This window comes from Candidatus Photobacterium acropomis, assembly GCF_030685555.1.
GTDB lineage: Bacteria > Pseudomonadota > Gammaproteobacteria > Enterobacterales > Vibrionaceae > Photobacterium > Photobacterium lucens.
In genome coordinates this window covers 1-115,343 of the sequence record NZ_CP131608.1, presented here as the reverse complement: position 1 = coordinate 115,343, position 115,343 = coordinate 1, and the positions used below count along the sequence as shown (strand labels likewise).

The 115,343-nt window shown below is 40.8% G+C and carries 82 protein-coding genes, 4 tRNA genes and 1 pseudogene; 56 read left to right on the top strand and 31 right to left on the bottom strand.

The features are described from left to right. Positions 1 to 239 precede the first annotated feature (239 nt). The 13 genes from Q7657_RS00525 (at position 240) to Q7657_RS00465 (ending at position 12,768) form a co-directional block, all read left to right on the top strand. Positions 240 to 3,278 carry an HD domain-containing phosphohydrolase gene (locus Q7657_RS00525; protein WP_258178274.1) on the top strand — a complete coding sequence of 1,013 codons (3,039 nt, stop codon included), beginning with the start codon at positions 240 to 242 and terminating at the stop codon, positions 3,276 to 3,278. A gap of 453 nt (positions 3,279 to 3,731) precedes the next feature. Next, positions 3,732 to 5,201, top strand: coding sequence for an MFS transporter (locus tag Q7657_RS00520; RefSeq protein ID WP_107166418.1), 1,470 nt, complete (start codon positions 3,732 to 3,734; stop codon positions 5,199 to 5,201). A 315-nt stretch (positions 5,202 to 5,516) separates the two neighbouring features. After that, positions 5,517 to 7,379: a potassium transporter Kup gene (locus Q7657_RS00515; RefSeq protein WP_053987735.1), complete on the top strand. Its 1,863-nt coding sequence runs from the start codon at positions 5,517 to 5,519 to the stop codon at positions 7,377 to 7,379. A 160-nt stretch (positions 7,380 to 7,539) separates the two neighbouring features. Continuing rightward, complete coding sequence (locus Q7657_RS00510; protein WP_107166417.1) at positions 7,540 to 9,006, top strand: ATP-binding protein; 1,467 nt, start codon at positions 7,540 to 7,542, stop codon at positions 9,004 to 9,006. Then, a complete protein-coding gene (locus Q7657_RS00505) occupies positions 8,999 to 9,694 on the top strand; it encodes a response regulator (RefSeq protein WP_107166416.1) in 696 nt (231 codons plus the stop codon). Before Q7657_RS00510 ends, Q7657_RS00505 begins: the two co-directional genes overlap by 8 nt. A 149-nt stretch (positions 9,695 to 9,843) precedes the next feature. Beyond that, complete coding sequence (locus tag Q7657_RS00500; protein WP_107166415.1) at positions 9,844 to 10,131, top strand: hypothetical protein; 288 nt, start codon at positions 9,844 to 9,846, stop codon at positions 10,129 to 10,131. Positions 10,132 to 10,144: 13 nt separating this feature from the next. Further along, positions 10,145 to 10,336: a twin-arginine translocase TatA/TatE family subunit gene (gene tatA / locus Q7657_RS00495; protein ID WP_107166414.1), complete on the top strand. Its 192-nt coding sequence runs from the start codon at positions 10,145 to 10,147 to the stop codon at positions 10,334 to 10,336. Between the two features lie 97 nt (positions 10,337 to 10,433). Next, the gene (locus Q7657_RS00490; RefSeq protein ID WP_053987730.1) at positions 10,434 to 10,667 is read left to right on the top strand and encodes a hypothetical protein; all 234 of its coding nucleotides are present in this window, start codon (positions 10,434 to 10,436) and stop codon (positions 10,665 to 10,667) included. Positions 10,668 to 10,842: 175 nt separating this feature from the next. Next, positions 10,843 to 10,933: transfer RNA gene (locus tag Q7657_RS00485), tRNA-Ser, on the top strand. Positions 10,934 to 10,978: 45 nt separating this feature from the next. Further along, positions 10,979 to 11,054 (top strand) — tRNA-Thr (locus Q7657_RS00480). Positions 11,055 to 11,061: 7 nt separating this feature from the next. Then, positions 11,062 to 11,146, top strand: a tRNA-Tyr gene (locus tag Q7657_RS00475). Between the two features lie 7 nt (positions 11,147 to 11,153). Continuing rightward, a tRNA-Asn gene (locus Q7657_RS00470) sits at positions 11,154 to 11,229 on the top strand. A 903-nt stretch (positions 11,230 to 12,132) separates the two neighbouring features. Next, complete coding sequence (locus Q7657_RS00465) at positions 12,133 to 12,768, top strand: MarC family protein (RefSeq protein ID WP_053987729.1); 636 nt, start codon at positions 12,133 to 12,135, stop codon at positions 12,766 to 12,768. Between the two features lie 299 nt (positions 12,769 to 13,067). Here the strand turns inward: Q7657_RS00465 and Q7657_RS00460 are convergent, their stop codons facing one another. Next, positions 13,068 to 13,709 carry a murein L,D-transpeptidase catalytic domain family protein gene (locus Q7657_RS00460; protein ID WP_053987728.1) on the bottom strand — a complete coding sequence of 214 codons (642 nt, stop codon included), beginning with the start codon at positions 13,707 to 13,709 and terminating at the stop codon, positions 13,068 to 13,070. 233 nt (positions 13,710 to 13,942) lie between these two features. Then, on the bottom strand, positions 13,943 to 14,557 hold the full coding sequence (locus Q7657_RS00455) for a murein L,D-transpeptidase catalytic domain family protein (RefSeq protein ID WP_107166413.1): 615 nt from the start codon (positions 14,555 to 14,557) through the stop codon (positions 13,943 to 13,945). A 284-nt stretch (positions 14,558 to 14,841) separates the two neighbouring features. Between Q7657_RS00455 and fabV the strand changes: the two genes are divergently transcribed. From fabV to Q7657_RS00440, 3 genes are all read left to right on the top strand, one after another. Then, positions 14,842 to 16,053, top strand: a complete 1,212-nt coding sequence (fabV, locus tag Q7657_RS00450) for an enoyl-ACP reductase FabV (RefSeq protein ID WP_107166412.1) — start codon at positions 14,842 to 14,844, stop codon at positions 16,051 to 16,053. A gap of 45 nt (positions 16,054 to 16,098) precedes the next feature. After that, complete coding sequence (locus Q7657_RS00445) at positions 16,099 to 17,025, top strand: alpha/beta hydrolase (RefSeq protein ID WP_107166411.1); 927 nt, start codon at positions 16,099 to 16,101, stop codon at positions 17,023 to 17,025. 340 nt (positions 17,026 to 17,365) lie between these two features. Continuing rightward, on the top strand, positions 17,366 to 18,598 hold the full coding sequence (locus tag Q7657_RS00440; protein ID WP_258178273.1) for a hypothetical protein: 1,233 nt from the start codon (positions 17,366 to 17,368) through the stop codon (positions 18,596 to 18,598). Positions 18,599 to 18,718: 120 nt separating this feature from the next. Here the strand turns inward: Q7657_RS00440 and Q7657_RS00435 are convergent, their stop codons facing one another. The 3 genes from Q7657_RS00435 to Q7657_RS00425 all read right to left on the bottom strand — a co-directional run bounded on the left by Q7657_RS00435 (position 18,719) and on the right by Q7657_RS00425 (position 20,923). Further along, positions 18,719 to 19,237 carry a YbaK/EbsC family protein gene (locus tag Q7657_RS00435; protein WP_107166410.1) on the bottom strand — a complete coding sequence of 173 codons (519 nt, stop codon included), beginning with the start codon at positions 19,235 to 19,237 and terminating at the stop codon, positions 18,719 to 18,721. A gap of 152 nt (positions 19,238 to 19,389) precedes the next feature. Then, positions 19,390 to 19,869 carry a methylated-DNA--[protein]-cysteine S-methyltransferase gene (locus tag Q7657_RS00430; protein ID WP_107166409.1) on the bottom strand — a complete coding sequence of 160 codons (480 nt, stop codon included), beginning with the start codon at positions 19,867 to 19,869 and terminating at the stop codon, positions 19,390 to 19,392. Positions 19,870 to 20,002: 133 nt separating this feature from the next. Continuing rightward, positions 20,003 to 20,923 (bottom strand): M14 family metallopeptidase, encoded by a 921-nt coding sequence (locus Q7657_RS00425; protein WP_107166408.1) that lies wholly within the window; start codon positions 20,921 to 20,923, stop codon positions 20,003 to 20,005. 359 nt (positions 20,924 to 21,282) lie between these two features. On the opposite strand from Q7657_RS00425, the gene Q7657_RS00420 reads away from it, so the two are divergent. The 3 genes from Q7657_RS00420 to Q7657_RS00410 all read left to right on the top strand — a co-directional run bounded on the left by Q7657_RS00420 (position 21,283) and on the right by Q7657_RS00410 (position 24,322). After that, positions 21,283 to 21,816 carry a Dps family protein gene (locus Q7657_RS00420; protein WP_053987721.1) on the top strand — a complete coding sequence of 178 codons (534 nt, stop codon included), beginning with the start codon at positions 21,283 to 21,285 and terminating at the stop codon, positions 21,814 to 21,816. 209 nt (positions 21,817 to 22,025) lie between these two features. After that, complete coding sequence (locus tag Q7657_RS00415; RefSeq protein ID WP_107166407.1) at positions 22,026 to 23,714, top strand: asparagine synthase-related protein; 1,689 nt, start codon at positions 22,026 to 22,028, stop codon at positions 23,712 to 23,714. 65 nt (positions 23,715 to 23,779) lie between these two features. Continuing rightward, complete coding sequence (locus Q7657_RS00410) at positions 23,780 to 24,322, top strand: NUDIX domain-containing protein (protein WP_107166406.1); 543 nt, start codon at positions 23,780 to 23,782, stop codon at positions 24,320 to 24,322. A 47-nt stretch (positions 24,323 to 24,369) separates the two neighbouring features. Here the strand turns inward: Q7657_RS00410 and Q7657_RS00405 are convergent, their stop codons facing one another. Beyond that, entirely contained in the window at positions 24,370 to 24,780 is a 411-nt protein-coding gene (locus Q7657_RS00405) for an META domain-containing protein (protein WP_053987718.1), read from the bottom strand. A gap of 536 nt (positions 24,781 to 25,316) precedes the next feature. Here Q7657_RS00405 and Q7657_RS00400 point away from each other — a divergent pair. The 4 genes from Q7657_RS00400 (at position 25,317) to Q7657_RS00385 (ending at position 27,391) form a co-directional block, all read left to right on the top strand. Next, the gene (locus Q7657_RS00400; RefSeq protein WP_008988808.1) at positions 25,317 to 25,532 is read left to right on the top strand and encodes a DUF3820 family protein; all 216 of its coding nucleotides are present in this window, start codon (positions 25,317 to 25,319) and stop codon (positions 25,530 to 25,532) included. Between the two features lie 30 nt (positions 25,533 to 25,562). Beyond that, the gene (locus Q7657_RS00395; protein ID WP_107166405.1) at positions 25,563 to 26,084 is read left to right on the top strand and encodes a leucine-rich repeat domain-containing protein; all 522 of its coding nucleotides are present in this window, start codon (positions 25,563 to 25,565) and stop codon (positions 26,082 to 26,084) included. A gap of 23 nt (positions 26,085 to 26,107) precedes the next feature. After that, entirely contained in the window at positions 26,108 to 26,494 is a 387-nt protein-coding gene (gene gloA2 / locus Q7657_RS00390; protein ID WP_107166404.1) for an SMU1112c/YaeR family gloxylase I-like metalloprotein, read from the top strand. A 108-nt stretch (positions 26,495 to 26,602) separates the two neighbouring features. Further along, complete coding sequence (locus Q7657_RS00385) at positions 26,603 to 27,391, top strand: ParA family protein (protein WP_107166403.1); 789 nt, start codon at positions 26,603 to 26,605, stop codon at positions 27,389 to 27,391. 77 nt (positions 27,392 to 27,468) lie between these two features. On the opposite strand, the gene Q7657_RS00380 is transcribed toward Q7657_RS00385, so the two are convergent. Further along, entirely contained in the window at positions 27,469 to 28,314 is an 846-nt protein-coding gene (locus tag Q7657_RS00380; RefSeq protein ID WP_107166402.1) for a mechanosensitive ion channel family protein, read from the bottom strand. 770 nt (positions 28,315 to 29,084) lie between these two features. Here Q7657_RS00380 and Q7657_RS00375 point away from each other — a divergent pair. The 4 genes from Q7657_RS00375 to Q7657_RS00360 all read left to right on the top strand — a co-directional run bounded on the left by Q7657_RS00375 (position 29,085) and on the right by Q7657_RS00360 (position 35,427). After that, entirely contained in the window at positions 29,085 to 30,260 is a 1,176-nt protein-coding gene (locus tag Q7657_RS00375; RefSeq protein WP_107166401.1) for an MFS transporter, read from the top strand. 94 nt (positions 30,261 to 30,354) lie between these two features. Next, positions 30,355 to 31,809, top strand: coding sequence for a helicase HerA-like domain-containing protein (locus Q7657_RS00370; RefSeq protein ID WP_107166400.1), 1,455 nt, complete (start codon positions 30,355 to 30,357; stop codon positions 31,807 to 31,809). A gap of 137 nt (positions 31,810 to 31,946) precedes the next feature. Beyond that, positions 31,947 to 32,495 (top strand): rhodanese-like domain-containing protein, encoded by a 549-nt coding sequence (locus Q7657_RS00365; protein ID WP_107166399.1) that lies wholly within the window; start codon positions 31,947 to 31,949, stop codon positions 32,493 to 32,495. A 385-nt stretch (positions 32,496 to 32,880) separates the two neighbouring features. Next, the gene (locus tag Q7657_RS00360; RefSeq protein WP_107166398.1) at positions 32,881 to 35,427 is read left to right on the top strand and encodes a glycosyl hydrolase family 18 protein; all 2,547 of its coding nucleotides are present in this window, start codon (positions 32,881 to 32,883) and stop codon (positions 35,425 to 35,427) included. Between the two features lie 195 nt (positions 35,428 to 35,622). On the opposite strand, the gene Q7657_RS00355 is transcribed toward Q7657_RS00360, so the two are convergent. The 3 genes from Q7657_RS00355 to Q7657_RS00345 all read right to left on the bottom strand — a co-directional run bounded on the left by Q7657_RS00355 (position 35,623) and on the right by Q7657_RS00345 (position 37,228). Further along, positions 35,623 to 36,045 carry a DUF3010 family protein gene (locus Q7657_RS00355; protein WP_053987702.1) on the bottom strand — a complete coding sequence of 141 codons (423 nt, stop codon included), beginning with the start codon at positions 36,043 to 36,045 and terminating at the stop codon, positions 35,623 to 35,625. A 221-nt stretch (positions 36,046 to 36,266) separates the two neighbouring features. After that, positions 36,267 to 36,617, bottom strand: coding sequence for a hypothetical protein (locus Q7657_RS00350; RefSeq protein WP_107166397.1), 351 nt, complete (start codon positions 36,615 to 36,617; stop codon positions 36,267 to 36,269). Positions 36,618 to 36,706: 89 nt separating this feature from the next. Then, positions 36,707 to 37,228, bottom strand: coding sequence for a M48 metallopeptidase family protein (locus Q7657_RS00345; RefSeq protein ID WP_107166396.1), 522 nt, complete (start codon positions 37,226 to 37,228; stop codon positions 36,707 to 36,709). Between the two features lie 137 nt (positions 37,229 to 37,365). Between Q7657_RS00345 and Q7657_RS00340 the strand changes: the two genes are divergently transcribed. Both Q7657_RS00340 and mog read left to right on the top strand, forming a co-directional pair. Further along, complete coding sequence (locus tag Q7657_RS00340; protein ID WP_107166395.1) at positions 37,366 to 37,818, top strand: methyltransferase family protein; 453 nt, start codon at positions 37,366 to 37,368, stop codon at positions 37,816 to 37,818. A gap of 130 nt (positions 37,819 to 37,948) precedes the next feature. Continuing rightward, positions 37,949 to 38,482, top strand: coding sequence for a molybdopterin adenylyltransferase (gene mog / locus Q7657_RS00335; RefSeq protein WP_107166394.1), 534 nt, complete (start codon positions 37,949 to 37,951; stop codon positions 38,480 to 38,482). Between the two features lie 53 nt (positions 38,483 to 38,535). Here mog and Q7657_RS00330 read toward each other — a convergent pair whose 3' ends face one another. Continuing rightward, positions 38,536 to 39,570: an ABC transporter substrate-binding protein gene (locus Q7657_RS00330; RefSeq protein WP_107166393.1), complete on the bottom strand. Its 1,035-nt coding sequence runs from the start codon at positions 39,568 to 39,570 to the stop codon at positions 38,536 to 38,538. A gap of 186 nt (positions 39,571 to 39,756) precedes the next feature. On the opposite strand from Q7657_RS00330, the gene Q7657_RS00325 reads away from it, so the two are divergent. Continuing rightward, the gene (locus tag Q7657_RS00325; protein WP_107166392.1) at positions 39,757 to 41,037 is read left to right on the top strand and encodes an NAD(P)/FAD-dependent oxidoreductase; all 1,281 of its coding nucleotides are present in this window, start codon (positions 39,757 to 39,759) and stop codon (positions 41,035 to 41,037) included. 121 nt (positions 41,038 to 41,158) lie between these two features. Next, positions 41,159 to 41,506, top strand: coding sequence for a RidA family protein (locus Q7657_RS00320; protein ID WP_107166391.1), 348 nt, complete (start codon positions 41,159 to 41,161; stop codon positions 41,504 to 41,506). A gap of 77 nt (positions 41,507 to 41,583) precedes the next feature. Here Q7657_RS00320 and Q7657_RS00315 read toward each other — a convergent pair whose 3' ends face one another. Both Q7657_RS00315 and deoD read right to left on the bottom strand, forming a co-directional pair. Then, positions 41,584 to 43,074: a lactate dehydrogenase gene (locus Q7657_RS00315; RefSeq protein WP_107166390.1), complete on the bottom strand. Its 1,491-nt coding sequence runs from the start codon at positions 43,072 to 43,074 to the stop codon at positions 41,584 to 41,586. A 302-nt stretch (positions 43,075 to 43,376) separates the two neighbouring features. Then, complete coding sequence (gene deoD, locus Q7657_RS00310) at positions 43,377 to 44,087, bottom strand: purine-nucleoside phosphorylase (protein WP_107166389.1); 711 nt, start codon at positions 44,085 to 44,087, stop codon at positions 43,377 to 43,379. A 301-nt stretch (positions 44,088 to 44,388) separates the two neighbouring features. Between deoD and Q7657_RS00305 the strand changes: the two genes are divergently transcribed. From Q7657_RS00305 to Q7657_RS00285, 5 genes are all read left to right on the top strand, one after another. Further along, positions 44,389 to 44,595 carry a DUF3283 family protein gene (locus tag Q7657_RS00305; protein ID WP_107166388.1) on the top strand — a complete coding sequence of 69 codons (207 nt, stop codon included), beginning with the start codon at positions 44,389 to 44,391 and terminating at the stop codon, positions 44,593 to 44,595. Between the two features lie 144 nt (positions 44,596 to 44,739). Beyond that, positions 44,740 to 45,783 (top strand): glycosyltransferase family 4 protein, encoded by a 1,044-nt coding sequence (locus Q7657_RS00300; protein WP_107166387.1) that lies wholly within the window; start codon positions 44,740 to 44,742, stop codon positions 45,781 to 45,783. A gap of 32 nt (positions 45,784 to 45,815) precedes the next feature. Next, on the top strand, positions 45,816 to 46,511 hold the full coding sequence (locus Q7657_RS00295; protein ID WP_107166386.1) for an acyltransferase: 696 nt from the start codon (positions 45,816 to 45,818) through the stop codon (positions 46,509 to 46,511). Further along, complete coding sequence (locus Q7657_RS00290) at positions 46,508 to 47,773, top strand: glycosyltransferase (RefSeq protein WP_107166385.1); 1,266 nt, start codon at positions 46,508 to 46,510, stop codon at positions 47,771 to 47,773. Before Q7657_RS00295 ends, Q7657_RS00290 begins: the two co-directional genes overlap by 4 nt. Further along, positions 47,733 to 48,617: a phytanoyl-CoA dioxygenase family protein gene (locus Q7657_RS00285; protein WP_107166384.1), complete on the top strand. Its 885-nt coding sequence runs from the start codon at positions 47,733 to 47,735 to the stop codon at positions 48,615 to 48,617. The genes Q7657_RS00290 and Q7657_RS00285 overlap by 41 nt, the downstream gene beginning before the upstream one ends. A gap of 7 nt (positions 48,618 to 48,624) precedes the next feature. Here Q7657_RS00285 and Q7657_RS00280 read toward each other — a convergent pair whose 3' ends face one another. Then, positions 48,625 to 49,125, bottom strand: a complete 501-nt coding sequence (locus Q7657_RS00280; RefSeq protein ID WP_107166383.1) for a copper chaperone PCu(A)C — start codon at positions 49,123 to 49,125, stop codon at positions 48,625 to 48,627. Positions 49,126 to 49,386: 261 nt separating this feature from the next. Between Q7657_RS00280 and Q7657_RS00275 the strand changes: the two genes are divergently transcribed. Next, positions 49,387 to 49,722: a hypothetical protein gene (locus Q7657_RS00275; RefSeq protein WP_258178272.1), complete on the top strand. Its 336-nt coding sequence runs from the start codon at positions 49,387 to 49,389 to the stop codon at positions 49,720 to 49,722. 67 nt (positions 49,723 to 49,789) lie between these two features. On the opposite strand, the gene Q7657_RS00270 is transcribed toward Q7657_RS00275, so the two are convergent. From Q7657_RS00270 to Q7657_RS00260, 3 genes are all read right to left on the bottom strand, one after another. Continuing rightward, on the bottom strand, positions 49,790 to 51,286 hold the full coding sequence (locus Q7657_RS00270; RefSeq protein WP_107166381.1) for a YadA-like family protein: 1,497 nt from the start codon (positions 51,284 to 51,286) through the stop codon (positions 49,790 to 49,792). Between the two features lie 168 nt (positions 51,287 to 51,454). Then, positions 51,455 to 51,694, bottom strand: a complete 240-nt coding sequence (locus Q7657_RS00265; RefSeq protein ID WP_053987687.1) for a hypothetical protein — start codon at positions 51,692 to 51,694, stop codon at positions 51,455 to 51,457. Positions 51,695 to 51,719: 25 nt separating this feature from the next. Beyond that, positions 51,720 to 52,049 (bottom strand): DMT family transporter, encoded by a 330-nt coding sequence (locus tag Q7657_RS00260; protein WP_107166380.1) that lies wholly within the window; start codon positions 52,047 to 52,049, stop codon positions 51,720 to 51,722. A 198-nt stretch (positions 52,050 to 52,247) separates the two neighbouring features. Between Q7657_RS00260 and Q7657_RS00255 the strand changes: the two genes are divergently transcribed. From Q7657_RS00255 to Q7657_RS00235, 5 genes are all read left to right on the top strand, one after another. Further along, positions 52,248 to 53,186: a LysR family transcriptional regulator gene (locus tag Q7657_RS00255; RefSeq protein ID WP_107166499.1), complete on the top strand. Its 939-nt coding sequence runs from the start codon at positions 52,248 to 52,250 to the stop codon at positions 53,184 to 53,186. Between the two features lie 123 nt (positions 53,187 to 53,309). After that, positions 53,310 to 53,690 carry a SpoIIAA family protein gene (locus Q7657_RS00250; protein ID WP_107166379.1) on the top strand — a complete coding sequence of 127 codons (381 nt, stop codon included), beginning with the start codon at positions 53,310 to 53,312 and terminating at the stop codon, positions 53,688 to 53,690. Positions 53,691 to 53,921: 231 nt separating this feature from the next. Beyond that, complete coding sequence (locus Q7657_RS00245) at positions 53,922 to 54,635, top strand: outer membrane beta-barrel protein (protein ID WP_107166498.1); 714 nt, start codon at positions 53,922 to 53,924, stop codon at positions 54,633 to 54,635. A 158-nt stretch (positions 54,636 to 54,793) separates the two neighbouring features. Next, positions 54,794 to 55,672, top strand: a complete 879-nt coding sequence (locus Q7657_RS00240) for a 6-pyruvoyl trahydropterin synthase family protein (RefSeq protein WP_107166378.1) — start codon at positions 54,794 to 54,796, stop codon at positions 55,670 to 55,672. A 212-nt stretch (positions 55,673 to 55,884) separates the two neighbouring features. Next, positions 55,885 to 58,260, top strand: a complete 2,376-nt coding sequence (locus tag Q7657_RS00235; RefSeq protein WP_107166377.1) for a Lon protease family protein — start codon at positions 55,885 to 55,887, stop codon at positions 58,258 to 58,260. A gap of 44 nt (positions 58,261 to 58,304) precedes the next feature. On the opposite strand, the gene Q7657_RS00230 is transcribed toward Q7657_RS00235, so the two are convergent. The 6 genes from Q7657_RS00230 to Q7657_RS00205 all read right to left on the bottom strand — a co-directional run bounded on the left by Q7657_RS00230 (position 58,305) and on the right by Q7657_RS00205 (position 68,809). Then, the gene (locus tag Q7657_RS00230; protein WP_498827300.1) at positions 58,305 to 59,348 is read right to left on the bottom strand and encodes an FAD-binding oxidoreductase; all 1,044 of its coding nucleotides are present in this window, start codon (positions 59,346 to 59,348) and stop codon (positions 58,305 to 58,307) included. Positions 59,349 to 59,432: 84 nt separating this feature from the next. After that, a complete protein-coding gene (gene hcp / locus Q7657_RS00225; RefSeq protein ID WP_107166375.1) occupies positions 59,433 to 61,094 on the bottom strand; it encodes a hydroxylamine reductase in 1,662 nt (553 codons plus the stop codon). Between the two features lie 190 nt (positions 61,095 to 61,284). After that, positions 61,285 to 62,811 (bottom strand): nitric oxide reductase transcriptional regulator NorR, encoded by a 1,527-nt coding sequence (norR, locus tag Q7657_RS00220; protein WP_107166374.1) that lies wholly within the window; start codon positions 62,809 to 62,811, stop codon positions 61,285 to 61,287. 132 nt (positions 62,812 to 62,943) lie between these two features. Then, positions 62,944 to 63,264, bottom strand: a complete 321-nt coding sequence (locus tag Q7657_RS00215; RefSeq protein WP_107166373.1) for a hypothetical protein — start codon at positions 63,262 to 63,264, stop codon at positions 62,944 to 62,946. 583 nt (positions 63,265 to 63,847) lie between these two features. After that, the gene (locus Q7657_RS00210; RefSeq protein ID WP_498827071.1) at positions 63,848 to 67,762 is read right to left on the bottom strand and encodes an AsmA family protein; all 3,915 of its coding nucleotides are present in this window, start codon (positions 67,760 to 67,762) and stop codon (positions 63,848 to 63,850) included. A gap of 243 nt (positions 67,763 to 68,005) precedes the next feature. After that, entirely contained in the window at positions 68,006 to 68,809 is an 804-nt protein-coding gene (locus Q7657_RS00205) for a MurR/RpiR family transcriptional regulator (RefSeq protein WP_107166371.1), read from the bottom strand. Positions 68,810 to 68,966: 157 nt separating this feature from the next. Between Q7657_RS00205 and murQ the strand changes: the two genes are divergently transcribed. Continuing rightward, a complete protein-coding gene (gene murQ, locus Q7657_RS00200) occupies positions 68,967 to 69,866 on the top strand; it encodes an N-acetylmuramic acid 6-phosphate etherase (protein ID WP_107166370.1) in 900 nt (299 codons plus the stop codon). Between the two features lie 90 nt (positions 69,867 to 69,956). On the opposite strand, the gene mltC is transcribed toward murQ, so the two are convergent. Together mltC and Q7657_RS00190 are read right to left on the bottom strand one after the other, a co-directional pair. After that, positions 69,957 to 71,093, bottom strand: coding sequence for a membrane-bound lytic murein transglycosylase MltC (mltC, locus tag Q7657_RS00195; protein WP_107166369.1), 1,137 nt, complete (start codon positions 71,091 to 71,093; stop codon positions 69,957 to 69,959). A gap of 27 nt (positions 71,094 to 71,120) precedes the next feature. After that, complete coding sequence (locus Q7657_RS00190) at positions 71,121 to 71,474, bottom strand: hypothetical protein (protein ID WP_107166368.1); 354 nt, start codon at positions 71,472 to 71,474, stop codon at positions 71,121 to 71,123. Between the two features lie 277 nt (positions 71,475 to 71,751). Here Q7657_RS00190 and Q7657_RS00185 point away from each other — a divergent pair, with 277 nt between their 5' ends. After that, entirely contained in the window at positions 71,752 to 72,516 is a 765-nt protein-coding gene (locus Q7657_RS00185) for a TerC family protein (RefSeq protein ID WP_107166367.1), read from the top strand. A gap of 346 nt (positions 72,517 to 72,862) precedes the next feature. Here the strand turns inward: Q7657_RS00185 and Q7657_RS00180 are convergent, their stop codons facing one another. Then, positions 72,863 to 73,435, bottom strand: a complete 573-nt coding sequence (locus Q7657_RS00180; protein ID WP_107166366.1) for a cytochrome b/b6 domain-containing protein — start codon at positions 73,433 to 73,435, stop codon at positions 72,863 to 72,865. Positions 73,436 to 73,709: 274 nt separating this feature from the next. Between Q7657_RS00180 and Q7657_RS00175 the strand changes: the two genes are divergently transcribed. The 6 genes from Q7657_RS00175 to Q7657_RS00150 all read left to right on the top strand — a co-directional run bounded on the left by Q7657_RS00175 (position 73,710) and on the right by Q7657_RS00150 (position 81,815). Continuing rightward, positions 73,710 to 75,551 carry a hybrid-cluster NAD(P)-dependent oxidoreductase gene (locus Q7657_RS00175; protein ID WP_107166365.1) on the top strand — a complete coding sequence of 614 codons (1,842 nt, stop codon included), beginning with the start codon at positions 73,710 to 73,712 and terminating at the stop codon, positions 75,549 to 75,551. A 380-nt stretch (positions 75,552 to 75,931) separates the two neighbouring features. Continuing rightward, positions 75,932 to 77,338, top strand: coding sequence for a cytochrome-c peroxidase (locus Q7657_RS00170; RefSeq protein ID WP_107166364.1), 1,407 nt, complete (start codon positions 75,932 to 75,934; stop codon positions 77,336 to 77,338). A gap of 191 nt (positions 77,339 to 77,529) precedes the next feature. Continuing rightward, a complete protein-coding gene (locus Q7657_RS00165) occupies positions 77,530 to 79,518 on the top strand; it encodes a bifunctional metallophosphatase/5'-nucleotidase (RefSeq protein ID WP_107166363.1) in 1,989 nt (662 codons plus the stop codon). A 442-nt stretch (positions 79,519 to 79,960) separates the two neighbouring features. Next, positions 79,961 to 80,170, top strand: a complete 210-nt coding sequence (gene cspE / locus Q7657_RS00160; RefSeq protein WP_008989725.1) for a transcription antiterminator/RNA stability regulator CspE — start codon at positions 79,961 to 79,963, stop codon at positions 80,168 to 80,170. Positions 80,171 to 80,373: 203 nt separating this feature from the next. Continuing rightward, on the top strand, positions 80,374 to 81,036 hold the full coding sequence (locus Q7657_RS00155) for an ABC transporter ATP-binding protein (protein ID WP_107166362.1): 663 nt from the start codon (positions 80,374 to 80,376) through the stop codon (positions 81,034 to 81,036). An 11-nt stretch (positions 81,037 to 81,047) separates the two neighbouring features. After that, complete coding sequence (locus Q7657_RS00150) at positions 81,048 to 81,815, top strand: ABC transporter permease (protein WP_107166497.1); 768 nt, start codon at positions 81,048 to 81,050, stop codon at positions 81,813 to 81,815. Between the two features lie 78 nt (positions 81,816 to 81,893). Here the strand turns inward: Q7657_RS00150 and pdxY are convergent, their stop codons facing one another. Further along, the gene (gene pdxY / locus Q7657_RS00145) at positions 81,894 to 82,754 is read right to left on the bottom strand and encodes a pyridoxal kinase PdxY (protein WP_107166361.1); all 861 of its coding nucleotides are present in this window, start codon (positions 82,752 to 82,754) and stop codon (positions 81,894 to 81,896) included. Positions 82,755 to 83,378: 624 nt separating this feature from the next. On the opposite strand from pdxY, the gene Q7657_RS00140 reads away from it, so the two are divergent. Further along, positions 83,379 to 83,579 (top strand): cold shock domain-containing protein, encoded by a 201-nt coding sequence (locus Q7657_RS00140; RefSeq protein ID WP_008989721.1) that lies wholly within the window; start codon positions 83,379 to 83,381, stop codon positions 83,577 to 83,579. Between the two features lie 204 nt (positions 83,580 to 83,783). Here Q7657_RS00140 and torA read toward each other — a convergent pair whose 3' ends face one another. The 4 genes from torA to Q7657_RS00120 form a co-directional block, all read right to left on the bottom strand. Beyond that, positions 83,784 to 86,270, bottom strand: a complete 2,487-nt coding sequence (torA, locus tag Q7657_RS00135; RefSeq protein ID WP_107166360.1) for a trimethylamine-N-oxide reductase TorA — start codon at positions 86,268 to 86,270, stop codon at positions 83,784 to 83,786. Further along, on the bottom strand, positions 86,270 to 87,400 hold the full coding sequence (locus Q7657_RS00130) for a NapC/NirT family cytochrome c (protein WP_107166359.1): 1,131 nt from the start codon (positions 87,398 to 87,400) through the stop codon (positions 86,270 to 86,272). Before Q7657_RS00130 ends, torA begins: the two co-directional genes overlap by 1 nt. Positions 87,401 to 87,694: 294 nt before the next feature. After that, positions 87,695 to 88,075, bottom strand: coding sequence for an AzlD domain-containing protein (locus Q7657_RS00125; protein WP_107166358.1), 381 nt, complete (start codon positions 88,073 to 88,075; stop codon positions 87,695 to 87,697). 14 nt (positions 88,076 to 88,089) lie between these two features. After that, positions 88,090 to 88,857 (bottom strand): AzlC family ABC transporter permease, encoded by a 768-nt coding sequence (locus Q7657_RS00120; RefSeq protein WP_107166357.1) that lies wholly within the window; start codon positions 88,855 to 88,857, stop codon positions 88,090 to 88,092. A gap of 328 nt (positions 88,858 to 89,185) precedes the next feature. Here Q7657_RS00120 and Q7657_RS00115 point away from each other — a divergent pair, with 328 nt between their 5' ends. From Q7657_RS00115 to Q7657_RS00095, 5 genes and pseudogenes are all read left to right on the top strand, one after another. After that, entirely contained in the window at positions 89,186 to 89,566 is a 381-nt protein-coding gene (locus Q7657_RS00115) for a Rid family detoxifying hydrolase (protein WP_053987662.1), read from the top strand. Between the two features lie 44 nt (positions 89,567 to 89,610). Continuing rightward, a complete protein-coding gene (locus tag Q7657_RS00110; RefSeq protein WP_107166356.1) occupies positions 89,611 to 90,900 on the top strand; it encodes an L-cysteine desulfidase family protein in 1,290 nt (429 codons plus the stop codon). Between the two features lie 487 nt (positions 90,901 to 91,387). Further along, entirely contained in the window at positions 91,388 to 92,041 is a 654-nt protein-coding gene (locus Q7657_RS00105; protein WP_053987660.1) for a helix-turn-helix transcriptional regulator, read from the top strand. 296 nt (positions 92,042 to 92,337) lie between these two features. After that, positions 92,338 to 110,064, top strand: a complete 17,727-nt coding sequence (locus Q7657_RS00100) for a GEVED domain-containing protein (protein WP_181319864.1) — start codon at positions 92,338 to 92,340, stop codon at positions 110,062 to 110,064. Positions 110,065 to 110,228: 164 nt separating this feature from the next. Further along, positions 110,229 to 115,319: pseudogene (locus Q7657_RS00095) on the top strand (DUF4347 domain-containing protein); the annotation flags it as partial. Between the last annotated feature and the right edge of the window lie 24 nt (positions 115,320 to 115,343).

Below are 115,343 nucleotides of genomic sequence, written 5' to 3'. Positions count from 1 at the left end.
TGACATAACTTTGTTATCTCTATCTGAAATGTATTCAATAATTATTATTGATATAGTTAATAGTTTGTATTATTCGTGTAGCTATAAATCGTAATGGGATCGCGGAAAGTATGTTAGGAAGGACTCTGTTTAAACATCGGCGAATTAGTATAAAGTCGATTGTTATTTCTCTTTTTGTATTGGTGTCGGTAATTACGTCGTCTATTGCGATAGGTCTTCAGTATTATCACAGTAAAGAGATGGCACGAGAGCAAGCTAGAAGTAAGTATCAGATGATGGCTGAATCGGTATCTGATGCGGTTACTCGCGTGAACGATAATGCGGTAAGTACCATTAAGTTATTATCTCACTTGGGTACGGTTTTGAAGTCGCCATCACAAGAAGATATCCGTGGGATTTTTACCAAAGTATTAAAAGATAACCCGAGCTTTTATAGTGTTTTTCTCGGTGATGAAAATAACTATACGTACATCGTGATTAACCTGGATGCAATGCCAGAGGTTAGGCATAAAAATAATGCATTAAAAGAAGATCGTTGGTTGGTAATTGAGCGTTTATCCGATGATGACGGGGGAGCTCAATATGATCACTATTATGATAAAGACTTTAATTTACGCAAAAAAGTAAAACGTAAAAATGTCATCACGCCGACGCTACGTTCATGGTACAAGCATGCTCATGATGATGTTATTTATCGTAGTGCCCCGTATTTATTTTTACCCGAGGAAATTACGGGCATTACCTATTCTGCGGTGGTGCCGAGTAATGATAAAAAAATTGTTGTCGGTATTGATCTCACGCTGTCTCATTTTAATACTATTTTAAAAGATAAAAACTTTAATAATGAAAGTAATATCTTCTTGTATTTAAATTCAGGTGAGTTAATTGCCAGCAGCGAATCATCGTATTCTCGCTTGCCTATTCCTGCTTCTATTCCACTGATTCTAACGTCAGAAGAGCAAGCATTGGTGGATGAAAGCCCTGTTCTACGTGTATCGAACAAAGAAAACTGGGCGCCGATTGATTTTACTATTTCTGGTCGTCCTGCAGGTCTTATCCCTGATTTGCTTTATATGGTGGGGCAAGCAACGGGATTGGAGTTCGATTTCTTTAATGGCATGACAGGCACTTCGCTACGTGAAGCGTATGAAAATGGAACGCTAGATATTTTAACGTCAGTACCAAATGTACCTAATAATCAGGAATTGGGTATTTTTAGTCGTTCTTTATTTGAGTCACCGTTTGCTATCGCAGTGTCGAATAAAAATAATTATCAAAACCTGCAAGATCTCTCTGGTAAGCGGTTAGCACTGTTAAATAACTTATCTATTATCAATTTAGTGCATGAGAAGTTTCCTCTAATTGAAGTCGTTACTTATGACCATGTTCATGACGCGTTAAATGCTGTAAATGATGGTGAAGTCGATGCCTTTATTGATGCTAAAGCGGTACTGAACTATGTTTCTGAGCAGTTCATGATTGATGATTTGAATTACTATGATCTGAATATTGAAAACTCTCTGACGCTGTCTTTAGTGTTATCACCTGAAAAGGCGGGGCTATTAAAAGTCATTAACCGAGCGATTGAGGCATTAACCCCAGCACAACAATATTACTTAAATCAAAAATGGCTAAATCCTAATGCAGAAGTCAATCGGTCAGGTATTGTACCGTACTCTGAGCTTATCGAGTTCACTGACGATATAACTATGCAAAATAAGCTGATTGAAAGTTATAAAGACAGTGATGAAGTTTTTTACTATGTGCGTGATGTACGCCGTGGTGGTCATGATCAGATCTTTTTTGCCGCGATGGTGCCAAAAATATCCGTGTATGGCATGAGTGAAGAGAAGATCCGCACATCTATTTATGTTTCAGCGATACTACTGCTTTTATTACTGCCATTAGCAGCGTTATGTGCCAAACCTATTGTGAAGCCGATTTTGTTGCTGCGTGCTGAGAATAAGAAGGTTAAACAGCATCGTTATAATGATGTCACAGTGATCCCAACCAATATTAAAGAAATTCATGAGCTTTCAACCTCGACATATCAGGTTTCGGAATCATTGAAAGAACATGAAAAACGTCAGGATGAATTTGTTGAATCCTTTATTCAGCTGATCGCCCAAGCTATCGATGATAAATCCCCTTATACCGCAGGGCATTGTAACCGCGTTCCTGAAATAGCTCTAATGTTTGCTGATGAAGTGGAGAAATCACAGCAAGGGCAATTTGCTGAGTTCCGTTTTAATAATGATGCTGAGCGTCGAGAATTTAGAATTGCAGCGTGGCTTCATGATTGCGGTAAGATCACCACGCCAGAGCATATCGTTGATAAAGGCACCAAGCTTGAAGCTAATTACAACCGTATTCATGAAGTCAGAATGCGTTTTGAAGTGTTGTGGCGTGATGCGGAAGTCGATTATTACCAACACATTATTGATAACCCTGAAGATCAAAAGCAAGCGATTGAAACTTTAAATAAAACTCAAAAGCAGCTTCAGGAAGATTTTGCATTTATTGCAAATGCCAATGTTGGTAGCGAATTCATGAGTGATGAGCATATTGCGCGTATTCGTGAAATTGCAGATAAAACTTGGCTGCGTCATTTTGATGATCATCTTGGTTTATCACCATTAGAAGAGCTAAAAGTCTCGGATAAGTCTGAAACTTTACCCGTTGAAGAGCATTTATTGTCAGATAAGCCAGAGCACCGTATTGAACGTATTAATGAACTCCATTTTGATCCAGCGTTTGGGATCAAAATGCAAGTACCAGAACTACAATACAATCTGGGAGAGATTTATAACCTAACGATTAAACGAGGCACATTAACCCCAGAAGATCGCTTTAAGATCAATGAGCATATGATCAGTACGATTAAGATGTTGGAAAGTTTGCCATTCCCAGAAGATTTAGCTCGCGTGCCACGTTATGCTTCAACACACCATGAAACCATGAAAGGGACGGGTTATCCACGTCGATTATCAGCCGATGATTTAAGTGTTCCTGAGCGTATTTTGGTGATTGCCGATATTTTTGAAGCGCTCACAGCCGCAGATCGCCCGTATAAGAAAGCCAAGCCGTTAAGTGTAGCGATTGATATCTTGTATAAAATGGCGCTGGATGAGCATATTGACTTAGAGCTGTTTAAGCTGTTTTTATCCAGTGGTGTGTATAAGCGCTATGCTGAAAAGTATCTTCCTCAACAGCAGATAGATGCGGTGAATATCGAACAGTATCTTCACCCTAAAGAGCGCGAAACATCACACGCATAACTGGCGTCGTTAGTCATATTTTTTCACATAATCCCGCAGTAAAAATGGCGGGATTATTTTTTCTGGTAGATTATGTTTCGCACTAATGTCTATTTTTTGTGTGATGTTGCGCAATAATTCGAAGATAGTTTTTTTAAAATATAAAAGTTAGTTTTTACTTTTGATGCTTCGCTGTGGTTGCAATTTAAATATGGGATGTTTTTATTTAACCTCAATTCAAAATAACCACTTTAACTATATGATTATTATATTATTAACAATCATAACTACTCTTTAATTAGTCATAATTATATATATTCTTTTTTATATGTTTTGATTCATTGAACAGCCAATTAAAAATATCTTTTATATTTTTACTCCGGTCTGTGTTTATATAGCCGCACCTTTAATACTTATATCCAAGTCTCTTGGGTATTTATTGGTCGACAGACTATAAGCATTGTTGATTTTAACATGAATCAAAATTTAGATATTCAATGTCAAAAGACTATCCAAAACTATATTGATGACACCTCAATATGGAAAGAAGGAACAAGCCGTTTTTGCTTATCAATGACAAAGGTTCAGTGGCGAATTTGGTTGTTGGCAACGTTTGGAAAGTTTTTTGAAGGAATGATTGTGTTCATGATGGGGCTAACGTTACCCCTGATCACGCTACAGTTTCATTTAACGGAATTTCAAAAAGGTACATTAAGCTCTTCAATACTCTTTGGTATTTTAATTGGTGCTAGTGCGCTGGGTGGCTTGTCAGATCTATATGGTCGTAAGAAGATGTTCATTGTTGAGATGGCATTACTCTCTATCTGCCTCGTAGGGATGGCATCTAGCCAGTCTTATGCCATGATCCTATTGTTTAACTTTGGTATAGGTTTGGCATTAGGGTGTGATTACCCAACCGCACACTTGATGATATCGGAGAGCATTCCGACTAAAAATCGAGGCAAACTGGTACTCGGCGCATTTGCGTTTCAATCTATTGGTGTGCTAATGGGCATACTAACAGGCATCGTGGTGCTGAGTTATGTTGATGATATTAACGCTTGGCGTTTAATGTACATTTTGGCATTGGTACCGTCTTTAGCGATCACTGTTGCACGTTTCTTTATTCCAGAAAGTGCGCATTGGCTAATGTCGAAAAGACGTGAGAAAGAGGCTGAAACGTCACTGAAACGTCTGTTAAATCGCGATCCGAAGTCGACAATGTCATTAACAGCAGTACCGTGTCCTGAAGGGGAAGAAGCGCACACTTGGGTTGGCGGTTATAAGAAACTGTTTAAAGAAAAGTACCGTGCAAAAACGATCTTAGCTTCTGTTCCTTGGTTTATTCAGGACTTAGGCACGTATGGTATCGGCATTTTTACCCCGGTAATTTTAGCCTCAGTGTTGGATCCGCATGTTGCAGTGGCGGGTCAAGATGCACTACACAGCACGATTGCTCATATTATTTATTCGGCAAAAGGGACGGCGTTAATTGATTCATTACTGATTGTTGGTGTGATTTGCGCCATCATTTACTCTGAATCGATTGGTCGTATGAAGCTGCAAATCTACGGTTTTATTGGCTGTGCGGTAGGTTTAGCCTTTGCTGCGGTATCGATTAAGTTGCAGGGTGACTATCAAATATATGTGTTGTTCTTAGGTTTTATGCTGTTTAACTTTATGAACAACTTAGGTCCGAATGCACAGACTTATTTGATTTCAGGTGAAGTATTCCCCGTTAAAATTCGTGCGAAAGGGGCAGGTTTTGCAGCATCTATTGCTAAGTTAGGTGCAATTTTAACGGCCTTTTTATTCCCGATCTTAATGCATGAAATCGGCGTATTTAACTTGCTGCTGAGTTTAGTGGTGACATCAGTACTCGGTGCATGGGTAACATACAAATACCGTTTTGAAACATCAGGTAAGAATATTGAGAATATTTAATTCGTTTCTTAACGAGTAAGAATATTGAAAATATAACTATTGAAAAAAGAGCGTAAGTATTTCACTTACGCTCTTTTTTTATTTCTAGAAAATCCATTTGAACATTGTATAATATATTTAGTGCTGGAAAATTGGCACGAAATTTATTGCATTTCAACTATTCAGTTTGTTTTTTAAATAAACAAAATTTATATTTTCTTTATATCACTGACTTCAATTATTACCCTTTCTTTATATTTGCCTTGTTACCCTGCGTGCTTCTATTTCTTACGAGGTACTGTGCCACCCAATAATGGGATGTACATAAAATTAGTAATGCAAAATCAAAAGCAGTCTTTATTGGTACTCACGTGCCTGTCTATTGGGATTGTGTATGGTGATATTGGAACCAGCCCACTGTATGCCTTCAAAGCAATGTTTGAAGGGCCACACTCAATAGCCATTAACCAAGCGAACGTTTTTGGCATTCTTTCACTCGTTTTCTGGACCTTTATTATTACGGTCTCTATTAAATATCTAGCGTTAGTGACACGGGCTTCCAATAAAGGTGAAGGTGGGGTACTGACACTGACATCATTAGCTCATAATGTCGCTCCACTTCACTTAAAGAAAGGCATTTTATTTTTAGGTATGTTGGCGGCAGGCTTCTTCTTTGGTGAGGCTATTATTACGCCAGCGATGTCGGTGTTATCTGCCGTCGAGGGGATCACGGTGATTAATAGTCACTTTTCTCCCATGATCTTACCGATTGCGATCACCATTATCTGTGGCTTATTTGCGATTCAAAAATATGGCTCAGGTAAAATTGGACGCTTATTTGCTCCTGTGATGTTGCTGTGGTTTGCCACTATTGGCTTACTGGGTTTATTGAGCATCATTAAACACCCTACTGTGCTCTATGCACTTAATCCTAAATACGCTTGTGCTTTTATTGCTCATCATGGTGCTGCCACCTTATTTACCTTAGGGGTAGTGGTATTGGCAGTGACGGGAGTAGAGGCGTTATATGCTGATATGGGGCACTTTGGGATCAAGCCAATCCGATTAGCATGGTTCTTTATTGTGATGCCGTGTTTGGTGCTCAACTATTATGGGCAAGGCGCACTGGTATTATCACAAACCGGCGATATTGATAATCCGTTCTTTATGCTGGCACCTGAGATGTTGCGCTTACCATTAGTGATTTTAGCGACACTTGCCACCATTATCGCTTCGCAAGCGGTGATCTCTGGGATTTTCTCGCTGACTCGCCAAGCGGTAAATTTAGGCTTTTTACCACCAGTACAAATCCACCATACCTCGCATCAAGAGCAAGGTCAGATCTATGTGCCACTGGCTAACTTTTTATTGTTTGTATTGGTGATCACAGTAGTGATCACTTTTGGTAGTTCAGCACGATTAGCAGCAGCGTATGGGATAGCGGTAACTGCAACCATGTTAATTTCCTCACTGTTTATTATCGTAGTAGCACGTTACTTGTGGCAATGGACGTTGGCTTTGGTGATCCAGTATGCGGTGTTGATGCTGCTTTATGATTCTTTGTTGTTTGTCTCAACTTCATTGAAGTTTTCTGATGGTGGTTGGCTACCTTTAACCATAGGTTCGATTGTATTTCTATTAATGGTGACATGGTTTTTAGAGCGAGAGCGAATAGCACAATTAACCAAACAGCCATTATCTGCTGAGGCGATGATCAACGAGCTTGAGCAAAAAGATTGGCCGAGAGCTTCAGGTACGGCAGTGTATTTCACCCGCAATGAAGATCATGTGCCAGCATCGTTAGTTAATAACTTGAAATACAACGAAACCTTACACGAACGTAATGTATTGCTGACGTTTAAATACCCAGATCAGCCAAGGGTGCATCCGTTAAAACGGTTGGAAGTCCAGCAGATCTCGCCATCGTTTTGGCAGATGATTGCGTATGTGGGTTATCAAGAATCGTTAGATATTGAGCAGATCTTTACTGCCTGTAATTGCAAAGGGTTCACGCTACATGAAGTTGACACGGTGTTCTTTATGTCATCGGAGCGAATGAAGTTAAAACCCAGTACCTTGTGGCATGATTTAAAGGCTCGATTGTTTATTTTATTGAGCCGTAATGCACTACGTACTTCTGAGCGATTACATGTACCACAAGATCGTTTAATTGAGATTGGGGTACATATGGAGATTTGAGCTTGTATTGAGTCTAAGCTCTAAATCTAAGCGACAAATCAAAAGGGCTTCACGGTTATCTTCATCTTAACGAGGATAACGGTAGAAGCTCTTTTTTCTTTATTGGGGTATACCTAAAGCGTATTATCTCGGTTTGATTGTTATACAAAAAATGAATGACATGTTTAGCCGCATAAATTGGAATGATCTGAATAAAACCGCCGTGTTATTGGTGCTTTATATCTTAGTGACTTATCTGGGGGTGACGTTTCGTGATGTGATCATTGAAACCGATACTGCCATGTTGTTGCTGTTACTCAATATCGTCAGTGGTTTCTGGCTTAGACAAAAGTTGGCGTATGTGATCACCGCCATCAGTATTGTGGCGTTTCATTTTTTTGTATTACCCGAGCATAACTCGTTTAAGTTCCAAAATTATCAGCACATCATTACTTTTGCCGTGATGGCGTTCAGTGGTGTATTTGCGGTGAAAATCACCCAATCGCAACAGCGTGAAATCAATAAAAACAAACTGCTAAAGTCAGAGTTAAAAAGTAACTATCAATTAGCCTCTGAGTTAGCCTCACTTAATGAAAGCCAAGCCATTGCTCAATCGGCGATTGCTCATTTAGAGCGTAATGGACAGTTTAAAGCTCAGATCTGGCTATTCTCACCGACGCTATTTTGTTTAGCCTCTCATCGTGATCTGCAAGATAACGATATTTTCTCAGCTGTTGAGCATTTCAAACAAACAGGGCAGCCGTTAAGCCAAATGTTATCAGCCAAGGTAACCTTGCACTCGTTAAATGGTGAGTCAGGCTTATTTGGTGTGTTAGTGATTGAAAGTAAGCAAGGGCAGTTGTTCAACCCGATCCTAACGACTTTGATCAGTTTATCGTTAGCCCGATCAGAGGCGAACAATGCATTAACCCAAGTTAAAGAAGCCAATCAATTAGAGCAAATGCGAAACACTTTATTAGCGGCAGTTTCTCATGATTTGAAAACCCCGTTAGGCTCGATTATTGGCACTGCTACGACTTTGACTGATCCTAATATTCATTTGCCAGCAGATACGCAAAAAGAGCTATTACAGTCGATTGCTGAAGAAGGGTATAGCTTAAATCGCAGTTTAACTAAATTGCTAGATATTAGCCGTTATAGCATTAAAACCTTAGTGCCTAAGCGTGATTGGGTGGAGCCTGAAGAGATCATTGGTAGTGCGACTAAACGGGTAGAGCAGTTAGTTAAGGGGCATCCAATTAAACTGACAGGGGAAACTATGTTGGTTTCGCTTGATTACACCTTGATTGAACAGATCATGGCAAACCTGATAGAAAACGCCGCCAAATATAGCCCTGTAGGTGCGGTGATTGAGATTGCTACGGGTTATATCAATGGTTGTTTTGTGTTTGATATTGCCGATCGAGGCTGTGGTGTTGCCCCAGAAGAGACCCAACGTATTTTTGAACGTTTCTATCGTTCAGAGCACACCAAAGTTAAGGGAACCGGTTTAGGTTTGGCGATTTGTAAGCTGATTGTTTCAGCCCATAACGGCACGATTGCAGTGAGTCCTCGTGCTGGTGGTGGGAGTATTTTTAGTGTTGCGATTCCTTGTGATAAATATGATTTAGCAGACATTTATGAATAGTGATATCAAGATCTTAGTGATTGAAGATGAAGCGCCGATACGTCGTTTCTTAGATATTCTTACAACCGGACATGGCTACAGTGTCAAAACCGTTGAGACAGCCCAAGAGGGATTAAAGCAAATAGTCAGTTGGTCGCCACATTTGGTGTTGTTAGATTTAGGTTTGCCTGATGCTGACGGGTTAGATTTCACCAAAGAGTTAAGGGCATGGACTGATACTCCCATTATTGTGATCTCTGCCCGTGATAAAGAAGCGGATAAAGTCCAAGCGTTAGATGCTGGTGCAAATGATTATTTAACCAAGCCATTTGGTAGTGAAGAGTTGCTAGCACGTATTCGTGTGGCGTTGCGTTTACATTCTCATAATACCGCGAGTGACGTGATCCAATATCGCTTTGGCGAGGTGGTGTTAGATCTGGCAATGCAAACAGTGACGCATCATGGTGAAAGCATCAAGTTAACACCTAAAGAATATAAGATCCTTACGCTACTGGCGAAGAACATGGGTAAGGTATTAACACACAAGCAGATCTTAAAAGAAGTGTGGGGTGGTAACTATACTGAGCATGCCCATTATGTGCGTATTCACATTGCCCAGCTGCGCCATAAAATTGAATCGTCACCAGCACAGCCTCAATACATTATTACCGAAAATGGGGTGGGATATCGTTTAATTGCTGATGATTAAACTCAGTGATACGCCATAACAAATCGCAGTTGAGAAGCGGTCTTTATAAAAATTTTATACTGCAGATGGCATTTCTTACATAAACCTTAGATCAAACTTTATACCATCGGAGAAGGTTAAGGTTAAGGTTAAGGTTATAAGGAATATGTATGTTACTGAGTATCGAAATGCTACTTGCTGTTGCCTTTTTTGTTGTGATGGTCACGCGTAATGGGTTTTTAAAACCTGCGTGGCAGCAGTGGGGGATATTAGGCCTGCAAATTGTGTCAGTGTGGTGTTTGATCCATTTATTTATCTCGCATGTTTACCCAGAGTTTATGTTTGCTAAAGATGTGATCAGTGTGTTCTTCTCGGCAGTTTTTGTTTTTGCGGCACTGAAAGATCGTCATGAATCAGATGTGTACCGTAGTCATCATCAACAAGCATCAACAAAATAACAGGGGGGATATCATGGGTGAGATCAGCATTGGTAAACTGCTTATTGTCGGTTTAATTTTCGTTTTATTGTTTGGTACTAAGAAGTTAAGAACACTTGGTAGCGATTTAGGTTATGCGTTAAAAGGCTTTCAGAATGCAGTAAAAGATGAGCCAACCAAGGCGACAGCGGCTATTGAGAAAGATACTGAAGAAATAACACGTTAATAAATGATTTGCAAAAAACACAATATTATTTTGCCACTCTATTTATCTTGCTGAAATGCGCTAAGGTGAACTTAGTATCAGTTTGGAGGCATGGATTATGAAACGTGGATTAGTGATTGATAATAATCTTACTGTGAATAAAGCCGCGATTTTACGGGTAGAGTTTGATAGCGCATTTATTATGTTGTTTTTTGCTGATCAAAGCGTGATAAACATTTGCTTGAAGCAAGATGATTTACACTTTTCATCAGATAATTCTTACTATCTTGATGAGGCTGAATTTAGCCGTGTTCAAACCGAAATTCAGGCTTTTCTTGATAGTGAAATATAAGCTATAAAGTCATTATGTTAGTCGTGACGATGTGATTTTGTACAACAAATGATATTGATAACAGAATATTGCTGTTGCTTATATCGAATAATTGTGTGGTGATTAAAACTTGAACATACAGTTTTTGTAGGGCTTTACATTTTAAACTGTGATCGCTATCATACGCCGCACTTACGGAGAGATGGCTGAGTGGTTGAAAGCACCGGTCTTGAAAACCGGCATACGTTAATAGCGTATCTAGGGTTCAAATCCCTATCTCTCCGCCATATTTCATTGTTGAGCTTAGACTTGGCAATATCACGAATTAATGTGCCGACTTAGCTCAGTAGGTAGAGCAACTGACTTGTAATCAGTAGGTCACCAGTTCGACTCCGGTAGTCGGCACCATTATTTCGGTGGGGTTCCCGAGTGGCCAAAGGGAGCAGATTGTAAATCTGCCGGCACTGCCTTCGAAGGTTCGAATCCTTCCCCCACCACCATGACAATTCCTCCTTAGTTCAGTCGGTAGAACGGCGGACTGTTAATCCGTATGTCGCTGGTTCAAGTCCAGCAGGAGGAGCCAAATAAAAAAGCCCGCAAGCAATTGCGGGCTTTTTTTGTAGATCAGCAACTAAAATCATCGAATAGAAAATAAAAATCACTATTCAGCCCATTCCATGGGACTATTCCTATTTGGGGAATAAGACGGTTGGTTCGTCCTGAACAAATCCTTTCAACAACCTGCGGAAGCTGTGCCATCCATAGTTATGTGGCTACCATCCCTATATCAGCCTACTGAGGTTGTCCCCTCCGTGGGGAATTCCGTTGTCTTCAACCGTGGAAACATCATAACGTAGCAAATCTATTACTGCCGTTGCATAAAGGCAGAATTTAGAGGATTTTCAATATCTTTTTGTTTTTTCATTTATTGATGAGTTGTTTTTGTCTTATTTAAATCGAAAAACTCTATTCTTATTAAAATAAATGTGATTTAAATCATATGGTTATGGATTTGTTTTTATTTTGAAACGGTATTGATATTTGTTTGCTTTAAGGATGAATTGCTACTTTTCTGTGGTGTTTGTGTTGATTAAATATCTTAGATATTAATAAGTTGTTTTATTTTATTGATATATGTTTTGCTAATTTTCTATTATTAAATAGTATACCCAAGCAACCTCAAGATGCAGTGTTCAGCGAGACGACCTTAGTTCTCAGGCGCGGCGACGATTCGAAGATATAGTGGTTCTACATTGAGAATCGTTAACAAAGTCTGAGAGCTAAGGACGCTCGCCCTTTGGGAGCGTGTCACAGAGCCGACTTCTCGCGTCAGACAACTTGGAAAGAGCTCGCTATTCCGCTTCGTTGTCTTCCTTGAATTCAACTCAGTGACTTCGTTCTGAATCAGGCATCTTGAAGTCGCTTGGGTATATTCATCGAATCGTATTTGATTGGATTAAAAATCATTAATTAATAGAGAGGTAACATGCACGACTTAATGACAGTCGCAGTCACTGTGTTTATGGGTTTTTTCGCCATGATGAATCCGTTTGCAAATACAGCAGTATTTGTCGGAATGACGGGGGGAATGCCAGCGAAACAAGTGCGAGCGATTGCCTTTAAAGCCCTTGTTACGGCATTTTGTATTATTACGGCCTTTTGTTTTTTAGGAAAAGGGATCTTTAGTGTCTTCGGTATTACCTTACCGGCATTACGTTTAGCAGGTGGTATCTTAGTGTTTCTAGTGGGTTATCATATGTTGCAAGGTAACACTTCTAAAATGCATTCAAATCAAGAAGACAGTGACGCTGAAGGTAATACTGATATTGCGATATCACCGTTAGCGCTGCCTATTCTGGCAGGCCCTGGTACCATAGCAACAGCCATGAACTACTCAGCAGCCGGCGGTATGCTTCACATTTTAATTACCGTTTCCGCATTCGCCCTGCTGTGTGTGATCACTTTCTTTTGTTTTATTTACGGCCCTAAAATGATTGAAAAAATTGGTGAGAGTGGCATCAGTATTATCACCCGTTTAATGGGTTTGATTTTAACCGTGATAGGGATGCAGATGGGGATCCAAGGCGTTCACGATACGATCGTGCTATTTGGTACTAAGTGATCTTCTTTTCTAGCTCGCGATACCGATCTTTATTTAAGATTGACGTTTGTTATTACCATTAGATAAAAAAGCTGAGGCATGACGTCCTCGGCTTTTTTATTGCCTCTGTGACGACATTGTTGTTGACCTTCCTCTTGGTGTAACCTTTATGCTTGCCAACCTTGATTAGCACCAATAGAGAAAACGCGATGAGTTGTTGTAATAAAGCCCCTAAAGGTGGCGCTTCACTGGGAATTTTAATTAAGTTTATTGCTGCGATATTTTTGTTATTATTTGTGATTTCATTGTTTCAGTAATACTTAGCCGTTGCGATGATTGTGTGCATGGGCGTAAATTGATCCACCTTCTTTGAGCAATTCGACCACTTCAGAGGTGATTTCCCGAGAAATAGCAGGACATCCCCAACTGCGACCTAACATTCCAATTTCATTGATCACATTTGGTTCTGCGTAGCTGGCACCATGTAAGACGATGGCGCGTCTACGTGCATTGGAGTTACTTGGGCTCATGCCGTCTAAACGTAGGGAAATACCGTATTTTCCGTAATAGGCTTCTCCAACACGATAGGTGCCTAAACTGGTTTGGCGGCTATTGATCGTATTTGAAAACTCAGTGGCATATAACGTGCCGCTGTTAATACCATGAGTAACAAAAGTGCGATGGAGTAGTGCGCGTTTCTCGATATCAATGATTAAAAATCGCCGAGCATCGGAGGGTTGAGAGTAGTCGATAATCGACATGATGGGCTTGTTGGCAACGCGAAGATGTTCACGGTAAGCACTGAGGAAAATATCAAAATCAACGTAATTTTGTAGCTTGGCATGATCATAGACTTTCCACGCGTGTGTTGCCCTAAGTGCGAGTGCATCGTGGCAACTAAATAGCAGCAGCGTGATGATTACATATCTGATTTTAAGAAGGAAAAAAGGTGAGAACGTCATAACTCCCTCCTGTATGTATCGTGTCTATCTACTCTGTGATGATCTATAGGAAGTAAGGTATGAATATTTTGTGCCAATTATCTAAAAGTTAAGGCAATGGTAATACGTCGCCCTTAGAGGAGTAAGGCTGGCTTGTGTTAGCGAAAAGATTGTAATGCATTGGATAAAGTAAAAAGGCAACTCACATTGTAATGCGAGTTGCCTTGATTGCGTTTTGCGAATGATTTAGCAAATTAGCTTCTTGCGTGGGCATAAATAGAACCGCCTTCTTTTAATAAATGTACGACCTTATCTGCTAATTTCATTGGAATCGCAGGACAGCCCCAACTCCTTCCTAACATACCTATTTTTTTGATTGTGGCAGGTTCAGCGTATTTTGCACCGTGTAAAACAATGGCGCGTTTTCTGGCGTTTGAGTTAGATGGGCTCATGCCATCAAGACGAAGTGAAATACCATATTTACCGTGATATGCCTCTGCGACACGGAAAGTACCTAAGCTGGTTTGTTTACTATCAACAATGTTTGAAAATTCAGTGGCGTAGAGATCACCACTGTTGATACCGTGAGAAACAAAAGTGTGATAAAGCAGTTTTTTCTTTTCAGTATCTATGATGAAGAATCGGCGGCGATCGGAGGGTTGGCTATAGTCGATGATTGACATAATTGGTTTATCTGCTACGCGGATATGCTCCTTAAAAGCGGTGAGAAAAACATCGTATTTTAAGTGCTTTCCTAATTTAGTCTTATCAAAAATAATCTTGGCTTGTTGATGGAGAGTGGTGGCGGCATAACTCGCGTGGCTCACGCTGAGTAGCGCAATAATAAATAGCGCAGTCCATATCTTCATTTGTTTGCTTCCTGCAAAAATTAGAGTGTTAGAGTTAGTCTGCGGTGTTGTGAGATTTGAAATAAACTAAGTCTTATTGTTTTTGGACTCAATAACGTAAAAAAACGCTATTGTTAATTAATTTTGATTCAATTGTGAATCAAATGTTTATTTTATTTGGTTTGATAGTGTGTTTTTTAACCAGTGATGTTGAAAATGGTGGCGATCATGGTTTTCATTTGTCGGATTGTGGCATGCTGACTGTGCAAAGCTTGGGTTGTTAGATTGAAATAGAGGAAGCAGTAATGGTGATTAAACCAGAAATTCAAGGTGTTGTAGCGCGAACGGCACATCCTTATGGTTGCCAGCAAGCCGTACAAGCACAAATTGCGTTTGTAGAATCGGCAGCACCTATAACACAGGGACCTAAACGTGTGTTGATTTTAGGTGCTTCCTCAGGTTTTGGTTTAGCTTCTCGTATTGCACTGACATTTGGTGGCGCTCAGGCGGCAACATTAGGTGTCTCTTTTGAGCGCGGCCCAAGTGTGAAAGGTGTCGGCACAGCTGGCTGGTATAATAATATTTACTTTAAACAAGCAGCCGAACAACAAGGCTATATTGCAAAAAATATTGTTGGTGATGCGTTTTCGCCTCAAATACGTCAACAAGTAGCTCAGATGATCCGTGATGAGTTTGATGGGCAAGTGGATTTGGTGATTTATAGCTTAGCAACGGGGGTAAGGCCGAACCCTGAAAATGGTGATATGTGGCGTTCTTGCTTAAAAACCGTGGGTGAAAATTTTTCTGGCTTTAGTGTTGATTTAGAAAAAGATAGCTTAGTACCAGCTGAGTTAACTGCGGCAAATGAAGAGGAGATTCTGGCAACGATCAAAGTTATGGGTGGTGAAGATTGGCAAGAGTGGATCGATTTTCTCTTAGCCGAAGAGTTGCTGGCAACAGGAGCCAAAACCTTAGCTTATTCGTATATTGGACCAGAGTCGACGTATCCTATCTATCATCATGGCACTTTAGGTATTGCTAAACAGCATCTCCATCACACAGCAACAGTGCTAAATCAGCAGTTATCTCAATGTGTCGAAGGGCAAGCGAATGTCGTGGTATGTAAAGCGCTGGTAACCAAAGCCAGTGTGTTTATTCCGACATTTTCGCCTTATATTCTGTGTTTATTTAAAGTCATGAAGCAGCTTGGCTTGCATGAAGAATGCATTGAACAAATGCAGCGTTTATTCGCCGATAAGGTGTATGCAGAACATGATGAGCAATCATCACTTACGGATGAGAACGGCTTGATAAGAATGGATGATTGGGAGCTAAAACCTGAAGTCCAACAGCAAGTAGATGGATTAATGGCACAAATGAATGTCGATAATTTCAAACAAGTGGGAGATTATGCGGGATACAAATCTGCTTTTTTAGCTCTCAATGGTTTTGGATTCTCGACAGTTGATTATACTCAATCTGTTGATCTTGATGCTTTGTCTCGTCTGACTCCCTAGTAACGACTATAGGGCTTTTATTACTTGGTCTATTAAGGATGTAATATGCGCCAGTTAACTGCCTCGTTAGCACAATGGTTAAAGACGTTTAATTTGTTGATGGATGATGTGATTGCCAGCGGCATGCCATTGACAGTGGCATCTGTACGTGAAGGATTAGCAGCCATTACCCGTGAGTTGGTAACAGACATTCCTGACATGACGTTGATTAACGATACCGTGATAGCTGATCGTGTGCCTGTGCGTATTTACCACCCACAGCCAGAGCAAGCCTTACCTGTATTATTGTTCTTTCATGGTGGTGGGCATATGTCTGGCAGCGTGGAGGTTTATGATCCTATTTGTCGTAAATTAGCCTGTCATAGTGAGCATATTGTGGTGTCGGTTGAATACCGTTTAGCACCTGAGCATCCTTATCCTGCCGCCATTGATGATGGTTATCTGGTGTTACAATCATTGCTGCAAACCTTGGTTCGCAGTGAGCTTAACTTTATTCCTCAACTCTCGATTGCCGGTGATTCAGCTGGTGGCGCATTATGTGCCACATTAGCCCGTATGGCACAGTTTGATGATGGTATTGAGATCGCAAAGCAAGTGCTAATATACCCAAGCCTTGATTACACATTAAGTTTTCCTTCTGTGAATCAAAATGGAGTCGGTTATTTACTCCAACAATCACGGATTGAGTGGTATTTCTCGAATTATTTCCAACATAACGAAGATCGTCGTCAAGCCTCACCTGTTTGGGGGCCTTATAGTATGGCATTACCTGAAACCTTGATGATCACGGCTGAGTTTTGTCCGTTAAAAGATGAAGGCAAAGCGTATGTAGATGCGCTGAGAAAGCATGAGGTTAATGTGGAGCATATCCACTTTGAGCAGATGATCCATGCATTTTTGAATATGGAAAACTTAGCGAAAAAAGAGTGTGAACAGGCGTATAAAGCGATTGCTGCATTTCTAAAAAAATAAAAGCCGTAACGGTGAATTACGGCTGTCGACTAGAAATATGTGTGTTAATCAGTTTATTCAAAGAAAGACTCAAGTAGTGCATATAAACCGCTTAGTAAATCCATCTAACACCTTCCATTAATAAAAATAGGCAACAGTAATATGGGCGAAATGCCTCTCTGTTGCTTATATCCAGAATAGATTTATTCGCTTCTTAGTCAATCTTTGTTAGCGGGAATATCTCCGATTGTGAACATTGATCACGATATTCTTTAACTTTGCGTTATAACCGATACTTGCCCAGATCTAACCTTCGCTACACTTATCATTAGGACGTACTTAATCGTTGTTAGGTGGGTAAGTGGCGGTGTTGAAAACAGTTTCTGACAATGGATTTGCTTTGTTTTATTCGCTGTCTTTATGTTTGCTATTAACGGCATGTAATGAAGATAGCCACCAAAGCATTGCTGCAGATGCGGAAGGATTACCTGATCTCAGCGCTGTGACGGCTTATTCAGTAAACGCTAATGGTGAGCATTTGGCTTGTGCGAAAAATTACCGTGAAAGTTGTTTGCTTGCGCAGTTCCCACCATTGGGAGTTGAGAAAACGGTGCCACTGACGATAAGCGATATTGAGTCACGCTTGTTTGTATCCCATCCTTGGATGGCTGAGAGTTTCTTATCTGCGCTATCAACACTGCCATCGGTATTGTTACCGCTATTTCGTTCAGTGAGTGCAATTGTCATTGCCGATGATGTACGTCCATCGTTTTATAGTGCTAATACTGCCACGATTTATATCGATCCTCGATATTTGTGGCGAGATGAACAAGAGTGGCTCACTATTGTTGCTAAAGATGACTTTCGTGATCAGTTCCAAGCCAATGTTTCTTTTCTTGCTGTCCGGCAACACGTAGACAGTGCTGGTGTCCCTGCGCAGTGGAGCAGTGATACTTTTTCCGCTAGTAATAGCACGCGTACCATAGATCAATTACGACCTGCACTGTTTCGTTTATTAGTGCATGAACTAGCCCATGCGAATGATCTTTTGCCACCGTCGGTGCTGTCATCGTTATCACCAAACCGCACTATTTATCAAAATATCACTGCGACAACACCGTTACATCAAACGCTTTATGAGCAATTACCGTTGCAAGATACATTGTTGTTCGATGTGGCAGATGTGCTGTATCAAGGCGCACCTCCCAGTGAGACTGTTCATGACCTCACCGCTTTACAAGTAGGTGCACATTTTGAAGCTGAAGGTGCAAGTGATCTCTATAGCTATACCAACAAAAAAGAAGATCTGGCGATGTTATTTCAGTCGTACATGATGCTTGAACATTGGGGATTGCAAGATAGGTTTATGTTGCTGTCGCAAAATGAGCAAGTGCTTGAGGGATGTGAGCGCTATAGCATCGCGTGGGGGCAAACAGGGCGGATGTTTGATCCTCTCGTTTATGATCGGATGATTTTAGCTGCTGAAGCGTTATTAGAGATAGAATTACCCGTCAGATTTACTGTTGTGCTTGAAGCTATGCCTATTCCGTCAGGCACATCATGGTGTGAGATCATCAATACTCAGAGTAATTAAAAGCGAATACTGCATGGTTATATAGGAGTGACAGTATTCGCTATTATTGGCAGAGATAAGAAAAATTTAATGAATGGCTGTATTGCCTAGTAAAAGGGGGAAGCGAATTCCGCTTTTTAGTTATTCCCAATCCCAAAAGCTACTTTCATGTTGCTGCGTAAATAACATGCGATAACCACTGATTGTATGGTGGCTAATGTTTTTCATGACTTTATGAAATTGATCGGTTGTTAGGTGGATTAAGTTTTCATGATCGCCTGCTTCCAAATAAATATCATCAATATCAAAGAGCATGTCATCGACGATCATATCTAAATGATAAACCTGCCCTAAGTTTGGAATGGCACCGGGGCTGCAGTCTTGAAATAGCGTGGATAGTTCATGCTCACCAACTAGGCAGTATTGTTTCCCCGTGATCTGATTGACCTTATCTAACATAACGCGGCGATTTGCGGGGATCACTGCCATTAGATAGTTACTTTGTTGATCCTTTAAAATAACAGACTTAGCAACATTGGTTGTCGGCACATGGGCAGACATTGCTGAGTTAAAGGATGAATCGGTAGGGCGATGATGGGTTAGTTCAAGTTCAATATTATGATGTGATAAATATTGCTCGACAGAGATTGCTGTGGCCATGATTGCCTCCTGATATCTTCGCCTTGGTTTATTACAAAATAAGCCAAGATATAAAGTTCGATTCTCTGTTTGTTTACTCCCAAAGTATGGCAGGTATTTACCGTTTTAGGTGAATATCAGCATCGTCTGCTGTTTGATAAAGGGAAAAGACGTTATTTAAACTGACGTTCTAAATCGAGCAGCTTTTGCTTAATGTCACTGCCGCCAGCGTAACCACCTAAATCGCCATTTTTAGTGATCACTCGGTGGCAAGGCACAATAATCGATAAGCTATTTTTGCCATTTGCAGTTCCCACGGCACGACAGGCTTTTGGGGTTTCAATAGCATCAGCTAATTGCTGGTAATGCCATGTTTCCCCATAAGGTATCGTGGTTAATGCTTGCCATACTCGCTGTTGAAAGTCGGTGCCTTGAAAAGCTATTGGCAACGAGAATTGTTGTCGCTGCCCGTTGAAATATTCCGTTAATTGTTGCTCACACAATTTTAAGATTGGGTGCTCAGGGCTAAGTGTTGCTTGAGCAAGAGAGGGAATGCGGTGACTTTCAAACCATACCGCTAATAGTGCAGTATTGTTTGCGGTAAGAGTAATTTTCCCTAAAGGGCTATCGAGGTGCTTAAAATAGATATCCATATCGCTAGATTGAATCATAGTGTGGATGATGTTGCTATTATGAGCAAAATAGATGAGCGATTCAAACTTATGAGAGAGCAGGAGAAAGCCGCTAACCTAACAGATATAACTACAAGGTTAGCGGAAGAAAGCCTTACTTAGCGTGTTGTTTTAAGTAATCTAATGCGCCTTTAATTGCTGCCACTTGTGCCATATTACATTCATCTTCAGTAACACGTGGGCTATCTGGGTAGACCTCTGTTGTCGATGTGTAAGCGGCATCTGTTACGCTTGCACACAGACCTAATGCTTTTAGCGGGTAGTTGATCACACCTTCTTGAGTGATAGGTTCACCAATAATGTTGCCGTTATCATCTGGTGGTGCAATGTGAGTGACATGACGAACTTCATCAATGATTGCAGTTTGGAATGCATCTTGTGGATTTTCAGTATCACCTACCACGTAGAAACCGTCTGGCACACTGTCTTCAATGTATGCTTTACCATCACGGGCAGCTAAAGCTGGGCGGAACTCTGATTCATCCGTATCTGTGGTTTCATGCAGATCAATGTGTGCCAAGAAATCGGTTTTTTGATCTTGTACTAATTGCATTAATGCTGCTGATTCTTCTGCTGGGCTATTAGGAATAAAAGAGCGGTTTGGATCAACAGCGTTAGGGTTCCAACGGTTGATGGTTTCATAACCCCAAGGGCTTACGCAAGGTGCCACTAAGATATTGAAATCATTGCTGTAGTTTTCAGCTTCTAATGCTACAAAAGCTAATGCGCCATGAACACCACTGGTCTCGTAACCGTGAATACCACCCGTGATTAATACTGTGGGTTTATTTGTATCCCAGTTGCGAGTTTTAATGGAAAAAAGTGGGTATTTTTCAGGAGAGTAGGACAGAGCACCATACTGAGCAATATCAAATTTATCTTTTAAGGCATCAATTTTAGTTACGACTTGCTCAAGGTAAGAGCGCTTAATGGTTGTTTCTGCTAACCATTGTGCTTTTTCTTCACTTCCCCAAGGTTTGCCTGTTTCGCCGATATGATAAGTAGATGATTGCATTATAGTGCTTCCTGTTTTTAGTATATTGATGATCTTTTTACATGATGCTTTATTGTTTAGCAAATTTGGTGCGATTTTGTAAAAACTGACTGTATTTTAGAAGGTTTAATAAATCATATTGAAATGATAAGTGGAAAATATAGTTGTTAATGATAGCGAATAAACTGCGTTTATAAGATGCAATGGAGAAGGTGACAATTTCATTTATATAACGAGATTGTATGCTAAAACAGAACAAGATTTTGATTAAATGTTTCAATGTTAGGTTGCAATTTCACTGTATATAATACTATTGTCATACAAAATTAGAGGCATATAGTAACTCTCGTTGTCACAAATTATCTATTTTGGAGAAGACGATGAGTACTATCTTGAATGAATCACAAATTGAAGATGCGAAACAACACCTTACTCGTCCTCTAGCCACACCTACAGATTTAAGTGTAGACGCGACTAAAGAGATCAGTGGTGCACTAACAGCGATCCTTGCTGATGTTTTTGCGATGTATATAAAGACCAAAAATTTCCATTGGCACATGAGTGGTGCACATTTCCGCGATTACCACTTAATGTTAGATGAGCAAAGTGCGCAATTATTCGCGATGACGGATGATATTGCTGAGCGTGTACGTAAAATTGGTGGCAAAACACTGCGTTCTATTGGTGAAATTTCCCGGATGCAGCGTATTTTAGATAATGATGCTGAATACGTTGAACCTGCTGATATGCTTGCTGAGCTTTGTGAAGATAATAAACAATTAGCCGCAGAGCTTCGTGCTGCACATACTTTATGTGATGACTGTGGTGATTATTCTTCAGTGAGTATGATCGATGATTGGATTGATCAAACTGAACGTCGTGTTTGGTTCCTTTATGAGTCTTATCGTCATTGATAGTAACAACTGACAGTCTATCTGTGTTGTGATTAAAGCTTCTCTTGATTAGAGAAGCTTTTTTTATGGCTATTTTTAGCAAGATGCATGTGAGCGTCGCTATAAATTCACGATAACTTAGAAAAAATCACTATAAATCATAGGGCTAATTTTTAATAAAAGTTGGTTTAGTTATTGCTAATAGTCATTTATCACCGTGGGAGAGATAAATGAGTATTGTTGCTGGGGTCATTTCAGATTGCTGGAGCCAAGACTTTTTACTCATCAAAAAAGAGATCGCTCAGCACTTATCACGCAATCCAACCGATGTTCGTCATGAATATTTCGATAACCATTTGTATCTATGCCGAGTTGCAATTGATTGTTATCGTGAGGCGAATTGGGCTGAAAATCATTTACGTTTTACGATGGTGTTAGGACATACCTTGATGTCGCCATCACTCACTCAAGATGTAAATAGTTTACTGCAACACAACATGCAGGATTACCCTAAATTATTGGCTGATGCGCAAGGGACGTATTGCGTTTTAAATTATGATAAACGTCAGCATACTCTCAGTATCTTTGCTGATTCGTTGGCGATTCGACCGCTATATTATATGCAGTATAAAGGGGCGGTTATTTTTAGTTCGTGCTTACGTTTATTTGATAAGTTAAGTGTGAAATTAACCACTAATTTGGTTGGAGTCACCGAGTATGCTGTTGTTGGTTACACCTTAGGAAATAAAACACACTATAACGAAGTGCGATCATTATTACCTGGAGAAAGGTTAATAATGACGACGAATGAATTACAGCAACAGCGCTATTTTCGTTGGGCTGATATGCCTTTTGATTGTTTGCGTGATAGTGATGGTATTTCTCAATTTGATCGTGCTTTTAAACAAGCGGTTAATCTCTGTTTAGGTGATGATTTTCACGCGATAAGCACGTTATCTGGTGGGTTAGATTCACGAGTGATCGTTACTGAATTATTAAAGCGAGGCGTACAACTAGAATGCTTAAATTTTTCGTATCAACGTTCGCAAGATGAAGTGTATGCCGAAGCCTTTGCAAAGTATCACGATTTTCCACTTCATATTGTTAATGTCAGAGATACCCAAGAGCAAAGTATTGAACAACGACTAGGATGTTATTGGCGAGCCACTCAATATAATTTTTACCAACAGGTTGAGCACCCAAGACTAGTGTGGTCTGGCAATGGTGGTAGTGTATGCGTAGGTATGGTGTTTTGTGATGATGAAATACTGGCAGCCTGTGCAACCGGTGAGCCGTTAGCTGTGGCAAAAGCTTATTTACAACATCAACATGCATTTATTCCCAAACGGATGGTGAAAGATGGTGCGATGCTCCAAGCGCAATTAGAGCAAAACATTGTAGCCTGCTTAGAGCAATATTCACATTTGCCGCTGGAAAAAGCCTTTCAGCTGTTTTTATGGGAAAACGATCAACATCAGCATATTGCACCAGCTTTAGAAGACATGGATAAGTTTAGGCTTGATTTTCATCTCCCTTTTTATAGTAAATCAGTGCTAAGTGTGATTTTTGCGTTACCGACAGCTTCAGCGGTTAAGCATCAGTTTTATATGAAGTGGCTTAATCATGCTTATCCTGAGGCATTACTGACGCCATGGCAAACTTACCCGGGGCATTTGACTTGCCCATTAAAAGATCATCGATTATCAGCGCTAAGCCAATGGCAATTAACTGAAAATGTAAAAAACAGAGTGAATTTGATCACCATTGGTCTTAAAACCTTATTTGATGCTAAAGGTGAGTTTTATCATTTACATTATTTAGGGGCTAATTGTCTCTTAACGGCACTTGGCTTATACAGTGGGGAATCTACACTCAATGTTGTTAAGCGAATGAATCGGGTGTTAAAGCCTCATCATTAGTAATCTGGATCAGACTTGGCTAGAATACGCAGCCTTGTTATTGATGGTTATGAGTTCTGCGTAATATGCGATTTTTAAAATTATCTGTTCATCCTGATCTGGAAAATATTGATTTTGATACCACTGAACTAAGTATTTTCCAACGAGATGCGGCACGTGCCATTGTCTTAAATGGTGAAGATATTTTGATGCTTTACACTGCTCGTTACCATGATTACACCTTGCCTGGTGGTGGTATTGATGCTGGTGAAGATAAAGTTCAAGGATTGATCCGTGAGCTTGAAGAAGAAACTGGCGCAAAGAACATTCGTGATATTAAGCCATTTGGTCAATACGATGAATATCGTCCTTGGTATAAATCTGAGCATGATATTGTTTATATGAAATCGTACTGCTACGTCTGCACCATAGATAAACAGCTGGGTGAGACTCGTTTTGAAGATTACGAAATTAAAAATGGCATGAAGCCAGTGTGGATCAACATTTTTGATGCTATTGCGCACAATGAAGCAACCATCAAACATTCTGAGAAAAAAGGGATGTCGATTGAGCGAGAAACCTTTTTACTTAAGTTGATTGCAGCTGAATTACTACCAGTGAATGCATAAAAAACGGAGGCAAATAGCCTCCGTTTTTTATTAAATAATACTTTGATTTATTTTACTTTTTTGAAAGTAACTGTATGACGATCAGAGCTAATGATTAAAGTGTTTTGGTTAACAAGGTAATCAGAAGGGCCTGTTAGCATTTTCTTCACAAAGCCATCAACGGTTGCTTGTTCGTTCTGAATACACATCTTACGTGTTGATGCTAAGTTCTTAGTCAGTAAATCGTTACCTGTTAACGTAAGCTTACCCGTTAAAGTGTTACAGCCTTGATAAGTCACATTGAAGTTCTGATCAATTACTAATTCAGGTTTAGCTGGTAGCGCATCAACAGGCTGAGTGTGACCGTCAATTGCACTTACTGCCCAAGTGCTAGGTAGTGCGGCAACGTCTTTAGGGGTTGTGCTACAGCCAGTTAATAGTGATGCCAGTAAAAAAGTACCAAAAAAAATCTTTTTCATTATATTTCTCGTGTCGTACAGCAAGAAAAGTGCGTTAGATATAGATTATGACAACGATGAAACAGACAACGGTCAATGGTCTGATATGTATAAAGTAACGCAGTGATGTTTTGTGTCTTGCTAACTTAAGTAGTCATATGAACAGTAAAGCTCAGCAGGGTGTGAAGTGTGACAAATAACCGTAAAAATGTAAACGGCATCCTTTTTTTATTTGTATATTTTTGTGTATTCATAAAAATGTTAATACGTGTAGTAAGAAGGATGAAAATTAATGCAGCACATCACATTGAGTTCACTTGCTGGAGAGCAATAGATAACACTGTCAAAAGTTGTATGCGTGGACGTAACTGCGTCGAACACATACAAGAACTGAGCAATTAAATCCTTCTCATTTAGTATTGTTTGTAAAACCAAACTCTGCAATATCTCTCTCCTTTTAGATTAATTATGCTTACGTTCTTCTTTAACAAAAAACTCGCATATTTTCAGCCAAGCATTGCTACAATGTTTGGCTGTTTTTCAAAGTGAATAGAATCATGTTTCAACAAGAGCACGTGATCAAATTGGCTAATATGAAAATGCCATTTGGTAAGTATGCAGGTCGGGTGTTGATTGACTTACCTGAAGAATATTTATTGTGGTTTCAGAAAAAAGGTTTTCCAGAAGGAGAGCTAGGCACATTAATGGCATTGGCTTTAGAATTTAAAATTGAAGGGTTAGAAAGCGTTATTCGTCCATTACGACGTGATTAATGCTTACCTTTAGACGTAAAAGAAATCGATATGAAAAAAATATTATTATCCGTTATGGCAGTGTTAGGTTTTTCTACTCTTTCAGGTTGTGCGCAGCACTATGCCAATATCAGCGATATTCCTTTTGTTGATCCTAATTTTAAACGTTGCGTGATCCTGCAAGGTAAAGCTTATAGTGAGCAAATTACCGAGTTGAAATGTGAAGGTCTGCATATCACCCAAATTAAAGAGCTGAGTAACTTTAGAAATCTAAAACAGTTAGATTTATCTCATAACCAACTAACCAAACTTGATGTAAGTGATAACCCACATTTAGAAGTGTTGAGCCTTGAGCATAACTTATTGAATAAGTTGAAAGTGAAAAGTAATAGCCAGTTAAAAGTGCTAAATGTCAGTTTTAATCGCTTAACGGATCTGAATATTAAAAAAAATAAACAACTGACGTATTTAAACTATGAAGGTAATCCATTGAAAAATGTCGATATTAGTCAAAACCCTCAACTGGTAGAGCCATATTCTGAAGTTTACATTAGTAATGGACCAAGCCAATAAGCAATGCAATAAGGAAAATCATCATGTTAAAAGGTATTCATCATGTTGCGATCATTTGCTCTGACTATGCGCGTTCGAAGCACTTTTATACACAAGTCTTGAAACTGCCAGTGATCAATGAAACCTATCGAGAGCAGCGCCAATCGTACAAGTTGGATTTGCGTTTACCTGATAATAGTCAATTAGAATTGTTCTCTTTTCCTGATGCACCAACGAGGCCAAGTTACCCTGAAGCGCAAGGGTTACGACATTTGGCTTTTGTGGTTGAAGATATCCATAGTGTGGTTGCGGATTTAGAAGCGCAAGGTGTTGAGGTGGAAGCCATTCGTATTGATAAGCTGACAGGTAAAGCGTTTACCTTTTTCAGTGATCCAGATGGGTTGCCGTTAGAGTTGTACTCTCAATCATAGTGTAAATCTCCGTCTTATCTTTAAGAAGTGTTTGATTTTAACTAACAAATATATGCTTATGAGTGTATATTGTGTTGGTTGATAATTAAACACAACGGGAAGGGAAGGATGCGCAGAATTATATTTAATCAAAAAGGCGGTGTGGGAAAATCAAGTATTACCGTGAACTTAGCTGCGATCAGCGCGGCTCAAGGTCATAAGACATTGGTGATTGATCTTGATGTGCAAGGGAACAGTAGTCATTACTTAGGTTATGACATTAACCAGAAAAGTGACAAAACCATAGCTGATCTTTTAAATCAAACTGCATCTTGGTTCTCAATGGCATCGCCTACATTGGATTACCCCCAACCTACCCGTTATGACAATCTGTTCATCATTCCTTCTAGCCCCAAATTGGATAAATTAGAGTCAGAATTAGAGCGTCGCTATAAAATCTATAAGCTTCGTGAAGCCTTAGATGAATTAGAAAAAGAGTATGATCATATTTATATTGATACGCCGCCTAACTTAAATTTCTATACCAAGTCTGGCTTAATTGCTGCTCATAAATTATTAATACCTTTTGACTGTGACAGTTTCTCCCAACAAGCGTTAATTAACTTAATGGATAATTTAGCTGAGCTTCGAGATGATCATAATCGTGATTTGTCGTTGGAAGGTATTGTGGTGAATATGTTTAATTCTCAAGCTAACTTTCCTCGCCAAATAATTGAAAGTGTTAAAGAATTAGGTTTCCCCGTATTAGAGCCATATTTATCTCAGTCAATCAAAATGAAAGAATCGCACTTTCAGCAAATCCCCCTTATTCATTTTCAACCTAAGCATAAATTAACTGAGCAATTCTCAGCTTTATATCAGCAGTTAAATACAGCAGAGCAAGCAGTCAAAAGTTAATTGCAATGCTTTCTACCTAAGCCTCTTGGGTAGAAATACCAAAAGGGCAGAGTGTCAATCTCTGCCCTGGTTGTTTTTTATTCTGCGTTTTGAGGAAAACGTTTTTCGTATTCTTCCATAAAGTCTTTTCGAATTTCTTGCTCTAAATGTGTAGCTTGATCGGTTGGGCAAAATAGCATGAAGTGAACGACTTGCTCGCCATTCGCACCGCTACCAATGTGAATATGAGGCTCAGAGCCTGGCAGATCCACACCAGCATGTTTTTCGATAACGCTATTATAGCGACGAGCCACTTCGATAAACTCTTCACAGTGGTGTTCAATCTTTTTCTCAAGAACGGGAAACATCGGATAAAGGTTTACGAAGTTAGCCACCACAATAGAAAAGTTATGGTAAACATAGCGTTTCATAAAGTTGAGATTCTTTACTGGGTAGGTAAAGAACATGCTATTAGGCAGTGTGGCTGTTTTTCCTGTGTAGTGATATTGCCCATGGTGAAGATCGATTTCTTGGATCACGGTTGCCATCATATTGTGCTCGATCACTTCACCGCACAATTTGCCGACTTCAATCCAATCGCCAATCCGAAATGAACGTGAACTTGCTCGTTGGATTGAGCCTGTAAAACATAAAATGATCTCTTTTGATGCGACCACAATAGCAACAGCAATTGCGGTCACAGATAGGGCAAACTCACTGATTTCGGATTGCCACAGTAAAAATAAGATCACAACAAGCAGTGTGAAGGTGCCGTTTTTTGTTCGTGACATCCATTTACGTTGCTCTTCTGACAAGAACAAAGCATCACCACGGATCGTTTTTAGCGTTAAGCTGCGGATCAGAGTAATCGTTGCAATAATTAATAGGCTTAAGATCAGTTTGTGATTAATTAAGAAACTGACAATGTCCATTATTTTGTTCATTTACTTCCCTTTGGTTGCATACATCAAACTTGCTCTATTCAAGTAACCTCAATCAAAGTGTTAGGTTCAGCGAAGCTAACTGCGTTGCTGATGTTAAAACGGTCGAGGTTATAAACAGTTATATCAAAAATCGAGCTTAGATATGTGAGAGAAAAGAAACTTTATGGGAGATAGATGAAAAAGGTAGAGCTCAAAAACGAAAAAAGGAGCAGTAATGCTCCTTTTTAAAATAGGGGGAATAGCGATTATTTATTATCACGCTTGTACAGTTCAGTGAAAGAACGTTGGTAAGCTACGGCGATTTTGTTGATGATTTTCTTAGTCATAGTCACAACCTGATACTGGATATAGTGGCGTAAAAGTAATAAATAAATTCGGTTTTAGAGGCGCTGTGCTCTCTTGTTGATGCGCATTATACGTATACCCTAAATCTTGAAAAATGAAAAAAAATAGATATAAGCATTAGTTTTTCTAATGGTTGTTTTGTTGTTACTGTTTCTTGTTTTAAGTTATTTAAAATCAAAAGGATAAAGTTATTGCTCCATGTTTTATTAGCGACTTTTTAGTGCTTATATATATGAAAATAACGCTTTTTGATAAAATTTATTTGGATTCAAAGCATTGCTGTATGCAGAAAGTTTTAGAAAAAGTCGTTGTTAGAGAGGAAATAGATGCTGAGATGGGAAAAAGACCTTATTAATTGCTCCTATTTAGCTCTCATTATCCATGTTAGTGTTTTTGGGTGGCTATTTTTTACACGGAGGTAAAGGATGAACAAACAAGTATGGATACTCTCGCTATGTCAGGCACTACTGACAACGGGAAATATAGTGTTGATATCTGTCACAGCGCTTATTGGTCAATCTCTTGCACCAATGCCTTCATTAGTCACCTTACCTGTTGCAATACAATTTATCGGTATGATGTGCGCGACTATTCCTGCTTCTTTGATCATGGCACGTATAGGGCGTAAACGAGGATTTACCTTAGGTAATATGATCGGTATTGCTGGTGCGGCATGCTGTATTTATGCCTTGTGGCTAGCAAATTTTTATTTGTTTTCTGTCGGTACATTTTTACTGGGGATCGGAATAGGTTTCGGTACGCTTTATCGTTTTGCTGCAATGGAATTATGTGATGCTAAATATCATAGCCGTGCTATTTCTATCTCTATGGCTGGGGGCGTTCTAGCGGCAATATTAGGACCATTTCTCGCCGTTCAAAGTCGAGAATGGTTATCTGATCTGAGTTTTATTGGTCCTTTCATTGGTGTGTTATTGCTTTATGTTTTGTCGCTATGCCTACTGCAAGTCGTTGCTCTTCCGAAAGCGCCTGCTTGTGCTACAACTAATACAGGACAACGATTATCACAATTGTTAACACAGCCGAATTATCTTTTAGCGGTGGCTTCTGGTGCTGTTGCTTATTCGGTGATGATCCTACTTATGACAGTGACACCACTCGCTATGATGGGCTGTGGTTATAGTTTTGAGCAATCTACTCAAGTGATTCAATGGCATGTGTTAGGAATGTTTGTGCCATCTTTCTTTACTGGGCACCTCATTGATCGAATTGGGGCTAAAAATACGATTTTATTGGGGGCGGTATTCATGCTGATGTGCTGCATTGTTAATTTGACCGGCACAACATTAATACAGTTTAATATCGCCTTGATTTTATTAGGTGTTGGGTGGAACTTTATGTTCATTGCAGCCACGCGCTTTTTAACCATGACCTATCAACCAAAAGATAAGCCGAAAGCCCAAGCCTGTAACGAGTTTGTGGTATTTAGCTCTGTCACCATAGCATCGCTATTAGCGGGTTGGTTAAACACCGCAATTGGTTGGTACCAACTCAATTTAGTTACTATTCCATTCATGTTCGTGATTATTGCGGCTTTATTTATATTCAAACCACAGTTGAATCCATCGTTACAGCATAAATAATGGTGCTATGTTTATGATTATTTATCGTATTTTAACTTAACAGCGTCTAAGTTTGGTTAGGATGGAACAATAATATTTTGATAATGGGCTGAGTATGAAAAGTGACATGATCCTTATCGGTAAGGGTGAAAATAAAATCGGTATCCACCCTAAATACGCTAACCGTCATGGTTTTATTGCTGGTGCAACGGGAACGGGTAAAACGGTGACACTTCAGTGTTTAGCTGAAGGCTTTTCATCACTTGGTGTGCCAGTGTTTCTTGCCGATGTAAAAGGCGATTTATCAGGCATGGCAAATGCAGGTACTGATAACGCAGTTGTGCAAAAACGCTGTGCCGAGATTGGTATCGAGGGCTTTGAATTTACGCCTTTTCCCGTTGAATTTTGGGATCTGTTTGGCTTAAAAGGGGCAAAAATCCGTGCCACGCTAGAGGACATGGGGCCTCTATTGTTAAGTCGCTTGCTTGATTGTAATGATGTACAAGAAGGGTTGATCAATCTTGCATTTGAATATGCGGAAGAAAACCAAATGCCAATGCTGGATTTGGATGATTTCTCAACAGCATTAAATTACCTTGGTGATAACTCTAAACAACTCGGTGGTATGTACGGACGTATCAGTAAGTCCTCTATTGCTGCCATTGAACGTCGTTTGTTGGGCTTTAAACGCCAAGGAGGCAGTGAGTTCTTCGGCGAGCCCGCATTAGATTATCATGACTTCATGAAAACAGCCGCTGATGGTCGAGGTATCGTCAATATCCTTGATGCTAGCACCTTGATCCAATCACCCAAGTTGTACTCAACTTTCTTATTATGGTTATTGTCTGAGTTATACGAGAACCTACCTGAAGTGGGTGATCTCGATAAGCCGAAGTTTGTGTTCTTCTTTGATGAAGCGCATCTGCTATTTGATGATGTGCCTAAAGTCTTTTTAGATGAAATCGAGCAAGTGGTACGTTTGATCCGTTCAAAAGGCGTGGGTATTTACTTTATCACGCAAAATCCAACCGATATTCCTGATTCAGTATTAGGGCAGTTAGGTAACCGTATTCAACATGCGTTACGTGCTTATACCCCTAAAGAGCGTAAAGCCGTTAAAGTCGCAGCGGAGTCTTTTCGTGATAATCCCAATTTAGATGTTGAAACCTTGTTGGGGGAATTAGGTGTTGGGGAAGCATTAGTCTCTGTGCTTGGAGAGGGTGGTGTACCATCTGTGGTTGAGCACGTCACTATTCGTCCACCAGAATCGCAAATTGGACCTATCAGTACAGAAAAACGCACCGAGATGCTCAATACCAGTCAGTATTATCAGCAATATAAACAAGCGGTGAATCGTGAATCTGCCCATGAGATGTTACATAAACGCATGGAGCAGCAAAAGCAGGCGCAATTGCAACAAGCACAACAAGCTGAGCAAGAAAAACAAGATCGAGCGAGTATCCGTAAGCCTAGACGCTCTCAACGCCAAACTTATACCGAATCTTTTATTAAGACGCTGCTACGGCAATTAGCCAATGCCATTGTAAAAGTATTATTTAAACGTCGTTAATGGGTAAACCTCTTGTTATCTACTGATAATAAGAGGTTTTTTATAGTCTTCATTTCTAAATTTACGCTTTCAATCATAGGAAATAGCGTAATAAAAGCGTAAGGTTTACCAGACTGATTAAAAAGGATGGTATAGCTGTGCATATTTTCACTGATAGAAAAGACATTATCATTGATACCCGTAGTTCCGAAGAGTTTATTGCTGGGCACATTGAAGGTAGCGTGTTTGTTGGCTTTGGCGGTAAGCAATTTAAATGGTGGCTAGAACTAATTGTTCCTGATAAAACAGTGCATCTTGAGGTGATTGCAGCAGATAAAGATCAAGCCAGTGTGATTAAAACACTTCATGAGCTTGGTTATATACATGCAGAGTTAAAGCCGCTTGATACTTCGCTATCTCATATTGAGCATATCTCTGCAGATAAATTACCAGATATAGCTGAAACGCATCATATTTTAGATGTACGAGAAACTGATGAAACTGAAAAAGGCAAGTTAGCCAGTGCAGAAGCATTGCCATTGACGGCGTTAATCCAAGGCAAAATGCCAGCCCACCATGATGACTATGTTGTGCATTGTGCTGGTGGTTACCGTTCACTAATCGCGATATCTTTATTAAAAGTTTTAAATAAATGCCATTTAATTCAATTGGATGGTGGTTATTCAGCAATTCAACGTACTCAATAATTTATAAATTTAAAAGCCATAGAGAAATTATTGGTTAGATGTTTATTATTTAATAAATGTTTTCTCTGTGGCTTTGTGCTTTTTTCTTTTCTGATCTTATTTCCCTTCAAAAAAATACTGCGAGAAGCACAAAAAATACGCGCTCAAATGTTATCAAAATGTTGTTGATTATTTGTTTGCCGTTGCAAAACTCATGAAAAATGAAAAATCTTGTACGAATATTTGTGCAAAAGAATTGATCCCTGAGTTATTTTTTTTGAATTCTCGTCAGTCTCTGAAATGCTGAATACATGTTTCTACTTATAAAAAAAGTCATACCCTGTACCGTTGTAGAAGCATGATGTGCTTATTGTTGAGTATAAATTCAAGGATTGAGAGATAGATTATGATTCGATTTAACCTTTGTGCAGCAGGAATATCCCTTGCACTGTCAGGCGCGGCTTTTGCTGCACCTACGGCACCAAGCATCGATATGTACGGCTCTAACAACCTTCAGTTCTCTAAAATTGAACTGGCGATGGAAACAACATCTGGCTACAACGACATGGTTAAGTACCATGACAAAGCTAAGATCAATGTGAAATTTAACCAGTGGAGTGGAAATTCAGGTGATACCTACAACATCTACTTCGATGGTAAAAAAGTAGCATCAGGTCCAATTAATGGCAGCCAAACAACCGCTTCTTTTGAGTATGAACAAGGTGGTTTGTACCAAATGGAAATTGAAGCGTGTGATGCAACAGGTTGTGCGAAAAGTGCTCCTGCACAAATCACTATTGCTGATACCGACGGCTCACACTTACCGCCACTACCAATGAATGTTGACCCAAATAACAAATCGTTTGATACCGATCCAAGCGTTGTTATGGGTACGTACTTTGTTGAGTGGGGTATTTACGGTCGTGATTACACAGTAGATAACATTCCAGCAGACAACTTGACTCACATTCTTTACGGCTTTATTCCAATTTGTGGTCCAAACGAGTCGGTGAAATCTGTTGGTGGTAATAGCTTCAATGCGCTACAAACAGCGTGTCGTGGCGTTAATGACTATGAAGTCGTTATCCATGATCCATGGGCAGCATTCCAAAAGAGCTTTAAGCAAGCTGGTCATGAATATAGCACTCCAATTAAGGGTAACTACGCAATGCTAATGGCATTAAAACAGCGTAACCCTGATCTGAAAATCATCCCATCAATTGGTGGTTGGACACTGTCTGATCCGTTCTTTGATTTCGTAGATAAAGCAAACCGTGACACATTCGTTGCATCGGTAGAAAAATTCCTGAAAACATGGAAATTCTACGATGGTGTAGATATTGACTGGGAATTCCCAGGTGGCGGCGGTGCAGCAGCTGATCGTGGTGACCCAGTTAAAGATGGCCCTGCATACGTAGCCCTAATGCGCGAACTACGTGCGATGCTTGATAAGCTAGAAGCAGAAACAGGCCGTACTTACGAGCTAACATCAGCAATCGGTGTGGGTTACGATAAGATTGAAGACGTTGATTATGCAGATGCAGTTCAATACATGGATTACATCTTTGCGATGACTTACGACTTCTACGGTGGTTGGAACAACGTTCCAGGTCATCAAACAGCACTATACTGTGGTAACTTCATGCGCCCTGGTCAGTGTGATGGTACTGGTCTAGATGAAAATGGCGAACAGTTTAAAGGTCCTGCTTACACTTCTGATAACGGTATTCAATTACTGTTAAAACAAGGTGTTCCAGCTAACAAACTGGTACTGGGTGCTGCAATGTACGGTCGTGGTTGGACGGGTGTAATGCCAAATACGCTCACTGATCCAACCGATCCTATGACAGGTACAGGTACAGGTAAACTGACGGGTACGAAAGAGCAAGGTGTGTGGGAAGACGGTGTTATTGACTACAAAGGCATTAAGTCTCACATGCTAGGCGCTGATGGCAAAGGTATCAACGGCTTTGAATACGGTTATGACGATCAAGCTGAAGCACCGTATGTATGGAACCGCTCAACGGGTGATTTAATCACGTTTGATGATAAGCGTTCGGTACTGGCTAAAGGTAACTACGTTAAGTCACTTGGCCTTGCGGGTCTATTCTCATGGGAAATCGATGCAGATAATGGTGACATCCTAAATGCAATGCATGAAGGTGTAGCTGGTACTGTTATTGAGAAGCCAAACAAAGCACCAACGGCAGCAGCGGGTGCGGATCAATCAGTGACAGGTCCTGCATCTGTAACACTTGATGGTTCAAGCTCGAAAGACGCTGATGGCAGCATCGTGACTTACGCTTGGGAACAAGTATCAGGTACTGCGGTAGCACTGACTGGTGCTGATTCTGCAACAGCAAGTTTTGATGTGGCAGAAGTGGCTGAAACTGTGCAGCTAACGTTTAAACTCACCGTTACAGATAACAAAGGTGCAACGGCAACCGATACTGTTGTTGTGACAGTGAAGGCGAAAGATGACGTTGTTATCCCAGAAAATAACGCACCAGTGGCAAGCGTAACAGCACCTCAAACGGCGAATGCTGGTGATGTTATTGTTGTTGATGCATCTGCGTCTTCTGATGCTGATGCTGGTGATACGTTAACGTTTAACTGGACATTACCTGCTGGTATTAATGCGACAGTAAACGGTTCACAAGTGCTATTTACTGCTGCAGAGTACACACAAGATACAAGCCTTGTATTTACAGTAGTAGTAAGTGATGGCAAAGCAACATCGACAGCGTCAACAACCGTGGTTGTTGCTAAGCACTCACCAGTTGTTGATACCTGTGATAACGCATGGGATGCAACAACCGTTTACCTAGGTGGCGACCAAGCGACCAAAGATGGCAAGCTATGGGAAGCTAAGTGGTGGACACGTGGTGAAGACCCTGCGAAATCTGGTCAATGGGGTGTGTGGAAAGAAGTGGGTGTTGTTGACTGTAAGTAATCGTTGATTGGAAATAACGATGAATACAATGTGCTGGTGGTTGAACTTGAATTAATCACCAGACATTTACAACACACTTAAGTATCAATCCCTTGGTATTTTATAATGCCAAGGGATTTTTTATTTATCAGTGATAAAAAGGCAATAAAAAACGCCCAGTATAATACTGAGCGTTGAGTCTTTTTGTACGAGTTATTAGCGGCTAAGGAAAGCGTATCCTGTTGTAAATGCCGCTTCTTGGAACTGGCGTAAGCCAGTATCACGGAAGTCGATACCCATAGGGTTACGCTTCAGCTTTTGTTTGATGTCTGCGTTAGACATGAAATTCACATCAAGATCTGGAATCAGCTGGATCGCTGATTCTAGTTTGAAGCCTACAGCGCTGCCTGCGAATTTACCGCGTGTTTCGCGGTTACGGATAACCACTTTATCTACTTTGTAGTCATCAAGTAGTTTTTTAAATGCGAATTGGAAATCACGCATTTGTTGGTTATCTAGAGAATCTTCCATGATGAACTTTTGTGTACGACATTGAGGAATATCGAACATGCCATTTTGAAGTGAAAGAAGACAAATCACAGCTTCGTTACTACGTAGTTCAACAGCACAAATTTTCATGTTAACACCTGAATCATAATATTTTGCCGCATATTGTAGGCGAAAAAGCGGCGTGCTGTTAGTAGCGATTGTATTTTATTTTCGCTTTCGATGCTTTGGGTGTGTGAGGTGAATTTTTAGTAGAGGAAAGGGGGAAGAAGAAGTGTTACGAAAAACAATAAAGCCAATCTAATAAATCTCTTTCTAGTTAAAAATAAATAGGATTGGCTTTATTTTATCACTTAGCTTTTTTTCGCTGGTGTGTATGAACGACCCGCAGCTTGGTAAGTGTCTTTATCGTTAATTTCAAACGTGGTGTAGAAGAACCAAGCGATAAAGCGCATTAGTTCATCATCTGCATTCATTACCCACTCAGCAAGCTCTTCTTCTTCGCCTTGCTCATTGGTTTGGGTAAACACGTGATAAATACGTTGCTTACCATCAATTTCAGCAATGCTGAAGTGACCGATCATTGCCGCTGCAGCTTCTGAAATTTCAGTTTCTTCGTTATCTTTTAGCGCATTTAGGATTGCAGGTACGCTTTCTAGTTGTGCTAATTCTTTGACTAAGATTTCAAATTCTTCTTGTTGCATCTTTTACATATCTCTGTGAAGTTTCGCACTATTGTAATAGCAATTAAGTGATGGGATCTAATTTTTCAGCAGCAAGATCTTCGCTGGGATCATTTATTCTCGCTTGCTTGATATACCGGACCCAATAATTCAACCTGAGTCAGGTACATACGCATATCAAACTCCAGTTGGTGGTAACGAGGCTCCATATGTTGGCATAAGGCATAGAAGGCTTTGTTATGCTCTTTTTCACGTAAGTGTGCCAATTCATGGACAACTATCATACGTAGAAACTCAATTGGTGCGGTTTTAAAGACAGAGGCGATACGGATCTCATGTTTGGCTTTCAGTTTATTACCATGCACTCGTGAAATAAAAGTATGTAAGCCTAATGCATGGTTGATCACGTTAATTTTATTATCGTATGCCACTTTACTGATAGGGGCAGATTTTTTTAAATATTCGTTCTTTAACGCAATAACATAGTCGTAAAGCGCCTTTTCAGTTTTTATATTATGCGGTGTCGGATAGCGCTTAAGTAACAGATCTTTGAGCTTATTATTATCAATAAGTTGTTGAACTTGCTCTGTTAAGTGAGTGGGATAACCCTGAAGATATTTAAGTTGCTGCATCACGTCATACTAAGAGATTAAAGCGAAAGGAGCATGCTATAAGGTGACGATGAAAGAGGCAATGTCTAATTTGATCACATAGAATGAAGTCTATAATTTTAATGTGAGTTATCAGCGGCTAAAAAGAAGGATTTGTTATGTCGTTACGTGTCCCACCACCAATATTGTTATTATTATCCATACTGGGAATGTACTTATTGTCTCGGTTCTATCCGATCATGACGTTTGATTTTTCAGGCAAGAGTGTACTGATCTCTGTGTTGTGTTTTATCGGTGTGATCCCAGGTTTTACAGCTATTATTGCGTTTGCTAAAGCCAATACCACCATTGATCCGCGTTATCCGCAAAAAACATCGCGTTTAGTCACCACTGGAATTTATCGATTTACTCGTAACCCAATGTATTTGGGGTTAGTGTTCTTTTTATTTGCTGCGGCATTTTATTTTTCAGCGTTAAGCTGTTTTGTGGTGATCCCTGTGTTTATTTGGGTAATGACTAATTTTCAAATAGAGCCAGAAGAAGCGGTGTTATTAGCCATGTTTGGGGAAGATTATCAGCACTATTGCAATACTGTCCGCCGTTGGTGCTAAGTAATTCTTAATGAACCAAAGATCAAATGAAAATAACGGTTTACCTGCACGTGATTTTCCTTACACTGACCAGCACGTGACTTTGTTACTCCTAAGTGACAAATAAACATCCGAAACTGAGGGAAAATAAATGAGCAAAGCGAAAATTGGTATTGTTACAGTCAGTGATCGTGCAAGTGCTGGCGTTTACGAAGATATTTCAGGCCAAGCGATTATCGACACTTTGAATGACTATTTAACCTCAGAATGGGAGCCAGTATATAAAGTGATCCCAGACGAGAAAGATGTCATTGAAGCAACATTGATTGAGATGGCTGATGTGCAAAATTGTAGCTTGATCGTCACAACAGGCGGTACTGGCCCTGCTAAGCGTGATGTGACGCCTGAAGCGACGGAAGCTGTGTGTGATCGTATGATGCCTGGTTTTGGTGAGCTAATGCGTGCTGAATCGCTAAAGTTCGTACCAACGGCTATTTTGTCTCGTCAAACCGCTGGTCTACGTGGTGATAGCTTAATTGTTAACTTACCAGGTAAGCCAAAATCTATTCGTGAATGTTTAGATGCGGTATTCCCTGCGATCCCATACTGTATTGATCTGATGGAAGGTCCATTCCTTGAATGTGATGAGTCGGTGATCAAGCCATTTAGACCAAAGCAAAAATAAGAAATTGATACAAAAAGGGCAATAACCTCAAATGTTATTGCCCTTTTTCTTTGTTAGCTCTTTAGCAACTGCCAGTATTTTTGGTAAATATTGACTGCATCACCTACATCATTGGTAAACTCACCTTTATTTACTTCCTCATCTGTTGGGAAGATCATCGGATCATTTTGTAATGCTTTTGGTAAGAAAGATTTCGCTTGCTTATTAGGAGCCGGGAAACCTAACTCTTCAACCAATTTCGCTTGGTTTTCTGGACGCATAAAGAAATCAATGAACTTAAATGCTAAGTCTTTTTTCTCACTGCCTTTCGGTACAATAAAGTTGTCCATCCATAGGATAGAACCTTCTTTAGGGTACACAAATTGCAGCTCAGGCATTTCTTGCTTGGCTAAGTAAGCATTGCCGTTCCATTGCATACCGAGCATTGCTTCACCTGTCACGTATGGTACGTGTGGTGCATCTGAGTTATAGACAACTACGTTAGGACGTAGTGTTAGCAATTTTTCATAAGCTTGTTTAATTTCAGCTTCGTTGGTGCTGTTAATGCTATGGCCCTGTGCTTTTAATGCCATACCAAATACATCACGTACATCATCTAATAGCATGACTTGACGTTGGAAATCACTATTCCACAAATCGTTCCAGCCAGTTACCTGATCATTTTTGATGCTATCAGAGTTGTAAGAAATGCCAGTGACACCCCAAACGTAAGGTAGTGAGTAATCATTATTAGGATCAAATTGTTGACCTAATAAACCAGGATAGACATCTTTTAAATGATGCATTTTTGTTTTGTCTATCTTGGCAAGCATGCCTTCACGTGCCATCTTCTCGATAAAATAGGTCGAAGCAAAAACCACATCGTAACCTTTGTTATCCAGTAGTTTTAATTTGGTGTACATCGCTTCGTTATTATCGAAAGTCGAGTAGTTAACGGTGACATTATATTCTTTCTCAAATGCTTGAATTACATCTGTTGGCATATATTCAGCCCAGTTGTAAATATTAAGCACAACATTTTCTGCCGAAGCATTTAATGCTGTAAGTGCGAATGTTAGTGTAGTCACCCCTTTTAATACTTTTTTCATTTTTTAATTCCCTAAATGACCAGGTAAGTCAGTGAAGAGCGGATGATAGAGTTAAGCTTAATCATGTCAAAAGTAATTGGGGCTTTTTTTGAGCAATATCACAGTAATAAATTACTTGTTGTTCTTGAAATGTTCTGACATTATCCGCGCGATTTTTTACCTGTTTCATATATATAGGCAATTGGAATGTCAATGCGTAATCAGTATATTGATAGTTATTACCAAGCAACAATTAATGCGTTACCAGAACAACCTGAACTTGATCAAACTATCGAGGCAGATGTTTGTATTATTGGCGGTGGTATGACGGGCTTGAATGCTGCCATCGAATTACGTCAGAAAGGTTTTTCGGTTGTAGTTTTAGAATCTCAGCGTTTAGCATGGGGTGGTTCAGGGCGTAACGGTGGCCAATGTTTAGTGGGTTACTGTTTAGGCTTACGTGAAGTTGATGAAACTTACGGTCCTGAGTGGGGCAAACAACTGTGGGATCTGTCTTGCGAAGCGGTAGATATTGCTCGTGAGCGTATTCAAGAATTCAATATCGATTGTGACTTCCAACAAGGCTATATCGAACTTGCATTGAAAAAGAGCCAAGAAGAAGAATTAAAATCTTGGTATGACTTAAAGCAAACGCGCTACGATTACCCAACCGCAAGTTGGTGGGAAAAAGAACAAATTCAACAAGTAGCGAATACTGAGCGCTACCTTGGTGGTTTGTTTGATTCAAACAGCGCACACATGCACCCTCTTAATTACACATTAGGTCTAGCCAGTGCTGCAATGTCGCTAGGCGCAGCGGTATTTGAAAATACGCCAGCAACAAAGATTGAGAAAGGTAATCCACACATTATTCATACGCCAAAAGGTCGTGTGAAAGCCAAACAAGTACTCTTAGCATGTAATGCGTATTTAGATGGCTTGAATCGTAAAGCGCAAAGTGTGGTACTGCCAGTTGCATCATATATTGCAGTAACAGAGCAGCTTGGTGATCGCCAGCCAATCTCAAATATGATGGCAATGTCAGACTTAAATAACAGTCTTGATTATTACCGTCCAACACCTGATGGTCGTATTTTATTTGGTGGTGTTAACCATCCTTTTAATGGTGAATACAGCGATTCAGCTGAGCGTTTACGCCAACGTATGATCACCGTGTTCCCACAATTGGCTGATGTAAAAATGGAATACCATTGGGGCGGTTTATTTGCGGTAACACGCTCTTATATGCCGCAAATCGATCATCTTGGTGATGATATTTATGTATCCCATGGTTATACCGGCCACGGTGTAGGTTTAACGAACATTGCGGGTAAAGTAGTCGCAGAAGCAATGGCGGGAACGGCAGAGCGTTTTGATGTGTTTGCCAAGATCAAACATGGCTGGATCCCAACGCCTGAAATTTTACGTAAACCTGCACTTGCGATGGCAATTTGGAAAGCACGTTTAGAAGATTCATTAGGTCGCTAATAAAATTTACGGTGTAAATTGTCATTTATTGCAAATAATTTTTAACTTTACCGTGTTTTGACTGATTTTTTGCTAAAAAAGTTATATTCTTATTAAACTTAATTAGCGAACAGGAAATATCATGATTGAACGTTTAGAAACAGGTGCTCGCATGAGCCGCATTGTTAAACATAACGGTACGATTTACTTATGTGGTCAAGTTTGTGCAGATGCTACGAAAGGTATCACAGAGCAAACTCAAACCATGTTAGATAAAGTAGAGGCGTTATTACTGCAGGCGGGGAGTGATAAAGAACACATGCTTTCAGCAACGATTTATATTAAAGATATGAGCATGTTCGCTGAGATGAATGCGGTATGGGATAACTGGGTACCACAAGGTCATGCACCTGCTCGTGCTTGTGTTGAAGCAAGCATGGCCCGTGATGCTTTATTAGTTGAAATTTCAGTGATTGCAGCAGAAAAATAGCAGTTAATGGCAACAGGCTATTAATATAAAGGCTTAATATCAGCTCTGATGAGCGACGATATTAAGCCTTTTTAAATTTAATTGAGCAGTTGCTCAAGTGTCATTGGGGCTGAAGCCAAACCTAAACGTTGTGCTGGCGTTAATGAGAATTTATCTTGACGACATAAATTATGCCAAGCGCGATATATATCGAGTAACGGTAATAGACCAGCAGGGCGTAGCTTTCGGCGCGGCTCATTGATCAGCTGGCTAAATTGCTCTTGAAAGCGATGTTGATAGCTTGATACGGCTCGATAGGTGGCATGTTTTAGCCATTTTTTATCATCATTGGTTTCACCGCCTAAATGGCATATTCCTTTACTGGCATTTTCTAGATGAGTGAATGCCCATCGATCTTGCCACCATCCTAATAATACAATATCAACCTTTCCGGCATCTTCGCCATGCAGCCATTGTTCGTCTTCTATCACGTAGAGAGGATCAATGCGCTTTTGTTTTATATGTTCAATAAACACCGAGATACATGCTGAACGTAACAAGGTTTCTTGTGGCATAAAGATAGCGAGGTACTCGTTATTCTGAAACATTTCTTTTAAGTAGAGGTAATGGCTATATACCGTGTACTGTGGGTAGATCAATGTCCCCTTGGTGGGATAATTAATTTTAGCGCCACCTGATAATGGGTTCTCCATGTTAGAGCGAGAGAATATCTTACGATACGTCGCATCTACTTTGGCTAATATACCTTTAGGAATAAAAGGATCTGATACTGTTTCGTGATGCTTTGGAGCCGACATGAAAAGGGATGAATCTTGATAGGCATCATGATAGAGGTGGGATAATTCGATATCGTCAGCTTGGTAATTAACATGCTGAGCAACAACATAACCCGATTGTGATTCTGCACTGGCGACCCACATGACACCATTGTGGCTTTGAGGTTGCAGGTCTTTAATATTAGATGCAAGTTCAACATGATGTTGATGTTTAAATAATCGCTCATCAAAAAGGGCGAGCTGACGACGGCAACGTGCAGCGATATGATTAAGCTGATCGTAAAAGGTCTTTGGGTTGATCTCTAGGCGTCGGCAAATATCTCGTACAGGATAACCAGTAAATAATAGACCTAATAACTTTTGCTGCATGGCATGTTTGTTATTGGCACCAGACCATCGATCGACAAAGGTGTGTTCACATGATTTACAGCGATAACGTTGCCTGTCTCCGCTAAAACCGAATGCATGGTAAAGGTGACGATGAGTCAATACTGAGTAATGTTTATTATCACACTCACTATTAGTACAGGTCGGTAAATCATTGCTTTGTAGTCTATGATAACGCTGTGCTTCTTCTGCGACATCTTGATTATTTAGCAAAGGGGGAAAAGCACCGCATTCTCGGCATACGAGAGTTGGGCGGTGTATATCATTGTTTTGGAGCACGTAGTTATTTGGGTTATGTGAACCAAAGTTCTTACAACTCAGTGTCTTACAGTGATTGAATTGGTAGCCATTGAAAGCCAACGGTAACTGCTCGATGGGATTTGGCGTTGTAAGAAATGTAGACATATCTAACCTTATCTTTGCGCGATCTTTAGATGCAGTATAATAATATTTTTAAGATTGTTACTAAACGGTTACGGGATTTGTGAGAAGGGGCTGAGTAAAATTTTACTCAGCATTGTCAGAGAACAATACGTTTCAAGAATATGTTACCTATGATTGTGTAAGACGCCACATTTTACATTATCGAGCTGGTTTTATATTAATAAAGCGTATTTATTAAACTAACATCCCTTTAGTTTTCGTTACTGAATTTGGAAAATAAGCGGGAAACCGTCGGGGAGGCATGTTTCCCGCTTATGGGTAAATTAAAGGCTGACGGCAGTTTCTAGCGCGATATTCATCATTTCATTGAATGATTTTTGGCGATCTTCTGCGCTTAGTTTTTCACCGCGTTTGATATGATCAGAAACAGTAAGAATTGTCAGTGCTTTCGCTCCTAGCTCTGCGGCTACACCGTAGATACCCGCTGCTTCCATATCAACACCAAGAATGCCAAGTTTTTCCATCTTGTCGAATAGATCAGCTTCTGGACTATAGAAAAGATCAGCAGAGAATACGTTACCTACGCGAACGGGTACTTGTTGCGCTCGAGCCTGATTTACTGCTGTTTCTAATAGATGGTAATCAGCAATGGCTGCAAAATCATGGTTAGCAAAGCGGATACGGTTCACTTTTGAATCGGTAGATGCACCCATACCAATGATCACATCCATTAATTTCACATCATCGTGTACTGCGCCACAGCTACCAATACGGATAATGTTTTTAACACCGAAATCTTTGATCAGTTCATGTACGTAGATAGAACATGATGGAATACCCATACCATGACCCATCACAGAAATACGTTGACCTTTATAAGTACCAGTAAAGCCATACATGCTGCGCACATCACAGACACGCTTTACATCATCTAGGTAAGTTTCCGCAATAAACTGAGCGCGAAGCGGATCGCCAGGCATAAGTACCGTTTCTGCAAAATCACCAAACTCAGCGTTAATATGTGGAGTAGCCATAAAGAGCTCCTAGATAAAAATAGTTAATCAACATTATTGTTGTGCTTCGATAGACTCAGTTTATGAAACCGCAAAACTCTAACTAGTGATGTATATCACATAATTTAGGCTGTTTTTGATAAAAATCCATGCTGTTAACTAAATCTGTTGAAAAGGAGAGGGCGGTTTTGTTTTTGTGATGAATAAACAACCGGATTTAGTCATGCTCTAATACAGGCATAGATAAGATGCATGAGGTTATTCTGATCAGACGTTTTTTTGGGTAAAATTAGTGCGAGTTATAACAAAGAGAAAAGAACATATGCATAACCTTACATTATTGTCTGATGGTGAAAGAACACGCATTGAATTAGATAAGCAGGCCGCTTATACCGTATGGAAAGTGAAGAACGGTAAGGTCGGTTATGAAGCTTTTGTTGAGTTAGTTAATAATATTACAGATGATGATGAACGAGATTTTTGTGAGAAATCATTATCAAAATATAAGATGCAAATGGGCGTAAATTAATTGCTTTTTTATCTTTTCGCTTATGAACGGCTACCATCTCGGTAGTCGTTTTGTTTAAATTTCGCGAAAATTCTCTTTTTTAAGAAAAAAGCTAAATAATCTCGCATATGCTTAAAAGAATCTCTTTTAATCGCGAGATGAGCCATGAAAAAAATCGTCTTAATTTGCGACATTGATGTAAAAAAAGGGAGTAGTTATTTTGATTTTTTAATGCAGCTAGAATCACCGCGATTTCAGCTTGTTTTACTGGCTCGATCGATTACTGATGATGCTTATAACGATTTATATTCAAAAGGGTATCGTTATGATTCGTTTACCAGTATGTGGCAACTCATTGCTTTACTTCACTATCATCATCCTCACTTAGTACACCTTCATTTTTACGGGATAGGGCATCCTTATACTTTTATTGCTCGATGCTTTTGCTCTCATGTAGTTCTCACTATGCATAATTCACCTCCGCAAGGTTATCAAATCACACCATGGCGACGAATTAAGCAAAAATTATTAGGTCTGCCTCTTGCTCGACTTTGTGCTATTTCACCTTTTATTCAACAATGGTTAAGTCAATTTATGGCGCAAGAAAAAATAGCATTAATTAATAATGGTATTAATTTATCGCGTTTTAAGTATGAAAAAATACCACCAATGACAGCCAAACTACGCTGTTTTTATGTCGGTAGTTTAAGTGCAGAAAAAGGGTTGCATTATCTATTAGCATTATTTTTAGACCCAAGACTTTCGCGTATCGCACAGTTAGATATTTTTGGTGATGGAGAGTTAAAAGAGCAAGTCAAGTTAGCTGCAAATCAAACACAATCGATTAATTTTCACGGTCGTTCAACCCAAATAGAGCAAGATTTAAAACAAGCGCATATCGTGTTAATGCCATCTTGTTGGCAAGAAGCGTTTGGCTATGTCGCAATAGAAGCGATGGCGGTAGGCAGACCTGTGGTTGCTGAACCCATTGGTGGGCTGGCAGATCTGTTTGTCGATCAACAGCAAGGCTGGTACGTCCATTTTGAGCAATCAGATCAGGTACAGAATTTGCTAAGATTATTGTATAGCCAAAGTGACACGCTCGAAGCGATTAGCATAGCTGCAAGAAAAAGGGTGGAGCAAGAATACGATATCCAACGACAAATTACGCAAACCCATAAGATGTATACATCTTTATTGGGTTCGTAGCTTGTTCAGGCATAAGCAATGGGGTGGCGAGCATGCTAATAACACATCGCATTCGTGCTTATATTAAACAGCAAAATACACCATTAAGTCGGATATTATATCGCGTTGCAAAATGGTTTATTTATGGGCAACTTCCCGATCTTGCATGGATATATCGACCGATCTACGTTGTGTATCGTTTAATGAGTTTTGCTCTGCAACGTTTGCTTAATATCTTCTTATATTTACCAATGTTACAAGCAAGGTTAGAGCATTATTGCCCTGGGTTAAGTTTAGAAAATGGCTTTCCACTGATACAAGGTCCGATCAAAATTTATATTGGTAACAATACTTGCCTAAATGGTGCATTGAGCATTCATGGTCATCCAGATAGTGGAAGCTGCGAAATTCGTATTGGTGAAAATTGTTATATTGGCTGGCAGACAGGTATTTCCGTTGGTAAGAAAGTATTGATTGGGGATAACGTGATGATCGCAGGCAGAACCAGTATTAATGCTCACAGTGGGCACAGCCCGGGGTTAGATAAATATCAACCTCCGACAATGGCAGATCTGGTCATTGAAGATGATGTGTGGATCTGTACAGGGGTACATATTGTTAAACCAGTCACTATTGGTCGAGGCTCGGTTGTTGCTTCGGGGTGCGTGGTCACTAAAGATGTGCCACCCAATGTGCTGTTTGCAGGTAATCCTGGAAAAGTGATCCGACCGCTTCGAGGAAATGAATGAATATATTTTATTTCAGTTATTTTTCTCCTCCTTTATTAAACGTCGGTGCAAATCGTAGTCGACGTTTTTGTCAATATTTAGCCGAGCATGACCACCATGTAGTGATTTTTCGCGAAGGGCGGGCGCATCGCTTTGCTCATATCGATGATGATAATAATACCGTGCCATTGGTCGATTCCCTTGCTGTTGCTTCATGGAATATCGATTGGTGTTGGAAGTGGCCAACCATTATTCATAAGCAATGCTATCGGCTACGACATTGGCGCTCCCCCGAACGAGATGGTGATATTGCTAAACGTTATTGGCTTATTGATTTACATTGGGGCTGGATAATTCCTACGCTTAAAATGGCATGGAAAAAAAGCCGAATAGTGAAACCTGATGTGATAGTGGTTTCTTGTCCACCATTTAGTAGCGCATTGATCGGTGTCTATTTGTCACAATGGTTGAAAATCCCGTTAGTGTTAGATTTTAGAGATGCATGGTCACAAGCGAGCTACTTTGTTGATAGCAATGCATTAAATTGGGAAAGGCGTGTGTTACAGCAAGCTGATGCGCTGGTGGTAACCTCAACGGCGGATCATGATGCCTATCAAAGGTTATATCCCGATAAGCTGATCCGTTATGTACCCAATAGCTATGATTATATCCTTGATCATGTTTCCGACAATCATGATGTTTTAACGATAGGTTACAGTGGGACATGGGATGGTTTTCGTCGCAGTGCCACAGGAATATTTTCTCAATTGGCACAATGTGATTTTCCTATTCGTTTTATCAATGTTGGTGATATTCAGTCTGAAATGATGAGCTTGATCCATGAGTATCAATTAGATGATGTAGTAAAGATGATCGCCAGCCAACCTAAAGCGAAACTGAATGAAATATTAGCACAGTGTGATGTGCTATTTATTCAAAAGGGGATGGCAGATCAAGGGAAAACAGATACCCATTTAGCGACCAAAGCCATTGATTATGTGGCGAGTGGTAAGCCTATCTTAGCGGAATTACCTGAGGGGGAGACCTTATCATTCTTACGTAAATATGCGACGCAATTGTTTGAAGTCTCTGTAAGTCAACCATTGCAATATCAACAACAGCTACAATCCCTTTATCGACAATGGCAACAGAATAAATTGTTGGTAATGAAACCTTCTAGTGAGTTTTATGCTTGTTATTCAAGTGAAAAATTGGCTTATGATTTTACTCAGGTGCTAAAAGATGTCACAACTTACAAGTTTGCTGAAAGCATTAAGACATGATGGTGTTGTGGTATTGCCTGCATGTATTACGCCTGATGAATTATCGATCATGCAACGACATTTTCGAAGCCAATTAGTACGTCCAGCATTTAACTCATGGCAAGGTTATTCTCAAACGGATCGTAAACGTTTGATGGTTGATCAAGTCTTAACGCTCGATCGTGTGTTTTGCCAGCTTCCACTGATGCCATTGATCCATGATCTAGTTGTGAGCTATTTAGATAGTTCTGTTTGTTTACAAGAAGCAAAAGGTTGGCAAAGTTTGCCTTTTTCCGACAACTTTCACCCACTACATCGTGATGAGTGGTATTGCCCGTTGCATTATCAAGCGCAAGCGATACCTCGCTCTTTAAAGTTAGGCTGTTATTTAGATGATGTAGAATCAGGAGCATTTGCTTATGTAAAAGGTTCTCATCACCATTGCTCGCAAGGTGAAGTTGGTGAACACTATCACCAACAAACAGAAAGTCATCAAATCACGACCATTACTGGTAAAGCGGGGACGTTATTTTTATTTGATCCTGAAGGGCTGCATCAACAAAGTTACCCTAACCTATCAGCACGGAATGCACTGTTCTACCATTTCTTCTCGCCATTAGTTGTGCTGTCAAAAAACTTTACCCAATGGGGGCGTTTTCAACGTTTATTGATTGATACCAGTTTTCTTTCTGGATTAAGTGAGCAGCAACTCGCTTTCTTAGGTACAAGCCGATTACCTAGCCGTGATATACCATCAGTTCAACATTATCGAGCATTATCAATGCCAATAAATATAGCAGTGCGCTCGTTAAACGAAGCGCACTATTGGTTTGAGAAAATAAAAGCAAAAGTGTTTAGACAATAGTTAGCGTTTAGTGGTGATGCATATGTGTGTTCTCAGTTTCGGTTGATGTTGGTGCTTGGAAAGTGGCAGGTTCGACTTTGACATTTACCGTTATTCTTCCTGCGTTTTTAAATGTTAATGTCATTGGAAATATTTCACCCAGCTCTGGTACTTGTTTTAAGTCGAAAAACATAATGTGAAAACCACCGGGTTTGAGCAATGTTTCGCTATTGGCTGTGATGGGTATAGCGCTGACTTGACGCATTTTCATCATACCATCTTGATGTAAATGTTCGTGTAGCTCTGTCTTATTTGCTATTGGAGAGCTTGCTGATAATAGTTCATCGTCCGTTGATGTGTGATTGTTAATAGTGATAAATGCTGCTGCAACCTGTGAGGTTGGAGGTACTTCTTTTGACCAAGCCTGAGTGAGTTCAAGATTCTGTTTAGGGTGATGTTCTGCAAGTACTGGCGTGACAAATAATGCGAGAGCAACAAAGATAAAATGTTTAAATGTGTACTTTCTCATATCTATTCCTTTAGAAGTTGATAGCTATGCTACTGAGTATGGCAAGATATGTCGGCTTTTGCTTATGGTTAGTACTATCGAGAGAGTGAATATCACAGTTAGTCTTGATGAGTGATTGTTATATTTGCAATAAATCGTGTTATGTGACGATAAATACTGCCGTGTTAAATGAAACTTGAGTAAAGATTTTGCCAATAGGTAGGCGAATGAGTCTTGAATTTAGTATTATTAGGCGCAGAGATTGACTGAATGGTGAATAAAGTGAAAACAACTGATTTTTCAGCACTAGATGATGATAATAGTGATGTAATGATTTCGATGCGTGCGGAGCAGCGCCCACACTCGGTAAAAACTACAAAATCATCAGCTAAAGCAGGCACAACTGCACGTTCAAAGCGTTTAACGGATTGTCCTGCTTGTGAAGGTGTTGTATCACGTCGTGCGCATTTTTGCCCTCATTGTGGTGAACCAGATCCTTCTCGTCATATTCAACGTTCTCAGTGGGTATCACGTCTTGTTTGGACGGCGATCATTGCAGCGGGCTGTTGGTATGCATACGTAGAATTAATGCCTTGGGTTATAGAGCGCATGAAGTAAGTCCCTTGCAAGGTTCAATAAAAAACCGACGATATACGTCGGTTTTTTTGTTGATGGGAATACTCGATCAGTTAAAACCAAATGTCATACCTGCTGCAACACCAACATTGTGGTTTGAGTTATAAGAGGTATCAAGAGTGACTATACTGTCTGGAGAGGTATTGATCTTCGCAGCCAATGCGATGGCATCTTGATCGCCATAATAGCCTAATCCCATACCTATATTATATTTACGGTTAGGTTTTACCGTAATAGCAGCCATTGCCATAGCTGATGCGATACCAGCATCTTCTCTATTTTGTAAGTTCTTTAGTTTTTCATTAAAGACATTAGAGAGTTGGTTGACTCTTTGATCTGTATAATTATTCGCTTTCTGTAATGTTTGTTGCGCTTTTTCATCTGTATATTGTTTTGATTTATTGTAATACGCCATTACATGATTATTCGTGTAGTTAATTGATTCGTTATGTAAATGACTAATGTTATAAGCATTGGTGTTAACTCCTGCTGTATTCTTTTCGATACTTTGGCTGTTATTGCTAATACGCTGTGAGTTTTTATTCGCTATTGTTGTGTTATTAAGAATATCTTTTCTGTTTTTTTGAATATCATTGCCATTATTAATGATCACGCTTTTATTATCATTAATATCTGATGTGTTTTGACTGATCTGTTTTGAGTTAGTTGTAATATTCTGCGTGTTATTCTCAATATTTTTTATATTCTTGTTAATGCTTTCTTTGTTTATACCAATATTAGTGGCATTGTTAGCGATGATGTTTTTATTGATATCAATAGCTTTATTATTTTGCTCAATATTTACCGCATTGTTTTTTATATCATTGGTATTGCGCGTGATCGCATTCGAGTTATTGGTAATACTCTGGCTGTTATTTGTGATCTCACCTTGTAAGGCTTTTTTAGCATCGGTTAACTGACTGACGTTAACGGCATCCGTTGCATTAATACCAGCGTGAACATTGGTCAATCGACGGGTTACATCTGTTGTTGTTACCTGTAATTTACCATCAACAAAATCTTGTTTATAAACCTTACCACCAAAACTTACAGTGTCTTTTTCATCTGCACGGCTGTTATTACCAATCGCAATACTATCGTTTGTTGCTGACGCATGACTACCAATGGCAAGGCCATCGTTGGCATAGGATTGAACACCAATTGCCACACCACTATTTTCAGCTTTTGAGCTAGTGCCAAATGCAGTGGAATGATCTTTTGCATCACTAGTATTACCAATGGCTATAGAGTCATTATCAACTGTTAATGCTGAGCCCATGGCTACATTGTGCGAACCTTTAATAATAGCAGCGCTACCCACTACGGTATTTTGATATTGTTTATTAGGTAAAGCCGCAGTATCTGAACGATTAATAATAATATTACCGCCCATCTGATTGTTGGTATTAGTTGTATTTAATTCTGTTGGTTGATTTGCTGAAATACCCTGTTCTGACTGAGTGTTGTTATTAATGATAGCCGCGTGAACGTTACATGCGAGAAGTAATGGTGCTGAGCAAATTAGCTGCTTTGTTATCCGATTCATAATTATTTTTAGTGTCTAGTGATCGTTAAGTATACAGTAACGTCAAAAAAATGGCAGGTAAACATAAGATATTGCAATAATAGAAATCAGCAATAATGTTATAGAAGAGTAGTTATGAGATCATCGTCACTAATATTATTATTAATGACGATGAAAGATAGGAAATAATTAATGTGTATTTTGCATACCGCGCGTTTGATTCATTGTGCGTGAACCTGCGGTACCATAAGTATTAATATCGTATCGGTTTGGTGAATATCCGATACGTGAACGATAACGGCGATCAAGATCTGATAAATTAATACCGTAATTTTCACTTAATTGTTTAATTACTACGTTAATTTCTTTTTGAGAACTATTTTGTTGACGTAAGTAGTAATATAAATTTTCTGCTCGTTGCTGATTCATAATAAACCCCGTATATATGGGACGTTTAGTGGTGGTGTGCAGCGCCTGATAAATTCATAACTGCAAGACCCACTGCAACAATTATCATCCCAATCCAAACTTTAGTATCGATATGTTGGTTATAAATAACGCTTGAAAGCGTGGTAACGAGAATAATGGCAAGCCCAGCCCAAGAGGCATGAACAATTCCTACTGGAATACTTTTCATTGCTTGTGATAGAAACAGAAAGGCTGTGATATGCCCAAGAACGACAACAGCTGTTGGTAATGGGTTGGTAAAACCATTGGCAGATTTAAGTGCAACGTGTGATGTCGCCTCTGCTAATACACCTAATAAAAGAAATAACCAACTCACAACCAAACTCCAATCTAATTTCTAACGATGAAATGATTATAATTATTTCTATTAAGATGATAATTGCATGTTTTGTGAAATTACTTTTGCCAGTGGGTAATAATTGATATCTGTTATAGGAATAATGACAAGTTAGTATGTGTTCTACAGTACACTAGCAGAGAGAACGGGATAGATAAGTAATAGGTGGTAGCAGTAGTGCTTCAAGATCGTGCCGGACGAATGGCAATTTTTCATACTTTGGTTAATAGCGGCAATTTTACAACAGCTGCGCATAAACTCGGAGTATCAACATCGCATGTCAGTAAGCAATTGAGCTTATTAGAGGCAGAGCTTCAGGTAAAACTCGTGCAACGAACAACGCGCAGCTTTACCTTAACCGATGAAGGTGTTGAATATGCCAAATTTTGTGAGCAAGTGGTCTCCGCGGTATTAGATGCGGATGCCATGATGGCTGACATCCGTGATGAGGTATCAGGTACACTTCGTTTGGGATTATCACAGTCATTCGGCACTATGCATATTATCCCCGCCATTGAACATTTTCGTCGTCAGTTCCCAGATCTTCATGTGGAAGTCAGCCTATTTGATCATCGCGCGAATATGGTCGAAGAGGGACTAGATCTGTGGATCACCAATGTTGAAAACATCCCTGAAGGTTATGTTGCCCAGCGTCTAGCTGATACTCGCTTTATTGTTGCCGCATCGCCTGAATATCTAATGCATCATTCTGCGCCTACTCATCCTCGTGATTTGCAGGAACACAATTGCCTTGTATATCAAAATAGACAGGTTAACCATGGCACTTGGTCGTTTATACGCGATCAAGAAGGTCTGTGTGTCACGGTATCAGGTAACTACCGGGTTGATTTAGCTGAAGCGGTGCGTGACGCCTGTGTCTCAGGGTGGGGCATTGCCTACCTTGCTACTTATCTTTTAACCGATGAGTTTAAAACTGGAAAGCTAATTCAATTGCTTAATGATTGGGAAGCCAATCAGGGAATGCACTTTTATGCGGTATATCCTAGCCGCAAGCATTTACCGAAAAAAATAGTGGCTGCGATTAGTTTCTTTAAACAGTATATCGGTGAGACACCCTACTGGGACAAAAACCTTTCACATTATGTCAACCTGTAACGATGTAGAGTCATTTTTCATCAATATTGCTATCGAAAAATTGGGAGAGTTGTAAGTTCTATACTAGAACAATCAATAACTTTTATCTAAATATAGCTAGCAAGTGAACAAGGAGATGATGACATGACAAAGTCTCACGGTATTCAAATTGAAATTGATAATAACGATGGCAAATTTTTTGTTGAGATAAAGGCAACAGGTAAATTAACTCACCATGATTATCAGATGATCACACCTGAAATTGATACGGCACTTGAAGGTGTCGATAAGCCGGTAGTTGATGTGTATTTTGATGGTACTGCTTGCGACGGCTGGGATCTCCATGCTGCTTGGGATGATCTTAAACTGGGTTTAAAGCACGGTAAGAGTTTCCGCAAAGTCGCGCTTTATGGCAATAAACATTGGCAAGAACTCGGTGCTAAAATTGGCAATTGGTTTATGTCAGGTGAAGTGCGTTATTTTGACGATGCTATTGATGCCTTGAATTGGTTAAAAGAGGCGTAATGCTATCAATATTAAGTGGTGTCGTTGGCTTTTCTACACCACTTAAATCACTTGTTTTATATTTCTTCTTCAAATCATCTCCTTGCCTACAAACCAAGATATTCTCGCTGAACCTAGTAACTTGAAATGGCTTGGGTATAATCAGCACCTTGATTGGAATAAAGACAGGCTTGAGCACAAACAGTCGCTTGAAGCTTCATTACAATAAAACAGGATGAGATGGATCGTTTTATGAACAAGACATTGCTTGCGACTCTACTGCTGAGTGCTATTTTCTCTTCAACCTCTTTTGCAGCAGAACAATCAACATCAGAAACAGCGGCATATACCCCAAGTGAGCCTTTGGTATTAACGCCTGTTGTGACAGAAGAAAATGATGCTTCATTGGCTGAAGAAGCACCTAAATTTGACGATACCATGCATTACTTCGTTGGTATCACTGGCGGTATGGCTGACTTAAGCCTTGATGTGAATGCTGGAGCAGACAAACTACAATCACCTGACGCAAGTGGTTTATTTGGCGCTGATATTGGTTTTTATACCGCAGGTGGAACAGGTCGTATTTACTATAGCTACCAGAAAATGAGTGGTGAGTCTGATCATAATGACAAAAAAGCCATTGATACCGATGTATCGCTTCATTTAGTCAGTGCGGATTATATTTTCTGTGCAGATAAAACCATTAATCCATTTATTGGTGCGCATGTAGGTTACATGATCGCAGACAGTAAAGGTGATGGTTACGGTAGCTATAAGCAATCGGGTGAGCTACTAGGTGTGCAAGCTGGTGTGGCATGGCGCATGTCAGATCACTTCACTGCAGAAATGGGAGCACGTCACTCGGCTACTCAAAGTAAAGAGCAAGAAGTGTGGTCTGGAAGCAATACTAAATCAGATCTAAAGAGCATCACGACGTTCTACATGTCTGCAAATTACCGTTTTTAACCATATTTAACGGGCAGACATTGATGAAAGCAGCTATTAAAGTAATAGCTGCTTTTTTATTGCTTAATGTCAAACAATCTTGATTGTTTACTCAACGCCTCAGCAGCGTATAATGCATTCCCCTAGAAACGACAACCATTATCACTAAGGACTTCACTTTGAAGCTATTTGTCAGAGATCTCACTGTAATTGATGCGTCTTACCTATGTACTGAGCGCGGTATGGTAGGCGAAAGTTGGATTCTTGATGTGGTGATGTCGGGCGAGTTAAATGAAATGAGCATGGTGCTCGATTTCAGTCGTGTTAAGAAACAGATTAAGCAATTAGTGGATCAATATGTTGATCACCGCCTAATTGTGCCAGCTAAATCTCCAGCGATTAACACTGCCGCGACAACGACCGGTTATGCGACGGTTGATCTTTTGCGAGAGAAAAAAAGCATTCATCTTCATTGCCCAGAGCAAGCGTTCTGCTTTATTGATGCGGAAACCGTCACTATCGAGAGCGTAACTGAGCATGTATACCAAGTACTAAAAGGTAACTTACCTGAAAACGTACAAGGTTTAGATATCACGCTACGCCATGAAACGATCAATGGTGCGTTTTACCATTACAGCCATGGTTTGAAAAAGCATGATGGTAACTGTCAGCGTATTGCCCATGGTCATCGCTCTCCAATTGAGCTGATTGTTAACGGCGAACGTAATGCTGAGCTTGAAAAGCAGTGGGCAAAGCGTTGGCAAGATATCTACCTTGGCTCGCAAGAAGATCTATTGAGCGTGACAGAACTTAATTTAAGTGAATGCGCTAAACAAGTTACTGATGAAACGCACTATGGTTTCCGATACACCGCACCACAAGGTGAATTTGAATTAGCGATTGCATGCTCAGAAACTGAAATGCTAGATACTGATACCACGGTTGAACTGCTTGCGGGTTACATCGCAGAGAAAGTCAAACCGAGTTTATCTGACAGCGACACACTTGAAGTTGTTGCTTATGAAGGTGTCGGTAAAGGTGCTATGGCAACCTTATAATTAAGGAACCGTCGCATAACAAAACAGCCCAGCATGCTGATGTTCACTATAGTTAAAGTGACAGAAGCAACGTTGGGCTTTTTTATGTTTAAAATTTCAGCAATAAACATTAAAAAGTGAGACATAAAGCGATGTTTGTTGCTTAACTCTCTAAAAATTCAATATTTTATGAGTAGACTGAAAGGAAGACGTCGTAACGAGAGGGATCGATTATGTCAGTTAAATCTCTATCAAGTGACAAGCTGTATCGCGTATCAGCATTGAATGGATTGAGTGATGAGTGTAAGTCAACTAAACACCTTACACCATTAGATGAAATTGTAGGACAAGAGCGAGCGCAACAAGCGGTTGAGTTTGCGATGTCGATTAAAGAAAAAGGCTATAACATTTATGCTATAGGCCGTAATGGTTTGGGGAAACGCACCATGGTGATGCGCTACCTGAATCGTCATGATCCAAATGGTAATGCCAATACACTTTATGATTGGTGTTATGTCTCTAATTTCGATGATACCCGCTGTCCAAAGGTACTGAAGCTACCAGCAGGGCAAGGTACTGCCTTTAAAAAAGATATCGAACAATTGATGAAGCGTTTGGTTAAAGCGTTTCCAATGGCGTTTGATAACGAACTCTATATTAGCCGTGCTGAAAAGCTGAAAACCCAGTTAGCGCAGAAACAAGAAAATGCGTTAATGGCAATGAAAAAAGGTGCAGAAGAGCGCGGTGTCGCTTTAACTATTACGACGCAAGGTGATTATCAACTTGTGGCGATGAATGGTGAAGAGCCACATACAGAAGCATCATTTGCTGAGCTTTCAGAGCAAGAACAGCAGCAATTTGAAGATACTATCAATGAGCTAGAAGTTGAGTTACGTAATATTGTTCGTCAGCTAACAGAATGGGAAGAAAAGTATTCTGATAAGCAACAAAAGTTGGATGAAGATATTGCTAAAGATGTCACTGCACACTGTATTAAAGATCTGAAAACCAAATACAGTAAATTGCCAGAAGTGAAAGCATATCTATCAGCGATGTATAACGATATTCTTGAAAATATTGATATTTTCTTGGAAGAAAGCGAAGAGCAAGTGGCGCTTGCTTACGCCTCGTTAGATAAGAAAATGCCTCGTCGTTATCAAGTAAACGTATTGGTGCATCAAGACGTTGAGCGTAAATTCCCAATTGAAGTGGAAGAGAGTCCGAATTACCACTCTATTTTTGGTTACGTGGAAAACGCGACGTTCAAAGGTACGGTATTTACCGATTTCTCACTGATCCGCCCGGGTAGCTTACACCGTGCCAATGGTGGTGTATTAATGATGGATGCGGTGAAAGTGTTAGAGCGTCCTTATGTATGGGATGGTCTAAAGCGTGCATTGCGTGCTCAGAAGCTGAATTTAAGCTCGCTTGAACGTGAAGTGACGCTATCTGGTACTATCTCTCTTGAACCAGAGCCAATTCCGTTGAACGTTAAATTGATCCTATTTGGTGATTATCAAACTTATCAATTACTACAACACTACGATCCAGAGTTTAAAGAGTTGTTCCGTGTCACGGCAGATTTTGAAGATGATATGCCGCGTACAGACACCTCTGAAGAGCAGTATGCACGTTTTATTGCCAGCATTGTTCATGATGGCGATATGCTGCATTGTGATCGTAAAGCCATTGCTCGGATCATTGAGTACAGCTCGCGTCAGGCAGATGATCAAAACAAACTGTCACTGCACTCTGCAGACATTGCTAATTTATTGCGTGAAACCAACTATGTAGCGAAATCATCTAATGCCACGATGATCCGTAGCAATCACGTTGAACAAGCATTACAAAATCAAGAACAGCGTGTTAGCCGTTTAAAAGATCATGTAATGCAGAACTTCGTTACTGGCACCACCTTGATTGATGTTGATAAACAAGCGGTAGGGCAAGTGAATGCACTGTCAGTTATTTCAACATCAGATTATCAATTTGGTGCACCAAGTCGAATTACAGCAACCACGGCTTATGGCTCTGGTGAAGTGTTTGATATTGAGCGCAGCGCAGAGCTTGGCGGGAGTATTCACTCAAAAGGGGTGATGATCCTATCGGCTTATTTAGCGTCAGTCTTTGGTAAAACTGCCAAGATCCCACTTACTACGCACCTGACTTTTGAGCAATCTTACGGTGGCGTTGATGGTGACAGTGCTTCAATGGCAGAGGTCTGTGCGATTGTTTCGGCGTTCTCTGGTTTGCCATTGCGTCAGGATGTAGCGATCACCGGTTCCATGAACCAATTTGGTGAAGCACAGCCAATTGGTGGTGTGAATGAGAAGATTGAAGGTTTCTTTGATGTATGTGCAATCAAAGGCCGCACCGCAACACAAGGTGTGATCATTCCGCAATCTAACGTACATAACCTAATGCTGCGTAAAGATATTGTTGAAGCGGTTGAAAAAGGCGAGTTCCATATCTGGGCGATTGACCATGTCTCTCAAGCCATTGAGATCTTTACTGGCAAACCGACAGGTGTGGAGGCTGAGCAAGGTATGTATCCCAATGATACGGTGTTTGGCATTGCGCAAATGAAGCTAAACTCTCTGCGTCGCTAATCATTTGTCTTAATTGAAAAAAGCTACCTACGGGTAGCTTTTCTTTATCCCAATGAAATTTCACTATCACTGATAATCTGTGAAGAACAGGCAAGAATATAGCCTTGTTCGATTTCATCTGCTGTGAGTGTCGCTTGGCTGGTGGAGCGAGTGCTATTGGGTGTCGCTTTGCACTTACATGAGCCACAAATGCCACTGCGACAAGCAATGATAAGTGGCACACCTTGTGCTTCTAATACATCGGCAATATTACTGCCGGATTCAATGGCTACTGCTGTATTGAAACTTGGTACCGTTAACGTCACTGTTTGCGGTTGCTCTGTATCTCTTTGGGCGTGCTGAGTGTACGTGGTTGGTGTAAAACTTTCAGCATGGAATTGCGACATATCAAAATCGAGATGGGTCAGATAGCCTTTTACATCTTCCATAAATTGAGTTGGCCCACAGAGATAGACGGTTCGGTCATGCAGATCGGGAACAAGTGTTTCTAACCACGCTTGATCTAAACGCCCTTGAGGATACGACGTATGCTGCTTGTCTTTTAATAAAAGGCTTAACGAAAAACGCTCATGTTTTCGGTTAAGTTGTTCGAGTTCATTAAAGAAAATCGTGTGTGCTGGTGATCTTGCAATATGAAGAAAATGAACATCACAGTGCGGATTATGATTTAGCCAGGTTGTTGCCATGGAATATACAGGTGTTATGCCGCAACCCGCACTAATGCATAAGGCTTTATTGTGCTGAGGTGGATGATCGACACTATTAAATTCACCTGCTGGTGGAAGCACCATGACAGAATCACCGATCTGAAATTGATCGATAAAAAAATTCGATACTCGTCCACCTTCTACTCGCTTAATGGTGAGTTGTAAATCGGTGTCAAAAGGCGTAGAGCTTAATGAGTAAGCGCGATACTCCATTTTCCCATCGAGATTTACACCGATATTAACGAACTGACCGGGTTTAAATTTCGCTAAGTGATTCTCATCGATACAGGCAAGTTTAATACTGATGGTATCTTCGGTTTCATGCCATTTATCACAACAGGTTAGTTTCACTGCTTGATTATTTAGCCATGGCGCCAACAAAGTACTTAACATGGAAGACTCTTTGAGTGGTAGCTCTCCTCTTTCACTTGCTTTTTAGGTGAAAGAGGAGAGACGAGGTGGAAATTAAGCGGCAAGGATCGTTTTTAGATCTGCTTCAACCGTCGTGATCGGACGCATATCAAACTTCTCTTGGATAATTGCTAGTAAGTTATCTGTTAAGAATGCAGGCGCAGTAGGACCTGTGTAGATCCCTTTTACGCCAAGTGCGAACAACGTCAGTAAGATCACAATGGCTTTTTGTTCAAACCAAGATAGTACTAATGTTAGCGGCAGTTCATTGATGTCACAGTCGAACTCTTTTGCCAGTGCTAAAGCCAGTTGAATTGCAGAATAGGCATCGTTACATTGACCAACATCGAGCAGACGAGGAATACCGTTAATGTCGCCAAATTGATTCTTGTTAAAGCGATATTTACCGCAAGCAAGGGTTAAGATCACTGAGTCTTCAGGTGCTTGTGCGGTGAAGTCGGTGTAGTAACTACGCTCAGATTTATCACCATCACAGCCACCAACAAGGAAGAAGTGGCTAATATTGCCTTTCTTCACTTCATCAATCACGGCAGGTGCTGCGCTCATGAGTGCGTTACGACCAAAACCAATCGTGATCATTTGCTCAATTTCATTATGTTGAAAACCATCTAACGCCAAGGCACATTCAATCACTTGGCTAAAATCATCACCGTCAATGTGTGCCACGCCAGGCCAACCAACGATACTACGCGTAAAAATACGATCAGCATATTGACCAACGTTCGGGTTCAATAAGCAGTTAGAGGTCATCACAATGGCACCAGGGAAGTTAGCAAATTCTTTTTGCTGGTTTTGCCATGCACTACCAAAGTTACCCACAAGGTGCGGGTATTTTTTCAATTCAGGATAACTGTGAGCTGGTAGCATTTCACCGTTGGTGTAGACGTTGATGCCAGTGCCTTCGGTTTGTTGCAGGATTTTTTCCAGATCATGTAAATCGTGACCAGAAACAAGAATACATTTTCCTTTTACTGGCTTTACATTAACTTGGGTAGGTTCTGGGTGACCAAAAGTTGTTGTCTCGCCCGTATCTAGCATTTCCATAATGGTGTAGTTCATTAAACCAATGCGCATTGAACAGTCGAGAAGCTCATTGAGTGCTGTTGGATCGGTACCTAGCCACGCCATGATTTGGTGATATTGGGCGTATACGTCATTGTTAGTTTGCGCAAGGACACGAGCATGCTCCAAATAAGCGGCTGCACCTTTTAAACCATATAAACATAATAAGCGTAAGCCGATAACGTCTTCATCTAACAAGTCATAGCCACGATTTACAGCAACTTGTGGTGCGAAAGCTAAAATAGCGTCGGCAGATTGCGGTAATTCAAACAGTGCGACAGCAGGTAGATCGGGTAATGTTTTATCAGATAGGGTATATGCATCAACAACTTGTTCTTGTAAACGTGATTTATAGTGTTGTGCTTGCTCGGCAAGTTCAATGATACGAGCAGGATCGAAGTTAACATTGGTTAATGTCGAGAAGAATGCTCGTGGTGCCCATTGGTTGATTTCATCATCAATGATATCAACATTAGCCGCTAATTCTGCCCAGTAAGAAACCCCTTGTAGGGCATAAACAAGTACATCTTGAAGATCTGAGACTTCAGCGGTTTTTCCACACATGCCAGCGGCAAATGAGCAGCCTTTTACTTGTGGGGTTTGAATTGTTTGCTCACATTGAATACAAAACATGAAAATCTCCAGTATCTATTTATTCTGTTATTTGTAACGAATCTTCTTCGTTTTTTGATACTAGATTGCACTATGCGTGCCAGTTTTAATTTGTTGATATTTAAGGTTTTTATTTGATGTTGGTTATGTTTGATGTCATTAATACAACAAGTTGTGTTGTGTTAATGACATCGAATTCAATTTTAAGAGATTAATGGATCTGAAATTTTTTCCCCATTCGGTACAAATTGCCACGATCCATTTGTAAAAACTGTGCTGCCTTTGACCAGTTTTTATCCATTTTTTCATAGCTATGGTGAATTAACTGCTTTTGATAGCTTTCTACAAGTTCACGCATCGATTGAGATTGTTCAGGAAATAGGTTTGATGTGTTTTTTACATCAACAGAGCTAAATTCGTTGTCAAAGTGCGCTAAAGTAATGGTTTGTTGTCCTTCTTGAATAGCACGAAGTGCGGCACGCGTAAGGCTGTGTTCTAACTCTCGAATATTACCGAGCCACGGCTTTTTTTCTAGCGATCGTAATGCCTTAGGGTTGATGTGAAGGTTGGGCACATTAAATTGCAAGCGGACTTTTTCCAATAAGTAGCCTGCGAGTACTGGAATATCACTGAGTCGTTGGCGAAGCGGTGGCACGGCGATAGGAAAAACATTAAGACGATGATAAAGATCGGCTCGAAAGATACCGAGTGTGATTTCTTGCTCTAAATTACGGTTAGTGGCTGCGATGATCCGTACATCGACACGGTGATGTTTATCACTACCGACCCGTTGAACATCACCTTGTTGTAGCACACGCAATAACTTTGCTTGTAGTAGTAGAGGCAGCTCACCGATTTCATCTAAAAACAGTGTGCCACCATCGGCAAGTTCAAACTTACCGGCTCGATGACTATTAGCACCAGTAAATGCTCCTTTGACATGACCGAATAATTCACTTTCTGCTAAGTTTTCAGGCAGAGCAGCACAATTTACATAAATCATCGCTTTATCAGCACGGTGTGATTGTGCGTGAATCGCATGGGCAACCAATTCTTTACCTGTACCGGTTTCGCCGCTTATTAATACGGCATAATCAGATTGAGCAACAGTTGATATATTGGTTTTAAGCTGTGCCATTTCAGGGCTAAAACCAATCATTTCGTTTTGTTGGGAACGTGCTTGTTGGATCAAGGTTTCATTGAGTGATTGCTGTTTTTTGTTTTGTAATTTTAATGCATTAAATTGCGCGATATTACGAACGGTCGCGGCAGCAAGAGCGGCAAACGTCTCAATGGCGACGGTATCAATATTATCAAAAGCACCAACAGTTAATGAATCTAAGGTCAGCACACCAACTAATTGTTCATCAACATATAAGCTACAGCCTAAGCAGTCATGAACATCAATACTGACTTCTTCATTTAATAACAAACCGTCAAAAGGATCGGGGAGTTCTGAATGGGCATCAAAGCGAACCGGTTTTTTGCTTGCCATTATGGTTGCTAAGCGAGGGTGTGCTTTAGGAAAGAAGCGACGACCTAAAACGGCTGCTGATAACCCTTTTACTGCCACAGGTGTGAGAAATCCATGATGATCGAGTACGAACAATGCACTGGCGTCACAGGGAAAGACAGCTTCGACGCCATCGATGAGGGTTTGATAATGCTCATCACTAGCGAGATGAGCACTTAGGTTTAAGGCGATATTGAGAAGAACCTTATCGATATTTACTCGCATTGCGATCACTTATGTTGTCGTGTTTGATGTATTAATAACAACATAAATTGGTGCAATGAGAGTTAATCTAGAACAAAGAAAATAAATTTAATGTATTTTAAATGCATCTTTTGTATTCATTAAGTTCATTTCTTATTTTGCGTTTGGTTTTTCGCTATAAACGTAACGTTCGCCGTCTTTTTTATAGTAGGTATTATTGATAATGGCGTAAGTTGCGCCAGCTATTACAGCAAAGGTAGCAATTTCAGGCAAATGGTGTTTTTCATACCAAGGTTCATGATTATCATCATAATGTTCACTATAGTGCTCTTTGTAATATCTATCGCAGTCATGTTTGTGGTGATGACCTTTTTTACAGTGTTTCCAAGGGGGATCACAATGATGTTTAGGACCATGTGCCCATGAAAGTGAAGGTGCTAACAAAGCAATGATAAGAAAACTATATTTAAACACACTATATTCCAATAATCGGGGGAGTTTGGATAAATAGCTTAAAAAGAGAAGCGTTATTTATTGTCAGTGCATTGTTATTTTAAAATCAGATAATAAACTGCATGAAACGTCAAAAAAATAACGATTTTGTACTATTGATGATTTAAAAATGACGCAATATTTGAATAGTCATCAAAAAAATATATTTGTTTACATGTTGAGCAAAAAAACGCTTATCTTTCTAGGGGGAATTTTTTACAATTAGATTATCTTACTGATGATTAATGTTTTTTTGAGTTTACTATGATTCGCGCATATGCACGTTTGTCAAAGAGTTATCCGTTAGTACATAAGCTTAACATTTTATTAGTTTTATCTATTTTTATTTTATGTACGTATCAATTGCTACAAAATAGCAAAGTTGAATACGCAGTAGGTTTAATTTTTATCTTATTTCCATTGTTTTTATTTGCAAAAGCATCGACGTATAAGAATAAATACCTTGGTGATAGATAGCTTAACTACTCATTCAATAAAACGCCCCGATAACATTATGCTATCGGGGCGTTTTATTTTTTTTTATGCCTAATTTAATAACATAAAATTACGACTCACCTTGCCAAATACGCTGACATTCAGCAGAGCCATTGGCTGCAATCGGCTTTTCAAATAGCCATTGCAGTGGGGCGACTACTGGGCTGGTAGTAAAGCGTACTGAGGTTTCGAGGATTGCTGACAGCGGCACACCAAAATGGAATTTTTCAAAACTACCATTTACCTCAACAGGGGTTTGTAGGCTGAAAATTTGTGCTCGTTTTGATTTTGGCGATAAGTACAGGCTGAAATCACGATTTTTATAGCTAGCATCAAATGCACCATGAACTTGGATTCGTGAGGTATCGAGCAGTAGATCACGCTGGGTCATATTGCCATTTTTGACGTTAAAGCCACCGGCAACACAGTTCAATACCGAGTTATCTTTGTTCATAAACTTAGGTAACACCGCATCAGCTAAGCTCACCGCCCATAGATCAATTAAGTTAGCTTGGAAAGCTTTTGGCCATGCTGCAAAACCAATAAAGCCATTAGCGTTATTCATTAAACTATCTGGCGTATTTGCTAGGCTGTTTAAATCAAACTTAAAGCTAATTTTGCCATGCATATCTGTTTTAGGATCAATACGGCGAGCAATAATGCCGTAATCGAAGTTTTTCACTAAGCCTTCTAAATGAATATCAAACAACTCTTTTTGTGCTTTCACTGAGCCTTTAATATCAATATTGCCGCCAGGTAGCTTGATATGGAGCGGATTTAAACTCAGTAAACCGTTATGCAATGTCCAATCGAGTTGTCCAGCTCCAAGCCAGTCTTTACCTGAACGAACCTCTCCAACATTAAGTTTAAAATTAGCATTAAGCTTATTTAAACCTTCTGGGCTAAGCACGGGTACTGGTTTGTCTGTTGTTGCTTTAGTTGGCGCAGTCTTTTCTTTGCTGTCTTTAGGTAACCAGGCTTGCCAATTTTTAACTTTAAAATCGTTAATTTGAATAAATGGCGCACGAAGATCTAATGAAACAGTCGGGCGGTCTTGGCCTTTCATTGGCGGTAAGAAATCACCTTTACCTTGTAATTTACTGCTGCCTACTTGAACCAGCATATTACGCAAGTGGTAGCCCACTTTATCGGTTGACAGTGAAGCTGCGACAGTTACCGGACCATAAGGGGGTAGCTCTAGCCCAGTAAAAGCATTGAAGCGATCTAGGTTAGGTGTTGTTGCCTTAAAGGTTAAGTTGAGCTTTTGTGGGTTAATTGGAAGTGATACATCGGATTCCGCATTGAGGGCAATATCACCTACATTAGCCGTTAATGTCACTGGCACGGATTTGCGTCCATCATTGGCTTGTTTCAGTGAGACTGAATCAATCACAATGTTCACCGGTTTATCAGCAGCTTTCCCTGAAATGGTTAAGTGAGTGGCTGTATCAGGGCCTGTAATAAACTTACCTTGGCGAAGTGCAACATTAAACGCTTTGCCAGTATAGGTATCGGCAACACGCAGCTTACCACCGTTTAATTGAGCTTCGACTTTAGCTTGTTCCATCAACTCAAGCACAGTACGACCTGATAATGACAAAGATAACTTAGCGCTATCGAGTGTCATACCAAGATCATTGGTGACATTGAATTGCTTTAAGATCTGACCAATATTAGGCTTGTTTACGCCTAGATGTAGCTGCGATTGGATAGCATTATTATTGATATCCAGTGAAATATCACCTTTATACAAGCTACCAGCATAACGAGCACTAAATGGGGTGGGAGCTAACTTTCCGCCGCGAAGTTGACCACTAAATTGGGTATCATTAATTTGCTGATTAGCCCATAGCATCTTATTCACGCCAAGTTTTACATCAGCATCAGCAATCACTACTTTGTTGCTCAGTAATGGCATATCAAGGTTTACGCCTTGTGTTGGCACGGTTTGCTCAACTGTCGGTACATTTCCTCGATCAACAAATTGTCCAAGTTGATTGAAATTTAAAGTATCAAACTGCGCATTGAGCTTTAAGAATGGCGTTTTAGTGTTTTGTTTCCACTTAAAATCGACTTTACCTTGGCTTTGCATTAATGCCATGGTCGGAATATCTAATGCTAGCCAATCGCCTGTATTGGTCAGTTTGCCTTTAAAATCGATTTTTCCATGCATAGACGCACGCGTGCCGAGCCACGGACTTAGCTTACCAGCATCATCACTGTGCACTGTTAAATCTAACCAACTGCCTTTTTGCCAGTTAGTTTTTACAAATTCACCTTTTGCTTTAATATCGATAACTGGGCTAGCAAAGTGTAGCGATGGGCTCCAATTACGATGATTAATAATATCGGACAATGTGCCAGCTTTGGCGGTGATCTGAACTGGAATCGCCATGATCTGACCTTGAATGTCAGAGCTAAATGGCTGCTCCATTCCTGAGGTTAATACCGCTTTATCGATGGCAAATGATGCTTTTGCTCCCCAATCAAGATGAGCCTTATCGATATTAAGCGCGAGCTGGCTGTTATCAATCCAGTCTTGAAGTTTGGTTCCTTGGGTTGTCAGCTGTAACTGGGCATTTTCAAGGTGACCTTTAGCGTGTGGAATTCCTGAAATCCAACCTGCCATTTCACCTAACTGAGAATCTTTCGCCCCTAATTTTACATCAACGGTTGATGTCCATTGAGTGGCATCAATATCGGCTGCACCACGAAACGGTACATTGGCAATATTGGCAGTCATTGGGGCATGAAGTTTACCTTTATCACCTTCAACTTTAAGCGAGATGTTATTGACTGGTGTGCCTAAGCCTTTGATCTCATCAATAGATAAATCAAGATGGGTTTCGGTTTTCACTAACCATTGGTCAAGGGCTTTTTGCAGTGGGGATTGTTGTGGTGCTGCGGCTGCGTAACCCACACCGTACATCACAGGCGGCTGAGGTTGTAACCATGGACGCAGATCAATCAACGGAATGTTGAGTTTGCCGTTAATGTGGTTAAGCGCTTTGTCGTTTTGTGCCAGAGAAATATCAAGGAAGCCTTTCGCAGAGGTAATCGGGCTAGTTAGCGCAATATCTGCCAGTGATATCCCTTTGCTCGATGCGGTGATCTGCGTTGTCAGTGACATCGGCGCTGCATGACGTAAATCAATATCAAGTAGAGATTCAAGCTCTGATGTATCAACCCAATCGAGTTTTACCTTGGCTTTTGAAGGTGTGTTACTACGAAACGGATGAATATCGGCATCAATATTGAGCTTTGCCCCAGCAAAACTGCCTGTTGCATCAAGTTTACCTTGCTGCTCATTGATCAGCGATTCTAAATCTCCCGCTAGAGAAACATCATAGTCATTCCCCATTGCATTACCTTTGGCTTGTAATAGCCATTTATCAGGTTTGGTTAATGCTAATTGCTCTAAATACACATTAGCGTATTGTCCTGTTTGTTGATCTACGTAATCAACGGCAACTTTATCTGCCTGAATATTATTACTGAGCGCTAACTTAAATGGGGTAGAGCTGTTTGATTGCTTAGGTTTAGCTTTCGGATCGTTGCCAAACATCCAGTTTGGCTTGCCTTGGTTATCTTTAACCAAATGTAGGGAAGTATCTTTTAGATCAAGATAATCGATTTTTAGCGTGTGAGAGAGCAGCGGTAATACCGAAACCTTCGCGCCAATATATCCCGATTTCAGCATCGGTTCCCATTTCATGGCTTCGGTATTAGCAATGGTGACATCGCTAAGCTCAATTTCAGGGCTAAACGATAAGGTCAGTGACATGTCACCACCAATGGTTGTTTCACGATCTAGCGTAGAGCTTAACCATTGGTTGATATCATGTCGGTGCTTGGTTAAATCGATCTTAACGCCATAAGCAAGCACACCTGTTGCGGCAATAATTGGTGTGAGTATGGCGATGGATGTCCACTTAGCGACCTTTTTTAATTTATTTTTCTTCGGCTGGCTGGCTTGCTTGCTCACTGTTGGCTGGTGAAGCAGGATCAGATGGAATGTGTGATGAACTCATAATACGTCAGACTTCTTTTTCGGTAATGAGTGTAGCAGCTAGTGATAGTTACTTTCGAAACGTCAATCTTATACAGTGCTGCAAATAACTAGCAAAATAATGTTTTATGCCAAATGTTTATAGTCTGACAGTATATCAAAAACAGGGTTCCCTGAACGTTGTGAATAATGGTAACAAAAAGTAAATGCTTGGTGGTGTTACTCTTGGATGGCGAGGCACAAGATATCGGTCAGAGTTTGCTGCGCTGCAAGGTGGAGAGTAAAAGGCTGATTGGCAATCCTATGTAGCGATGGCTCGCAATGCATCAACAAGGTGAAATCAGCAAGACTGGTTAATGGCAAATCATCAGGTGTGGTGATCACAACGATAGTAGCACCGTGAAGTTTAGCGGCATGGGAAGCTAACTGTAATGTTTGATGTTCAGTATTATTGCTAAGGATAAAAAGCACGTCTTGCTCTGTTAACGTGTTAGCAATAGTGCTTTGTAGTGATGGATCTGCACTGTGGATCACAGGTCGCCCTAACGAAAGTAATTTGTTATTAAAATCATGAGCCACTAATGCATTAGAGCTCAGTCCAATTAACTGAATGCGGGTGGCTGATTTTAATGTCGTTGCGATTTGTTCGAGTAAATCAACATCTATCGCTTTAGTAGTATCGATGATCGCATTGGCTTTTTGCTGTGCCATTTTGCTTAAACTACTCGCAAGCGCATTATTAGTCTCTGGTTGAGTGGGCAACTGGTTAAGTACGTTACCACCAATGGTATTGTGGCGCGCTAACTCCTCGCTGATTGCCATTTTGAAAGCGGGAAAGCCTTTAAATCCAATTCGCTGGGTAAACTTTACAATACTTGATTGACTGACATTCGCTGCCGTTGCTAATTCCTGAGAAGAAAGCGACACCACCAATTCAGGTTGCGCTAATACCAAGGTCGCAATCTTTTGACCATTAGGGGAGAATTGTGATTGTAGGCTGGCGATTTTATCAAGTGCAGTCATGGTAATAACAGTTCAGACATTTGCTCTGATAATAGCCTGAATCATGCTTAATTACCGTGATATTTATTGTGTTATGTTAATTGTATGCAAGAAGCTAGAGCCTGATATGCTTGTTGATTATGATTGATAAAGAATGAATAAAAACTAGGACGAAACCTTGAAGATTGATCTTACCCAATTAGTCACTGAAAGCCGCAATACGGCTAGCCAAAATATCGATATGTTATCGACAGTCGATATGCTGCAGGTGATCAATAATGAAGATAAAAAAGTCGCGCTCGCGGTAGAGCAGGTGTTACCTGAAATTGCTCAAGTAGTTGATGCGATTGCGATAGCATTTCAGCAAGGTGGGCGTTTAATTTATGCAGGCGCTGGTACATCAGGTCGTTTAGGTATTTTAGATGCAAGTGAGTGTCCACCTACTTACGGTAGCAAGCCAGAGCAAGTGGTCGGCTTAATTGCTGGTGGTCATCAAGCAATTTTAAAAGCGGTTGAAAACGCAGAAGATAATCGTGAAATGGGTGCGCAAGATCTCATTGATCTTAATTTTACCGAAAAAGATGTGTTAGTCGGTATTGCTGCCAGTGGTCGTACACCTTATGTCATAGGGGCAATGGAATACGCAAAATCACAAAACGCGATGGTCGCTTGCATTAGCTGTAATCCACAAAGCCCAATGGCAGCACTGGCTGATGTGGCAATCACACCAGTGGTGGGGGCTGAAGTGGTAACGGGCTCTTCGCGCATGAAAGCCGGTACAGCGCAAAAGTTAGTGCTAAATATGCTGACAACGGGAGCCATGATCCGTGTTGGTAAAGTGTATGGCAATTTAATGGTGGATGTTGAAGCGACCAACGCTAAATTGGTTGAACGCCAGAAAAACATTGTGATGCAAGCTACCGAATGTAGCCGTGAAGAAGCAGAGCAAGCACTTACTCAATGTAATGGTCACTGTAAAACAGCAATTGTCATGCTCCTTGCAGGTGTCGATGCTCAAACTGCCACAGACTTATTAGCAAAAAATAACGGCTTTACACGCCAAGCGATCCAAGCTTAACGATACAAAACAGAAAGCCCTATCTCGATGGTCGATGATAGGGCTTTGTTTTATAACCTACTAACTTGAAGTGGCTTGGGTATATAGAGATTAAAGCGACTGAAATTCTTTTTGGAAATTCAGTACTTTTTCAAGATAACGACGAGCTTCAAGTTTTGGATGCTTATTCGTGAGCGCCCAATAGGCTTGATTCGGTTGCAATTGATTGAGCTTATCCATTGCTCGTTGCCTATCTGAATCAAAGGTTGATAACACGCCACCTGTACCACTGTTATAAGCGGAAATCATACTGTAATGCTTAGTGGTTGGATTTCTCACATCCCTTAAGTAACGGGTTTGTAAAATGTGCAAATACGCTGTCCCCGTATCAATATTGTTAGCCGGATTAAACAGGTAATCTTTGGTCGGTATCCCCGGTTTGTTTTTCACCAGTTTAAAGACATCAGCACCTGCGGTTTTCGGAATAACTTGCATTAAGCCATAAGCCCCAGCGTGGCTGACAGCAAACGGGTTAAAGCTGCTTTCTGTTTTTACCACCGCATAGATCAGATCTTCTGAAATACCGTATTGGCGAGAAGCACGCTTAATTAAATCAGCATATTGGTATTCACGTTGCTCAAGGTGATCGCTCACCATATCTATTTCAACGTAGTAAGCGGTGCCACGTTTGAGTGGTTTGGTGCGTAGCTTATTTTCAATCAGAAAATCTGCGAAACGCCCAGCACGCCACGGCCATTGAATATCTTGGTTATCATGATCTTTAACTTGCCCAAGTAAGAAAGGCTTACCGTTCAGTGGAATGGACTTATCACTGAATAAATCAACCTGAGAAGGATCGGCTGGCATCAGCAAAGTTTCTTCAATCGCTTTTTTCAGTGTGGCTTCTGGTGCGTATTGAGCAACAGTGGAAACGTAAATTTTGCCGCTATCAAAATCAATGTGTGCACGCGTACGATAGCCATCGAAATACTTCACATAACGGTGTTTACCTGCTTGAAGGAATTCATCATCACCCCATTGCTTTTTCGCTTGGGTTGCAAGGTAAGCCATTAATGCTTTGATCGCTTGCTCATTAGTCATATTACCAGTATTGATGCCACCGCCATGATTGTTATTACCGTTATTAGGGTAAGTGGGAGTGCAGTTATAGATACACTCGGGTTGGCTTGAGGATGAACATCCTGTGGCAATTAAACCAGCGATCATAATGAGCCAAGCTTTTTTCATGATTTTCCTTTATGCGGCAATATGCGATTAGTGAGTATTGGTAGCATCCCGAATAGCGCTATTAAGATCTGACGTTAATTTATCGACAAATCGGCGTTTACGTTGTTCAGCACGTTGCTTACGTTCACGTGCTTGTTGATCGACATAATTATCCCAACGCTTTTCAACATAATCGTCGTCTTTTAAATTGTCCCACGCATTTTCGATGCGCTCACGACGCTCTTTTCTTTCTCTAATTTGACGCTTAGATTCTCGAATACTGTTTTGCAGTTTCTGAAGACCATTATCTACAGAATTTAAAGTATCTACGAGATCTTTTGCTTGGATCGAGGTTGAAAATACGCTTACTAAAACAGCAAATAAAAGAGATTTGTTTTTCATTATTCTTATTAATGTAGTCTAAAGTAAAACTTTGAGTTTACATTTTGAGAGGTGTATTTCAATATTATTCATTTATTTGATGATTTACTTGAAAAATATATTCAAAGGTGATTGGTGTGATAATTAATATGTTACATCTGGTTACATAATCTTGATTGTGATTATTAAGCGTTATGATTGAATAGCGCTACTTAAATTACATGAGGTATAAAATACATATGGACGACCCCTCGAGTTGTTCTCTATTCCTGAGCTCCTTAAATAAGGAGTCTATTCAATGTTAGATCTTTTCCTTCAACCTGAAGCGATGATGATATTTGCCACCCTATTTGCCCTAGAAGTGGTATTAGGCGTGGATAATATTGTTTTCATCTCAGTGCTTTGTGAACGACTACCTGAACATCAACGTAAGATGGCGCGAAACCTCGGTATTGCATTAGCTGTTGCTGCACGTATCGGTCTGGTATTCTCGATTAGTTGGGTAATGTCACTAACGCAACCATTATTCTCTATCGCCAGCGCTCCGTTCTCGGGCCGTGATTTGATCATGATTGGTGGTGGTGCATTCTTGTTAGCGAAAAGCTTAAAAGAACTATGGATGTGTTTCTCTGGTGAACATCATCAAGAAGCAAGTAAAGTTCGCGCAGGTATTGCCTTAGTCTTATTGCAGATTGTTGCCGTTGATGCGGTATTCTCGATGGACTCGGTGATCACAGCGGTAGGTATGACAAGTGAAGTACCATTGATGGTTGCGGCGATTTTGGCATCAGCTGTTGTGATGGTGCTATGTGCTGAGAAGATCAACGATTATGTTTCTCGTTACCCTGGCTTTAAAACCTTAGCATTGCTATTCCTTGTAATGTTAGGTGCAATGTTAATGGCAGAAGGTTTTGAGATCCATTTCAATAAGGGATATGTGTATTTTGCCATGGCGTTTGGTTTATTAATTGAAACCTGCCACATCTTATTGAAGAAGCGCAATAAAAAAGTGTTTCGTCGAATCTACCCACAACAATGTGGTTGGGCTGTGAAAGTGAAATAATCAACGTTAATATCAACAGTTCAAATACAAAAAAGCAGAGCTTACTAGGCTCTGCTTTTTGTTTATACCCAAGTAACTTCAAGATGCAGTGTTCAGCGAGACGACCTTAGTTCTCTGGTGCGGCAACGATTCGAAGATATAGTGGTTCTACATTGAGAATCGTTAACAAAGTCTGAGAGCTAAGGACGCTCGCCCTTTGGTCGCGTGTCACTGAGCCGACTTCTTACGTCAGACAACCTGGAAAGAGCTCGCTATTCCGCTTCGTTGCCTTCCTTGAATTCAACTCAGTGACTTCGCTCTGAATCAGTCATCTTGAAGTCGCTTGGGTATATACGGGTATTTAAAATTAAGCGAATTTCTTACGTTCAATAAAGAAGTGAAGTAGTGCCATACCACCATGGCCAATCAAATACACTTCAATCAAACCTGTTAGCGATTTATGGATTTCTCGCACATCGTTGGCATAAGGTGAGTGGCTTAACCATAGTACAAGCCATACTAATGCAGCGGCTTCAATTAAGATCAACGCACCAATACCTAAACCTTGAATAATGTTACCTAAGCCTTTTTCTCGAGGCTCTGGTAATTTGCCGTAACGTAGCTGTTTTAAATCATCAAGCAAAATTGCGTTGTCACCAAATAGGTAAGGGAAGAATTGGCGAAATGATTGTTTAGTTAACATGTAGCCGATCATAGCCAATGTCACCACAACGGTTAGCACACCTAAAACAATATGTACCCATAAGAAAAAGGTAGAGAGTGGGCCACCTTTGATCTCACCCGTGTGGGTCATGTGCATAAAGTTACTGTTTAAGATTTGCAGGATTACTAAGGTAGCAAGTGAAGTATGAATATGGCGTAAACCAGTGTTTGGGAAGTAATGTTTGATGTAGCGCCAAAATGAATGAAGAAGTGGCATAGTAAATCCTTAGTAATCAAGTGCCAAAAACAGTGAGTTAAGAAATACCGCAGTGACCTAGAGGTAACTTATGTTAAAGCCTGCAATTTTAGGCTCATAGGGTATATAAGCGGAATTTAGCACACGAGAAAAAAATAGACAGATTTCAGAATGATAAAATCACGTAATTTAAATATGCATTTTTAGTGTTTAAAAATATTAATGTAGTAAATGCGTTATTTGTTCTTCATACCTGTTAATCATAAGTTAAACTGGTGCAGCTAAAACAAATATAATGGAGAATGTTGTGAGCTCATCAGGAACACCTAAATTATCCCAATTGAATGTTTTTCCAGTTAAATCTATCGCTGGTGTTAGTCAATCTCAAGCATGGGTTGAAAAGCAAGGTATGGCATTCGATCGCCGATTTATGGTTGCCAAGCCTTCCGGCGATATGGTTACTGCACGCAAATATCCGCAGATGGTGAAAGTGAAAGCGGCATTACTCGCAGACGGTTTAGTATTAAGTTACGGTGATAAATCACATCTATCATTGAAATATAAAGATTTTTTAATGCAGGATGCATCCTCAACGGTGTGGGCAGATACATTTATCGCTTATACCACCACAGAGCAAGCCAATGCATGGTTTAGTGATATTATCGGTGAGTCGGTACAGTTGTTATTTACTGGTGAGCAATCCAACCGTGTACGTCCTAAAATCCAACAGAATGTCAGTTTCGCTGATGGTTATCCATTATTAGTGATCAGTGAAGCCTCGCTACAGGCGCTTAATGAGCGAAGTAGTGAACATCACACCATGGATCAGTTTAGAACCAACTTAGTGGTTAGCAATACGGAAGCTTTTGCCGAAGATGGTTGGAAGCGCATCCGTATTGGTGAGGTTGAATTTGAAGCAGTAAAACCTTGTGCTCGCTGTATTCTAACGACTGTCGATCCTCAAACTGCCTCGTTTAATCAAGCGAAAGAGCCATTAGTAACAATGGCAAAATTTCGTGCTGATGCATCGGGTAATGTTTATTTCGGACAAAATCTTGTCGCCCTTAATGAAGGGATCATCACAGTGGGTGATGAAATTGAAGTGTTAGAGACCAAGCCGAAAGAGATTTATATCGATAACAGCGATGTGAAGCTACAACTAACTTGTGTTGAGCGTGAAGATATAGCACAAGATTTCACTACGTTCTGGCTTGAATCGCATCAAGAAAACCAAGCGTTACCGACTTATTTGCCGGGGCAACACCTACCGATTCAATTAGAAGTCAATGGCGAATATATTTCTCGTCGTTATACCTTATCTTCTAGCCCGTCACGTCCTGGGCGTTATGGGATTTCAGTAAAACGTGTTGATGATGGACGGGTGTCTAACTGGTTGCATGAGCATTTTCAAGTTGGTGATACGCTGGTGGCGGATTCGCCAAGTGGTGATTTTTACCTCGGCGTGCATACCGACAAACTGCTGTTGTTATCAGCCGGTAGTGGTGTCACGCCAATGCTCTCAATGCTCCGTTATTTATCAGACAACGACCGTGTGCGTGATGTGGTGTTTTACCACCAATGCCGTACCGAAGCAGATATTCCATGCTTAGAAGAGTTATATGCGCTAGAGGAAAAACACCCATCGTTAGACTTACGCATTGTACTCAGTCAGCCTAAACGTGATTGGCAAGGCGAATCAGGACGATTGAGCATTGGGCATTTAGCCATGATCAGCGATCTAGATAAGCGTCAGGTCTTTGTGTGTGGTCCGGATGCCTTTATGGATTCAGCAAAGACATTATTACTCAATATGGGTATGTCGGCATCACGTTATCATCAAGAAGCGTTTGGTCCTGTGCGTCATGCTCAGCAAGAAAAGAAAGCAGTGGAATTGTCGATTGATGGGCAAGTATTTCAAGGTAATAACCAAGCAACCTTGTTAGAGCAAGCAGAGAATGTGGGCATTACAATGGATTACAGTTGCCGAGCAGGTTTTTGCGGTGCCTGTAAAGTAACGCTTGTGTCAGGGGACGTTGAACAACCCGATGTACCTGCGTTGTCACAACAAGACCGTGAGCAAGGAAAAGTATTAGCGTGTTGTTGTGTACCTAAAAATGATTTAACCATTATAAAATAACGACAGAGATGAGATATAAGGCCATGTGGTAGTTCACATGGCCTTTTTTATTGATAACGCTAATATATTGTTATTGATGGTTATATTTATAAATTATGTAATATTTAACCTGTTAGATTAAAAAGAATAAAAAAGCGTAGAATATAAACAATTTCATTTATTGATCTAAAACAATAAAACAAGAGGTTAATATTTGGTGTGTTTTTAATTTTTTATTAACAAATTACTTTATTATTATGATATTAAAGAGAAATCTACAATAAATATTGTTTTAAAAATGTTTTATCGGATTAGTCTATGACAATATCCACTTTTTCCGTTTGGATATATTAATTAGGAGCGACTATTTTTCTTTGTAAATATTTCTCTTAGGTCTATTTATGAAAAAATCATCGTTGATTGCATGCGCAATCGGTGCAGGTGTCGTTGGTTATTTAGCCACGGTATATGCTGTTGATCAGGGCGATAAAACCCTTCATCAACAATATCTTTCTCAAGCTAATTTGGTTAAAGCAGATCCTCTTTCTCAGCAAGCTTTTAAGATTTTTAACCAAAAAGGCTGTCAGTACTGTCACACCACAAATAGTGAAATGCCGTTTTACGCTAATATGCCAGTGGCGAAACAGCTGATGGAGCATGATGTTAAACAGGCACTTCGCCAATTTAATATTTCAGCGTTAATGGAGCAGGTTCAACAAAATAAACCTATTTCTGAAGTTGAATTAGCGAAATTAGAGTCAGTATTGAACGATGGCGCAATGCCACCTAAACAATATTTACTAATGCACTGGCGTTCGGATTTATCGCAGCAAGAAACAGATATATTGCTAAATTGGGTTAAGCAAGAACGCAGTAAATATTATGCTGACTCTGAAGTTGTACCAGAATTTAAATATGATGCGGTGCAGCCTATTTCAACGACTTTCAAAGTCAATGACGCTAAAGTTAAATTAGGTGAAGAGCTCTACCACGATAAGCGTTTATCAGGCAATAACACAGTGGCGTGTTCAACCTGTCATAGTTTAACCAAAGGTGGTGTTGATCATTTAGATACATCAACGGGTATTAATGGTGCGAAAGGTCCAATTAACGCACCAACAGTATTTAATGCGGTGTTTAATATTCACCAGTTCTGGGATGGTCGAGCGAAAGATCTGCAAGAGCAAGCGGGTGGTCCACCAATGAATCCTAAAGAGATGGGGGCTGGGTCTTGGCAGCATATTATCGACAAGTTAGATAAAGATTCTGCATTAAAAGCACAGTTTGATGCGCTTTATCCTAAGCAGGGTATCAGTGAGTACAGCATTACTAATGCGATTGCTGAGTTTGAAAAAACCTTAGTAACGCCAAATAGCCGCTTTGATAAATTCCTAAAAGGCGATAAAACAGCCTTAACACAGGAAGAGCAAGAAGGTTATGCGTTATTTAAAGCGAATAAGTGTCAAACTTGTCATACCGGTCAATCTATGGGCGGCTTGTCATATGAAGTAATGGGCCTAAAAGGTGATTACTTCGGTAATCGTGGTAACGTCACTGATGTTGATAACGGTCGTTTTAACGTCACAAAAGATCAAAACGACATGCACCGTTTTAAAGTACCAACGTTACGTAACGTGGCATTAACTGCTCCTTATTTCCATGATGCAAGTGCGAAAACGCTTGAGCAAGCAGTCGATGATATGGCGTTATACCAAGTAGGTGTGAAGTTAAGTCAAAGCGATATTAATAAGATCACCGCTTACTTGAAAACCCTAACAGGTGAATATCAAGGTAAACTACTGAAATAAAAAGTGAAGAATAAGAACGGCTTCTGTCTCTATATTGTTAAAGAGCAGAAGCCGTTTTTTATTGTATTGATAAATTAAATAGAATGATTTGATAGGAGAATAAAAAATCGAAAGTCAATAATGAAATAGAATTAAATAAGGAGTATCCTCTTCGCGCAAACGATTACATCACAAAGTTGTAAGGATTCAGAATGTCTACTAAGCCACTCATCGCAATATCTGTTGCTATCGCTCTCGCTGGTTGTGCAACAGCACCTAGTGTTCAGCACCAACCTTTTTCACTGACTGTCGCGCATATAAACGATACCCATTCTAATTTTGATCCTGTTAAATCGAGTTTTAAGGCCGACGGTACTAAAGTTTATAACGAATTTGGTGGTTATCCTCGCTTACAAACCATGGCAAAAGAATATAAAGCTGAAGCGAAAAAAAATAATCAAAGTTTATTATTCTTACATGGTGGCGATGCGTGGCAAGGCAGTGCTTATTTCAAATTGAATCAAGGTGCAATGAATGCCGACCTGCTAAGTAAAATGGGCTTAGATGCAATGGCTCTCGGTAATCATGAATTTGATTTAAATAATAAAAAACTTAATGCTTTTATCAGTAGTGTTAATTTTCCTGTCCTCGCTGCTAACGTCGATGTTAGCCAAGATGCTGATTTAAAAAATCAAACTAATCTTCATCCTTATCAAATCTTTGCTTTTGATGGCAATCAGAAAACATTGGTTAAAGATATTAACCACTTACCTAAAGATAAAAACCTTGTTGCTGTATTTGGTCTAGCATTAGATAACATGCCAAACATTGCGCCAAATACCGGTGATGTGAAGTTTAACGATATGGTTAAAACCGCACAGGCAACAGTTGATATGCTGCAAAGTAAAGGCATTGATAACATCATCGCACTGACTCACATTGGTAATGCCGTTGATCTTGATGTGGCTTCGAAAGTTAACGGTATTGATTTAATTGTTGGTGGTCACTCCCACACATTACTGGGCGATTTTACCGATCTAGGTTTAAACAATAACGGTATTTATGCCCAAATGGTGAAGAACCCGAACGGCCAAACAGAAACCTGTGTGGTACAGGCTGGTGAATATGCGCAAGCTATTGGTCGCGTTAACGTGAAGTTTGATGCTAAAGGCGATGTAGTGACGTGTGCGGGTCATAATACGCTACTAAGTAATGATGAGTTTTATCATCATGCAGATCGTAAAAAAAGTGACATGTTTAGCCCTGTAGAAACAGCGACAGTGGAAAAGTTCATCGATAATCATGACAAGATCACCATTGCTGATGAAGATGCGTTACTACGTCAACGTATTGATACTAAATACAAGCCAGCGGTTGATAAAGCTTACGGAAAAACCATTGCTCAGGTTCCGGTCGAAATTAAACATGAGCGTCGTCCAGGCGATCGTGGTACCGATAAACATGGTTCAGATGTGGCGCCGATTGTCGCTGAAGGACAGTACTACTGGGCAAATGAACCACAAGTACAGAAAGTGACAGGCATGAAAGTGGACTTTTCGCTGATTGGTGCTGGCGGTATTCGTACGAACATTGAAGCTGGTGAGTACCGTGAAGGTAATGTATCGCTAGAATTGCTACCATTTGCTAACTTTATGTCAGTGGTACCGGTAAAAGGTTCTGTGATTAAAGATTTATTGCAAGAAGCGGTTACCGCAACCTTACCTGAAGGATCTCACGCCGGTAAGTTCCCATATGGTGGTCATATTCGCTATAGCTACACTGAAACGACACCGCATAAAGCAGGTAAGTTAGGTAAAGTGGAAGTGATGACAGGAACCGAAAAGCACCCTGTATGGACGCCAATTCAAGACAATAAAACTTACAATGTTGCGATTAATAACTATAACGCAACGGGTAATGACAATTGGACACCACTTTACTACGCACAAAAAGATCATTCAGGTCGTGTTGATGTGGTTTATGTTGACGGTAAGTTAACTGGCTTTAAAGTGAAGAATATTGATAAAGTTGGTGATAAATACAAGGTCAACTACCAAGGTGGTAAAGCACCGAATTGTAAGGCTGCTAACACCCGTTGCAATACCGATGCGCAAGCGGTGATTGATTACATCGATCAAAGCCGTCAGCACTTAGTGCCATTAGGCTATGAAGTGGTGACATTAAACCGTACTCAGTCATAATTTTTATCGTCAGTAAAAAATAAATTGGGCGCTTTTTATGATTTGTATGACCATAAAGAGCGCTTATTTACATTTACAAATAAAATTGGTCTTTTTCAACAATCGTTAATTTTCTAAATTTTGGCTCAAAGTCATATATTAATAGAATATTAATGATATAACGTATTTATTAACCTGTTGATTAAATAGGCTTTTATTGGTTTGTAATATAAAATATTAATTATTTGAAAAATAAAGCTATACAATCGGCTCAATTTCATTACTATAGACCCCGGCCTGTAAGTCAGACCTATTTATATGTAACATTATGTTTTAGAAAACCTTCGCTGTAACGCTTTACCAGTGTCATGAAGCTTTCCACTCATAAGCTATAACGTAAATAATTCTTTTTCTGGCTACATACGCAATTTTGCGAATTATTTAAAAAATTTTGGAGACTATCATGTCTAAAGCAACTGGTATCGTTAAGTGGTTTAACGAAGAGAAAGGTTTCGGTTTCATCACTCAAGACAACGGCGGCGCTGACGTATTCGTTCACTTCCGTGCTATCACTGGTGAAGGCTTCAAGACTCTAGCTGAAGGTCAAAAAGTTTCTTTTGACATCGAGCAAGGTCAAAAAGGTCCTCAAGCTGCTAACGTTGAAAAAGCTTAATTCTTTTTTACGTTAAAAGTTTAAAAAATGCCGACATTATGTCGGCATTTTTGTATCTGCGATTCCCTATTTTCTTTAATCACGTCATTTCTTCCTTTCCATTATCTCGTATATCGGCATTTTATTTTGTGCGAAAACTGTTTGAGTCAGCTATCTTGCTTCAATACACTTAATGTTTATTTTCAGTATTTTGGGTGCAATGGATGCAATCAGAATCATCTCAAGATCAAATCGATACGTTAGTCTTTAATCAATTGCGTTCAGGCTTTGAAGCACAGAGTGATACTTCGCTTTCTGCTTGTATAAAGCAAGGGCAGCATCTTGCGATATCTGGCGTCTCTGGTTGTGGTAAGAGTAGCTTGCTACAAGTGATTGCTGGGCTTAAGGCGCCTCAGTCGGGCTCCGTTATTTTTAACAATCAATTGATTGATGTAAAAGCATTGGACCTTTGGCGGCAAAGTATTTGTTACTTTCCACAACAAGCCGTGATGGGCGGAGAATGCGTACGTGATGTTCTTCACCTTCCTTGGCGTTTAAAAGCGATAACATATTTGCCACTGCCTAGCGATGATTTGTGCTTATCTGCTTTATCACAAGCGGGTATTACGGTGTTATTAGATAAGCCGATTGATACCCTTTCTGGTGGTGAAAAGCAGCGTGTTGCTATTGCTAGGGGCATATTAATGCAGCGAAAGGTGTGGTTAATGGATGAGCCAACATCGGCCCTTGATCCTGCTGGGCGAGATAAAATCATTCAACTGCTTGTCGAGTTATCGATAATTTGTATATCCGTTTCGCATGATCCTGTTTGGCTTAAAGGGGCAACTCAGGTACATACCATGCATTTGGATAAGGAAAGGATGTGATGTCCGAGTCAATGAATAGCACTTTAGATATTCAGTGGGTAGCGATGGCAGGTTTCTATTTGTTGCTGTTGATCCCGATATTTTTATTCCAGCGTTGGCAACTCGGATTAAACCGAACCTTGATAAATTCCGTATTACGGATGACCTTGCAGCTTTCCGTTGTCGGTATTTATCTGCACACTTTGTTTGGTTTGCAAAGCGTGGTGCTCAATATCGTTTGGCTTTCTATCATGGCGTTAGTGGCGAGCTATACCATTTGTAAACGTGCTGAGGTGAATGTAAAGCGAGTGCTACCTGCGGTGATCATCGGTCAATTTACTGCGCTAATTGTTGCGTTGCCTGTGATGTTGATGGGGGTGATCCAAGTTGAACCTTGGTGGCAAGCGCAATACATGATCCCGATTGCAGGTATGTTATTAGGCAATAGCTTAATGGCGAATGTACTGGCCTTGTCTCGTTGGGGGAGTTTACTGAAAGAGAACCATAACGAATACCAGTATTACGTCTCTCTTGGTGCTCCAGATCCTGCATTGCCTTTTATTCAAACAGCGGTAAAAGCGGCATTAACACCACAGCTGGCAGCGATGACAACCTTAGGCATTGTTAGTTTGCCGGGGATGATGACAGGTCAGATCTTAGGAGGGGCTGCGCCATTAGTTGCAGTGAAGTACCAGTTAGTGATCATGGTGGCGATCTTTATTTCAGGGGTGATTTCAGTGGCAACAACGTTAAGTATTGTAAGGCGAGTAACCTTTAATGCGTATGGAGAAGTGCGTTAAATCTTTTCTTAAGTAACAGACAATAAAAAAGCAGCAATGATGCTGCTTTTTTTGTTTGTTCTTTTATCAGAGCAAGGCTTATTCGTTGATTGCACTGATTGGGAATATTTCGCTAGGTGCAACAATCTCATCTTGTGCTGCGATGGTTTGTAGTTCCCACTCACCACGACGCGAGGTCTCTTTTAATACCGCGTAACACGCATTATGTGCATGTTCAAAAGCCTGCTCTGGTGCCCAGCCTTTTAATAGACCAGCAGTAAAGAGTGATGAAATAAGATCGCCTACGCCCACAGGTTGTTTGTCAAATTTTAGGTGTGGGCGCTGTGCTAGGAAACAACCTTCAGCTGTTGCTAGCATCATCGTGAACTTTTCATCAGAGATACTGTGTAGGTGTTTTACCAGTACCATTTTAGGACCCATTGTTAGTGCTTTTTTACAAGCGGCAACGGCATCGTTCAGATTATGGATTTCCATGCCAACAAATTGGCTGAGTTCAAATTGGTTAGGAACGATAGCATCAGCAATTGGCATAACATCGTTGATCAGGTATTCCGCAATACCATCAGCAACAATACAGCCTTTCTCTGGATCACCCATCACAGGATCACAGATATAAATAGCGTTAGGATTGTGTTGTTTTACTTTTTTCACGGTGTCGATAATTGCAAGACACTGGCTTGCGCTGCCTTGATAGCCCGTTAATACCGCTTCGCAGTTCTTTAATTGGTCAATACCTTCAATACCAGCAACTAATTCACTAATGTCATCACCGGAGAATGCTTTACCAGTCCAGCCTTCTTTATATTGAGTGTGGTTAGAAAACTGTACGGTATGTAGTGGCCATACTTCAAAGCCCATACGTTGCATTGGAAAAACTGCAGAGCTGTTTCCAGCATGACCGTAAACAACATGTGATTGAATAGATAGAATGCCTTTCATTGAGGTTCCTTATTAACCTTAGGTCTTTTAAGCATACTTTACTCTTGCTTATATCAGAATTCTAATCATTTTATATCGTAATTATTCCTTGCATTTATGCAGATTAAAAAGTGACCGACAATGTCTCTCTATTATTGTCTATAACGTGAAATAATTTGTATCAATCCTAATTGAAAGTTGTTTTATTAGCGTTTTTTGCTGCTTTTTTGAACGTTTATTGAATTTTTTGGTGAAAATATTTTTAAAATAAAATTCTTTAAAAACAATGGTTAAAAATCTTTCTCAGTGGTTATCCACAGTTTTTTACAAAATTCTGTCATAAAAATATTTACAGAATTAAAAATAGTGTTTAATGTCTGTCTCGTCTGTTACTCAGACCTCAAGTGTTTTTAAAATCAAAACTTCATTTCTAACATTGTGATTCGTTATTGTTGCAAACGAAGGGCGCAATGCTCGGCTAAAAGAAGGGTGAACTTTTAGCTCAGAAGTAGTAGGTCAATGAGTAAAACGATAATTACCGTAATTAATATTTAATTTACGGGTTTAACTATTCGAACTCAAATTGATAGCCACAAACAAAAATGCTAATTGAAAGCGATGTTTGGGCATAAAGGAAATATAACTATGACTTCACAAACAGGTATTATTCGTAGCTTTAACCCAGTAGAAAAGATCGGTCTAATTACAAGCGATCTTGGTGGTGATATTCGTTTTGACGCATCTCAAGTATGCGGTCAAGCACAGCCATCTTCTGGTAGCATGGTTGAATTTTCTCTTGATGATTCAAGCAATAAGCTAAAAGCAGTTAAAATTCGTTTTATCTAAAAACGATAAATTATTAATTTATATTTCGTTGTAAGTATAAAGTTAACATTCAGCCTGATTAATACATAATTTATTTATTGTCGGGCTGTTTTGTTTTATTGGATAGAAAAACTATTTTCGATATAAAATAAATTTGGAAAATATGATTTTGTATTAAAAAGCCCTTGTTAATATATTAGCAAGGGCTTTTTAGTTGTTTAAGAATTAAGCGCCACGTGGCACCGCATGTGCGGTATTTTCAGGTGCTTTTCCTTGATATTTTTCAATTTCAAGTTGAGCCATATGGCCACAGTTACCTTGTGCTAACTGCGAGCTGCCAACATCAAAGGTTAGAACGTTAATACAACCGTTTCGACATAAACCACCTTCTTTACCAGGGGTTGCCGAGTCATACCAAGCACCTTCACTTACGCGAATAACACCAGGACGAATAGCATCTGATATTTTTGCACCAACAAGGATCTGTCCACGATCGTTAAATGCACGGACTAAATCGCCATCAGCAATACCTCTTGCTTTCGCATCGCTAGCATTGATTAAAATTGCTTCGCGGTTAGCAACAGCATATTTATCACGCAGAGGAGTATTGTCTAATTGTGAGTGTAATCGGTTTGTTGGGTGCGCAGTATTTAATGATAGAGGATATTTCTTCGCAATATCAGCTTTGTACCACTCTTTTGGCTCATACCATTTAGCATGGGGGGCACAGTCTGCATAGCCCATTTTTTCTACTGTATCAGAGTAAATCTCAATACGACCTGATGGTGTCCCCAGTGGGTTTAACAGTGGGTTCTCTCTGAAGTCTGCATGGCGTATCCACTTTTGATTCGCATCAGGAATAGGGAAAGTAATGTAATCATTGGCTTCCCAGAACATACTAAACGGCGGAAGAGGGACACGATTTGCACGTGCTTGTTTCGCCATTTCATCGTACATACCCTTGATCCACTGCATCTCGGTTTTATTTTCAGTAAATGCAGCTTTAACACCTAGCTTTTCGGCAATACCACTGAAAATATCAAAATCGCTTTTTGATTCAAACTGTGGTTCTACCGCTTTATGCATTGGGAATACATAACGTTGAGAGTAATCACCACCCATATCGATATCATTACGTTCGTAACTTGTAGTCGTAGGTAACACAATATCGGCATGTTTTGCTGACGCTGTCCAGTACGGTTCATTAACGACGATGGTATCTAATGTTTGCCATGCCTTTAGCAAGTTATTAGTATCTTGGTGTTGGTGGAAAGGGTTACCGCCAGCCACATATACCATTTTAATTTCAGGGTAAGTAACACTCTTACCATTAAATTGAATGGTTTTCCCAGGCTCTAAGATCGCTTCAGCAATACGTGCTACTGGAATTGGGGCAGGACTACCTTTTGGTGCTTTACCTGCGTTAATACCAGAAATAATGCCGCCTTTTGCTGTTGGGCTACCACCTGAAGAGTAGTGATAACTAAAGCCAAAACCACCGCCAGGTAGTCCGATTTGACCAAGCATTGCGGCTAGAGTCACCATCATCCAGTGTGGCTGCTCACCATGTTGTTGACGCTGCATTCCCCAGCCAGCCATTAACATAGTGCGGTTTTTAGCAAATTCATGGGCAAGCATTTTGATCGTTTTGGCATCAATACCACTGATCTCTGCTGCCCATTCGGCAGTTTTTGGCGTGCCGTCACTTTCACCTGTCAGGTAAGGTACAAATTTATCAAAGCCTTTAGTGTAATGCTCAAGGAACTCCTTATCGTACAGGTTTTCCGTATATAAGGTATAAGCAATACCAAACATCATCGCCACATCAGTATAAGGGCGAGGTGCAATCCATTCAGCATCCATGAAGTCGACGGTTTCATTTCTGACTGGATCGATAGCAATAACACGAGTCCCTTTTTCTTTTAGGGCTTGTAGGCCTACTTGTCCTTCGTGATCTGGCACGTTCCATGCGTTTTTCAGGGTGACCATGGCATTAAAGCCCCAAAGCACAACCAGCTCGCTGCTTTCGATAATTACAGGCCATGTGGTTTGTTGCTCATAAACTTCCATTGAGCCCATCACATGGGGCATGATCATTTGAGCCGCACCCGTTGAGTAGTCTCCTGCATAACCAAGGAAACCACCATTTAGGTTCATTAAACGCTGGAGTAGGGTACGGCTGTTGTGGAACATGCCAGTACTTTTCCAGCCATATGAACCCGCATAAATAGATGATGGGCCGTATTGTGTTTGCAATCGCGTGATTTCATTGGCAACAAGCTGATTAGCTTTATCCCAGCTAACACGAACCCATTCATCATTTCCGCGTTTTTCTTTCCCTGCGCCCGGACCGCCTTCAAGATAGCTTTTTCGTACCATTGGGTATTTGATACGGTTTTTAGCATGCACTTGATGTGGTGCCATTTTGATCAGTTCGTTAGGGTATGGATCATCAGCAACAGGAACTACATCAACCATTTTTCCATCTTTAACGACTGCTTGAAATGCTCCCCAGTGCGCTGATGTTAAGATACCGTCCTGCGCTGTTTTGGTATAAATAAATTGCGGTAATGCTTGTTCAATTGCTTTTGCCAATGCTGTTTTTGGTAGCAATGTCGACATTAAAGAAACACCACCAATTGCAGCCGCTCCTTTTAAAAAACGTCGACGGCTCCATGCTGGTTCGTTAATTTTTTGGTTATCTTTGATCATTATTTTTCGCTCCCAGCCATATCACTAGCGTGTTTCTGAACATATTGAGTAAGCATACGGCTTTGCTCTTTGGTTAAAGAGGTGCGCGTTTCCATTGCTTTAATAACTCCAATCCATTGGTTGGCGTTGTAGTGATCAAGTGCGGTCAAGCCATGACAGCCTGTACAATTTGAATTCATCAAATTAGATGAATATGCCCAAAGAGGTGCTTCATTATCGACAAAGCTCTTATTATCAGCCCAAACATCTAAACTCACTTTGTGCCATACCAATCCTGTTGCTGGATCTGTCTCAGTCCCGTTTTCTTTTAGGGCTTTTTTAGAATCGTCACTGAGTAACGCAGAAATAATGCGTTTACCTTTCGCAGCATAAATGACGGAGTCTACGCCATCTTGTTGCCAGCCAGATATTGTTGCTTGAACGCGATCGCCTTCACGAGAAATTACGTCAACCTTGGTACTTGGCATTAAGTTGCCTTGGTTGTATTCGTCATCTTTGGTCATAAAGAATGGTTGAGTAGCAATGCTATATAGTACGGTTGCAGAAGGTGAGCTAGATGCTGCAGCTTTTGACAATTCATCAGCACCTGCTTGTGCTTTATCGGATGTGTCAGGAAGTAAATGGGCAATACCCTTATGGCAATCAATACATGTGCTACCGTCAGACATCGCTTGTGTATGCATTTTCTGAGCTGCTGGGCGTTGCTCTAAAATACTCATAGCAGTAAATTCATGACAACTACGACAAGCCGATGAATCTGTTTCTTTCATCTGATCCCAAACTGTTTGTGCCATTTCACCACGGTGCTGTTCGAATTTTTCATCGCTATCAATCTTGCCCGTAATGAATTCATGATAGATATCTTTACTGGCACGGATCTTAGTAATTAAGTAGTCAACTTTTCCTGTCGGTATATGACAGTCAGCACATTCTGCACGTACGCCATGCTCATTTTGAAAGTGGATTGTTCCTTGATATTCAGCTAAAGGTTTTTGCATAGAATGGCAGGAAATACAAAATTCTGTATCTGATGTTTTATGAAGTACGGTTTGAGTTGTTGCTAGAGTTAGCCAGCCGACTCCCACGCCTATGGCGAGTAGAAGTACAGCGGTACGTTTTTTAAATTTCATTGAACCTCACATTGCAAACTGTTTGTTTAAGTTGTCTGTGCAACTTTTATATAAGAAGTTGCATCTTAGCGAAAATTAAGTCGCTTTATAAATATTTTTATAAATAAGCTCAAAATATTTAATAATTTCTGGCTTTATATGAATGGGTTGCTTAAAAAGCGACTAAATATGACTAGATTGCTTGTTGTTAACTATTTGTCGATATCTAGTTGTGGCCCGTTTTTTAGAAAAAAATCCTGAGCAAATTATTAATAAGCTCAAGATTTTTGAACTGAAATAAAAGTGGTGACTTTATTACGCCATGAAATGCGCTAGGAACTGAGTAATTGGTTCTAGATAATTTTGGAAGATTACCAATGAAACTAAACCACTAATTACCACCCATATAAGCCCAAAACGTAGGCTCACAATCGTACAAACAATCGCAGCAAGCACTTTTGGATTTTCAAGGTTAAAGGCAAAGTTAGAGCCTTTACCAAGAATTTCTACAGCAATGATAGCGGGTAATACTGTGACCGGAACAAAGCGTAGTGTTTTCTTAAAACGCTCTGACATATTAAAGCGACCAGCCATGCCGATAACAGAGAAACGGATCAGGAAAGTAGCGACTACCATTGCTAAAGATAAGTAAATTACAAATTCGTTACTTAAAGCGATATGTGCGTGAGAATCCATAATAGTACCCCTTATTATTCAGCGATTGCGTTAATTAGTTGAGAGTCGTTTTGTTCTTGTTTGATTTCTTTACGCACTTCTTCTTTTAGTTCGGCTTCCATACGCTCAGTTGATAAATCCATACGGTAACCTGCATATACACCAACAATAGCGGCAACCACTAAACCTAAAGAATAAGGAAGACCTGAAAGTAAGATACCGGTGACGGTAGCAACTACCGCAGCCACGATACATTCACGGCTTTTTACTTGTGGGATCACAATAGCAATAAAGGCAGCAACCATGGCGAAATCTAAACCATAATCAGCAATGTGTGGGAAAGATGAGCCAATAACCGCACCGAAGAAATCAGCGACCACCCAGTTTATCCAAAAGCCAAACATCGCCGCTAGGTAGAACCAATGACGCCCCGGCTTTTCTTGTTTCATTTCACCAACCGTCGCAGCATAGACTTCATCCGTTAGGCCATACGCCATCAATGCACGAGTCGGCATTGAGTACTCTTTTACATACTCTGATAGTGATGCGCTGTACAACACATGGCGCAAATTGATCACGAAAGTGGTCAAGGCAATCACAATCAACTCAGTCGATGATTGGACTAGACCCAAAGCGACCATTTGTGCCGAGCCTGCAAATACAGTCATCGACCATAAGGTGCTTTGTAGTACTGACATACCAGCATTGATACTGATAGCCCCTACGATAAACGAGAAAGGAAATGCCCCTACACAGAGAGGGAATATAGCTTTTAAACCGGCTTGGATAAGTTGTTTCTTCATGCGGCGCCTTTTTATGGGTCGTGTCGTAAATGAAAGAAAAGTTGCATTTTTCACAGTAGTTACTGTTTTGTACTGCGCTATTTTCTGCAAATATATTTTAACCTGTGTTTTTATTCAATCATTTTTGCTATTAATTTGTTCACATATGCTAGCATAATTGTATTTTATTGCAGCCAGTTTTGTGTTTTATAGCTGGTTTTTCATAATGTTATCGGTTTTTTACTATTTATGGAAAGATTGATTTTATTTTTAATTGCAAAAATAGTTGCAAATTTTGAGTTTGCAAGGTTAAACTAAATTTGAATTTTCGATAGCGAGATAAAGAATCATGACAAAAGTAATTACTTCTCAATCAGCTCCTGATGCCATTGGCCCATATTCACATGGCAACGCATTTGGCGATTTAATTTTTACATCAGGTCAGCTGCCTGTATGTAAAGAGCAAGGCGGTATTGTTGAAGGTGGTATTAGCGCTCAGTCTCGCCAATCACTAGAAAATCTTCGCTCAGTGATTGAAGCTGGCGGTGGTGAGATGGAAACAGTGTTAAAAACAACTTGTTACCTAGCTAATATTGAAGACTTTGCTGCATTTAATGCGGTATATGCAGAGTTCTTTAAAACAGATTGTCCTGCACGTAGCTGCTTTGCTGTGAAAGATCTTCCTATGGGTGCATTGGTTGAAATTGAAGCGATTGCACACCGTAAATAATAAAGACAGCAATAAATAATAAGAAATTAGTAGGGGAACCACTCATGAATACACAATGGCAGCAATACAAGAACATCATTAATGCAGTAGTTAAACCTGCGTTTGGTTGTACTGAGCCAATTTCAGCCGCTTATGCATCAGCTGTTGCCGCTGAATTGTTGGGTCAAATGCCAGAAGAATTAGATGTTAAGGTCTCTGATAATCTTTTCAAAAATTCAATGGGTGTATTCGTACCGGGCACAGGACGTATTGGTTTAGCCATTGCGTCAGCGGCGGGTGCTGTGGGTGGTAACCCTAATGGTGGCTTGGAAGTACTGGTTGATATTAAACCTGAGCACGTAGAACTAGCACAACAACTGATTGATGCTGGCAAAGTGAGTGCTGGGCGTAAAGATGTTGAAGAGTTTATTTACTGTGAAGTGACGGCAAAAGCAGGTAATGATGTCGCTATTGTTGAAATTAGCGGTGGTCATACTCAAGTGATCAAGAAAACGCACAATGGCAAGATTGTGTTTGATGCTAGCTCCGATCTCAATACAGATAAGAAGCCAGCATCAACGGCATCAGTGTGTGAAGGCGTAGATATCTCGATTAAAGGGATTTATGACTATGCCACAAACGTTGATTTTGACGAGATCAAATTTATTCTCGATGCGCGTAATCTAAATAGTGCGTTATCGGATGAAGGATTAAAGAATGCGTATGGCTTGGAAGTCGGTCGTACCATTCAAAAAAGCATGGCCAATGGTTTATTTGGTGAAGGTTTAATTAATAAAGTAGTGATGCGAACGGCTGCAGCATCTGATGCACGTATGGGCGGTGCAACACTACCTGCAATGAGTAACTTCGGTAGTGGCAATCAAGGTATTGCAGCCACCATGCCTGTTGTAGAAACTGCACAGCATTTTGGTTCTTCAGAAGAGCAATTAGCACGTGCCTTGATCATGAGCCATCTTGGTGCGATTTACATGAAATCTTTCTACCCACCATTATCACCATTCTGTGGTAATGCGGTAACCAGTTCCGCTGCTGCGATGGGGATGGTGTATCTAGCAGGTGGTTCGTTTGAGCAAATGTGTTTTGCTATTCAAAACACCTTAAGTGATACCACGGGTATGTACTGTGACGGTGCAAAATCAACCTGTGCTATGAAAGTGAAAAGCTCAACAAACTCTGCGGTAATGAGCTTCTTAATGGCAATTGAAAATAATGAAGCACGATCACAAGGTATTGTGGCTGACGAAGTTGAGAAGACAATTCGTAACGTAGGTAAAATGGTGAAACAAGGTATGTCTAATACCGATGCCACTATCATTGAAATTATGTCAGCATAATTTTCCAAGATTAAAGAAAGCCATTGTTTTTATTCTGTTATACGACAGAGTAAAACAATGGCTTTTTTGTATATGTTGTCGGCAATTTTTGATTTAGCACCACTAGCTCTTCAAATCGTCTTCTTGTCTATAAACCAAGATATTCTCACTGAACCTAGTATCTTGAGGTGATTTGGTGATAAACCATAGATTGATTATATCAATGGCATTGGTGAGTGTATTTTCATCTTAGATAGTCGTTACCTATGATTAACATTTGATGTGCGGTAACTTTTGGGGATGTTGCAAATCTATACAATTGTCCCGATTACGCTTTATTAATTGTATAAATACTGTATTTTACCTTGCATAAAACCGTTCATTGTTATTCTAGGAACGTTACTTTTAGTAGAATATACTCAAGGCATTCTCACTAGATTAAGCGCCTTATAGTCAGTTGGGTATAGCATCAAATATTGCAGCACTGCGTTCCAAGTGGAGGTGAAAAGTGCATGAATTAACAGAAAGTGATTACGATATCCTTCACGCTATGGAGAATATTGTTGATGGTATTGCCGCTATGTGGGGAGAGCACACAGAAGTTCTCTTACATTGTTTAGATGCAAAAAATCCATCAATAATGAAAATTGCAAATGGTCACATCACAGGAAGAGAAGTGGGTGCACCTATTACCAATATTGCGTTGGTAAAGCTAAATGAAGGTAAAGATGTCTCTGATGCCTACATTACCAAAAGTCCTGATGGAAAAACGCTGCGTTCAATTACGACGATTATTCGCAATAAGCAGCACCAGGCGATTGGCATGTTATGTGTGAACTCAAACTTAGATGCACCATTTCAATCAATGATGCAGAGTTTGCTGCCAAATATGTATTCTCATGTTGATCATAGTGTGACAGCAGAAACGTTTGCTCGAAATAATGATGAAATGATGCACAGCTCGATTGAGAATGTGCGCGAGCAGGTCGTGAATGATACAACGATCCCACCATCGAAAAAGAGCCGTGAAATTGTGACGCGTTTGCATGATCTTGGAATATTTGACTTAAAAGATAGCGCACAAATTGCGGCTAAAGGTTTAGATATTTCGATTCATACGATTTATCGTTATTTACGTGAAATTCGCGCTCACGAAGCCTAAAAAGTGTATATCGCATATTTGTGGGGAATAAAAAAAATAAGAACTAAATAACGACGCAAAATAAAAATAAAGTCTTAAACACTTTAAAGTAAGTTGAGTAATTGACTTATTTTAAAGTGTTTTTTTTTGGCTTAACACTTGCACTAGCCATATGTCTTTTATTTTTATTATGGTGATAGGCTGTGAATATGAAAATAAGAACAGGGATTCTTCTTTTAATATCGCTTGTCATAACGAGTATATTATTTACATATCTATTGCTGAAATTAAATAAAAGCGAACCACAGAAATTAACGGTGGTTGATAGTCAACTCGCTGATAAGTCTTATTTTCAAGAATACGGTATACCTATTGTTGAATTTAATAGTATTCACAACATCGCACTAAAAATACAAGAGAATAAAAATATCCATGTTCTTGATATATTCTCTCATGGTGAAGATGGGAAGATATTTTTAGGAAAAGAATCTCTCACTCTTGCCAACATAGATGCTTATCAAGAGATCCTCCAGCAAATCGGTCATCACCTTGGTGCAGAAGGCCACATTAATGTTTTAGGCTGTGATGTTGCGCAATCTGAACAAGGCAAACAACTGATCGAAAAAATCGCTGAATATACAGGCGTGTCTGTTGCGGCTTCTACAGACTTAACGGGTAACCCACAAAAAGGTGGTGATTGGGATTTAGAGTATCAAAGTTCTAAAAAAGTCATGTCTGCTCAGAACACAGATCTTTATTCCTTTAATACGTATTTAAATTACCCACAAGTATTAGCTTGTTCTACTGCATTAAGAGCAACGACGGGCGCTGATATTAAATCACTGCCAGGTTATAACGAAGATCCTGCGGATGGATTTCCAGCAGGAAAAGTAACCATTGTTGGTGATGAATTATTTTCGAGTGCATTGAAAGTAGGGGGAGGAAATGAAAAGCGTTTTGAAATCGAAATTCTAGCACCAGGTGATGCTGCAACAGCAACATTTCCAATGATAGTGAAATATAAATTTCGTATTCGTTGTGAAGATAGTGGTGATTGTGATGCATTATTTGGTTTAACTGACCATATTGATGTGAATGTGGGGGGATTTGGTAATAACCCATTTATTTGGGCTGCAATGGATGGGCAATGGAATGGTACAAATACGCAAATATTAGGTGCTGCAGATTGGTCTGGATACAGTAGTACTGTTGTTGGATTATCGACCACGCCAAGAGACTTTACACTTGAATACACCGTTCAAAGTGATGGCTCAATGACATCTATTATGTCTGTACATGAAATAGATGGTACTGAACTTCATGTAACACCGGTACAAACAGAGCCGAATGCTTTGGATTTATCTCAAGGGCTCTATTTTGTTCATTTTACGCACTCGAATGATCCTGGCGATCAAAATTATGTTTTTATGGGGTTTGAGTCTGTCGCAGTGACAGAGCATTGTGATTATGGTGATCATAATGTCCGTTACTTAGATGCAGCACATGATACTTCGTCAGACTCAACATTATATATGGGAGCTGCTATAGCTGATATTGAGCAGCTTAGCCAGAATACGGCAAATGGCGGCACGGATGTGACTGGTGATGATAGCGATGCTAATGGTGATGATGAAGATGGTGTTTTCGTCGGCTCTATTGCTAACAATATCGCTATTCAGGGACAAGTTTTTAATGTTGGGGATATCGTTAGTTTAAATATCCCAACAAATGGTACCGGTGTGCTTAATGCCTGGGTTGATTGGAATGATGATGGTGATTTTGATGATGTCGATGAACAAATTGCGACAAATCTCAGTCCTGCGGCCAATGTGATATCACTCTCTTTACCTATATCGCTAAATTCGATTGTTGGCACTGTTAATAGTCGCTTTCGTTATGGTTCAGAATCAAATATAGATTGGCATGGTGAAGCCGTTGATGGTGAGGTAGAGGATCATAGTTTTATTGTTAATGGTGATCTTGATTATGGTGATGCGCCTGATACGGGCATAGGGATGGGATCTGATAATTTTGAAACCTTAGCCAGTAATGGCGGTCCTTATCAAACTATTAATAGTAATTTATATATTGGTTATAGCGCCCCAGACTTGGATTCGGGAAATTTACAAAATGCGACCGCTACTGCTGATGATACGGATAATAATCCTGATGAAAGCGATCTCAATCTACTACCGATCCAATCTTCTTCAACAGATTATAAAATATATATTCCCGTGACTAATAATGTTGGTTCGACAGCAACTTTAGTGGGTTGGATTGATTTTAATCGTAATGGTCAATTTGAAGAAAGCGAAGGACAAATTGTTCAAATTCCAAATGGTGTGACGCAAGTAAATACTGAGCTTGAATGGAACAATATCACGCCCAGTAATGCCAGTGCGCTTTTTTTACGCTTACGATTGATTAGCCGTGCTGTTACAAATATAACCGAAGTCTCTTCGCTTGGAGGGGATGGAAGTGGTGAGATTGAAGATCACCAAATCGTGATGAATGATATCGATTTAGGTGATGCGCCAAGCAGTTATGGCATCGATCCCTCTTTAGGTGGTGCTTACCATGTCATCAAAGATAATACGACCTTGTATTTAGGCTCCTCGACCATTGATACTGATGTCAGTGGGCAGGCATCCAGTGATGCTCTTGGTGATGATAATGCAAACAGTGACGATGAAAATGGGATAACGTCAGTATTAATGCCACTTCCACTAGGCGCATTGACTTATCCTGTTGAACTGACAGTGCGTAATACCACGGGTAGTGATGCGTATCTCGCAGGGTGGATTGATGCCAACCGTAATGGTGTGTTCGATGCCATTGAAGGGCAAGTAGTGACCATTGCAGATGGACAAAATGGTGCCTATACGTTCACCTTTAATGCCACACAATTACAGTATTTAACTTCGGGTAGTAGCTATATTCGTTTTCGCTTTTCATCCGATCCCTTGACTGTATCGGACTCTAATGGTGCGGCGAGTAATGGTGAAGTCGAAGATTACGCCGTGTTATTGGGGGGCGGGGATTTTGGTGACTTGCCAGATACGTCGGCAACCACTGCCGCCAATAATTACCAAACCGATTTAGCCAATAATGGCCCGTATCACAGTATTGATGGTTTATCGTCGTTGTATTTAGGGAACGTAGCACCGGATGCGGATACGGTTTCATTGCAATCAACGAATGCCGATGGTGATAACCTCGATGGCACGAATGATGAGGAGGGGCTATTAACGCAAGCGCTCCCAGTGCTGACCAATGGCGCAGGGTATCAAGCCAATGTGTCGGTAACCAATCATTCAGCGCAAGATGCGTATTTATATGCGTGGATTGATTGGGATCGCGATGGCAGCTTTGAGCCCGATGAACTCATTCAACAAGCGGTAACAGTACCGTATGGCGTGCAACTGATCCCTGCCAGTAGTGGGACTCAAACCTATTCATTAAGTTGGCTTAATGATGTTGCCACCGTGAATAATCAGACTTATGGCGTACGATTACGTGTCACAACAGAAATCCTTGAAGATGATACCAATACTGCCACCATTGATGAGCGTTCATTGGGGTTTGCAGCTAACGGTGAAGTGGAAGACTATTTCTTAACTGCGAATAACCTCGATTTAGGGGATGCCCCCGATAGTTACCAAACCTTGATTTTAAGCGATGGCCCAGCCCATGCGTATGTCAGTAACCTCTATTTAGGGGCAGCAACCATTGATAGTGATGTTACCGTTACCCCTTCCATCAATAGTGACAGTGATGATAACACCAGCACCGATGATGAAACGGGGATAGATCAACCTTTGCCATTAGTCTCTGCCAGTGCGACGTCATTCAGTGTGGAATTGTCTGCGTATAATGCGTCAGGTTCGATGGCAACACTGGTGGCATGGCTCGATAAAAACCAAGACGGTAGATTCAGTGCCGATGAAGTGGTTGATGATCTCAATGTTGCCGCCAATGGCACGCCTTTCACTAACGCAACATTCAGCCCTGATAATTACCCTACCGGCAGTGATAACCGCACCAATAAAGTCACCCTGACATGGAACGGGCTAAGTGGTTTAAGCCAAGGCACCATGGGGCTACGGATTCGGATTGCCAATACCAGCTTAAACACCAACGATTGGGGCGGCTTTGCTAACGGCGGCGAAGTCGAAGATTATACCGTGTCGATTGGTGAGTTTGACTTTGGTGATGCAGAAGATGGTGCCAGTGGTACCGCCTCTGGTGCAGGCGATTACCGTAGTACCCTCAGTGATAATGGCCCATACCATGGCTTAAATAGTACTCTCTTTATGGGCGCTGCCATGCCGGATGCTGAAAACGATGCCAATGCCAGCTCTGCCACCATGGCCGATGGCGATGATACTAACAGCAGTGATGATGAAGATGGCGTGGTTCTGCCTGCGATAGATAACAGCCCCGTTCCGAGCAGTCACACCGCCACCGTGAATGTCACCAATAATACCGGCAGTGATGCCACCCTATATGGCTGGATTGATTTTGATCGTAATGGACGCTTTGATGCTGATGAAATGGCAAGTGTTACCGTCCCAACAGGCACAACAAGCAGTGATATTGCCGTTACATGGTCGAGTTTCCCTGGCATTACAACGGGGTATACATTAAGTCGATTCCGCTTAACCACCGATACCTTAACCCATTTAGGAGCCGCCACCGCAGAAGATGAACGAGCACTCGGGGGGGCAACCAACGGTGAGGTTGAAGATCACCGCCTTTACATTGGTGATCATGATTTCGGTGATGCCCCTGACAGTTACCAAACCACCTCAGCGGCACAAGGTGCAGCGCATGGTCTTGGTAGCAAAACGACGTTGTATTTAGGGACAACTAATATTGATGCTGAAGTTGATGGGTATGCCAGCAGTAGTGCAACTGGGGATGATACCAATGGCAGTGATGATGAAGATGGGTTACAGCTCTCTGTTGCTAATGATGGCGATACGAATTATCAATTAATCGCAAATGTGTATAACAATACGGGTGCTGATGCGAAATTAGTGGTCTGGATTGATTGGGATCGCAGTGGTAGTTTTGATGCAGATGAAGCGGTGGTGACCGATAATCTTGCCAGTAATGCAACACTGACCTCAGTCAATGTCATGTGGAGTGCCATTTCACCGACGATTTCTTCGGGGGATTATTTTGTCCGCGCAAGGTTAATGGCAAGCAGTGAGCCGATAGATGCAACCACTCCCGGTGGTGCAACCTCAACAGGTGAAGTGGAAGATCATGTATTTAATGTGCTCAATCCCATTATTGTGACAGCAAATACCTGTAGCCAGAGTGCGAATGAATCTTTTGCAGCGCAGGGTGGCTTTTTTGTAGAACAGTTTGAATGGGTCGGTCCAAGAGAATCAGATGTTTTTGCTGAATATAACTATCAAGATTCTGAGCGTATTTTATCGGCAAATTCGGTATTAAACGATGGCTCATTAGCTATTGATTTTGGTGGTGTCAATTCTGATACGCACATTGAATTAGGGACAAATCAATTAACGCCAAGCATTTATACCAATGTTCAATTTTATAATGGGTACACGGCGGCAAATAATCCGAGTGAGCAGGTGACTAGGTACCGTTTGGTGATGCCTTATGATGGCACCATTTCAGTCAGTCGATTGACATCAGGTGATGAAGATGCGGTTTTAGTGGTTAATGGTGTTACAGCGCTTGGTCCTGTTCTTTATTATGGTGCAACTTTTAATCAAGTTTTCAGTGGCGATGTGTCATTCAATCAAAATGATACCGTTGATTTTCTTTTCAGAAATTCAACGCCTGTAAATTACGATGGTGAAGCCTTCTTTGAGATTTATTATGACTGTGATCTTGATTACGGTGATGCACCTACAGGTTACGCAACGCTTAAAGCGGATGATGCGCCTCGTCATTTAATCCAAGCATTTGGTGGTACTGTCGATACCCTTGCTCTTGGCTCAGGTAAAGATATTGATTCAGACGGTCAGCCTGACGCCAATGCGCTAGGGGATGACAATGATATAGAGGGCGACGATGAAACCCTCACGATCCCGGCTATCATTACGATGGATGTGGCGGAATCCATTGATTTTGTGGTGTCCGGTGGCACTGGGTACATCAATGTTTGGGTAGATTCGGATTTTGATAATGATTTTACCACCAATGGCGAACATATTTTACAAGATGTGGCTGTGGTAACGGGGTCAAATTCACTGGATGTTACCGTCCCGGCATTAACTTTAAGTTCCGGTAATACCGTGATGCGAGTGCGTTTATGCTCAATAGAAAATCATTGTAATGTTCTGACTGGGTTAGCTGGGGATGGTGAGATTGAAGATTATCAAGTTAACCTAATACAAGAAAATAAAGATTTTGCTGATGCGCCAGACATAGGTGTTGGCGTTGGTGTAGGCAATTACCGCACTTTACTCAATGACGATGGCCCGCGTCATAGTATTTCAACTGATCTTTACCTTGGTACGAATGCAACCGATGTGGAATCAGATGCCATATCGCCAGACACCACAGCGCTTGGGGATGACAACGATGCCACCGATGATGAAGATGGTGTGGCTTATGGCGTATTGTCGACAACACAAACGACTTATGAAGCCACAGCAACCGTTACCAATAATACGACCAATCCTGCTTATTTATACGCTTGGGTAGATTTCGATCGCAATGGTCGTTTTGATCGAGACGAAAGTATTGATACAGGCATGCTTACCATTGCACCGAACAGCGGCACGACGACAAGAATTTTGCTCTGGAGCACCATGAATGGTCGCGTGAATGAGACCAGTACCTACATTCGAGTGCGTTTAACAGATGAATTACTTGATGATACAGCAACGGGCTCCAATGAAGACACCCGCAGTTATGGTACAACCACATCAGGGGAAGTGGAAGATTATCGATTAGAGATCAATAACAGTGTTGATAAAGGCGATTTACCTGACACCTATAAAACATCGATGGCCTTAGGGGGGCCTTGGCATGTGGTAGAGGGTCATCATCATATTGGTGCGGTTGTGCCTGATACAGAGCTTATTGATCAAATGAACGGTGCCGCCACCGGTGATGATTTAGTGGGTGATGATGAAGACGCAAACATTGTGGATGCAACGGAAGGTGATACCAGTTATAGCACAACGATTGCCGTCACCAATGGAGAAGGGGTAGATATTTACCTCAATGCGTGGGTTGATTGGGATCTCAATGGTAGCTTTGAACCCTCAGAGCATTTTGGCGCAACCGTTGCTCCAGCGGACACCAGCAAAACACTGACATGGACAGGATTAACGCCACTGAATGTGGGGTATTATCCAATTCGTATTCGTTTAGGTGATCTGAATTTAACCAGTAATGATGTTGGTGGTTATGGTGGCAGTGGTGAAGTGGAAGATCATTTGATTGAGGTGGGCTTTAGTACAACAGGACCAACTACAACATGTAATGCCGTCAATATAGGTAGCTTTGGTGTTTATTCTTTACGTACTGATTTCATGGGAACACAGGTATTAGATCCAACGAATTATGGGACTACGGGGATTTATAATAGTGTTTCTAGCATTAACATAATGCATACGAATACTGCTTTGATCAGTCAAACCGCAGAAGAATTGAGAGCCCAATATCAAATTGTTACGGCAGCAGATGATGGTGGAGTTAATGCGGCTGTTTTAAAAGCATATGTTGATTTAGGCGGTGTCCTAATATATGACTATCATCAACATGGTTGGGCAACACTCCAAGAATTTGGCGTGACAGTCGATGAAATACCGATGTTGAGTGATAATACACAAAGAACGATTGATGTGAAAAATTTCCCGATAAATAACGGGGTATTTGGTAACATGATTGGTCAACCAAATATTATCAATACAAGACCGAATGCGGTACTTAAAGGGACATTGCCTGCGGGTAGCCAACTTTTTGCTACTTTCATTGATGGTGAAGCGATTGAACGTCCAGCTTTATTCACTCTCGGAGCGGGTAATCGTGCCATTATGATGTTTGATGAAATGTTCATTGAAGGTCCAGGACAGATCTGGGAATACTCGGGTGCGATAGACACCAACCAAGAACGTTTCATGCATAACGTCATGGCATATGCTTTAGATCAAACGACCTGTTATGGCAATTTTTATGACTACGGTGATGCGCCAGCAAGTTACGGTACTTATAGTGCTGATAACGGTGCGCACCATACTGCGACTTCTGTGTTATATATTGGTGCTACACAAGCAGATGCTGAAGTTAATGGTCAGCCGTCCATGAATGCGGATGGTGATGATACAAACAATATTGCCGATGAAGACACGCTTACTATTCCAGTTCTTTCGCCTTCAATGACAAATTGGTCGTTGGATGTTCCTGTCACTAATACTACAGGCAGTGCAGCAACCTTATACGGATGGGTGGATCATGATGCTGATGGGCAATTTCAAGCCGATGAAATGACGTCAGTTGCGGTACCAGATGGTACCAATAATGCCAATGTGACTTTAAATTGGACAAACTTATCAAATGGGAATGGCGGTGACGTTGGTGCAAGTGCAATTCGTTTACGTTTAACCACGGATGATTTAGACGCCACCCAACCTGACAATATAGGTACAACAGATGTTGATGAGAGAGCATTAGGCGCAGCAACAGACGGTGAAGTGGAAGATCATGGACATAGAGTTACTTTCCATTGGCTACAAATATTAAGGTATACGGGAACTGAAGATCAGCCAGCTCATGTTAACGCGTCATTAGAGGCGCAATATGGCGCTGGTAATGTTACCTATGAACAACTCACCATGACGACGGCAGCTGATCTAGTACTCAATGATTTATTTGATTATCAAATGGTCGTATTTAGTGCGAATTTTGGAAATAATTTGCCTGTTGAGTCAGCTGCAGACTTGAATGTGTTGGTGGATTATCATCAAGCCGGTGGTGTATTGATAACAAAATCTGAGCGAGGACAGACAGATAGTGGTGTTTTCCTAAATGCATATCTAGCGCATCAATTTGGATATTTAGGTGCGACTGAATCACCATTTAGTGGGCCAACGTATATGCCTCGTTTCCATCCATCAACATCAGCTGGCGGATTATCATTACAAGAAACAATCCAAACAACAGCAACGATGAACATATTAAGAGGTCTCGATAATCGGAGTATTTTATATACGACACCAATAGTTGATGGGTCTTGTAATGATGTCCCAGCTGTAAATTGGTTAGTGCCGTGGAATCCACAAAGTGATGGTGGTTATACTTACCCAAGAACACAGCCTGGTTTCTGGTTAGGGTCGGGTGAAAATCAAGAATTTTTCACAAATATATATGCTTCTGGTAATGCTGTGAACCGAGAAGGATATGGTCGATATATTTACGAGTATTATAAGCAACCAACGGCGTTTGAGGCTCGTAATGATTGGGTAAGTGATCCGAATAATGTTCATCCAAGTTGTAATGATGTTGAACTGGACTTTGGTGATGCGCCTGATACATCCAGTGCTCAAGCTGTTAATGATTATACGACAAGTTATCAATTTGATGGTCCTCGCCATATTAACAATGGCGAAGTGTATCTTGGCACTGCCCCTACTCTTGAAACTGATGCGTATGTATATACCGATGCCAACGGCGATGTTGATGATGGTGTTGCACTCAGTCCTGCCTTTAGTGGGGATAACACCTTCACAGTTACCGTCAATGCCACGAACGATAAAACAATCGATGCAAATTTGGTTGCTTGGTTTGACTTTAATCGCAATGGACAATTTGAAGCGTCAGAAGGCGTGACACAAGTGGTGCCTGCCAATACTACTGCGCAAGATTATGTGCTTGCCTTCAACCTAACGGGCACGATTGCCAATGGTGCGACTTATTATGCCCGTTTCCGTATTACTACCGATGCCATTGATACGACCAGTGAAACAGGGCAGGCCAGTGACGGTGAAGTCGAAGATTATCAAATTGTTGGCGTACTTGGCGGTATCTTTGATGGCGGTGATGCGCCAGATTCTTACATGACATCCTTAGGCAGCGGTGGTCCTTACCATGTGCAAACCAATAACCTATTGATGGGTCAGCCTGGTAATCTTGGTTTGATATACCCAGATACAGAGTCTCCAGTACCAAGTGTGGGTGCAAACAGTGATGATAGCAGTGGCGTAGATGATGAAGATGGCTTGCAATTGCCTCCGCTTTACGTTGGTGATACCACATACACTCTTCAAGTGTTAGGGCGCAGTGTGATTGGTACTGGATTGACCGCCAAAATAGTCGTGTGGGTAGACTGGGATCGCAATGGTACTTTTGATGCGGATGAAGGGCAGACTTACGATGGTGTGCCACATAGCGGTAATTATACCTATGCCGATTTTACGTGGACAGGATTGAATATCACTGCGGGTGATTATTATGTTCGAGCCCGAATTATGCCAAGTACGGATGCGATAGATGAAACTACCCCAGGGGGCTATGCCTCATTGGGTGAGGTGGAAGATCATGTCATAACGGTAACGCCGTCATCGCTCACGTCTAGCGGGTGTAACAGTGAAACTTTCTTTGAACATGATTTCAGAGACTTCAATAATGAAGGCTGGTTAATCAATGGATTAGAACAGAATGATCCGTATACCGCCAATAATGCGTCTGCACGCTCCCGTGGTTTTTATGTGATTGCTGATACGAATTGGGATGTGACGTTAAAACGTCGAATTGAAACCCGTGTAGGTGATACCATCAAAGTCAATGTGTGGGTTGGACGTTTGTCAGCCAATGCCAATGATTACTTTGAAGTCTTCCTTGATAGCACTTCTATAGGCACCATACCTGCAACCAGCATGACGGCAGGCCATGACAGCCCTCAGCAGTTATTTGTTCAGGGTATTGCACCAAGCAATAACATGGAATTGACCTTGTTGATGCACCACAATCACGCGTTGGGTAATAATGACTATAACGTCACAGACATTACTGTTGAGCGCATCGGTGCAGGTGGATGTACTTATGATTATGGTGATGCACCTGATAGCTATTTGACCTTAGATGCCAGCGTAGGAGCGCGACACGTTATCACGGGGACGAGTGGTTACGTCAGTAACATGGTGCTGGGGGCAGAGCGTGACGCAGAGTTTGATGGCATCCCGAATGCAACGGCGGATGGTGACGATCTTGACGGCACAACCGATGATGAAGATACGGTATTACCTACCGCTATCACCGCCTTATCGTCCACCAGTATTGATTATTTGGTCGCAGGCAGTGATGGTTATTTGAATGTATGGGTAGATGCTGATATCGACAACACCTTTAATACTGCCGGTGAGCACGTCATTCAAGATCAAGCGGTCAGTATTGGTTCAAATTCACTAGAGACAGTCGTGCCCTATTTAGGTTTAACGGGGGCAACGTATTTACGTGTTCGAGTCTGTGAATCTGAAGGTGAATGTAATACCCCTAGTGGTTATGCCGAGAGTGGTGAGGTGGAAGATCATGTCATTACCTTAAATCCGCCAAGCCTTGATTTTGGTGATGCACCCGATACAGGAGCTGGAATTGGTACTGGCAATTATCGTACTCGTTTTAATTTAGATACGACCGATTTAGGGCCTTATCACGTCCCTGATGCAGATCTGTATTTAGGGGAAGAGAGTGCCGATGCTGAAGGTGATGCAACACCAAATAGTTCCGCGTCTGGCGATAATCTCACAGGGGCGAATGATGAAGATGGCTTTATGCTATCCCCGATAACCACTACCGATACCAGTTATACCAGTGCTGCGATCGTCACCAATAATACCGGCAGTGATGCGTATTTATATGCATGGATAGATTGGGATAACAGTGGCTCGTTTGATAAAGACGAACTGGTTGATACGGGTGTCATCACGGTATCAAATGGCACAACCAGCCAAATGGAATCTTTAACCTGGTCGACGATCCCTGCGTTGGCAAATGGTGATGTGTACTACGTACGACTACGACTCACCAACGATGTATTCGCCGATACCGCCACAGGCAGTGATGAAGATCCCCGCTCCTTCGGGGCCGCCACCAATGGGGAAATCGAAGATCACCGTATCGTGGTCGGCGATAGGGACTATGGTGATGCACCTGAAACCTATAACACCTCTTCAGCCAATAATGGGGCGTATCACATTGCAACCAGCACCTTGTATTTAGGTGATCAAGTGGGGGATACCGAACAAGATGCTACACCTGATTTACTGGCGCGCAGTGATGACAGTAATACCAGCCCTGATGATGAAGATGGGGTGAATATTCTGTTGCCAATTTCACTTGATGCAACCGAGTACAGCACGATCGTGGAAGCCACCAATACCACAGGGACTGATGCTACGTTATGGGGCTGGATTGATTTCAATCAAGATGGCTTGTTTGATGCCTCAGAAGCCCAGTCGATTAGCGTACCAACGGGCACCAATCAAGATCCATTTACCTTAACCTGGACAGGGCTCGACAGCATTGGTTTAACTTATGGCATGACGTACTTGCGCTTGCGTGTAAGCACCGATGGCTTATCTGCCAATACTTGGGATGGGGGCGCAAATGACGGTGAAGTCGAAGATTTCTTATTGGCGATTGGTTTAGGGGATTTAGGCGATGCGCCAGATACCTATGGCACCGACAGAGTGGATGTGAGTGGTGAAGGTTCAGGGGCGATGCACATCGTTGAAGACACGCCATTAGTGTATCTCGGTGCAATTGCGCCAGATAAAGAAGCGGATGGTTTTGTTGATGGTATTGATAATACCGGTGATGCGACCGACGATGATGTTATTGGGGCTGATGAAGATGGCGTCACAATTCCTGTAATAGTTAATGCACAACCGGTAGTGCCAGTACAATTTACGACACGTGTACATACCGATGCTAATGCAACGTTATACGGCTGGCTGGATTTTGACCGAGATGGTGTCTTTGATGTAGCAACAGAAGCAGCAACGCCAATCACATTAACCGCAGCAGATGAAGATACAGATCAAACGCTGAGCTTTAATGTACCGAGCGATGTGTTAACAGGTATTAGTTACTTACGTGTTCGTATCTGTCGTGATACCACCGACTGTTCAACCCCACATGGCCTAGCTGATGATGGTGAAGTGGAAGATTATCAAATCACACTGGATGTTGAATATGATTACGGTGATGCGCCAGAAAGTGCGGGCTTCAATACGTTAGAATCGAGTATGGGTACACGTCATGCTACAGGTAGTCCATATATCTACCTAGGTACTGTCCCTGGTGATGCTGATACCGATGGTTTTGGTGATGGTATCGATGATAACGGTAATGCCACTGATGATGATTTGGATGGTGTACCTGATGATGAAGATGCATTTGCTGTGTTGCCAACTTACTTACGCGGTTCGGGTTCGTTAGCGCTGACGGTTGTTTGTAATGATCATGATGGTACTAGTGACTTAGGTGCCATGGTTTATGGTTGGATTGACTTTAATGTGAATGGCGATTTGTCAGACATAGGAGAATTTGCTCAAGCGCCATGTAATGACGTTGATGCGATATCTGATGGCTCTGCGACATTAAACTTCACGGTTGCAGATGATAGTGGGCTCGACATTATTTATCTCCGCTTACGAACAACCACCGATACCTTAACCCAAGCTGATATTGATTTGTCTGCTGGTGATGGTGAAGTGGAAGATTATGAATTATCAACCCGTGATTATGGTGATGCACCTACGTCATTTACCGCAGGTGGTGTAGCAAGTCACCATGTTGGTAGCAATTATATTGGTACAGGTGTGGATGTCGATACTGGACATTATGCCGTTGCTGATGGGGATAACCTTCCTGCAGGGGCTACAGGTAATGGTGATGACGAAACGGGCACCACTATTGTGCTTTATAACACTATTGCTAATACTGGCGTCAAGATGGCGGGCTCCTATATTGAAGTCGATGCGACTAATGATGGCTTTATTTCAGTATGGGTAGATTGGGATAACAGTGGTGACTGGGGACAAGCTGGCGAGCAATCGATCAATGATATGGCTGTCACTGCGGGTAATAATATTCTGCCTATACCAACAGCGGCATCATTTACCGGAACACAATTCTGGACTCGCGTGCGTTACTGTTCAACGGCGGGTAACTGTAACACCATAACGGGCATTTCAAATGATGGTGAAGTAGAAGATCACTTTGTGACCTTAACTGACGTGAGCTGTTTACCATTAGGCTCACAATTTACCATGGTTTCAGGTGCAAATTCATTTGTTGATAACAGCACGAATGAAATCATTATTACACCTAATGCAGGTAATCAACGTGGAGCATTCTGGACCACAGATAAGTTTAATTTAGAAGAACCATTTAGATTACGCTTTGGTATTTATCTTGGTAATAACGATGCGGGTGCGGATGGTGTGACTTTCACCTTACAAAATACCGCCGCTGGTAACCAAGCGATTGGTTTATCTGGTGGTGGCTTAGGTTCTCAGGGGCTAGATCCTGCGATTACAATTGATTTTGATACCTACGCAAATGGAGCTAGTTTTCTTGATATAGCCAATGATCACACTGCGATTTATGATCCTGCATCTGTGCCATTTACGCTAATTGGTGCTGAGACCCATGACCTAGGAAACATTGAAGATAATCAATACCATGAAGTCGTGTTTGATTGGGATCCAACGACTACAACCTTTGATTACTACTTTGATGGTTTACTGAAAGAGTCATTAGTCCGTGACTTTATTGCCGATGATTTCAATGGTAATAACAACCTGCATTACGGCTTTACAGGGGCAACAGGTGGGGCTACGAACTTACAGAAGGTCTGTATCATAGAACAAACGATTACCTTTACTGAATATGATTTTGGTGATGCTCCTGATACCACTGCAGGCACAGCGAATGTTGATTACACCACCACTAAATCGAATAACGGTGCGATGCATGTGCTCTACGATTTTGATGCAGATGATCAGAACGATATTGTTCTCGGTAGTGAAATCGATGCTGATGATGGCGCATTACAAAACTTGTCTGCAACCGCTGATGATGTGACTAATACGCCTGATGATGAAGATGGTGTGGTCTATAGCACAACTATGAGACCGGGTGATCCTGAAACACTTCAAATCACGACCTTAGTCGATCCGGACACCGATTTAACGGGGCTGGAAGTGTATGCATGGATTGACTGGAACCGTAATGGTGATTGGTCAGATGCTGGAGAGCAAGTAGTAGCCGATAACGCTGCTATTGCGAATGCACAAACACCGTACAATCTCACAGTACCTGCGAATGCTAGCCTCGGTTATACCTATATGCGAGTACGTATATGTTCTGACTCTGGCTGTAATAGCCCAGTAGGAGCCGCCAGTGATGGTGAGGTGGAAGATTACCGTATCTTCATTTCCAACCTTAATTTAGTGAATACCTGTGATCAGCTCTATGTGACAGAGTCGACGACGGAAGGCGGGAACTACAGCTATTCTGCTGTAACACCAGTGCAACCACTCACCTTTGAGTTTAATAACATTGTGACGGGTGTTAACTACAACTTATTGAACTCATTAGCTTTTGACCGTGATAGCGGATTAATGTACTCCACCTTTAATAACCAAGCGGGTAATACATCGGGTAATATTGAGTTAGTGGTGACAGATACTTCGGGTACTAGCTTTATATCGCTTGGTGAAATCATCTCTGATGGTACTTATACCATCAATGACCTTGCTGGTGGTGGTGTAACGGTAAATGCTGGGGATCCACTGCCGTCCAATATTGGTGGTAAATATCCTGCCAATATGGGGACCATTTCACGAGATAATCAATTCTATTACATCACTAATAATCGTTGGGATAGTTTGATCACGATTAATCTGTTCGAAATGACATACAGTGCGAAACCTATTCCAGCCGCATTAATCAATAACAATGCACTCCGGATTGGCTCTGATTGGGCGGTATCAGAAGTGGATGGTTTAATCTATGGTGTAGATTTAACGGGGAATGGTTTCCAAGCCAGTGGTGCGGAAACGGAGCCAACGACACCAACCTTATATGCTTATGATCCGGTCGCAAATACCGTAACAAGTCAGCCGCTTAACTTTAATGGTGCGAAGGCTCCAAATTATTGGACTGGTGCGGTAGCGACGGATGATTTGAATCATTTGTATGCCATCACGCTAACAGGGGATCATGATACTGATGGCGATGGTAGCTACGATTTAAATGATCGTGTTGCAATGTACCGTATTAACACCATTAATGGTGATGCTTCTTACATTATCCCAAGTAGCTATTCAGGTGTTGGTTTCCATGACATGGCAGGTTGTATAGCCAGTATTGATAAGGGTGATGCGCCGCAAAGCTATGGTGAAGCGGGTCACCGCAATGTCGATGTTGATATTTCAGGTACACCAGATCTGATCTTAGGTAGTGTGTGGGATCCTGACTTATATGACTTCTACAGTGCAGATGCCACGGGTGATAATACAACAGGTGAAGATGATGAAGATGGCGTTAATATGCCAGCCGATATCATTGTTTCAACCTTAACCACATTACCTATCACCGTGTTTGAGAAAGACGGTAACAGTTCATATCTCAATATCTTCGTTGACTTAAATGGTGATGGTGACTTTACCGATACTGGTGAAGCAGTACTGTCCGATTACACCGTGAGTAGTGGACTCAATAATGTTCCAGTCACATTAGATGCGGCTTACACATCAGGGTATAACGGTGACACCTTCATCCGATTCCGTGTGTGTGATGCGCCATCGCTGTGTGATTCACCGCTAGGTACGGTTGATAACGGTGAAGTTGAAGACTACATGTTCAACTTGATCAACCAAATTGTATTAGAAGGTACTGTATTTGAAGATAACGGTGTCGGTGGTGTGACTGCACATAATGGTATTCAAGAAGGTACTGAACGCGGGATTGCTAATTACGTAGTTAGGGCGATTTATAACGATGTGGCTATTCCTGGTTATGTGGCAGGACAAGAAATTATGCGTACATTAACGGCTGGTGATGGTAGTTATACATTAGTGCTAGGGGTGGAATTTGCTGATAAAGATATTATTGTTGAAGTGGTGTCGCAAGCAGCGTGGATAGATATATCAGAAGCGGATGTGACAGATCCAGCCTTAGGTTTAGTGGGTAAAGTGACGAATAGCTTATTGACTGATAGCCTAATGATTGTCAATGCTAGTGCGGGTGATTATTTAGCCAATATCGACTTTGGTAAAGTGACGATGCCAACGCTAGAGCCTGATAACTACACCGAAACTGAGCCGGGCGTTCCTGTATTCTTTAGCCATAAATACAATGTGAACACTTCAGGTGATGTGAGCTTTACTATTGCTAATCAACAAGCAGCACCAAGTGGTTATGGCTGGAGTGAAGTATTGTACTTTGATGCTAACTGTAACGGTGAATTGGATGCTGGCGTGGATGGTGTCGTTACCAATCCGACAGCAATGAGTGTTGATACAACATCTCAAATTTGTCTGATTGTCAAAGTCAATGTGCCAGCCAATGTGCCACTGCATGGCGTATATAACTATCAACTCATTGCGGATATTGATTTTGCTAATACCACAGAAACGAATCAAGTTAGTGATGTTGACACCGTTAGGGTCAGTTTCAGTGGTGCGGGTGAATTGGAAATAGAGAAGACAGTGAAAAATATCACCCAAAATGATGTGGAAAGCCGTAGTAATCAAGCCAGACCCGGAGATGTACTGGAGTACACTATTTACTTCACTAATAACGGTGGTGGTGATATTGATACTATTAAATTATTTGACAGTGTGCCTGAATTTACCGAGTTAACGGAAATGGTGAGTTGTACTGCTCCTGCAACATCACTACCAGCGAGTATCGTGTCATGTAATGTGCTTACTGCTGATGGAACGAATGATGCGGGTTATGACGGCGGTATTGAATGGCAACTTGGTGGTATTTTAGCACCGTCAGAACGTGGTTATGTGACGTACCGTGTGACTGTTAAATAAAATAATTGCTAATAAATAAGAATTAAATAGCAATGCAAAATAAAAAAAATGCTAAACACTTTAAAGTAAGTTGAGTAATTGACTTATTTTAAAGTGTTTTTTTTGGCTTAACACTTGCGTAAACGATGTGTCATTTATTTCTACAATGGTGATAAATTGTGGTCATGAAAATAAGAACAGGGATTTGGATATTAATATTACTTTTCATTGGTAGTATTTTATTTACATATCTATTATCGAAATTAAATAAAGGTGAACCACAGAAGTTAACGGTGGTTGATAGCCAAGTAACCAATAAGTCTTATTTTCAAGAATATGGTATTCCCATTGTTGAGTTTAATAATCTTGAACAATTGGTATTCAGTTTAGAAAGCAAAAAAGGGATCCAGATCCTTGATATTTTTTCTCATGGTGAGGTTGGAAAAATCACCATAGGTCAAGATGATATTACGCTAAAAAATATTCAGCAATATAAGCCATTATTAATGGCATTGGGTAAACAGCTCGATAAGAATGGACACATTAATATATTGGGCTGTGATATTGCGAAAACAGATGAAGGCAAAATATTAGTTCGTAAGTTTGCTGAATATACTGGCGTGTCTGTGGCAGCCTCTATTGATCCGACAGGAAGTCATTTCAAAGGTGGTGACTGGGAGTTAGAGTATTTAACACACCCTGCACAGTTTAAACTTTCGTTTCTTTCTAATCGCTATTATGCCTATTCTGAAATACTTTACGATCCTGCTACCTATGATCCCGTAACCACTGATACGGATGATGATGGTGTGATGGATGCTGTCGATATCGATGATGATGGTGATGGGATCATCGATGAAGTTGAGGCCGCATTTTGTGTTCCTGCTGGAACAAATTATATGGGACCAACGTATTTTTCCAGTGTAGGCATTGAAGGTGTCGCTGCGAGCCCAGTTCCAGCCCCTGAAGAATGGATAGATGGTGATGATTCTGGAACAGGAGGAAATGGTTGGGAGCCTTTTACATGGGCTGATATCAATATACCTATTCGTTTGACATTTAACTTACAGGCTCCATTGACTGCTGGTGGTTTTGCATTAGCGAATGACTATGGCGTTCAGGGGGATGGTATTCGTGCGGCAGATGTTATTTTATATGATAGTGATAATAATATTATAGCGACAGAATCGTTTACAGGGTTATCAACCAACAGCACTATTACCGTGCAATATGCATTCAGCCAACAATATGAAGATATTGCTTATTTTGTGATTGAAGCACCTTGGACAGGCCCTGGGGCAGGTGGGGCGGCACCTAATTTCCAAATTCGAGAAGTGGGTTTGTACACATCGAGTGACTATTGTGGCTACTACGAAACTGACAGTGATGTTAATCCTGATCACCTAGATTTAGACAGTGATAACGATGGGATTCCCGATAATATCGAAGCGCAATCGACAACGGGATACATACCTCCAAGCGGTGATGATATTGATGGTGATGGTTTAGACGATGCTTATGATGCCAATATTGGGAGTACCGATCCGACATTAAGTGCGGGGTTAACACCTGAAAATACTGATGGTACTGATAACCCTGATCACCGAGATCTGGATTCTGACGATGAAGGTGGCAATGATACTTATGAAGCGGGTTTAATTTTATCAGGTACAGTGGGTCTCAATGGCTTAGATAGCAATTATGAAGCTGCTGATGACTATACGGATGTTAATGGTACTTTTGATAATACCCAAACTGACAATTTTCCTGATTTAGACAGTGATGTATTTACTGGTGGTGATGTAGATTGGCGAGATGCAAGTAATCCTGATTCCGATTATGGCGATGCACCAGATGCCGGCGTAGGTAGCGGTATTGGCAATTACCGAACCTTATCCAGTGATATTGGTGCTTTTCATTACAACCCCGTTCCAACCTCTATTTTCCTTGGTGAAACTGCCCCAGATGATGAAAGTGATGCAACACAATCAGCAACCGCTGATGGGGACGACACTACAGGTACTGACGATGAAGATGCTTTAGGTGTCACTCAACTTTACGAAACCAGTACTTCCTTTACTTATAATCAGCTAGTTAATAATAACTCAGGCGCAGATGCTTATGTCTATTCGTGGATTGACTGGGATAACAGCGGTACATTTGATCGAGATGAATTTGTTGAAGGTGGTACGGGCACTGGAGATGTCATTGTTGTTCCAACAGGTAGCACGAATCTTGATACGATCATGCAATGGACGAATTTGCCAAGCCTGAGTTCAGGTGAAAATTATTACATTCGCACACGTATTAGTGATCAAGTTTTATCTGATTCAGCCACTGGTTCGCAGGAAGATTCCCGTTCTTATGGTTACGGCGGCTTTGGTGAAATAGAAGATCAGATTCTTACTGTTCAGATTGAACCGTCATTACCTCAATTTTTGTGTAGTGTTTCTTCTCAAGCTTCAACAGGGGAAGAGATCACTCAATTACCTAATTATAACGACGATCCTGCCGATGGCTTTAATGGTACGAGTGTGGTTGGCGATGAATTGTATTCCCAAACAAACGATGGAGCACCGGCTAAGCGATTTGAATTGGAAGTTCTGGCTCCGGGGGAAAGCTTTACCTACCCGATTAACATTGATGTTGAATTCCGTATCCGAAATTTGAATGGCGGTCCGGCAAATGGTGCAGGTGATGGTGACTCACTTTTCTGGTTGACTGACCACGTTAATATGAATGGCGTGTTGACGGGAGACAATGCTTTATACGTTGGTGTTCATGCGCTGTGGAATGGCACTAGCCCAACCATAGCTTCTTATAATCAATCGTCTGTGACGACCATGTCGTCTTCCGCTGGATATGTGAAAACAACGTACAATCGTTATCGCATTAAAATGGCGGTGCAGAGTGATAATAGTGTAACTATGCAGTTGATTGCATTGGACGATAATGGTGTCTTTATTGAATCATCGCCTGTGATATCAGGGAATTACACGTTAGACCCCAATAATGGCATTTATTTTGCTCATACTACCCATTGGAGCGATCCTGTTGCGCAAGCTTATATTTTCGGTGGTGCCAGTTTTGCCGCGACCAATGGTAATGAATGTGATTATGGTGATGCGCCAGATGCAACAGTCAGCGTCACAATGGGGGATTACCGTACCCGTGCCGCCTCAAATGGTCCGGCTCATTCCATTGATAATAGTATTTATTTAGGCAGCATTGCCCCAGATTCTGACACAGATGCTTTCGGTAATGGCACTGATGCTAACGATAATGCCAGTGATGATGACAGCGAAGGTGCAGTCCCAGATGATGAAGATGCTTTCAGTACAACCTTATTGTTATATGAAACCTCTTATTCAACAACCATCGCATGTAATGATTTCAGTGCGGGCAGTGGTGATCATGGCGCAACGGTGCATGGGTGGATAGATGCGAATGCGAATGGTGATTTTGAAGTCACCGAATATGCATCTGCAGCTTGTAATGATACATCGTCATTTGCTGATGGTAGTGCTGCTTTGTCATGGACAGGACTTACCTTAGTCACGGCTGATAGTTATATGCGTTTTCGTATATCAGACACCGCACTAACAGATGCTGATGGATTAGGCAGTGATGATCGAGCTTACGGCATTGTCATGAATGGGGAAGTAGAAGATCATCTGATTCAAATCCTTCATCCCGATGATATGGACGGTGGTGATGCGCCTGATAGTTATTTAGTCGAGTTTGCCGAAGGTGGACCTAAGCACATTCAATCTTCCACTTTGTATTTAGGAGCAGATGATGTGGATGGGGAAGCCTCAACGGCCAGCGATTTAGCCAATTTGGATGATACAACAGGTGCAGATGAGTTAGGGATTTCATTGCCTGATTTATTATTGGGAGAAACAAGCTACACGGCAACGGCAAAAGTCTTTAATAACACAGGCGCAGATGCCACCTTGGTTGCTTGGCTTGATCATAATCAAAACGGCACTTTTGAAGCATCTGAAGCACAACTCCAAACTGTACCATCAAATAACACCTTGACGGATTATCCGATCACTTGGTCTGGTCTATCACCTATTGGTTATGGCGTATATAACCTGCGTTTTCGTTTAGCACCTGCAAGTGATGGTTTGACGACGGCAAGCGTTGGAGGAATTGCCACCAATGGTGAAGTGGAAGATCATCAACTGTCAGTGTTGGAGTGCTCACAAGGCACAGGCAACGAATGGGGTATCTATGATCAAGTTGGCGCAGGAGGCACGACCTTCCCTGGAACTTTCCAAGGTGTCGGTTTTACGGTGACATCTGAGATTGCTCCGAACCTAGTAACGGCTAATGGGAATATTTGGAATTACCCAAATTATTTTTTACACCCGACGACAGACGATGCTGCTGAATACACGCCAAGATTTGAGTATGCAGGCACACATACCGTCACCTTCGACCAGCCAATGACTAACCTCATTATGAATCTCTACTCATTCGGTGCTGGGACGACAAGACCAACCATGACATTTGATACGGATGTCCGTGTAATCTATAGCCCAGATACCTTGCAACATTCTCCACGGGTTATTCAAGCCGCTGAGTTTCCTCGTGGTGGTTCGGGTGCCAACGGTACAATCTTAATTGAAGGCACGGTCCAATCCTTCTCATTTGACGTTGATATTCCAGAATATTGGTGGACGATTAACTTCAGTGCGGGTGACTGTAAAATAGCGCAGCCGAAAGACATTGGTGATGCTCCAGACATGACCTCAGGTATTGCAGTACAAGATTATCAGACATTATTAAGTAACCAAGGCGCGGCACATATTCTTGCGGATACCGATGCTGATACACAGGTAGATATCACTTTAGGTACAGCGTGGGATGAAGAAACCCAATATTGGAATACCGCGACTGTGATGCAAAACCTCACCGCGAACGCAGATGATGTGAATAATATCGACGATGAAGATGGGGTTACTTTCCCAGCCAATTGGACGCCGGGAGAATCTGTCAATGTTGATGTTACCCTCACCAAAGATCCCGATACGACCTTAAATGGTCTTCAGGTGTACGCATGGGTTGATTGGAATTTAGATGGTGACTGGGATGATGCGGGCGAGCAGATCATCAATAATGCTACCGCAGCAGAGGGAATAAATACGGCTGCGATAACCGTACCTGCCGGTGCAAGCCTTGGTTATTCTTACGTTCGGGTTCGTGCCTGTTCAACTGACACCAGTTGTAACTCACCAATAGGTGAAGCCAACGATGGTGAAGTCGAAGATTACCGTATCTTTATTTCTGAC

What these genes read in the sequence shown, in the direction of transcription:
- gloA2 (WP_107166404.1), top strand. Translation starts at nt 26,108, where the DNA reads ATGTTAAAAGGTATTCATCATGTTGCGATCATTTGCTCTGACTATGCG.
- Q7657_RS00340 (WP_107166395.1), top strand. Translation starts at nt 37,366, where the DNA reads ATGTCGTTACGTGTCCCACCACCAATATTGTTATTATTATCCATACTG.
- Q7657_RS00130 (WP_107166359.1), bottom strand. Translation starts at nt 87,400, where the DNA reads ATGAAATTTAAAAAACGTACCGCTGTACTTCTACTCGCCATAGGCGTG.
- Q7657_RS00395 (WP_107166405.1), top strand. Translation starts at nt 25,563, where the DNA reads ATGAAAAAAATATTATTATCCGTTATGGCAGTGTTAGGTTTTTCTACT.
- cspE (WP_008989725.1), top strand. Translation starts at nt 79,961, where the DNA reads ATGTCTAAAGCAACTGGTATCGTTAAGTGGTTTAACGAAGAGAAAGGT.
- pdxY (WP_107166361.1), bottom strand. Translation starts at nt 82,754, where the DNA reads ATGAAAGGCATTCTATCTATTCAATCACATGTTGTTTACGGTCATGCT.
- Q7657_RS00120 (WP_107166357.1), bottom strand. Translation starts at nt 88,857, where the DNA reads ATGAAGAAACAACTTATCCAAGCCGGTTTAAAAGCTATATTCCCTCTC.
- Q7657_RS00525 (WP_258178274.1), top strand. Translation starts at nt 240, where the DNA reads ATGGCACGAGAGCAAGCTAGAAGTAAGTATCAGATGATGGCTGAATCG.
- Q7657_RS00140 (WP_008989721.1), top strand. Translation starts at nt 83,379, where the DNA reads ATGACTTCACAAACAGGTATTATTCGTAGCTTTAACCCAGTAGAAAAG.
- Q7657_RS00115 (WP_053987662.1), top strand. Translation starts at nt 89,186, where the DNA reads ATGACAAAAGTAATTACTTCTCAATCAGCTCCTGATGCCATTGGCCCA.
- Q7657_RS00370 (WP_107166400.1), top strand. Translation starts at nt 30,355, where the DNA reads ATGAAAAGTGACATGATCCTTATCGGTAAGGGTGAAAATAAAATCGGT.
- Q7657_RS00235 (WP_107166377.1), top strand. Translation starts at nt 55,885, where the DNA reads ATGTCAGTTAAATCTCTATCAAGTGACAAGCTGTATCGCGTATCAGCA.
- Q7657_RS00125 (WP_107166358.1), bottom strand. Translation starts at nt 88,075, where the DNA reads ATGGATTCTCACGCACATATCGCTTTAAGTAACGAATTTGTAATTTAC.
- Q7657_RS00435 (WP_107166410.1), bottom strand. Translation starts at nt 19,237, where the DNA reads ATGGCCACAGCAATCTCTGTCGAGCAATATTTATCACATCATAATATT.
- deoD (WP_107166389.1), bottom strand. Translation starts at nt 44,087, where the DNA reads ATGGCTACTCCACATATTAACGCTGAGTTTGGTGATTTTGCAGAAACG.
- Q7657_RS00155 (WP_107166362.1), top strand. Translation starts at nt 80,374, where the DNA reads ATGCAATCAGAATCATCTCAAGATCAAATCGATACGTTAGTCTTTAAT.
- Q7657_RS00520 (WP_107166418.1), top strand. Translation starts at nt 3,732, where the DNA reads ATGAATCAAAATTTAGATATTCAATGTCAAAAGACTATCCAAAACTAT.
- Q7657_RS00245 (WP_107166498.1), top strand. Translation starts at nt 53,922, where the DNA reads ATGAACAAGACATTGCTTGCGACTCTACTGCTGAGTGCTATTTTCTCT.
- Q7657_RS00325 (WP_107166392.1), top strand. Translation starts at nt 39,757, where the DNA reads ATGTCAATGCGTAATCAGTATATTGATAGTTATTACCAAGCAACAATT.
- Q7657_RS00500 (WP_107166415.1), top strand. Translation starts at nt 9,844, where the DNA reads ATGTTACTGAGTATCGAAATGCTACTTGCTGTTGCCTTTTTTGTTGTG.
- Q7657_RS00455 (WP_107166413.1), bottom strand. Translation starts at nt 14,557, where the DNA reads ATGAAGATATGGACTGCGCTATTTATTATTGCGCTACTCAGCGTGAGC.
- Q7657_RS00400 (WP_008988808.1), top strand. Translation starts at nt 25,317, where the DNA reads ATGTTTCAACAAGAGCACGTGATCAAATTGGCTAATATGAAAATGCCA.
- Q7657_RS00305 (WP_107166388.1), top strand. Translation starts at nt 44,389, where the DNA reads ATGCATAACCTTACATTATTGTCTGATGGTGAAAGAACACGCATTGAA.
- Q7657_RS00430 (WP_107166409.1), bottom strand. Translation starts at nt 19,869, where the DNA reads ATGGATATCTATTTTAAGCACCTCGATAGCCCTTTAGGGAAAATTACT.
- Q7657_RS00315 (WP_107166390.1), bottom strand. Translation starts at nt 43,074, where the DNA reads ATGTCTACATTTCTTACAACGCCAAATCCCATCGAGCAGTTACCGTTG.
- Q7657_RS00445 (WP_107166411.1), top strand. Translation starts at nt 16,099, where the DNA reads ATGCGCCAGTTAACTGCCTCGTTAGCACAATGGTTAAAGACGTTTAAT.
- Q7657_RS00510 (WP_107166417.1), top strand. Translation starts at nt 7,540, where the DNA reads ATGTTTAGCCGCATAAATTGGAATGATCTGAATAAAACCGCCGTGTTA.
- fabV (WP_107166412.1), top strand. Translation starts at nt 14,842, where the DNA reads ATGGTGATTAAACCAGAAATTCAAGGTGTTGTAGCGCGAACGGCACAT.
- Q7657_RS00165 (WP_107166363.1), top strand. Translation starts at nt 77,530, where the DNA reads ATGTCTACTAAGCCACTCATCGCAATATCTGTTGCTATCGCTCTCGCT.
- mog (WP_107166394.1), top strand. Translation starts at nt 37,949, where the DNA reads ATGAGCAAAGCGAAAATTGGTATTGTTACAGTCAGTGATCGTGCAAGT.
- Q7657_RS00360 (WP_107166398.1), top strand. Translation starts at nt 32,881, where the DNA reads ATGATTCGATTTAACCTTTGTGCAGCAGGAATATCCCTTGCACTGTCA.
- Q7657_RS00385 (WP_107166403.1), top strand. Translation starts at nt 26,603, where the DNA reads ATGCGCAGAATTATATTTAATCAAAAAGGCGGTGTGGGAAAATCAAGT.
- Q7657_RS00350 (WP_107166397.1), bottom strand. Translation starts at nt 36,617, where the DNA reads ATGCAACAAGAAGAATTTGAAATCTTAGTCAAAGAATTAGCACAACTA.
- norR (WP_107166374.1), bottom strand. Translation starts at nt 62,811, where the DNA reads ATGCGAGTAAATATCGATAAGGTTCTTCTCAATATCGCCTTAAACCTA.
- Q7657_RS00415 (WP_107166407.1), top strand. Translation starts at nt 22,026, where the DNA reads ATGAGTATTGTTGCTGGGGTCATTTCAGATTGCTGGAGCCAAGACTTT.
- Q7657_RS00175 (WP_107166365.1), top strand. Translation starts at nt 73,710, where the DNA reads ATGGAGAATGTTGTGAGCTCATCAGGAACACCTAAATTATCCCAATTG.
- tatA (WP_107166414.1), top strand. Translation starts at nt 10,145, where the DNA reads ATGGGTGAGATCAGCATTGGTAAACTGCTTATTGTCGGTTTAATTTTC.
- Q7657_RS00330 (WP_107166393.1), bottom strand. Translation starts at nt 39,570, where the DNA reads ATGAAAAAAGTATTAAAAGGGGTGACTACACTAACATTCGCACTTACA.
- hcp (WP_107166375.1), bottom strand. Translation starts at nt 61,094, where the DNA reads ATGTTTTGTATTCAATGTGAGCAAACAATTCAAACCCCACAAGTAAAA.
- Q7657_RS00410 (WP_107166406.1), top strand. Translation starts at nt 23,780, where the DNA reads ATGCGATTTTTAAAATTATCTGTTCATCCTGATCTGGAAAATATTGAT.
- Q7657_RS00270 (WP_107166381.1), bottom strand. Translation starts at nt 51,286, where the DNA reads ATGAATCGGATAACAAAGCAGCTAATTTGCTCAGCACCATTACTTCTC.
- Q7657_RS00280 (WP_107166383.1), bottom strand. Translation starts at nt 49,125, where the DNA reads ATGAGAAAGTACACATTTAAACATTTTATCTTTGTTGCTCTCGCATTA.
- Q7657_RS00300 (WP_107166387.1), top strand. Translation starts at nt 44,740, where the DNA reads ATGAAAAAAATCGTCTTAATTTGCGACATTGATGTAAAAAAAGGGAGT.
- Q7657_RS00355 (WP_053987702.1), bottom strand. Translation starts at nt 36,045, where the DNA reads ATGAAAATTTGTGCTGTTGAACTACGTAGTAACGAAGCTGTGATTTGT.
- Q7657_RS00185 (WP_107166367.1), top strand. Translation starts at nt 71,752, where the DNA reads ATGTTAGATCTTTTCCTTCAACCTGAAGCGATGATGATATTTGCCACC.
- Q7657_RS00425 (WP_107166408.1), bottom strand. Translation starts at nt 20,923, where the DNA reads ATGCAATCATCTACTTATCATATCGGCGAAACAGGCAAACCTTGGGGA.
- Q7657_RS00265 (WP_053987687.1), bottom strand. Translation starts at nt 51,694, where the DNA reads ATGAATCAGCAACGAGCAGAAAATTTATATTACTACTTACGTCAACAA.
- Q7657_RS00505 (WP_107166416.1), top strand. Translation starts at nt 8,999, where the DNA reads ATGAATAGTGATATCAAGATCTTAGTGATTGAAGATGAAGCGCCGATA.
- torA (WP_107166360.1), bottom strand. Translation starts at nt 86,270, where the DNA reads ATGATCAAAGATAACCAAAAAATTAACGAACCAGCATGGAGCCGTCGA.
- Q7657_RS00345 (WP_107166396.1), bottom strand. Translation starts at nt 37,228, where the DNA reads ATGCAGCAACTTAAATATCTTCAGGGTTATCCCACTCACTTAACAGAG.
- mltC (WP_107166369.1), bottom strand. Translation starts at nt 71,093, where the DNA reads ATGAAAAAAGCTTGGCTCATTATGATCGCTGGTTTAATTGCCACAGGA.
- Q7657_RS00405 (WP_053987718.1), bottom strand. Translation starts at nt 24,780, where the DNA reads ATGAAAAAGATTTTTTTTGGTACTTTTTTACTGGCATCACTATTAACT.
- Q7657_RS00380 (WP_107166402.1), bottom strand. Translation starts at nt 28,314, where the DNA reads ATGAACAAAATAATGGACATTGTCAGTTTCTTAATTAATCACAAACTG.
- Q7657_RS00180 (WP_107166366.1), bottom strand. Translation starts at nt 73,435, where the DNA reads ATGCCACTTCTTCATTCATTTTGGCGCTACATCAAACATTACTTCCCA.
- Q7657_RS00320 (WP_107166391.1), top strand. Translation starts at nt 41,159, where the DNA reads ATGATTGAACGTTTAGAAACAGGTGCTCGCATGAGCCGCATTGTTAAA.
- Q7657_RS00420 (WP_053987721.1), top strand. Translation starts at nt 21,283, where the DNA reads ATGAGTACTATCTTGAATGAATCACAAATTGAAGATGCGAAACAACAC.
- Q7657_RS00285 (WP_107166384.1), top strand. Translation starts at nt 47,733, where the DNA reads ATGTCACAACTTACAAGTTTGCTGAAAGCATTAAGACATGATGGTGTT.
- Q7657_RS00150 (WP_107166497.1), top strand. Translation starts at nt 81,048, where the DNA reads ATGAATAGCACTTTAGATATTCAGTGGGTAGCGATGGCAGGTTTCTAT.
- Q7657_RS00250 (WP_107166379.1), top strand. Translation starts at nt 53,310, where the DNA reads ATGACAAAGTCTCACGGTATTCAAATTGAAATTGATAATAACGATGGC.
- Q7657_RS00515 (WP_053987735.1), top strand. Translation starts at nt 5,517, where the DNA reads ATGCAAAATCAAAAGCAGTCTTTATTGGTACTCACGTGCCTGTCTATT.
- Q7657_RS00465 (WP_053987729.1), top strand. Translation starts at nt 12,133, where the DNA reads ATGCACGACTTAATGACAGTCGCAGTCACTGTGTTTATGGGTTTTTTC.
- Q7657_RS00110 (WP_107166356.1), top strand. Translation starts at nt 89,611, where the DNA reads ATGAATACACAATGGCAGCAATACAAGAACATCATTAATGCAGTAGTT.
- Q7657_RS00190 (WP_107166368.1), bottom strand. Translation starts at nt 71,474, where the DNA reads ATGAAAAACAAATCTCTTTTATTTGCTGTTTTAGTAAGCGTATTTTCA.
- Q7657_RS00290 (WP_107166385.1), top strand. Translation starts at nt 46,508, where the DNA reads ATGAATATATTTTATTTCAGTTATTTTTCTCCTCCTTTATTAAACGTC.
- Q7657_RS00170 (WP_107166364.1), top strand. Translation starts at nt 75,932, where the DNA reads ATGAAAAAATCATCGTTGATTGCATGCGCAATCGGTGCAGGTGTCGTT.
- Q7657_RS00490 (WP_053987730.1), top strand. Translation starts at nt 10,434, where the DNA reads ATGAAACGTGGATTAGTGATTGATAATAATCTTACTGTGAATAAAGCC.
- Q7657_RS00375 (WP_107166401.1), top strand. Translation starts at nt 29,085, where the DNA reads ATGAACAAACAAGTATGGATACTCTCGCTATGTCAGGCACTACTGACA.
- Q7657_RS00205 (WP_107166371.1), bottom strand. Translation starts at nt 68,809, where the DNA reads ATGACTGCACTTGATAAAATCGCCAGCCTACAATCACAATTCTCCCCT.
- Q7657_RS00295 (WP_107166386.1), top strand. Translation starts at nt 45,816, where the DNA reads ATGCTAATAACACATCGCATTCGTGCTTATATTAAACAGCAAAATACA.
- Q7657_RS00460 (WP_053987728.1), bottom strand. Translation starts at nt 13,709, where the DNA reads ATGACGTTCTCACCTTTTTTCCTTCTTAAAATCAGATATGTAATCATC.